The sequence below is a fragment of the Pseudomonas sp. CAN1 genome (assembly GCF_030462585.1).
GTDB lineage: Bacteria > Pseudomonadota > Gammaproteobacteria > Pseudomonadales > Pseudomonadaceae > Pseudomonas.
The window spans coordinates 1-111924 of the sequence record NZ_JASMRU010000013.1 but is presented as its reverse complement, the minus strand read 5'-3'; the positions used below and the strand labels follow the sequence as shown (position 1 = coordinate 111924).

The following is a 111924-nucleotide window of genomic DNA, read 5'->3' as shown; positions in this document are numbered from 1 at the left end:
GCGCGTCGCCATCGCCCGCGCCCTGGCCATGCAGCCGGACGTGATCCTGTTCGACGAGCCCACCTCGGCGCTGGACCCGGAGCTGGTCGGCGAGGTCCTGTCGACCATCCGCGGCCTGGCCCAGGAAAAGCGCACCATGGTCATCGTCACCCATGAGATGAGCTTTGCCCGCGACGTGGCCAACCGGGCGATCTTCATCGACAAGGGCGTGATCGTCGAACAGGGCGACGCCAAGGCCTTGTTCGCCCACCCGAAGGAAGAGCGCACCCGCCAGTTCCTCAGCAAATTCCTCGATCAGGGCGAGAAGCGCACGGCGGAATAGAATCGACTTATTCGATTAATATGCGCCGATATTTGCGCTTTTCTATCGATCAACTGCGCGAGAAGATAGTCCCATGAACCGCGCGGACTGGCCCACCGGCCAGCCGCGCCCCACGAGGACTAAGTCATGATCGAACGCAGACCCTTCCAGCAACTCGGCGGCGCCAACCACGGCTGGCTCAACGCCAAGCACCACTTCTCGTTCGCCGAGTACTACGACGCCGAGCGTATGGACTGGGGCAACCTCCGCGTCTGGAACGATGACGAAATCGCTGCCGGCACCGGCTTCCCGCCGCACCCGCACCGCGAGATGGAAATCATCACCTACGTCCGCCAGGGCGCGATCACCCACCAGGACAGCCTGGGCAACAAAGGCCGTACCGAAGCGGGCGACGTGCAGGTGATGAGCGCAGGCTCGGGCATCGTGCACTCCGAGTACAACCTGGAGAAGGATGTCACCAAGATCTTCCAGATCTGGATCATCCCCTCGGTCCGTGGCGGCACGCCGTCCTGGGGCGCCAAACCCTTCCCGAAGGGCGACCGCGCCGGGCGCTTCGTGACCCTGGCCAGCGGCTATGAAAACGACGGCGATGCCCTGCGCATCCGCGCCGAAGGCCGTATGGTCGCCGCCACCCTGAAAGCCGGCCAGACTGCCGAGTACGAACTGGGCGACCGCCGCGCCTATCTGGTCCCGGCCACGGGCAAGGTCGAAGTCAACGGCATCGAGCTGCTGGCCCGCGACGGCGCCGCCATCGCCGATGAGGCCGTGGTACGGGTCACCGCGCTGGAAGACAGCGAAGTGATCCTGGTGGATGTCGCCTGATTATCGGCGATGGAAACAGAAAGGCACGCCTCGAGGCGTGCCTTTTCATTGGCGCAGGCGGCTGGACTCAGACCTGGGTCATGACGAGTGTCACCGCGTGCCCATGCACACATAGAAGGCGTCGTTGACTTTCCTTATCGAGCCAGCAACCGGCCACGGCGACACCCCATCGCACTCGGCAGACTCTGCAATGGAGTCGACTCGCCACTTTCTCCCGGTTGCTTCCATGAACAGGTCGCCTGCCGCCCAAGGAACCGAGAGAGCTGAGATGTTCAGATCACCATCGATTCTGGAAAGACCCAGCGGGTGCATCCAGGGCGCTCCGACAAGAACCACCGGACTCTCGCTGCCGCCACTGCGAAGCAGCTCCTGGGCAATGCTTCCGGCTGCCCAGGCATCCCATCGATTCAACCTGAGCTGGTCATGGAGCATTGCACTGCTGTGAAATGAAAACCCGGCGGCTGCGATGAAAGTCAGCACCGGAAATGCTCGGTACAACACTCCCACACTGTTGAGATAAACCAGCAACAGCGACATACCCAGCGCAAAACCCAGGCCATACAGCGCCCTGGGAACGGGCCACCACCCTCCGGAAATACTCACCAGAAAGATGCTGCCAAGATAGAAGACCAGCGAAGCCAATGGGATCAGCAAAATACCACGGGGCCGGCGTAACCCGCTCACTGCAAGAAGAATCAGGAACACCGAAAACGCATAGCACTTCACCCCCCATGAAAGGGTCGGCTCATGGCTCAAGAGCAACTTATGCGTCAGGGACAACACCGCTCGCGCTCGCTCCTGCCACTGCTCGTGCCCGACGATCGAGCTCCTGGAATCCAGCGATACACCCGTCGTCTTCTGAATGATCAGATAGATCAAGACATATCCCACCGCTGATAGCAGATACAGCAGCAAGAACCGTCCCTCATCGCTGACCTTCAGCCACTGCCAGGAAAACTGCTTGCCCAGGGCCTGTCGAACCAGGCCGGCGATCAGGAAAAAACCGAGGATCAGGAACACGGTCTGCTGGGTCCCTGCCAGAAGTACCATCAGCACCGACAACAGCGCCCACCGACCCACTTCTACCGGCGCACTCTCACTCCTGGGACACTGCGCCGTGACAAACACCAGGGCGAGCAGCACATACGATGTCCCTTGCGTGATCAATGACTCTCGATAGGTGAAGTACTCCGTCAGGTAGGGATGACTTGCAACTACAGCCCCAACGGCCGCCAGCCCCGAAGCACGCCCCTTGTCCCTGGCGACATACAACACGCCCAGCGTTATCGCCAGGGCCGCGAAGCCGAAGAACAGAATGATAACAGGCCAGGCAATCGAGGTCGGGGTAAGCCCCAGGCTGCTCAACAGCACCTGAATTCCCGCCTGGACGAAGCGCCCCTGCCAAAGATAAAAGAGCGGATTCCTGCCTTGATGCAGGGCACCATAATCGTCAAGCGCCATGCCTGGCACCAGGGCCAACCCCTTGCTCATCAACAGCGCCAAGAGTGTGCAGGCGAAAACTAATGCGAAATCATTCTTTCCCTTGCGGTACATCGTCGCCAATCCATCTTGCAGTAGTCATTCATGGCCGGCATGGCGCACTCACGAACAATCAAGTGGCACCGGCCTGATCATGAGAATCCGGGGCACGACTTCACCCCGATAAGCAGCGGCGAATGGTGACATGTAAGTTCAAGGGCAAACGCAGGAGGAGATACAGGTCAGCGGTTTCAGGCGGCCTTTCCGGTTATTTCCGCCCCTACTACTGTCGCGGGAATACGTGATTTCCGTCCCTGTCAGTACGAACTCTGCCGCCAGCTCCACAGGAAGCCATCCTGCGGGCACCGGAGTGATAAACGACAAAGGCACGCCGATGGGCGTGCCTTTTTCAGAAGAGTGGCGGTATTGCCGGATCAGACGCTGGAGGCGGCAATACCCCAGGCCACCAGAATGCCAACCAGAATCCCGGCCCCGATCTCAATCCGGGTGTGCCCCATCCGCTCACGCAGCGACTTGTGATCGGCCGCCTCTACTGCAAGCCGATTGATCGCCGCAGCATGCCGCCCCACCTGCAGGCGCAGGCTGTTGGCATCGAGCATGACGATGAAGGCCAGGGTCAGGGCGACACCGAATGCCGGCTGATCCAAACCCTGCTTGAAAGCGATGAGTGCCGCCATGCTGCTGACGATGGCACTGTGATTGCTCGGCAGGCCACCGTAGCCAATCAGGCCGAAAGCCGGTTTGCCGGCCTTGATGCTGTTGATCGCGAACTTGCTGCAGCCAGCCACCAGCCACGCCAGAAAGGGCGTCAGAACATATGCATAGGTGCTCATGCAGGCATGCCTGGCCAGAGTGCCCACATACATACCCCACCCCAGGCGACGACGGTGAGCAATAGTTGCCAGTCAGCCAGCAGGGCATCGGTGGGCGACTCACCGCCATCGAGGGCCTCGACTACGTACCAGTAGCGGAACAGGCCGAACAGCACCAGCGGAACGGTCATCACCAGATCCGGCTTCGTCGACATGACGAACATGCTGTAGAAGAGCAGCGCGCCGGTGGCGGAGATTTCCGCATAGCGATCCACCAGCGACAGCGTGTATTTACCGAGCACCTCACGAGCTCCGGCACCGCTCTTGCTCAGTTCCTGACGGCGCTTCACTGCTGCGAGATAAAGGGCCAGGCAGAGCGTAGTGACGAACATCCAGGAGGAAACCGGCACGCTCAGCGCCACCGCGCCAGCATAGACGCGCAGCACGAAGCCGATGGCGATGGTGAAGATGTCGACCACCGGCTGGTGCTTGAGGACGAAGGTGTAGGCAAGGTTCAGCAGCATGTAACCGAAGATCACCGCCACGACCTTGGGGACCATGAGCCAGCCGACGATCAGGAGCGCATAGAGTGCCAGCAACAATGCCACTGCCGCTGCCGGCGAGACGATGCCGGCAGCCAGGGGGCGCGACTTCGATTTGACCGGATGACTGCGATCGCGCTCGATGTCGCGCAGATCGTTGACGATATAAGTCGCGGACGAGGCGAGGCAGAACAGCACGACGGCCAGCAGGGCCTGGAGGATGGCGTCTTTCTGCAGGAACTCGCCGGAAAATACCAACGGGGCGAGCACGAATCCATTCTTGACCCACTGTTTGGGCCGCATGAGCTTGATCAGACCACGTACCTGCCCAGCGGACGAAGCGGCCACAACTGACTCCTGCATGCTTTCCTTTCCTGGCTGATTTTTCTTATGGATCTTGCACGATCACGGAGGATTCCCCTGCAAGGCCGACGATTCTTGCATTAATCGCGCACGGATCAAACCCGAAAACGTGACCCTCTGCTCTCGTCGGAAACTTCAGTCTTCGTCCGAGACTTTAACGCTTGCGACAAAGACTCATCCCATCACCGATCGGCACCAGCGAGTAATCCACGCGCTTGTCCGCCTTCAGTGCCAGGTTGAGCTGCTGGATGGCACGGGTGTCCTCGCTATCCGGGTTGGCTTCCAGCACTCGTCCGCTCCACAGCACGTTGTCGAACACCACCAGGCCGCCCTCGCGCAGCAGAGTCAGCGCACGCTCCAGGTAGAGCGGGTAGTTCGCCTTGTCGGCATCGATGAATACCAGGTCGAAGCTGCCCTGCTGATCGCCGGTCACCAGCGCATCAAGGGTGACCAGTGCCGGCCCGAGGCGCAGCTCGATGCGGGAGTCGACACCCGCGTCGCGCCAGTAGCTGCGGGCGATGTCGTTGTATTCGCCGGGGAGGTCGCAGCAGAGGATGTGACCGCCCTCGGGCAACGCCTCGGCCATGCACAGCGCGCTGTAGCCGGTGAAGGTGCCGATCTCGAGGATTCGTCTGGCGCCGGTCAGTTTTACCAGTAAGGCGAGGAACTGCCCCTGTTCCGGGGCAACCTGCCAGCGCGCGTTGGGCAGGCTGGCGGTCTCGCTACGTAGCCGGGCCTTGACGGCGGAGTCACGTAGGGAGACGTCGAGCAGGTATTGGTAAAGCGAGTCGTCAAGGCTCAGTGTGCGGGTGGTCATGGGCCCTCCTGAGAATCAGGGGTGGAGGGCGAGACTCTGCACGGCGAGGACGCGCTTGGCTTCCAGGAAGGCCTTCTGCCAATAGGCGCTGTCGAGGCTGTCGAGGCGAACGGTCCCGCCCGTTCTGGGCGCGTGAACGAAGCGCCCTTCTCCGACATAGATACCCGCATGGCTGACGCCGCGTCCACCATTGGTGGCGAAGAACACCAGATCGCCACTCTGCAGGGATTCGCGGCCAACGGTGGGCGCGCGCATGGAGATCATCTCGCGGGTCGAACGCGGTAGCGCAAGGCCGGTGGCATCGCGGTAGACATAGCCGATCAGGCCGCTGCAATCGAAACCACTATCGGGAGTGTTGCCGCCCCAGCGATAGGGAGTGCCGACCAGACCAATGGCACGGATCAGGACGTCGTCAGCGGCTTGGGCGTTGTAGACGGGAGCAACGTTCGCGCGGACTACGGGAGGCGGAGCCGGCGGCGTGCGGCTGGCACAGGCGGCCAGTGAGGCGAGAACAGCGAGGAGGATGATGCGCTGAAAAACGAGCATGTGATGGCATCCCGTCAAGGAGTGCCATCACTTTGTACCAACAGTGAGTTAAGCGCAATACTTAAAGTAAAACTTTAAGTTTAGCGACTCACCGTCTTCGGCTCGTAGCCCGGTTCGAGTACGCGCTTGGCTTCCATGAAGCTCAGGCGCCAATAGCTCTCGTCCAGGCGGTCCACCCGCACACCACCGCCACGGCGGCTGGCGGAGTGGATGAACTGGCCATCGCCAATATAGATGCCGGCGTGGCTGACGCGACCGCGACCACGGTTGTTGAAGAAGATCAGGTCGCCCGGCTGCAGGTCTTCTTTCGAGACCAGCGGGACGTCCATGTTGATCATCTCCCGCGTGGAACGCGGCAGGCTGATGCCGGCTTCTTCGCGGAACAGGTAGCCCACGAAGCCGCTGCAATCGAAGCCGGTCCGCTCCGATTTCCCACCAAAGCGGTACGGAGTACCGATCAGCGAGAACGCGCGGTCCAGAATGTCGGATACATGGGCAGTGGAACTGCCGTTATCGTTTTTGGCCCCCTCGTCCTGCGACTCATTCACCAGCGCTATGTTGTGCTGGTTGACCTGGAACGCTGCTCGAGTGGCAGGTGCTGAAGCGACCTGATTCGGCTGCGATTCCGGCGAATGGCTGGCGCAAGCTGCCAGCAGCAGAACGAAACTCATGGGCACGAGGGGTGCTAAGCGTTTAAGCATGGGCACGACCGTGTCTCATTAGCTCCATTTAGTAGCGGGCTAATTTGCCCGCTCAATGGGGGCAATGCAAGTTTTTTATCGCGGAATGTGACTCAGCAGACGCGGCATAATGTCTAAGGCTCGACCCACCATTGTTTCTTCGACCGCTGAACTGAGGTCGGTAAGCCCCGGATTCACCTCGGCGGTAAAGCCTCCCGCGTCCCGCGTGCGCAGCACCGGCTCGATGATATAGGGGAAGCTCGCGGTCGTCCCCACCAGCAGTACGGCATCGAACCCCTTGCGCAATTGCGCATACAGCGAATCGATCGCCGCCTCCGGCAGCATCTCCTCGAACAGCACCACCGGCGGACGCAGGATACCCGCGCAGCGCTCGCACCTGGGCGGCAATGGGCGTCCGAGATGCCCGGCCAGATCAGCGCTTTCCAGACCGCACGACTGGCAATACAACGGTGCCAGCTCCCCATGGATCTCGATCAGACGCTCCGGCGGCGAACCGGCGCGACGATGGAAGCCATCGATATTCTGCGTCAGCACCCAGCACTCCGGCTTGAGCCGTTGCAGTTCGGCGATGGCTTCGTGGCCAGCATTGGGCTGAGCACTCAGGCAAGCCTTGCCCAGCTCAGCCAGGTACTTCCAGCACAAGGCCGGATCCTTCTGCAGCATCGGCCCGGAGAGCGCCGCCTCGATCGGCAGGCCTTCCGCCGTCCTGCCGTTATACAGACCGCCCAGTCCTCGGTAAGTCGGCATGCCGGAATCGGCGGAAACGCCAGCCCCGGTGATCACCAGGATGCGCTCTGCGCGTGCCAGCGCAGCGCCGGTGCGTTCGATAGCCGAATCCATCCGCCCCTCCTCCGCGACCAAGCCGCGCGTCAGTGGTTGACCGTGTACGACAGCATCATCGAGATATGGCACAGAGGACGGCCACTTTGTTCCTGCCAGGTGTTGAAGGCCGCTTGCACCAGGGCGAGGTCCTTCAGGCTGGTGGGCGCCTTGTCGACGATTTCCTGCGCCTTGAGCGCGGCGACCACATCGTCACTGAGGACGAAGGTGTCCTTGCCGGCCATGCGCAGGAAGCGCGGCGCCGACATGCCACCCAGCTGGTTGCCGCGCTTGGCCAGCAGCTTCCACAGGGCAACGATATCGCTGGACGGCCAGTCGGCCAGCAGCTTGCCGAAGCTGCCGTATTCGCGGGCGATGTCGAGGACGAACTGGGCGTTGCGTGGCACGCTCTTGAGCTTGCCCAGGTGGCGGATCAGCCGGGCGTCCTGCATCAGGTTTTCCAGGCGCTCGCCGCCCATCAGCACGACCTTCTCCGGATCGAAGCCGAAGAAGACTTCCTCGAAGGCCGGCCACTTGGCATCCACCAGGCTGTGCTTGAGGCCCGCGCGGAAGATGCGCAGGCTGATCAGCGACAGGTAGCGATCATCGCCGACCGCCATCAGCTCTGCCGCGGACTTCGCCTGCGGCAGGCGAGCCTCCAGCGCTTCGACCGAACCGAAGCGGTTCAGGCAGTATTCGTACAGCCACTGGTAATCGCGCATCGGGCGTCCTTGCGAGGTCTTACAGGTTCATCACGTCGAGGAAGCGCGGAGTGGCGGTCTCGTCGATGCGCAGGCTGTTGAAGTCGAACAGGTTGCGATCGGCCAGTTGCGACGGCACCACGTTCTGCAGGGCGCGGAACATGATTTCGGTACGGCCCGGCGACTTGCGCTCCCAGTCCAGCAGCATCTCCTTGACCACCTGGCGCTGCAGGTTTTCCTGCGAGCCACAGAGGTTGCACGGGATGATCGGGAATTCCTTGAGCACCGAGTAGGCCTCGATGTCCTTCTCGTTGCAGTACGCCAGGGGGCGGATCACTACGTTGCGGCCGTCGTCGGACAGCAGCTTGGGCGGCATGGCCTTGAGGGTGCCGCCGTAGAACATGTTGAGGAAGAAGGTTTCCAGGATGTCGTCGCGGTGGTGCCCGAGCGCCATCTTGGTCGCGCCGATCTCGTCAGCGTAGGTATAGAGGGTGCCACGGCGCAGGCGCGAACACAGCGAGCAGGTGGTCTTGCCCTCCGGGATCTTCTCCTTCACCACCGAGTAGGTGTCCTTCTCGATGATGTGATACTGCACGCCGATGGACTCCAGGTACGCTGGCAGCACGTGCTCGGGGAAGCCCGGCTGCTTCTGGTCCATGTTCACCGCGACGATCTCAAACTGGATCGGCGCTACCTTCTGCAGGTACAGCAGGATGTCCAGCAGGGTGTAGCTGTCCTTGCCGCCGGACAGGCAGACCATCACCTTGTCACCGTCCTCGATCATGTTGAAGTCGGTGACCGCTTCGCCAACCTGGCGGCGCAGGCGTTTCTGCAGTTTGTTCTGGTTGACCGAAAGGGTGCTGGCCATGGTGCTCTGGAATCCGAAGGGCAAGACGAAAAGCCGGTCATTTTACGCGCAAATCGCCAACGACGGACACCAGACCTTCAAGCCACTGATCTAGAAGGTGTTTCCACTCACCTATCGTGGAGGTGTCGAAGGAGTGTCGAAGATCGACAAAACACGGGAAAAACCACGTTGGGATGACATGGCCGACAGCTGACTCTCAACGAAGAAGAAGCAGAGCAGAGGAAAAAGCCACCACCGTAATCAGTACCCCAATCCCAACGCCAAGCAGCAGCGACTTCAAACGATCGTGCTTTGTCCGAAGCATCCCGGCCTGCTGGGTCAAGGAGTGAACTTCATGCTTGTGTCGATTTAATGCTTTCTCGATCAGACCGATCACTCTGGAACCTTCAACCAGTGGAGAAGCTGCGTTTTCTGATGAGGCAGAGTTAGACGGAGATTCGACAATCGTTCTCTCCCCCGCAACCGCAATGATGCTGCCACCAGCGCCGGCACATGCGAGGTTAATGAATGAAGACCAGGTTTCCAGCAGGTTCCTACCCGTATCTAGCCCGTAAGCTGCGTTAGCGCCCAATAGCGTTGAAAACCATAGATCACCATAGGCGAGGGCATCGTTGAACTGGGAAGCGATGCAAATCGTATAAACAAAGGGAGTAACCACACCGAGTGCCACTAGTAGCCCACCTTTCATGACTCTCTTCAACCGTGCCTGAAGGAGTAAAGCGAAAGTCGCGGCGGCAAAAAAAATAAGTATTACTCCCCCGAGAATCGGCTGATGCAGCTTTACGGATACATAACCGGCAAGAACGAAGCCAAGCACACAGATGAACGCAAAAACCCATGAGCAAAAAGGGGAGGAATTTTTTGTCATTGTCTTAAATCTTGGAATGCATGATTGAGATAGTTGAAGTTCGGCATTATCTCATTTTCAAAGCGCTGCGGAGGAACCGTCAAAAATTGAAAGGGGGTTTAGACGTACCGCATCCTGCAAATACTCAGGCGAAAGATGCGCATATCGCATCGTAATGTTCAACGACGTATGGCCAAGAATCTCCTTAAGGGCCAGAATGTTCCCGCCATTCATCATGAAGTGCAACGCGAAGGTGTGGCGCAGGACGTGGGTGCACTGGCCACGCGGCAGCTCGATGTTGCAGCGCTTCACCATGCGGGCTAATGCCTCGCGGCAGAATGGGAAGCGGGTCTTGCTGGCGAAATAGGTTTCAAGCCGATCCTGTAGCTCCGGGGGAGATTGGCACCGTGCATACTCGCTTCGACTTGGTATTACACAGCCGGCGCGACCCCTTGGCCATTGATGACCACTATCGACCACAGGCCAGCAGTTCTTGCGCGCAAAGCGACGCATACCCCAGCCCCTCTATCGGCCTACTGCTAATCTGACAGCATGACGCCCGATCTCGACCCTTCCCTCGACCTTGCCGGCCAGCTCCTGCAGTTGCTGCAGGAAGCGCCTGAAGGAATCTCTGAATTCCAGCTGATCCAGCAGCTCAAGGCGCGCCACTCCACCCACATTCCCAACCTACCGCTGACCGACAAGCTGGTGCTGTTTCGAACTCACTTCCTGGTGTTCAACGCGCTGTATCGCCTGCGCGACCGGCTCTGGGAGGAGAACGCAGCACATCTGGAAATCGGCCCGCTGCAGATTCGTCTCTCTCCTTATATGAGCGGCGTGCAGGCGCTCGGCGAGCAGGACGCCCTACGCGCCTACTATCTGGATGAGAAGCATCTGAAGGAAACCAGCGAGCGCGACGTGGAGAAGCTGCTGGAAAGCTTCTGGACGCGGATGCAGGGCAACGAGGAAAAGGCCGCCGCGCTGGCCCTGTTCGAGCTGGAGGACGGCCCGGTGGACTATGCGCTGATCAAGCTGCGCTACCGCCAGTTGGTCAGCCAGCACCACCCTGATCGAGGAGGCAGCACCACGCGGCTGCAGTCGATCAACAAGGCGATGGAAATTCTGGAGCGCTATTACAGCCGCCCGTGAAACTTCCATTTGCTCTAAACCCACGGACGACGTGGCATGCAGCCATTCCTATACTGCGACTTAAGGTCGCATTAGTCGGCCAGGCACCGGATGACGCTGGCTACGCGTATTGGGCGCCTTGCTGGGGGGCGACCTTCTATAAGAAGAGGAGAATGCTGACATGATCCATCATGTGTGGGGGCTCTTCACCCATCCCGATCAGGAATGGCAGGACATCCGTGGCGAGGAAGAATCCATCAGCCACATGTACCTGACCCACGTCCTGATCCTCGCTGCCATCCCGGTCATTTCCGCCTACATCGGCACTACGCAGGTGGGCTGGGTACTGGGCAACGCGGGACCGGTCAAGCTGACGGCCGCCAGCGCGATACAGCTGACCATCATGACCTACATCGCCATGCTCGCCGGCGTCGCCATCATGGGCGCCTTCATCCACTGGATGGCCCGCACCTACGACGCGTCGCCATCGCTGACCCAATGCATCGTATTCGCCGCGTACACCGCTACCCCGCTGTTCATCGGCGGCCTGGCGGCGCTCTACCCGCACCTGTGGCTGGGCATGATCATCGGCACGGCCGCGATCTGCTACACGGTCTACCTGCTCTACGTCGGCATCCCGACCTTCATGAACATCCACAAGGATGAAGGTTTCCTGTTCTCCAGCTCGGTGCTGGCGGTAGGACTGGTGGTGCTGGTGGCGATGATGGCCCTGTCGGTCATCCTCTGGGGCAGCGGCGTCGGCCCGGAATACACCTGATATCACTCGATGAAAAACAACCGGGCCCGTGTGGCCCGGTTTTGTTTTGCGCGCTTGCCTGAAACTCGCCGCGCTTGCCTGAACCTGCGCCCCGGACGAGCGGCCGCGATAAATCCTCCACCCGCGCTCCGACTGCGGCATAATCTGCCCCCGTCGGAGAACCACTGTATGCCTGAACAGCTCAACGCTCGCGTCGAAGCCTGCTACCAGCAGGCCGAAGCCTTCTTCCAGCGGCGCTTTCCCCGCCCGGAAGTGAGCTTCCGGCTACGCGGCCAGAAGGCCGGCGTCGCCCACCTGGATGAAAACCTGCTGCGCTTCAACCCGCAGCTATACCGGGAGAACTACGAACACTTCCTGCAGCAGACCGTGGCCCACGAAGTGGCCCACCTGATTGCCCACCAGATGTTCGGTCCGCGCATTCGCCCGCACGGCGAGGAGTGGCAGCTGATCATGCGCGGCATCTACGGTCTGCCGCCGGATCGCTGCCACACCTACGAGATCAAGCGCCGCCGCTCCACCCGCTACCTGTATCGCTGCCACTGCGGCGAGGGCAATGAATTCCCCTTCTCCGCCCAGCGCCACAACCTGGTCGCCCAGGGCCGCCGCTACTACTGCCGGCGCTGCCGCGCGACGCTGATATTCACCGGCGAAACCCGCCGCGAGTGACGCGACTCAGGCGATGACATTCGCCGCCTTGAGCGCCGCAACCTGCTCGTCGGTGTACCCCAGTTCCGCCATTACTTCCGCCGTGTGCGCACCCAGCGCAGCACCAATATGCCGTGGCTCGGGCAGACCGGCGGAGAAGCGGATCGGGCAAGCTGCCTGCCGCTGCTCGCCGCCTTTTCCGTTGGGCACCTGGGTGACCACACCGCGCTCGACCAGTTGCGGATGCTCCACCGCCTCGGCCAGCGACAACATCGGCTCGACGCAGGCGTCCAGCGCGGCAAAACGCGTCTGCCACTCGCTGAAATCCTGCTTCTCGAACTCGATGGCGATTTCGCGCTTGAGCGCCTGCTGGTCTTCCGGCTTGGGCGATAGACCGCGCGCGGCCAGCTCCGGACGGCCGATGGCGGCGCAGAACTGCTGCATGAACTGCGGCTCCAGGCTACCCACCGAGAACCAGCGGCCATCGCGGGTGCGGTAGTAGTCGTAGAAGCTGCCGCCGTTGAGGGCGAGGCCTTCCATCTCCGGCTCGACACCCGCCGCGAGATAGCCCGCACCGGCCATGCCATGCAGGCTGAAGGCGCAGTCGGTCATGCTCACGTCGACCTGCTGCCCCTCCCCTGTCTGCTGCCGGTGGATGACCGCCGCCAGCAGACCCATCACGCCATGCAGCGAGCCGCCGCCGATGTCCGCCAGTTGCACGCCCAGCGGCAACGGGCCGCTCTCGCGGCGGCCGGTGTAGCTGGCGACGCCGGCCAGGGCCAGGTAGTTGATGTCATGGCCGGCGCGATCGCGCAGCGGCCCGGTCTGGCCGTAGCCGGTGATCGACACGTAGATCAGCTTCGGGTTGATTGCCTTGAGCGCCTCGTAGCCCACGCCCAGCTTGTCCATGACACCGGGGCGGAACTGCTCCAGCACGATGTCGTATTCCTGCACCAGCTGCTTCACCACTTCCACCGCCGCCGCCTGCTTCAGGTCCAGGGCGATGCAGCGCTTGTTGCGGTTGAGGTAGGCGTGGCTGGCCGAGGTGCCATCCACGTGGGGCGGCAGCACGCGCACCAGGTCCATACGCGTGGGCGATTCCACGCGCAGCACCTGGGCGCCCATATCGGCCAGCAGCAACGAGGCGAAAGGCCCCGGCAGCAGGGTGGAGAAATCGAGAACCTTCAGTGAGGCGAGCGGGCCGTTCATGGGCACTCCTGTTTCGCTCAATCGATGCGTGGGCGCCGCGCCTCAGAGCTTCATGCCGCGGCTGATGATCTCTTTCATGATCTCCGAAGTACCGGCGAAGATGCGCTGGATGCGCGCGTTCGCGTACATCTTGCAGATCGGATACTCCCACATGTAACCCCAGCCGCCGTGCAGTTGCACGCCCTCATCGACCACCTTGCAGAGCAGCTCGGTGGTGAACAGCTTGGCCTCGGCGGCCACTTCGGGGGTGAGCTTCTTCTGGTTGTGGTCCATCACGCAGCGGTCGGTGAAGACCTGCGCCACGTCGATCTGCGTGCGCATCTCGGCGAGCTTGAAGCGGGTGTTCTGGAAGTGCGCCACCGGGCGGTCGAAGGCCTTGCGCTCCTTCACGTAGTCGATGGTCGCGTTCAGCGCTGCCTCGGCGCCTGCTACCGCGCCGCAGGCGTTGGTCAGGCGCTCCTGGGCAAGCATGTTCATCAGGTAGAAGAAGCCGCCCTTGGCGTCGCCCAGCAGGTTTTCCTTCGGCACCTTCACGTTGTTGAAGAACAGCTCGGCGGTGTCCTGGCTCTTCATGCCCAGTTTCTTCAGGTTGCGCCCGCGCTCGAAGCCTTCCATGCCGCGCTCGACCACGAACAGGCCCATGGCGTGCTTGTTGTTCGGATCGGTCTTGGCCGCGACGATGACCAGGTCCGCCAGCAGGCCGTTGGAGATGAACACCTTGGAGCCGTTGAGGACATAGTGGTCGCCCTTGTCCACCGCCGAGGTGCGCATGCCGGCGAGGTCGGAGCCGGCCGACGGCTCGGTCATCGCCACCGCCAGGATGCTTTCGCCACGGATGATCCCCGGGAGCCAGCGGGCTTTCTGCTCGGCGTTGCCGTACTCGGCGATGTAGGGACCGCACAGCGCCGAGTGCAGCGGGATCATGAAGCCCGGCTCGTTGATGGCGGCCAGTTCCTCGCACATGATCTGTTCGTAGCGGAAATCCTTCAGCGCGGTTCCGCCGTACTCCTCTTCCGCCCAGGGCAGCAGGAAGCCCATCTCTCCGGCCTTGCGCCAGACACTTCGGTCCACCACGCCAGCCTCCTCCCATTCCTCCTGGTGAGGCACCACTTCCCTGTCGAGGAAGGTACGGAACGCATCGCGGAACAGGTTGTGCTCGGTCTCGAAGTGATTGCGCAGCATGGTCGACTCCCGGTGGGTTGAGTGCCCGCAGGGTAGGTGCTGGCCGCGCGCGGCCTCAATGACGGGAGCGCTCAGGCTCCATTGACGCAATCGCCCAACGGATGCGAGTGTGAAACTTCCCAAAGCTGCACCGAAGAGCGCCCGCATGCAGATTCGACCTTTCCAGGCGGAGGACTTCCCGCCGTACGAAAGCTGGTTCGCCGACCCGGTGCTCTACGCGCAGCTCGGCCCGATGGATCGCTACTGGCTGGAACAGGTGCTGAGCGATGCAGACAAGGCCCTGTACAGCATCCTGCGCGGCGACCTGCTGGTGGCCGTGGTAGGAGTTTGCCTACCGACCCCGGCGCACCCTTATTACTTCGTCACCGACCTCGCCGTACGCCCGGAACTGCGCGGCACCGGCGTAGGGCGCGCGGTGATGGCGCTGGTGATGAACCGGGCGGAACTGCAGAGCAGCCCCTTGTGGCGGGCCAGCGTGCGGCCGGACAACCGGGGGGCGCTGGCCTTCCTCATCAAGCTGGGCTGGACGCGCCTGGAAATGGGCAACCCGTTCGATGAGCTGCTCGAGTTCGAATTCCGCCGAAGGCCAGCGGGGCCCTTGCTCCGCTGATCCAGCCGGGGCGTAGGAACGGAATTTGTCCGCGATGGCTCACCGCCTACCCCGGGCCCACCCGATCGCGGATGAATCCGCTCCTACGCGAGCGAGAGATTCGGTGTGCGTAGGAAGGTAATTTTCCGACTCGATAAAAAAACCCCGCCGAAGCGGGGTTCACACAAAGGAGTCAAACGGTATTGCTGTAGTTCTTAGAACACGTACTGCAGACGGGTCACGATGCCGTTGCCGTCGTCGTCGCCGTTGGCGTTGCGGATGCCATCGGTGCTGACGTGGACGTAGTCCAGGGAGACTTTCACGGCTTCGTTGGCGTACCAGTTCACACCGACGGTGTTGGTGCTGGCCTTGGTGTCGCCCACGTCGCGGGTAGCGGAAGCCACCACCACGTTCGGGTCATCAACCTTGATGTGGTCGTAACGGTAGAAGACTTCCCAGGCACCGATTTCCTTGTTGGACGGCTTGATGGTGTCGAACTTGGCGCCATCGAGCTTATACACACGGGACTCACCGGTGATGGTGTAGGCCAGTTGGCCGTAGTAGCCGTCAGCCTTGATGTCCTGGAAGGCATCGGCGTCAGCCTTCAGCTTGCGCTTCAGGTATTCGGCCTGAGCGGAGAACGGGCCGATGGCGTAGGCGAATTCAGCACCCCAGGTGGAGTCGTCCTTGTAGGAACCGGCCGGGCTCAGGGTGGCGCCGCCAAAGGTGGCGCGGTTGCCGTTGTCGCCAGCGTCGTTACCGCCGTTGGTGGCGATACCACGCATGCCCAGACGCGGACGGATGCGGGAGTCGAAGGCTACGTCGTCCAGGTCGCGGTAGGCGTAGTCCACACCTACGTGCAGGACGTTGCCGTCGGTGTTCAGCGGAGCGAACACACCACGGAAGTTGAACTGCTTGACGCTGTCGCCGTCGGTGTCGTCGGCGTCCTTGGAGTACACGCCGGCATCCAGGTAAGCCATGTTGCCGATCACGCCGCCAACCTGGGCACCCAGACCGTCCTGGTGGGTGTTGATCCAGTCAGCCAGCTCGTAGGCAGTAGTACGCTCGGTAGCGGTAACCCACTTGGAGCTGGTGGCTTTTTCCAGACCGAAGTCCGGGTCGAAGCGGCCGAACTTCAGGGTAACCGGGCTGAAGCCGGTGTAGCTGAAGGAAGCCTCGTCGAAGTAGCCGTTGTCAGCGTTACCCGAGTTGTGGGACATGTCGTAGTTGATCTGGTATTTCCAGTCTTTGTAGACAGTGCCGCCCAGCTCGATGTAGGCGCGGCGGAAGTAGGCGCCGTCACCGTCGTTGCCGTTCTTGGTGTAGAAACCATCGAAGCGGCTGTAATCCGCTTGCAGACGGCCACCAAGCTTGAAGCTGAATTCCTTGTCGGTGGTGCCGACTTCAAGACCGCCTTTGGTCTTGATCACGATATCGGCGCCATCGGTGGTGACTGTGCCTGCGAAAGCCTGGGCGGAAACGGCCAGTGCCAGGGCAGTGGCGGCGTAACCGGCGAAGTGCTTACGGATCATCGAAGATTCCCCTTAATGGTATTTGCGTTGAACACGCCGAGTGCCTGGCTGCTGCGCGCCCCCCAAGGACTCGCACAGGCCGTTCTGGCGGCCCCCGTTTGTGTTGCTGGGAATCTTGGCGAGGGGTTATTTCAGCGCCGTTGCTCCTAGATAAAACTTTTATTACAGCGGAACTTTTGATTCCCTTGAGTCATAAAGGTCCTAGGCCATGCCAGACTAGGCTCGTAGGCCATTTCGCAGGACTGCTTTGGCGGTATGCTTGCCGCCTTCTTCTGAAAGACCTTTCCTTCAGGCTTTCCCATGAACGAACTGCAACCCCTGATTCAGCAGCACGGCCTGAGCCTGCTGTTCCTCAACGTCCTGCTGGAGCAGTTGGGCTTGCCGATCCCTGCCTACCCGGCATTGATCGTTGCCGGCGCCCTCGCCCTGCAGGGCAACGGCGTGCCTCTGGGGCAGGCGCTGGCGGTCGCAGTAATCGCCTGCCTGGTCGCCGACCTGATCTGGTTCTGCGCCGGCCGGCGCTATGGCGGCTTCATGCTGCGCAGCGTGTGCCGTGTCTCGCTGTCGCCGGACAGCTGCATCCGCCAGAGCCAGAGCCTGTACCTGCGCATCGGCCCGCGCGCGCTGCTGATCTCGCGCTTCCTGCCCGGCGCCAGCGCGCTGACCACCACCATGGCTGGCATGACCCGCACACCGCTGCCGCGCTTCCTCGCCTACGACTGCGCCGGCGCGGCACTCTGGGCCGGCTCCGCCCTGCTGCTCGGGAGCATCTTCAGCAGCGCGGTGGACCGCATCCTCGACCTGCTCACCGAGTACGCCAGCGTCGGCGTCGCGGTATTGCTGGGCGCCTTCGCGCTGTTCATCGCCTGGAAGCTGTGGCAGCGCTTCAGCCTGCTCAAGCGCACTGCGCGGGTCCCTCGCATCAGCGTCGACGAGCTGCGGGCGCGCCTGGACGCTGGCGAGCCGCCGCTGATTCTCGATGTACGGGCACAGTTCGATGACGAGGCAATCCCCGGCTCCATCGCCTTCAGCCTGGACGGCGCGCTGGACGAGCTGCGTGGCAGCCTGGAAGACAAGGACGTGGTGATCTACTGCGCCTGCCCCCACGAGCTTTCCGCGGCGATGCTGGCGGAGCGCTTGCAGGCGTTCGGCCACCCGCGAACGTGGGCGCTGTCGGGTGGGTTGGATGCGTGGCGGGCGCAAGCACCTGCGTCGGTCCTGAATCCGACGTAGGAGCAACTGTCTTCTTCTGAAAATCCTTGCCGGGGGTTTCCCTCTCCCTAACCCTCTCCCTGAAGGGAGAGGGGACTGTACGGCATCAAGCGGAACCCCATGCCTCCCGGCCATACCGAGCGGCTCCCTCTCCCTTCGGAGCGGGGCGCGCAGCCAGGGCGGGGGAGAGGGTTGAGGCCGGCACTGGATTATCCAGGTAGGAGTGGACTCCGTCCGCGATTGGCATCCGCCGTGTAGAAATCGCGGATGAATCCGCTTCTACGCCAACACCCAGCGCGGTAGCGAGCTGAGGCTCAGCGCCGCGCGCTGTCGCGGCGCAGTTCGGCAAGGTGGTCGGCCAGACGTTCCGACTCGGGACGCGGCGGTTCCGGCAGCAGGCGCAGGGTCGCCTGGGCCAGGCGCATCTGCCGCAAGTAGCGCCGGCAGTTGCGGCACAGCAACAGGTGCCGGCGCAGCGCGAGCTTCTCGCGCCAGCCCAGTTGTTCGTCCAGCAGGTCGCTGGAGCGCGCTACCAGATCCTTGCAGGTCAGCATTCCCCGGTCTCCTCGAAGTGCTCCACGGTGGCGAACACCTTCAGCCGCGCACGGTGCAGCAGCACCCGGACATTGGAGAGCGAAACCTCCAGCAGATTACAGATCTCTTCCAGTTCCAGCCCCTGGCGCTCGCGCAGCAGCAATACGCTGCGCTGCAGCTCGGAGAGGCTCAGCAGGGTCTTTTCCAGGCACTGGCGCAGCTCGTCCTCGGCCAGCAGGGCTTCGGGCGAGTCCTCGTGCCAGGCCAGCGGCGCCGGACTCCAGTGGCCGTCGGCGGCGAAACGGGTTTCGTCGAGGCTGCCGTGGGGCGCGGGGAGGTCGTCCAGCGAAACGTCGCGGCGGACCTTGCGCAGGCGGGATTTGGCGGTATTGGCGGTTATGGTCAGTAGCCAGGTCTTGAGGCTGGAGCGCCCCTGGAAACCATCGAGGTTGCGCACGGCGGCGAGCCAGGCATCCTGCACCACTTCATCGGCATGGGCGGCGCCGACAATGGCAATGGCCACGGCGCGCATCGCGCCCTGGTAGGTGGCTACCAGGGTGCGGAAGGCCTGCTGGTCACCGGCCAGCAGGCGCGACAACAGCTCGTTGTCGTCGGCGGGCACGATCAGCGCTTGCGCAGGATCACGCTGCCGATGGAGTAGCCGGCGCCGAAGGAGCTCAGCACGCCGATGGAGCCGGCGGGCAGGTCGTCCTGGTACTTGTGGAAGGCGATGACCGAACCGGCCGAGCTGGTGTTGGCGTAGGTGTCGAGGATCACCGGCGCTTCGTGGGCCTCGGCCTCACGGCCGATCAGCTTGCGGGTGATCAGCAGGTTCATGTTCAGGTTGGCCTGGTGCAGCCAGTAGCGCTTCACGTCGCTGACCGGGATGTCGTTCTGCGCCAGGTGCTCGCCGATCAGCTCGGCCACCATCGGGCAGACGTCCTTGAACACCTTGCGGCCTTCCTGCACGAACAGCTTGTCGCGGCTGCCGATGCCCTCTTCCGCGGCGCGGTTGAGGAAACCGAAGTTGTTGCGGATGTTGTTGGAGAACTGCGTCAGCAGCTTGGTGCTGACCACATCGAACTGGTGCTCGCTAGTGGCCTGGTCGGCACGCTCGATCACCACGGCGGTAGCGGCGTCGCCGAAAATGAAGTGGCTGTCGCGGTCGCGGAAGTTCAGGTGGCCGGTGCAGATTTCCGGGTTGACCATGAGGATCGCGCGGGCCTGGCCCAGCTGCACGCTGTTGACTGCGGCCTGGATGCCGAAGGTGGCCGAGGAGCAGGCGACGTTCATGTCGTAGCCGAAGCCCTGGATGCCGAGAGCGGCCTGCACTTCAATGGCCACGGCCGGGTAGGCGCGTTGCAGGTTGGAGCAGGCGACGATCACCCCGTCGATGTCGGCGGGGGTGCGGCCGGCACGCTGCAGGGCCTGCTTGGCGGCAGCGGTGGCCATCTCGCAGAGGATGCCCCAATCGTCGTTGGAGCGCTCCGGGATGCTCGGCGTCATGCGCTGCGGATCGAGAATGCCTTCCTTGTTCACCACGAAGCGGCTCTTGATGCCGGAAGCCTTCTCGATGAACGCCGAGCTGGACTCGGACAGTGCCTCGACTTCGCCCCTGGCGATGGCTTCGGCGTGCTGCTCGTTGTGACTGCGGACGTAGCTGTTGAAGGATTCCACCAGTTCATCGTTGGAGATGCTGAACGGCGGGGTATACAGGCCGGTTCCGCTGATCACGACTTTATGCACGGTCAATCCTCTTCTCAATCTGCGCCGCCGGGCCGGGCGGCAAGGTTAGGCATCAAGGTGCCCGCCCGCTGGCCGGCACTGGATATTCGTCGCTCCGCGTCCTGGCGCGAAGGCTTCGGGATGGCGATCCCCGCAACCGGGCAGTGTGCCACTCCCACCGACGGTGGGCACCTTCGCCCGCCCGGCGGTTCGCGGTATCACCCCAGGTGCAACCGCTGATCGCTGATTATGCTGCAATTTTCGCCGAAAAGCCGCCGTGCAGGGGCGGCATTTGCGCAAGATGATGGACGCAGATCACGCCGGGCCTGCCCTGAAGCAACGGATTGAAATTTTTCACCGGCACCATAGGCACAGTGTTGGCGCGCCAAAGTGCGCGACTCCTTATCCTTCAGTGCATTCCCGACCTTGCCAAGGAGACTTCAGGATGAGTGCCGAAACCCGCCCGGAAATGGACGAACAGACTCTGGAATTCGCCAATCAGGTGATCGACCTCGCCCGCCAGGGCGATACCCCGCGCCTGACCGAGTTGCTACAGCAGGGCCTGCCGGCCAACCTGCGCAACCACAAGGGCGACAGCCTGCTGATGCTGGCCAGTTACTACGGCCACCACGACACCGTCGGCGTGCTGCTCGACCACGGTGCCGACCCGGACCTGCGCAACAACGCCGGGCAGACGCCCCTGGCCGGCGCCGCCTTCAAGGGCGACCTGGAGATGGTGCGCCTGCTGCTCAGCCGTGGCGCCCAGGTGGAAGGCACCTCCCCCGACGGCAAGACCGCATTGATGATGGCGGCGATGTTCAACCGCCCGGAAATCGTCCGCTGCCTGCTGGAACACGGCGCCGACCGTGAGGCCCGCGACGCCAGCGGCCTGACGGCGCTGGCCGCGGCGAAGATGATGGGTGCGCCCGACACGCAGGCTTTGCTCGAAGCCGCCTGAATCAATCGATGCGCACATGCTCGGCGAGGAAGTCGAGCACCGCGCGCACCCGCGCCGGCAGGTGCCCCGGCTTGCCCAGGTAAAGCGCGTGCATTGGCTTGCGGTCGCCGGGGTTGAAGTCCGCCAGCACCTCCACCAACCGTCCGGCAGCGATATCCTCGCGCACCTGGAATTCCGCCAGCCGCGCCAGCCCCAAACCGGCCAGTGCCAGGTGGCGCACGCTGTCGCCGTCGCTGGCCTGCACGTTGCCGTTGGGCTCGGCCTCCTCCAGCGGCCTGCCGAGGAACGGCCAGTCCGGCTCGATGCGCCGGTAGCTGAACCCCACGCAGTTATGCCGCGCCAGCTCCCGCGGGTGCAGCGGAGTACCGTGCCGCGCCAGGTAGTCCGGCGCGGCGATGACCTTGTGCGCGGACTCCCCCAGCGAACGCGCCACCAGCCGTGAGTCGCGCAGTGGGCCGCTGCGCACGGCCACGTCGGCGCGCACCTCCAGCATGTCCACCACTTCGTCAGTCAGTTGCAGGTCGAGGCTGACGCCGGGGTAGCGCGCGAAGAACAGCGGCAGCGCCGGGATGAGGAACTGCCGGCCCACCGGCAGGTTGCAGTTGATCCGCACCCGCCCCTGCGGCTCGGCGCTGGCCGAGGCCTCGCGTTCGGCCTCGTCCAGATCGGCAAGGATGCGCAGGCTGCGCTCGTAGAACGCCGCGCCTTCGGCCGTAAGCTGCTGGCGCCGGGTGGAACGGTTGAACAGCCGCGCGCCGAGACGATCCTCCAGGCGCGCCACCAGCTTGCTCACTGCCGAAGGTGTCATCCCGCACTGCTGCGCGGCGGCGGTGAAGCCGCCGGTTTCCACCACGCGGATGAAGACTTCCATTTCGCCGAAGCGGTTGACGTCGGGGCGTGCCATGTTGAATTCAATTCACAGGTGATTTGCTCAAAGGCAGTCTATATCAGCAATCCACACAGCGATAACGTGGCGCCCATTCTACGAATCATCCGGGAGATCCCACGTGCCCATTGCCTTGTATGCCTTGACCGCCGGTGCCTTTGGCATCGGCGTTACCGAATTCGTGATCATGGGATTGCTGCTGGAGGTCGGCCATGACTTCGGCGTGTCCATCTCCGCCGCCGGCCTGCTGATCTCCGGCTACGCCCTGGGCGTGGTGCTCGGTGCGCCACTGCTCACCGCCCTCACCGCGCGCTGGCCGCAGCGCCGCACCCTGCTCGGGCTGATGGTGATCTTCACCCTCGGCAACCTTGCCTGTGCCCTGGCGCCGGACTACGCCACGCTGATGGCGGCCCGAGTGCTCACCTCCTTCGCCCACGGCACCTTCTTCGGCGTCGGTTCGGTGGTCGCCACCAGCCTGGTGCCGGCCGAACGCCGCGCCTCGGCCATTGCGCTGATGTTCACCGGCCTCACCGTCGCCACCATCCTCGGCGTGCCGCTGGGCACCTGGCTCGGTCAGCTGTACGGCTGGCGCGCGGCCTTCTGGGTGGTGACCGGCATCGGTGTGCTGGCCCTGGCGATCCTCGCGCTCTACCTGCCGCGCAACAGCGCGCCGCCGGCCGCCGGCAACCTGCGCGACGACTTCCGCGTGCTGAAACGCCCGGCCGTGCTACTCGGCCTGCTGACCACCGTGCTCGGCTTCGGCGGCGTGTTCACCGTATTCAGCTACGTGTCGCCGCTGCTGACCCGCCTTGCCGGCTTCTCCGAAGGCGCTGTATCGCCGGTGCTGCTGGTGTTCGGCGGCGGCCTGGTGCTGGGCAACCTGCTCGGTGGCAAGCTGGCCGACCGCCGGCTGGTGCCCGCCCTGCTCGGCAGCCTGGTGGCGCTAGCGGTGGTGATGGGGCTGATGAGCTTCGCGTTGCAGAACCAGGTCGCCGTGGTGATCTTCATCGCCCTGCTCGGCGCCGCCGGTTTCGCCACCGTGCCGCCGCTGCAGATGTGGGTGCTGGAGAAGGCCCACGGCGCCGGCCAGAGCGTCGCGGCCAGCTTCAACATCGCCGCGTTCAACCTGGGCAATGCCCTGGGTGCCTGGCTCGGTGGCATGACCATCGACCACGGCCCCGGCCTCGCCGCGCTGCCCTGGGTCGGCGCCATGCTGCCGGTGGCGGCCATCATCACCGCGCTGCTGTGCCTGCGCCTGGAGCGCGGACCGGCGCTACCGGCAGCGACCGTCCAGCAGGCCCGGTGAACGATCGGCGAAACCGCACTGTCGAGGAAAGGGGCGCGCACTGTCGCGCCCCTTTCCTTATATCCACAGACGGAGGACTCGCCCACCCATGCTGGTTTCGCTTCAGGCACTGCGGGCACTGGCCGCCTGGCTGGTGGTATTCCATCACTTCATGCAGGTGTTCTTCGATTTCCGCGCCGACAGCCTCGGCGGCAAGCTCCTCTCCACCCGCGGCCAGGTCGGGGTGGACATCTTCTTCGTCCTCAGCGGCTTCGTGATCCACCTCTCCAGCGCCGGCCGGCCGATGTCACCAGTGACCTTCCTGGTCCAGCGCCTGGCCCGCGTCGCCCCGGCCTACTGGCTGTACACGGCGATCACCGCGCTGATCATCTATGCCTTCGCCGACGTGATGCCGGTCTACGGTGTCGGCGGCAAGTCGCTGCTGCTGTCGCTGCTGTTCATCCCGAGCGAGAACCCCGGCGGCTTCGGCCTCTACCCGGTGTTGCCGGTGGGTTGGACGCTCAACTTCGAAATGCTTTTCTACGGCCTGTTCGCCCTGTCCTTCCTGGTCGCCGAACGCTGGCGCCCCTGGCTGGTGACCGCGCTGGTGCTGCTGGTGGCACAGGTGCTGGCGCGCGAGCCGTGGCTGAGCAACTTCTACCGCAACCCGATCATCTTCGAGTTCCTCCTCGGCCTCGGCCTGGCAGCGCTGTACCGGCGCGGCTGGCTGAACTGGCCACGCCCGTTGGCTCTGACGATGGCGGCCGTGGCGGTGACGACCATCGCGCTGTTCCCCGCCGACCACCCCTGGCGCCTGCTGACCTGGGGCCTGCCCGCCGCCGCGCTGCTGGCCGCCTGCGTGGCGCTGGAGCCGCTGTTCGAGCGCAGCCGGGTGCTGCATGCGTTGGGCGACTGGTCCTACTCGGTGTACCTGCTCCACGTCATCGTGCTGTGGCTGGCCGCCTACTGGCTGCATGAACGGCTGGGCCTGACGCCGTACCAGACGCTGAGCATCAGCGTGCCGGCGATTCTGCTGCTGTCCTGGCTGAGCTACGAGTGGGTGGAACGGAAGATGGCGCGGCAGGTGCGCAGCGCCTACGCGCGGATTGCCGAGCCGCTGGCAGCCCGGCGAGCTCAGGCCGGGTCGCTGTAGACCAGGCGGTTGCGCCCCTCGGCCTTGCCGCGATACAGGCGGCGGTCGGTGCAGCGGTAGAGCTCGTCCGCATCCAGCCCGTCGCCCGGCCATTCGGCGAGGCCGAAGGTAGCGGAGATGCGGATGCGCTGGCCGTGGTACATCAGTGAGGCCTCGTCGATCTCCCGGCGCAGCGACTCCACCAGCGGCTTGGCGTCGAAGCGGTCGGTGAACGGCAGCAGCAGGCCGAACTCCTCGCCGCCGAGCCGGCCGATCAGGTCGGTGGCGCGCAGGCGATGGCGCAGGCGCGCGCACAGATGCTGCAGGGCCTTGTCGCCGGCGTCATGGCCGTACTGGTCGTTGATGCCCTTGAAGTGGTCGACGTCGAGCACCACCAGCACCAGCCGCGTCTCGTAGCGCGCCGCCTCCTGGATGCAGCGGCGCAGCGCGCTCTGGAAGCTCTCGCGGCTGGCCACCCCGGTCAGCGCGTCGGTCAGTGCCAGGTGCCGCAGCTGCTTGTAGGCGGCGGCGCGGCGTTCCTCGTAGACATGCATGAAGGCGATCACCAGCACGCCGCAGAAGATGCCGTTGCCGATGTCGATCAGCCCCGGCGCATCCAGGCGCAGGTGGTTGGCGTGCAGGTACATCACCGTGGCGATCAGCATGAACGGCACGGCGAGCAGGAACCCACGCCACTTTCCCAGCAACAGGTAGGCCATCACCGGCATCAGGTAGACCCAGACGAAGGCCGACGCCGAGGCGTTGGGCATGACGATGATGTAGAGGATGAAACAGAAGGTCGGCAGCAGGTAGGCGATGATCCACGGCACCAGCCGGCGGACCCGCTGCAGACGGTGCGCTGCCCACAGCAGCAAGCCGCAGGTGGCCAGCTCGGCGCCGGACAGCCAGAGGTTGCCGGCGAGGAATTGCAGGATCGAGAACAGCCCCAGGGTCGCCCCGGTACAACCGAAGATCAGCCGCATCAGCAGGCGGTGGTCGGCTTCCTCCAGGCCCGTCGGCCCGGCGTTGGAATCGAAAATCCGTTCGGGGTCGCTGTTGCGGTGCATCGCCCTGCTCCTTGGCTCGACCGCCCGGCGGTTCGGCCGATATGGCGGCATCCGGGCACTCCAGCCCGATTCAGGTTTCCTGAAGACTACTCCAATTTCCTACAACGCGTTGCGAACCCGACGGAATCCGGGTGAATGGGCTAGCCTAGGCGCATTGTCCATGGAGGAAGTCTATGCGTTCGATCCTTGCCGTGCTGTCCGTGCTCGCCGTTGCCACTGGGGTACTGTCCGGTTGCGCCTCGTACCAGAGCGATGAAGTCCACCCGGTTCCCGCCGACCGCCTGCTGGGCTACCAGCAGCCGGGCAAGGACAGCGTCAAGGTCGACGTGACCCGCGACGTCGGCTACATCGGCGGCGGCTGCTACGTCGCCCTCACCATCGACCACGAGATCGCCGCGCGCATCGGCAAGGGCGAGGCGGCCAGCTTCCACGTACCGGCCGGCAAGCACGTGGTCGGCATCATCGGCGACAAGGATGGCGACGGCCTGTGCAGCAAGGCCATGCTGCGTCGCGAACTGCTGGTACCGCTGGAGCCGGGCGGCAACAACGCCTTCCGCATCGTCAGCGACAACCGTACCGGTTTCGACATCAAGCCGGCGGTCGAGTAAACCCCGACCGCACGGGCGCGCCTCAGCCGTTCAGGCGAGCAACGAGGCGCGCCTGCAGCTTCTCCAGCTCCAGCGCATCGGCCTTGTTCGCCGCGTGAATGCCCAGGCCTTCGCCGGCATAGCGCGGGACGATGTGCACGTGGATGTGGAACACCGTCTGCCCGGCCGGGGCGCCGTTAAACTGGGCGACCTGCACGCCATCAGGGTTGAGCTCGTCGACGATCACCGCGGTCAGGCGCTGCACCACGCGCATCACCTTGGCCAGGGCGTCCGGGTCGACTTCGAGGATATTGCGCGCCGGGGAGTTCTTCGGGATCACCAGCGCGTGGCCGTAGGACTGCGGGAACAGGTCGAGGAAGGCGAGCACATCGTCGTCCTCGTAGAGCTTGTAGCAGGGGGCGTCGCCCTTGATGATCTGGGCGAAGATGTTCTGCGGATCGTAGGTGCCGTGCAGGCTCATGCTGGGTTCCTTGTCTGTTGACCGCGTCGGGGGCCATTGGCTTGTCTATGGGCCCGCACCATACCGGGTTGTCGCGCGCGGGTCATGACCGGCGGCGCGCGGAGGGCTATCCTGAGGGCCGACTCACGATCCTGCTCACCTGACCGGAGTATGCATGTCAGACCTTTCCGCGTTCCCCATCACCCGCAAATGGCCCGCCGAACACCCTGACCGCCTGCAGCTGTATTCGCTGCCCACGCCCAACGGCGTGAAGGTGTCGATCATGCTGGAAGAGCTCGGCCTGCCCTACGAGCCGCACCTGGTCAGCTTCGAGCGCAACGACCAGCTGTCCCCGGAATTCCTCTCGCTGAACCCGAACAACAAGATCCCGGCGATCCTCGATCCCAACGGCCCCGACGGTAAGCCGCTGGCGCTGTTCGAATCCGGCGCGATCCTGGTCTACCTCGCCGACAAGACCGACTCGCTGATCGCCCCCGGCGCCAGCGGCCGCTACGAAACCCTGCAGTGGCTGATGTTCCAGATGGGCGGCATCGGCCCGATGTTCGGCCAGATCGGCTTCTTCAACAAATTCGCCGGCAAGGACTACGAGGACAAGCGCCCGCTGCAGCGCTACGTGGACGAATCCAAACGCCTGCTGAGCGTGCTCGACCGCCACCTCGAAGGCCGCGACTGGATCATGGGCGAGCGCTACACCATCGCCGACATCGCCACCTTCCCGTGGATTCGCAACCTGGTCGGTTTCTACGAGGCCGGCGATCTGGTGGGCTTCGACAACTTCCACAACGTCAAGCGCGTGCTCGAGCGCTTCCTCGCGCGGCCGGCGGTGCAGCGCGGGCTGAACATTCCCAAGCGCGACTAAGGCTGCTAGCCCAGCGCGCGGAGCACTTGCTCCGTGCGCTGCTCCAGCGTCCCGCTCAACAGCTGGTAGTCGATGCCGCGCCGTTGCAGCTCGGCGACGTACCAGGCCTGCTGCCAGCGGCGGAAATCCTCTTCGCGCCGAGTGCCGTCCTGCACGAAGGGAAAATCATCGGCGCAGAGGAACACCCGCGCGTAAGGTCGCTCGGCCAGTCGCTGCAACGCCTCCTCGGCGCGACCGAACATCGACTGGCAGTAGAGCAGCGTGGTCAATGGCGAGGTATCGCAGAACAGGTAGCGCGACGCCTTCGCGCACGCCTCGGTTTCACGCGCCACCTGGGTTTCGGCGATGTGCAGCAGGTCGTCGTAGACCAGCGCCCCGCCCTTCTCTTCCCACAACTCACGACCGTACTCGGCCACGTATTGCGTTCCCGTGACCTGCGCCAGCCGCTGGCTGAGGGTGGACTTGCCGGTGGACTCGCCGCCGAGAAAAACCACACGCTCGACGAAATCCGCGTAGACCGACGGCGCGAGGAAATCGCGCAGTGCGTGCACATCGCCACGCAACGCCGTGCCCGAGACCGGCACCGTGACGCGCAGGCGGTCGACACTGACATGCCGCACCGGATGGCCGAAGCTCGCCGCCAGATGGGCCGCGAAGCCATCGCCGTAGTCTTCGCTGGTGAACACCGCCTGCACGGTCTCGCCGATCACCTCCCGGCAGAAGTCGGCGACGAACTGCCGGTGCAGGCCTTCCGCCGCGTCGTTCTCCGGTAGCTCCGGCAGCTCCTTGCCTGCTGCGCGCCAGGCCGCCACTCGCGCGGGGGTAATGACCCAGCTGGGCAGCTCGGCGTAGCGTTCGCGCAGCCACTTCTCCCGTAGCGACGCCGGGCAGCCGGGCATTTCCGGCAGCGAATAGCACAGCAGGTAGAGGCGCCGGCACTGCTGCTGCGCCTGTAGGATCAGGTGTTCATGCCCCCGGTGCAGCGGCGAGAACTTGCCGACGATCAGCCCGGCCTCGACCATCAGGCCGGCGCTCCTGCCGCGACCACGGGCCGGCCTTGCAAACGCAATTCGGCGCGCCAGCGATACAGGCCGTACCAGGCGTTAAACCAGAACAACAGGTAAAGCGCCGCCGTCAGATACAGGCCGCGCGAGGCATACAGAGGTACTGCGAGGCTGTTCACCAGCAGCCAGATGAACCAGTTCTCCAGACGCCGGCGCATGAGCAGGAACTGCGCCAGCACGCTGAATGCCAGCACCAGCGAGTCGACCCACGGCGCGTAGGCATCGGTGAAATGGTGCAGCAGCAGTGCGTAACCCGACGCCACCAGCACCGCCAGCGCCGCCATCGCCAGCAGGTCGCGGGAGGCGGTGCGACTGATCGGCAGCGCCGCACCGGCATTGCCGCGCAGCCAGGCCCAGCAGCCCATCAGGCTGGTGACGACGAAGAAGCCTTGCAGCAGCACGTCGGCGTACAACTGCACGGTGTAGAACATCCAGCCGAACAGCAGGCAACCGACCACGCCCAGCGTCCAGGTATGGACGCTGTTGCGCGCCGCCAGCAGTACCGCCAGCAGGTTGACCAGGTTCGCGGCTATCTCGAGATTCGACGGCATGGCTTCATCCTTGTGCCAGGGCTCGGAGCATCAGGCCTCGACCTGGCTCCACTGTTTCGCCAGGCGCTTGTCCGACACCGGCACCTTCGTCCCCAGTTGCTGGGCGAACAGCGAGACGCGGTACTCCTCCAGCATCCAGCGGTACATCACCAGCTCCGGATCGCGCTTGCCTTCCTGGGCGTGCTTGGCCAGGCGCGCCGAATACTGCTCCCAGTAGCCGGCCATCTCGCCGCTCCACACCCGGTCGCGCTGGACCTGCCCGGCGACCTTGTCCAGGCGCTGCTCGACTGCCTTCAGGTAGCGCGGGTATTCCTTCAGCCATTCCAGCGGCGTATCGCGGACGAAGCCGGGGTAGACCAGCTTGGCCAGCTGCCCCTTCACGTCGTTCAGCGGCACCGTCATGGCGAGGTCGACCTTGCCCTTGAAGCGCTTCTGCAGGCCGTGCCAGAGCTTGAGGATTTCCAGGGTCAGGCGGGCGATGCGCTCGGCATGTTCGGTCCAGGCGCCGCGCTTCCTCTCGGCCAGGGAGGCGAGCCCGGCGCCATCGCGCGGCAGGTTGCTTTCACCATCCAGAATGGCGCTGTCCAGGCTGGCCAGCAGGATGTCTTCCACCAGCGACTCGACGCGGCCCAGCTCGCGGTAGAGCAGGCCCATGTCGGTCTGCCCCGGCAGCTTGCCCCGGAGGAACTTGGCCGGCTCCGCCAGCTGTTGCAGGAGCAGGCGCTGCAGGGCGCGGCGGTGTTGGTAGTCGGCTTCGGCCTGGGTCGGGAAGCGGTTCTCCTTCACCACGCCGGCCTCTTCCACCAGCGCCGGGTAAACCGTCATCGACAGCCCGGCAACCTTCTGCTGGAGCTTCTCGGCGACTTCGCCGAAGCCTTTGGCTTCCACTGGTTTCTGCGGTTTGTCCGCCTGCGGGATCGCCAGCGCGGCCTGGCTGGCCTCGGCGAAACGCGCGGTGAGTTCGGCCAGATCGCGGCCTTCGCCGAGGAACTTGCCACGGGCGTCGACCACTTCGATGTTCATCCGCAGGTGGCTTTCCACCTGGGTCTCGGCTTCCGCCCAGGCCTCTTCCGGCACGCGGCTGCCGGTCATGCGCTGCAGCTCGCGGCCGAGGGACTCGGACAACCCGCCCTCGGCGAAGACCATCTTGCCCAGCGCGGCGCGGACGAAGTCCGGTACCGGCACGAAGTTCTTGCGAATGGCCTTGGGCAGGCTGCGCACCAGCTCGATGCACTTGGCCTCCAGCAGCCCCGGCACCAGCCACTCCAGGCGCTGCGCAGGCAGCTGCGGCAGCAGCGGCGCCGGCACGCGCACGGTCACGCCGTCACGCACGTGGCCCGGTTCGAAATGATAGGTGAGCGGCAATTGCAGGTCGCCCAGGCGCAGGCGGTCCGGGTAGAGACCGGCGGTGACTTCGCTGGCATCACGGGCGAGGACGTCTTCCTCGCGCATGATCAGCAGGTCCGGCTGCTGCCTGTGCTCGCGCTCGTACCACTTCTCGAAGCTGGCGGACTGATAGATGTCCGCCGGCAGGCGCTCGTCGTAGTAGGCGAACAGGGTTTCCTCGTCGGCGAGGATGTCGCGCCGGCGCGCCTTGGCTTCCAGCTCGTCGAGCTTTTCCAGCAACTGGCGGTTGGCCGACAGGCACTTGGCGCGGCTGTTGATCTCGCCACGCACCAGCGCCTCGCGGATGAACATCTCGCGGGACACCGGCGCGTCGATGGGCCCGTAGTTCACCGGGCGGCGGCCGATGATGATCAGGCCGTAAAGGGTGACCTGCTCGTAGGCCACCACCTGGCCACGGCGTTTCTCCCAGTGCGGCTCCAGGTAGTTCTTCTTCACCAGGTGTCCGGCCAGCGGCTCCAGCCAGTCCGGCTCGATCTTGGCGACCATGCGGGCGAACAGCTTGGTGGTCTCCACCAGCTCGGCGGCCATGATCCACTGCGGCTTCTTGCGGCCGATCACGCTGGAGGGGTGAATCCAGAAACGCCGCTGGCGCGCGCCGAGGTAGTCGCCCTCCTCCGCCTTCTGGCCGATCTGGCTGAGCAGGCCGGAGAGGATCGCCTTGTGCACGGCGGCGTAGTCGATGTCGCGCGGCTTAGTGTCGGGCTCGCCGCCCTTGTAGGAGCGAGCTTGCTCGCGAACCGGCTTCGCACCTTTATCGACGGCGGGCTGGCGGCCTTTGTTGTCCTGGGGTTTCGCAGCGTTTGGCTGTTCGCGAGCAAGCTCGCTCCTACGAGAAGCGTCGGGCTTGGTGAACGGCAGCTGCAGTTCGCGGCAGATCAGCGTCAGTTGGCGGTGCGCATCGCGCCACTCGCGCAGGCGCAGGTAATTCAGGAAGTTCTTCCGGCACCAGTTGCGCAGCGGGTTGGAGCCCAGCGCCTGGCGCTGCTCCTCGAAGCCGCGCCAGAGGTTGATCAGCGCGGCGAAGTCCGAGTCCGGGTCCTTCCACTGCGCGTGGGCCTGGTCGGCGGCCTGCTGGCGGTCCATCGGCCGCTCGCGCGGGTCCTGCACCGACAGCGCGCTGGCCACGGTGAGCACTTCCGGCAGGCTGCCCAGCTGCGCCGCTTCCAGCAGCATGCGGCCCAGCCGCGGGTCGACGGGCAGGCGCGCCAGCTGGCGGCCCAGCGGCGTCAGCTGGCCCTCGCGGTTCACTGCCGAGAGTTCCTGCAGCAGGGTGAAGCCGTCGTTGATTGCCTTGCTGTCCGGCGGCTCGATGAAGGGGAAGGCCTCGATGTCGCCCAGGCGCAGGTGGAGCATCTGCAGGATCACCGCCGCCAGGTTGGTGCGCAGGATCTCCGGATCGGTGAAGGCCGGGCGGCCGTTGAAGTCTTCCTCGCTGTACAGGCGCACGCAGATGCCCGGCTCGACCCGGCCGCAACGGCCCTTGCGCTGGTTGGCGCTGGCCTGCGAGACGGCTTCGATGGGCAGGCGCTGGACCTTGGCGCGGTAGCTGTAGCGGCTGATGCGTGCGGTGCCGCTGTCGATCACGTAGCGAATGCCCGGCACCGTCAAAGAGGTTTCCGCGACGTTGGTGGCGAGCACGATCTTGCGCCCCGGCATCGGCGCGAAGATTTTCTGCTGCTCGGCCGGCGTCAACCGCGCATACAGGGGCAGCACTTCGGTGTGGCGCAGGTTGGCCTTGCGCAGCATGTCGGCGGCGTCGCGAATCTCGCGCTCGCCGGGGAGGAACACCAGCACGTCGCCGGGACGCTTGCCGATTTCGCGCTCGTGGGCGGCGATCTCGTCCAGCGCGCGGAGGATGCCCTGGTCCACGGAGAGGTCGTCGAACAGCGCTTCGCCGTCCTCGTCCACTTCCGCCGCCAGCGGGCGGTACCAGGTGTCCACCGGGTAGGTGCGCCCAGAGACCTCGACGATGGGCGCATCGCCGAAGTGTTTGGAGAAGCGCTCCAGGTCGATGGTCGCCGAGGTGATGATCAGTTTGAGATCGGGCCGGCGGTGCAGCAGGGTCTTCAGGAAGCCGAGCAGGAAGTCGATGTTCAGGCTGCGTTCGTGGGCTTCGTCGACGATGATCGTGTCGTAGCGTTCCAGGTAGCGGTCATGCTGGGTCTCGGCCAGCAGGATGCCGTCGGTCATCAGCTTGATCAGCGTGCTGTCGTCGCTCTGGTCCTCGAAGCGCACCTGGTAGCCGACCAGCGAACCCAGCGGCGTGCCGATCTCCTCGGCGACGCGGGTCGCCACGCTACGCGCGGCCAGCCGGCGCGGCTGGGTATGGCCGATCAGGCCGTGGGTGCCGCGGCCCAGCTCCAGGCAGATCTTCGGCAACTGGGTGGTCTTGCCCGAACCGGTCTCGCCGGCGATCACCACCACCTGGCTCTTTTCCAGCGCGGCCTTGATCTCGTCGCGCTTGGCGGCAATCGGCAGGCTGTCGTCGTAGCGAATCTTCGGGATGCTTGCGCGGCGTGCTTCAGCCTTGGCGCAGGAGGCCTGGAAGCGCTCGGCCCACTGGGCCAGCTTGGCTTCGTCAGGGTGCTTGCGCAGTTCGTGGAGCTGCCGGCGCAGGCGATGGCGGTCGCGGATCATCGCGTGATCCATGCGCTGCAGGAGCTGTTCGGGGGTCGGCGTACTGTCTGTGGTCATCGGCTTCGCGGGCATCAGGCGGGAGCGGCGCAAACAGGTGCGGAGCCGGTCCCGGAAATGGGCTGTCATGGCGACAATGGGGGAATTGTCGCAAAAGACCGGCACGGGCCGCCATGCCGATTACCAGGCTGCCCGGATTGACGGGGCGTTGCGCCCCGCCGGATCAGATACGGAACTGGCCCACGAGCTGGCGCAGGCGCTCGCCGAGGCCGTTGAGTTCAGTCGCCGTGCGTGCGCCCTTGGCGGCGTCATCCGCCACGCTGTCCACGCCGCCAGCGATCTGGTGCACGCTGCGGTTGATCTCCTCGGCCACCGCGGTCTGCTCCTCGGCGGCGCTGGCGATCTGCGCGTTCATCGAGTTGATGGTGCCGATCAACTGGGCGATGGCGTCCAGCGACTGGCCGGCCTGGTTGGCCTGGCCGCGGGTGCGCTCGGCCATGTCGCTGGCGCGCTGCATGGCGCTTACCGAGCCGTCCGTGGTGCTGCGCAGGCGGTCGATCATCTGCTGGATTTCCCCGGTGCTCTGCTGGGTGCGGCTGGCCAGGGCGCGAACTTCGTCGGCGACCACGGCGAAACCACGCCCGGCCTCGCCAGCGCGGGCCGCTTCGATGGCGGCGTTGAGCGCCAGCAGGTTGGTCTGCTCGGCAATGGAGCGGATCACCTCCAGCACGCCGACGATGCCCTGCACGTCCTGGCGCAGGGTGTCGAGGGAGTCGCTGCTTGTGCGCACCTCGCCCGCCAGGTCGTTGATCTGCGCGACGCACAGGTCCACTTCGCGCTTGGCCGCCTGGCCTTCGCGGTCGGTCTGCTGGGCGGCGTCGGCGGCCTGCTGGGCGCTGCGCGCCACTTCCTGGGCGGCGGCGGTCATCTCGTTGATGGCGGTGGCAACCTGGTCGGTCTCGTGGCGCTGGCCGTCCATCGCACGCTCGGAGCGCTGCGCCTGCTGGGCGACGTCGCCCACCAGCCCGGACAGCTGCTGGGTGGTGCCAGCGACCTGCTGGACCAGCACGTGAATCTTCTCGACGAAACGGTTGAACGAGCCGGCCAGCTCGCCCAGTTCGTCGTGGCGACCGAGGTTCAGGCGGTGGGTCAGGTTGCCGTCGCCAGCGGCCATGTCGTCGAGGTTGTCGCGCACCTGCACGATGGGCTGGACGATGGTGCGGCTGAACAACCCGGCAAGCAGGCCGATCACCACCAGCAGCGCCAGCGCCGCGCCGCCCATGAGCAGCAGCAGGTTGTCGATCTTGGCGTCGAAGGCGGCGCCGGCTTCCTTCACTTCGCGCTCGACGTCGTCGAGGTTCAGCGAGGTGCCGAACACCAGGTTCCACTTGGGCAGGAAGTGCGCGTAGCCGATCTTCGGCACGACGGTGTTGCCGCCCGGCAGGGTGAAGCTGTAGCGCACGTAGTGCTGGCCGCTCTGCCCGGCCGCCACCAGTTCACGGATCGCATAGACGCCGTTGGGGTCGCGGTAGGTGCTGAAGTCCTCGCCCAGGCGCTCGTCGCTCAGGCCCTGGAAGACGCGCACGGAGCGGGTGTCGTAGCCCCAGAAGTAGCCACCCTTGCCGTATTCGAGGCGCTTGAGGATGGCCACGCCCTGCTCGCGGGCCTGGGCATCGCCCTGGGCGGCGGCCTGGTAGACCGGGCCGACGGCAGCCAGGGCCACGTCGACGAAATTCTTCAGCTGGGCTTCGCGGTCCTGGGTGAGGTTCTCGCGGATCTGCGCTTCCTGCTGGGTTGCCAGCTGCTTCAGGGCAACGGTGGAAATGGCGCACAACAGCAAGGTGAGGAGAAGGATCGGCACGATGGCCAGGAGCAGGACCTTGGCGCGCAAACGGAGGGCAGTGTTCAAGGCGTTCACCTCAGGCGGATAAGGGACTGGCTTCCTTGCCCCATCAAAAAACCCGCCTTGCGGCGGGTTTCTTGTTTATCGGCTTAAGCCCTGATTTTCTTGAGCTCTTCGTCGCGCAATTCGCGGCGCAGGATCTTGCCGACGTTGGTGGTCGGCAGGCTGTCGCGGAACTCCACGGACTTGGGACGCTTGTAGCCGGTGAGGTTGTCGTGCATGTGCTGCATGACTTGCTCCTTGGTCAGGGTGACGCCCGGCTTGGACACCACGAAGACCTTGATCGCCTCGCCGGACTTCTCGTCCGGGATGCCGATAGCGGCGCACTGCAGCACACCCGGCAGGGTGGCGAGCACGTCTTCCAGCTCGTTGGGGTACACGTTGAAGCCCGACACCAGGATCATGTCCTTCTTGCGGTCGACGATACGCATGTAGCCGTCGTCCTGGATGATCGCGATGTCGCCGGTACGCAGCCAGCCGTCCTTGTCGAGGATTTCGTCGGTGGCTTCCTGGCGCTGCCAGTAGCCCTTCATCACCTGCGGACCCTTGACGCACAACTCGCCACGCTCGCCCAGCGGCAAGTCCTGGCCGTCATCGCTGATGACCTTGCACAGGGTCGACGGAACCGGGATACCGATGGTGCCGATCTGGATGTTCTGGAACGGGTTCACCGACACCACCGGGCTGGTTTCGGTCATGCCGTAGCCTTCGCAGATGGCGCAGCCGGTGACGTCCTTCCAGCGCTCGGCAGCGGCCTGTTGCAGGGCCATGCCGCCGGAGAGGGTCAGCTTCAGTGCGGAGAAGTCCAGCTTGCGGAAGCCTTCGTTGTTGCACAGGCCGACGAACAGGGTGTTCAGGCCAACGAAACCGGTGAACTTCCACTGCGAGAGTTCCTTGACCATGCTGGCCAGGTCGCGCGGGTTGGTCACCAGGATGTTGTGGTTACCGGTGAGCATCATCGCCATGCAATGGAAGGTGAAGGCGTAGATGTGGTACAGCGGCAGCGGGGTGATGAGGATCTCGCAACCTTCGTTGAGGTTGGCGCCCATCAGTGCCTTGCACTGCAGCATGTTGGCGACCAGGTTGCGGTGCGTCAGCATCGCGCCCTTGGCCACGCCGGTGGTGCCACCGGTGTACTGCAGCACGGCGACGTCGTCGTTGTGCGGCGAGACTTCCTTCACCGCCTTGCCACGGCCCTTGGCCAGGACGTCGGTGAGCTTCTGCGCGTTGGGGATGTTGTAGGCCGGCACCATCTTCTTGATGTTGCGGACCACGAAATTGACGATGAAGCGCTTGAGCGGCGGCAGCATGTCACCCACTTCGGTGACGATGACGTTGCGGATGCCGGTCTTGGGCAGCACTTCCTCGGCCAGGTGCGCCATGTTCGCCAGGCACACCAGCGCCTTGGCGCCGGAGTCGTTGAACTGGTGCTCCATTTCCCGCGCGGTGTACAGCGGGTTGGTGTTGACCACGACCAGGCCAGCGCGCATGGCGCCGAAGACCACGACCGGGTACTGCAGCACGTTGGGCAGCTGCACGGCGATGCGGTCGCCGGGCTTCAAATCGGTGTTCTGTTGCAGGTAGGCGGCGAAGTCCCCGGAGAGCTTGTACATCTCGCCGTAGGTCAGGGTCTTGCCCAGGTTGCTGAAGGCAGGCTTGTCTGCAAAACGTTGGCAGGATTCTTTGAGTACCGCGAGGATGTTCGGGTACTGGTCAGCGTTGATCTCGGCAGCGATCCCCACTGGGTATTTGTCCTTCCAGAAATTGTCGGTCATGGAAGCCCACTCCTAAGCAACAGCTCATCTTTACCGCGTTCGCGGTTCTTTGTTGTGTTTATGTCGCGTTCCCCTGGCTCGGGGAGCGAAAAGCGGGCCGAGATTATCAGCTTTGAGAAACAGCGACCAGCACCAAACACAGCCTCGCCCGTAAGAAAAATGACCGGAGACAGGCTTTCCGGTCACCAACCACCCGTTCGTCGGAAATGCCCGTCCCAGAAGGCTTGCAGCCTTGTTGGATTGTCCGACAAAGTGGATTTCAGGGAGATGAAACCGGAAAAAAGAACGGGAAATGCTCCTCGGGCCGGCGGCCATGACAGGGTATATCGTCGAAGTTCGATCCGGCGATTCCGTCCCGCTCCACTGGGCGTCTTCAATGATCTGCCTCAACACTCTGCGGATCGGGATCTCGCAAAGTGCTACTGCACTCTCCTGGAGAACCCTCATGTTTCCCGAATACCGCGAAAAGATTACCCGCCTGAAAGCCGAAGACCCGCATTTCGCCAAGCTCTTCCATAGCCACAACGATCTCGACCAGGAGATCAAGAACATGGAAGCCGGCATCACCCCTGCCTCCCACGACACCATCGAGGCGTTGAAGAAGCAGAAGCTGCAGCTCAAGGACGATCTCTACGAGATCCTGCGCAAGAAGAACAGTTGCTGCGGCGGCTGTGGTGGTTGATCGGCGCTGACCACCGGCAACCAGGACATCCGGCAATAAAAAAGGGGGCTGATCGCGGATCAGCCCCCTTTTTCGTTTACGCCCGGCTTACGCGGTTTCGCGCAGCTCGCGGCGCAGGATCTTGCCCACCGGGGTCATCGGCAGGGCGTCCTTGAGCACGATGTGCTTGGGCACCTTGTAGCCGGTGAAGTTTTCCTTGCAGTAGGCCTTGAGCTCCTCGACGGTCACGCCGCCTTCGCGGGGCACCACGAACAGCTTCACCGCCTCGCCGGACTTCTCGTCCGGCACGCCGACAGCCGCGCAGTTGGCGACTTTCGGGTGGGCCATGACCACGTCCTCGATCTCGTTGGGGTAGACGTTGAAGCCGGAGACGATGATCAGGTCCTTCTTGCGGTCGACGATGCGGGTGAAGCCGTCCGGGTCGATCACCGCGATGTCGCCGGTGCGCAGCCAGCCTTCGGCGTCCAGCACCTCGGCGGTGGCGTCCGGCCGCTGCCAGTAGCCTTTCATCACCTGCGGGCCCTTCACGCACAGCTCGCCGCGCTCGCCCAGGCCGACGTCATTGCCGTCGTCGTCGATCACCTTCAGCGCGGTGCCCGGCACCGGCAGGCCGACGGTGCCCAGGCGCGCCGCATCACCATAGGGGTTGGTGCTGACCACCGGGGAAGTCTCGGTGAGGCCGTAGCCTTCGACCACGGTGCAACCGGTGGCGGCCTTCCAGCGCTCGGCGGTGGCGGTGACCAGCGCGGTACCGCCGGAGTTGGTGACCTTCAGGTTGGAGAAGTCGATCTCCTTGAATTCCGGGCGGTCCATCAGGGCGACGAACAGGGTGTTCAGGCCCAGCAGTGCGGAGAAGCGCCACTGCTTGAGTTCCTTGATGAAGCCGGGGATGTCGCGCGGGTTGGTGATCAGCACGTTGTGGTTGCCGTTGACCATCATGCACATGCAGTTCGCGGTGAAGGCATAGATGTGGTACAGCGGCAGCGGCGCGATCATCACCTCGTTGCCGACCTGCATCAGCGGCTTGCCGTCCGGGCCGTGCTGCTGCAGGCAGGCGTGTACCTGCTGCATGTTCGCCACCAGGTTGCCGTGGGTGAGCATGGCGCCCTTGGCCACGCCGGTGGTACCGCCGGTGTACTGCAGCACGGCGATGTCTTCCAGGCCGACCTTGACCGGCTGCAGGCCATGGCCGCGGCCCTGACGCAGGGCGTCCTTGAAGGCGACGGCCTGGGGCAGGTTGTACTCCGGGACCATCTTCTTCACGTGCTTGACCACGGTGTTGACCAGCAGGCCCTTGAGCGCCGGCTGCATGTCACCCATGCGCGCCTCGATCAGGTACTCGATGCCGGTGTCGGGCAGCACTTCCTGCACCAGCTTGCCGAACAGGTTCACGTAGACCAGCGCGCGGGCGCCGGAATCCTTGAACTGGTGGCGCATTTCGCGAGCGGTGTAGAGCGGGTTGGTGTTGACCACGATGAGGCCGGCGCGCAGGGCGCCGAACACGGCGATGGGGTATTGCAGGATGTTCGGCATCTGCACGGCGATGCGGTCGCCGGGCTTGAGGTCAGTGTGCTTCTGCAGGTAGGCGCCGAAGGCGGCGGACAGGCGGTCCAGCTCGGCGTAGGTCAGGGTCACGCCCATGTTGCTGAAGGCGGGACGGTCGGCGAATTTCTTGCAGGAGCGCTCGAAGACTTCCACCACCGACTTGTAGGCGGTCAGGTCAATGTCGCTGGGCACGCCGGCCGGGCGTTTGTCGTTCCAGAAATCAGGTTGCATTTATTCTTGTCCTCGTACCTGAGCGAAACCGAACCGCCATTGCGGTCATTCGACGGAAGCTAGCAGGTCCTCCGGTCATCGCAAAGACTCCGGCAAGCGTCATAGACTGCGTGAATCTTGCGCCACCATCCCGGCATGGCGCGGGATAGAGCCGACGGCCGCCTAGGACGGGCCCTACGCGGCGGCGACCGGGCGCTGTCGGCAATCCATACAGAAGATGTCCTGGCGTGGCAGAATCGCCGCGTCCGGCCCGTTCCATGGCCCCATTCCAACAAGAATCGACGAACAACAAGCAGGATGGACCCCATGCCCTACGCCGCCTACTGGCTTGCCGCCAGCGACGAGACACCGCTCTATACCCGCCATTGGGCGCCGGAAGGCCCGTCCCGCGGCGCCCTGATGCTCTCCCACGGCATGGCCGAGCACGCCGGCCGCTACGAGCGCCTGGGGCTTGCGCTGAACGCTGCCGGCTACCACCTCTACGCCATCGACCAGCGCGGCCACGGCCGCACCGCCGAGAACGGCGAACTGGGCCACTACGCCGACCGCGGCGGCTGGGGCAAGGTGATCGGCGACCTGCACAGCCTGAACCAGCATGTACGCGAAGAGCACCCGGACCTGCCGATCATCCTGCTCGGCCACAGCATGGGCAGCTACATCGGCAGCGCCTACCTGCTGCAGCACAGCGCCAGCGTGCAGGCGGTGGTGCTGTCCGGCTCCAACTACCAGCCAGTAGCGCTGTACAAGAGCGCCCGCCTGATTGCCCGCTTCGAACGCTGGCGCCAGGGCCCGCTGGGGCACAGCGCGCTGATCGACTTCCTGTCCTTCGGCTCGTTCAACAAGGCCTTCAAACCCAATCGCACCGCCTTCGACTGGCTCAGCCGCGACCCGGTCGAGGTCGACAAGTACGTCGCCGACCCGCTCTGCGGCTTCCGCTGCAGCAACCAGCTTTGGGTGGATCTGCTCGGCGGCCTGGCGGATATAACCCCCGTGGAACACCTGTCGCGCATCCGCAGCGAGCTGCCGGTGCTGGTCATCGGCGGCGAGCGCGACCCGGTCAGCCAGGGCAGCCGCCTGCGCGATCTCGCCCAGGCGATGACCCGCGCCGGGGCTCGTGACGTCCAACTGAAGATCTATCCCGACGCTCGCCACGAGTTGTTCAACGAGAGCAACCGCGACGAGGTCACCACCAACCTGATCGACTGGCTGGGCGTGCACTGCTCCGTCCCGCAGGTCGAGAAATCCGAGGAGCCCCTATGACTAGCGCTACACAGAACATGGTTCAAAACGTCCCCTACGACGAACTCGAAGTCGGCCAGAAGGCCAGCTTCCAGCGCAGCGTCGGCGAGCGCGAAATCCAGCTGTTCGCCGAGGTTTCCGGCGACCGCAACCCGGTGCACCTGGATGCCGATTACGCCGCCACCACCCAGTTCAAGGAGCGCATCGCCCACGGCATGTTCACCGGCGCGCTGATCAGTGCGGCCATCGCCACCACCCTGCCCGGCCCGGGCACCATCTACCTCGGCCAGAACCTGGCGTTCACCCGCCCGGTGAAGCTGGGCGACGAACTGACCGTGGAGCTGGAAGTACTGGAAAAGCTGCCGAAGAACCGCGTGCGCATCGGCACCGTGGTGCTCAACCAGGACGGCAAGGCCGTGGTCAAGGGCGAAGCCGAGGTAATGGCGCCCACCGAGAAGCTCAACATCGAGCTGCCCGCCCTGCCGCCGATCACCATCGGCTGACGCGCATTCCGGGGCCGGCCGTTCGGCCCCGGAAACTTGTATACAGTTTCCCGCTCGACTACCCTGCCCCCGTCACACCACAACCATCTGGGATAACCGAAGGCGTCGTGCCCGAAACCCCTCACCGGGAATCGGAGCCGCCATGGACCTTCGACTGCTATTGCTGTCCCTTTGCACCTTCGCCGCGGGCCTCGCCGAGGCCATCCTCACCGGCATCCTGCCTTCGCTCGCCGCCGACCTGCACGTCTCCCTCAGCCTTGCCGGGCAGCTCACCAGCCTGTTCTCCCTGAGTTTTGCCATCGCCGCGCCGCTGCTCGGCTGGCTCACCCGTGGCGCCGACTGCCGCCGGCTGCTGGCCATCACCCTGCTGGTGTTCGCCGCGTTCAACGCCGGCGCAGCGCTGAGCCCCGGTTACGTTGCCCTGCTGCTGATGCGCATCGGCATGGCCGCCTGCTGCGGGCTGCTGATCATGCAGGCCAGCCTGCTGGCGGTGGAGCTGGCGCCGCCGGAACAGCGCGGGCGCGCCATCGGGCTGATCTTCATGGGCATCAGCGGTTCGCTGGTGTTCGGCGTGCCGGCCGGCGTGCTGGTCAACGACTGGTTCGGCTGGCGCTGGATCTTCGCCGCCATCGCCCTGTATTCGCTGCCGCTGGCCGCCCTGCTGCGCATCGCCCTGCCCCGCCGCACGCTGGGCAGCCCGGCCAATGGCGCGGCCTACCGGCGCCAGCTGCGCAATCCCGCGCTGAACCTGGCGCAGCTGGTGTCGATCCTGCTTTTGGGCGGGCACTTCACCCTGTTCGCCTACATCACCCCCTGGTTCCAGCAGGTCGCCGGGATCACCGACAGCCAGGGCATCGCCCTCACCCTGCTGCTGATCGGACTGGCGGCCATTGGCGGCGGTTACCTGGGTGGCTGGCTGAGCGACCATCTCGGCCAGCGCCGCGCGCTGCTGGCGGTGCCGGTGCTGTTCGCCCTGGCGATGCTGGCGATCCCGCTGAGCGTCGGTCACCCGTGGCTGCTGCTGGGCGCGCTGATGGTCTGGAGCACCATCAGCTGGATGATCTCGCCGGCGGTACAGAGCTACCTGCTGGCCAGCGACCCGGCCAGCGGCAGTGCCGGGGTGGCGCTTAACACCTCGGCCATGCACCTGGGCGTAGCCCTCGGCGCAGCGCTGGGCGGCGCGGTGATCAGCCTGGCGGGCATCGCCTGGGCGCCCTGGGTGGGCATCTCGCTGGTGGTCGCCGCCATTCTCTGCGCGGCGCTGTCGTGCTGGCTGCAACGCGAACGGGCGAGCACGCCGATCACTGCCTGACGGTGACGCTGGCGGTCATCCCGGCGCTCAGGTGCACGCCCTCCGGCACCTGGTCCAGGCGAATGCGCACCGGGATGCGCTGGGCCAGGCGCACCCAGTTGAAGGTCGGCTCGACGTTGGCCAGCAACTGGCTGTCGGGGATGGCGTTGCGGTCGGTGATGCCGCTGCTGATGCTCTCCACCGTGCCGTCGATCGGGGTATCACCACTCATCAGCACCACCTGGGCCTTCTGCCCGACGCGGATGCCGGGCAGCTTGGTTTCCTCGAAGTAGGCAGTGACGTAGAAGGACTTCTGGTCTACCAGCGCCATCATCGCCTGGCCGGCCTGGGCGTAGTTGCCCTGGGCCAGGCGCAGGTTGGTGACCTGGCCGTCGCGCGGCGCGCGCATCTCGCTGCGGGTCAGGTTGAGTTGCGCCAGGCGTACCTGGGCCTGGGCCTCGTCGAACTCGCTCTTGGCGATGGCGGCGTTGATCTGCGCGGTTTCCTTGTCCTCGGCGCTGATCGCGGCGATGCCCAGCTTGTTGCGCCGCGAGGCTTCGCTCAGGCGCAGGCGGTATTGCTGCTGGCGCGTCTCGGCCACCGCCTTGGCCTGTTCCAGGTTGGCAGCGTAGCGCTCGTGGTCGATGCGCATGATCAGGTCGCCGGCCTTGACCTGCTGGTTGTCCTGCACGGCGAGGTCGGTGACCCAGCCGGAGACGTCCGGCGCTATCACCACCACGTCGGCGCGCACGCGGGCGTCGCGGGTCCAGGGTGACAGCATGTAGTAGCGCCACAGCCAGGTGCCGGCCAGCACGGCGGCAATGACCAGGATGATGGTGACCGCTACGCGAAGATATCCGCGCATACCGCTTCTCCTCTCAAGGTGCCGCGCTCAGGGCCCAGGTCAGGCCGCAGAGGATGAGCACGAACAGCGAGCAATCGAACAGGGCTTCGTGCCAGATCCAGCGGCCGAAGGGGGTTGCCTGCAGCAGCAGGCGCAAGACCACGGTGAGGCCCAGGGCCAGCAGCGCGTAGATGAACAGCGGGCTGATGTACACCCCGCCCCAGCCGAACTCATGCAGCCCCATGGGGTTCCTCCAGCCGGCACCACTGCCGCCAGGTGTGACGCAACTGCGCCAGCGCCGCGCGGGCCAGGCGGTTGGGTTCATTGTCGCCCTGCAGGTCGTGGGCCAGGGCTTCTTCCAGCGGCGGGCAGAGGCTTTCCAGGCGCTGTTCGCGGCCCTGGGCCGGGCCTTTCTCCAGCACGCCGGCGAGGGAACCGAGGAACTGGTCGCGACGCTTGCGCAACTGGCCCTGGGCGCCGCTCAAGCAGGCGCGCAGGTGGATCAGCTCGTTGCCCAGGTCCAGCGCCAGCAGGCCGTCCTGCCAGCGCCGCTGATCCTCCTTCGGCAGCAGGGTGTAGTGTCGCGCCAGGCGGATCAGGCGGTCGGCCATGCGCCCGCCGAACCAGCTCTCTGCCTCGGCCAGCGAGCGCCGGGTCAGGCGCCCGAGGTCGTCGCAGGTGGCCTGGATCAGGCGGCGGTTGAGCCAGTCCGCCGGCAGGGTCAGCAGGCGGAACACCAGCACCGCGAAGCCCACGCCGATGACGATGCCCTGGGCGGAGTTGAGCAGGTTGGCCAGGTCGTACTTCATCACGTTGCTCGGCGCCACCAGGGTGATGAAGTGGATCGAGAAGGACGTCGCCGTGCCAGCCAGCGCCGGCGTGGCCATCGCCAGCAGGGCGAAGAACAGCGGTACCCCCAGTGCCAGGCAGAGCAGCGGGAAGCCATTCCACTGCGGCAGCAGCCACTGGCTGACGATGGCCGACGCCGGGATCGCGTAGAGGATGCCGCGCAGGAAACCCAGGCCGATGGTGACGGCATTGTCGCGGTTGGCGAACAGGCTGCAGATCACCGCCGCCAGCAACATGCCGCCGGTTGCGGCGGGCCAGGCGGTGGCCATCCAGAACGCCGACATGCCCAGCAGCGCCAGTGCGCTGCGCGAGCCATAGAACAGCGCCATCAGCCAGTCGCGGTGCCAGGACAGGGTGCCGGTGGCCGCATCGTCCACCCGCCCGTCCGCTACCGCGCGCATGGTGCTCTCCGAGTTCAGCGCCTTGAGCAGCAACAGTGAGCAGCGTGTCAGGCAATAGCGCAGGTCGTTGGAGTAGCTCTCCTCCAACCCCGCCAATTGCAGGCGCTCCTGCAGGGAGCGCATGGCATCAACCTGGGGATCGTCCAGCACGGCGCGCAACTCCTCGAACCAGGGTTGCAGGCGTGCGCGATCTTCGCCATCCAGCACGCTGCGCTGGCGGGCCACGCCACGCGCGGTGCGCAGCAGGCTGAGCAGGTCGCGGGAAAGAATCCGCAGCGCCCGCGAACGCATCCGCCCGCGGTAGCCCTCGAACCAGGCATGGTCGCGCTGCACATCGACTTCGACGATCTTGCCCAGCGCCTGCAACAACCCCTTGATCTGCCGCGCATCGGCATCGATCTCGCTGCGCGCGGCCTGCATGCCCGTGAGCCACGTGGCGTGGGCCTGCTTGTCGAGGTTGGCCTCGACCCGGCGCGGCCAGAGGATGGCGCTGATGGCCGAGGCACAGAGAATCCCCAGGCAGATTTCGGTACTGCGCGCCACGGCCTGGTCGAACACTTCCAGCGGGTGGCTGATGGCTGGCAGGCAGATGATCGCCACGGTGTAGCCCGACAGCACGAAGGCGTAGGAAACGTGGTTGCGCAGCGTGGTCGAGGCCGCCGTGCAGAGGCCGAGCCAGAGCGAGATGGCCAGCAGGAACAGCCAGGGGGTCTGGGCGAACAGCGCCATCATCACCACCGACATGACGGTGCCGACCAGGGTGCCGATCAGGCGGAAGATGCCCTTGGCCACCACCATGCCCGACAGCGGCTGGGACACGATGAACACCGTCATCAGCGCCCACTGCGGCTGCTCCAGGTCGAAACGGAAGGCGCACCATAGCGCCAGGCCGCCGGCCAGGAGCGTCTTGATCGCGAATTTCAGCGCCAGCGTATCCGGCGCGAGGAATGCCTGCAGCGTAGGTCGCACGCGGTCTCTCAAAAGGGTCCGGGTCTATCGCTTAAAGATAGTCGGCCACGGGGATGACGGAATAGTTGCCGATCATATTATTAGCAAGCTAACGATATGTCATCCCGACTTTCGTCGAGGCAAAAAAAACGGGCGACCTAAGTCGCCCGAAGTGCCTTGCGTGCTCTGTGTATCTGTAAGGATCAGCTCTTCTTGTGGCTGTCCTTCCAGATGAAAATTCCGACCCCACCGAAGAACAGAACCATGAGGCCAACGGTAAGGACGCCTGCTAGAACCACTTCGTCGATGAACATGATGCTGGCCTCCTGTTGCCTACATCGTCTGGGGATGTGTGCAGATTACCGGCGGCCGGGCGGAGCAAATTGACCTGGATCAATGGTCGACAAGGCGCTTTCCGGGGAGGGCCGGAGCACTGACGCAGGTCAAGTTTCAGAGGGGCTTGGGTGCGGCGGGACGCCGCGCAGGATGGGCCCTGACGGCGTAAATCGGGGTTTTGCGGGTTATTGCAGGAAAAGTCTTCAGCGTTTCTTCGGCTTGTTCTTCGGCTTCTTGCGCGGTTTGCCCATCGGCAGCGCCTGCTCGAAGGCCTTGCGCACGTCCTGCAGGCGCTTTTCGTGCACGTCGTGGATGCGCTTGTCGCGCTCGGCGGTGAAGTCGATCAGCTTGTCGTCGTTGCTCATGGCAGGGCGTGCACCAGGCGGAAGGTCAGATTCAGGCGCGGCGCAACCGGACGGCGCGTCTTGGCAACCTGATGCTGCCAATAATGCTGTGTCGCGCCGGACATGACCAGCAGCGAACCGCCGGACAGCTCGATGGAATGTTCGATTGTGTTTCGCCCCTTGCGGCGCAGGTCGAAACGCCGGGTGCCGCCCAGGTTCAGCGAGGCGACCACCGGATTGCGCCCCAGCTCCGGCTCGTCGTCGCTGTGCCAGCCCATGGAGTCCTGGCCGTCGCGGTAGTAGTTGAGCAGCACGCCGTTGAAGCGCTGGCCGGCGGCCTGCTCCACCTCGTGGCGAATTTCCGCGAGCAGCGGCGTCCAGGGCAGCGGCGCGTGGGTCTGGCCGGAATAGGTATAGAAGGCCTCGGGGTCGCCGTACCAGTTGACCAGGCGCGGCACCGGGTAATCACGCCCGTGCAGGTGGACGACGGTCTGTTCCCAGGGCGTCTGTTCGAGCAACTGCTCCAGCCACTGGGCGGCGCGCGGCGGCGGGCACCAGTCGGGGATCAGGCGCAGCTCGGCATCGGGGAGGATCGGGGCGTCGTCGAACAGCATGGACAGCTCGGGATTGCGGCAGTGCAAGCAGTCTACCGCGCTGCGCGCTCAGACCTCGACATCGATCCACAGCCCCTTGCGCTGGGCGGCCTGCACGTCCTCGCCGAGTTCCTCGACCTCCTCCAGCTCCTCCAGCGCCTCGCCCTCGGGAGTGCCATCGGCCAGTTGGCGGCGTTTGCGCCGACGCTGGTACTCCTCGCGCAGGGCCTGTTCGTCGGGACGCCGCTCCAGCTCCACGCCGGCGTTCCCCGCGCTGGGGGCAGGCGGGGTGACCGGGGCGACATCGGGTCGCGGCCTGAGCACGTCCTGCTGGGCAGTGACGGGTTGCAGACTGTGGGGAATCGGCGGCAGCATCGGTTGATCCTGGGGCAAGCCCTGTGGGGAATTCCGGCGACAAGTCCTCTGGTCAGGCTATCGGCCGATGCACTACAGACTTGAGAGCGCCTCGCTACACTTTCTTCGATTCGCGAGGCGATGCCTTGGATTCGCGAAGCGCGGTGACCTCCGGCCGGATTCTGCCGACGTTTCGCACGACCGAAGGCGCGGACGGCCATCGCTGAACGCTGCGCGTTCCGGTACCATAGCCGGCTTTTTTTGGGAGGTGTCCATGGCGCAGTATCAACCCGGTCAACGCTGGATCAGCGACAGTGAAGCGGAACTTGGGCTGGGAACCATCCTTGCGCTCGACGGACGCCTGCTCACGGTGCTCTATCCGGCCACCGGCGATACCCGCCAGTACGCCGAGCGCAATGCGCCGCTGACCCGCGTGCGCTTCGCGCCGGGCGATCAGATCACCCATTTCGAAGGCTGGAAGATGACCGTCCGCGAAGTGGACGAGGTCGACGGCCTGCTGATCTACCACGGCCTCACTGCGCAGAACGAGCAGCACACCGTCCCGGAAACCCAGCTGTCCAACTTCATCCAGTTCCGCCTGGCCAGCGACCGCCTGTTCGCCGGGCAGATCGACCCGATGTCCTGGTTCGGCCTGCGCTACCACACCCTGGAACACCGCACCCGCCTGCTGCAGTCCTCCCTCTGGGGCCTGGGCGGCGCCCGCGCACAGCCCATCGCGCACCAGCTGCACATCGCCCGTGAAGTCGCCGACCGCATGGCGCCGCGCGTCCTGCTGGCCGACGAAGTGGGCCTGGGCAAGACCATCGAAGCGGGCCTGGTGATCCACCGCCAGCTGCTTTCCGGCCGCGCCAGCCGCGTGCTGATCCTGGTGCCGGAAAACCTGCAGCACCAGTGGCTGGTGGAAATGCGCCGGCGCTTCAACCTGGAAGTCGCACTGTTCGACCGCGAGCGTTTCGTCGAGAGCGATGCCAGCAACCCCTTCGAGGACACCCAGCTGGCCCTGGTGGCGCTGGAGTGGCTGCGCGAGGACGAGAAGGCCCAGGACGCGCTGTTCGCCGCCGAGTGGGACATGCTGGTGGTCGACGAAGCCCACCACCTGGTCTGGCACCCGGAACAGGCCAGCCCCGAATACCAACTGGTCGAGCAGCTTTCCCAGGTCATCCCCGGCGTGCTGCTGCTCACCGCGACCCCGGAACAGCTGGGCCTGGACAGCCACTTCGCGCGCCTGCGCCTGCTCGACCCGGACCGCTTCCACGACCTGGAAGCCTTCCGCAGCGAAAGCACCCAGTACCGTCCGGTCGCCGAGGCCGTGCAGGAGCTGGTGGACCAGGGCACCCTCTCCCCTGCCGCCCGTGAAGCCATCCACGGCTTCCTCGGCGCCGAAGGCGACGAGCTGCTGGCCAGCGTCGAGGCCGGCAATGAAGACGCCCGCGCTCGCCTGGTGCGCGAGCTGCTGGACCGCCACGGCACCGGCCGCGTGCTGTTCCGCAACACCCGCGCCGCCGTGCAGGGCTTCCCCGAGCGCCAGCTGCACCCGTACGTGCTGCCCAACCCGATCGAGTACATGGAACTGCCGCTGGGCGACCACCCGGACCTGTATCCGGAAGTCAGCTTCCAGGCCCAGGCCGAGGACGGCGACGAGAACGCCCGCTGGTGGCGTTTCGACCCGCGCGTCGACTGGCTGATCGACACCCTGAAGATGCTCAAGCAGTACAAGGTGCTGGTGATCTGCGCCCACGCCGAGACCGCCCTCGACCTGGGCGACGCGCTGCGCGTGAAGTCCGGCATCCCGGCCAGCGCTTTCCACGAGGGCATGAGCATCCTCGAGCGCGACCGCTCCGCCGCCTACTTCGCCGACGAAGAGTTCGGCGCCCAGGTGCTGATCTGCTCGGAAATCGGCAGCGAAGGCCGCAACTTCCAGTTCGCCCACCACCTGGTGCTGTTCGACCTGCCGGCCCACCCGGACCAGCTGGAGCAGCGCATCGGCCGCCTCGACCGGATCGGCCAGAAGCACACCATCCAGATCCACGTCCCGCATCTGGAGAACGGCCCGCAGGAACGCCTGTTCCAGTGGTACCACCAGGCGCTGAACGCCTTCCTCAACACCTGCCCCACCGGCAACGCCCTGCAGCACCGCTTCGGCCCGCGCCTGGTGGAGCTGCTCGACGGCGGCGACGACGATGCGTTCGAAGCCCTGCTGGCCGAAGGCACTGCCGCCCGCGAAGCGCTGGAAGCGGAAATGCACAGCGGCCGCGACCGACTGCTGGAGCTGAACTCCGGTGGCGCCGGCGAAGGCGAGAAGCTGGTGGAGGACATCGAGGAGCAGGACGACCAGTTCGCCCTGCCGATCTACATGGAGAAGCTGTTCGATACCTATGGCATCCACAGCGAAGACCACTCCGAGAACGCGCTGATCCTGCGCCCCAGCGAGAAGATGCTCGACGCCAGCTTCCCGCTGGGCGACGACGAGGGTGTGACCATCACCTACGACCGCGGCCAGGCCCTGGCCCGCGAGGACATGCAGTTCCTCACCTGGGAACATCCCATGGTGCAGGGCGGCATGGACATGGTGCTGTCCGGCTCGCTGGGCAACACCTCGGTGGCGCTGATCAAGAACAAGGCGCTGAAGCCCGGCACCGTGCTGCTGGAGCTGCTGTTCGTCAGCGAAGCCGTGGCGCCGCGCAGGCTGCAGCTGGGTCGCTTCCTGCCGCCGGTGGCGCTGCGCTGCCTGATGGACGCCAACGGCAACGACCTGTCCGCGCGCGTGTCGTTCGACACCCTGAACGACCAGCTGGAAAGCGTGCCGCGCGCCAGCGCCAACAAGTTCGTCCAGGCCCAGCGCGACGTCCTGGCCAAGCAGTTCTCCCAGGCCGAGACCAAGATAACCCCGCGCCATGCCGAACGCGTCGAGGCTGCCCGTCAGCAACTGACCGCCACCCTGGACGAGGAACTGGCGCGCCTGACCGCACTCAAGGCCGTCAACCCGAGCGTGCGCGACAGCGAACTGGACGCCCTGCGCAAGCAGCGTTACGACAGCCTGGCCCTGCTGGACAAGGCCTCGCTGCGCCTGGAGGCGATCCGCGTGCTGGTCGCTGGCTGATCCCACCGACGCGTCATTAAGAAGCCGCCAGCGGGCATCCGCTGGCGGCTTTTTTCATGGGTGTCGTTCCACCCGGCTGCGTAGGAGCGGACTCCGTCCGCGATGTTCGACCGGCCACCTCGGAGCTGCCGGCAAGCGATCGCGGACAAAGTCCGCTCCTACGTATAGGCAAGCTCCGCATTCAGCAACGTAGGCCGCATAACCTGGAACAGGTTATCCGCCGGTTACCGCGCGGCAGATAACGCTGGCGCGTTATGCGCCCTACCAGGACTGCGTAAGAGCAACTGTCTTCTTCTGGGGAGTCCGTGCCGATGCATCCCCCTCACCCCAGCCCTCTCCCAGAGAGAGAGGAAGCAGATTGTACCGGCTGACGCTGTAGTTCCATCCTGCACCGAACGGTCCCCTCTCCCCCTGGGAGAGGGTTAGGGTGAGGGCCAACCCGAGCGCAGATGTATCTCGTAGGAGCGGACTCCGTCCGCGATCGTTTCACCCACGCACCGGGCCTACCCATCGAGCCGCCGATGAGCGATCGCGGACGGAGTCCGCTCCTACGTACAGGCAAGCTCCGCAATCAGCGAAACAGCCCGCTCTATTCCCGGCACGTTCAGACACACCGACTACCATTGACGCTGCGCAAGGGATTCTCGCCCATGGGGGGATAGAGTTTCCTTACCAAGCCACTCATTGAGGGAAAACACCATGTACGAGCGCATCCTGGTAGCAGTGGACGGCAGCCCGGTTTCCGACCGTGCCCTGGTCGAAGCGGCCAAGCTGGCCCAGCTGAGCGGAGGCGAACTGCGCGTGATCACCATCGTCGACAGCCCGCTGCGACACCTGCCCGATTACGCCGTTTACTACAATCCCGAGCCGCTGCGCGAAGCCGCGCTGAAGGCCGCCGACGACATCCTCGGCAAGGCGAAGGAAAAGATTGCCGAGTTCCCGGTCAAGTCCAGCTTCGAGCGGGTCTGCCAGGAACGCGCCAGCGAGGAGATCGCCGAGCGCATCGAGATCGAAGCCGAAGCCGCCAAGGCCGACGTGATCGTCATGGGCACCCACGGTCGCCGTGGCGTGCGCCGCCTGATGCTGGGCAGCGTGGCCGAAGGCCTGCTGCGCGTCAGCAATCGCCCGGTACTGCTGGTACGCGACAAGTAAGCGCCAGCGCAAAGACAAAAGGCCCTGCGGTGCAAACCGCAGGGCCTTTTTCATGCCTTGCCGTCAGGTTACTGGGCGGCGGTCACGTCGCGTTTGCAGGAGTGAAAGATGTCCAGGCCCGGCTGGTACAGGCTGGTCTTCACGCCGTAGACGCCGAGCACGGTGTGGAACAGGTTGTCGTGGCTCAGCTCGCCGCCGTCAGCCTTCTTCTCCAGGCAGCCGCGGTCCACGCCCATGCCGCCCAGCGCGCCGTTGCCGAACCACATCACCATCGGCACGTGGGTCTGCGCCTTGGGTGCGATGGCGTAGGGCGCGGCGTGCAGGTACACGCCGTTCTCGCCCAGCGATTCGCCGTGGTCGGAGACATAGAGCATCGAGGTGGCGAAGCGCTCCTCGTTGTGCTTGAGCAGTTCCACCACCTTGGCCAGGAAGAAGTCGGTGTAGAGGATGGTGTTGTCGTAGACGTTCACCAACTCCTCGCTGCTGCAGCTACCAAGCTGGTTGGTATGGCAGACCGGAGTGAAGCGCTCCAGCGACTTCGGGTAGCGGTCGTAGTATTCCGGACCATGGCTGCCGTCGGCGTGCAGGACGATGATGGCGTTGTCCTGCAGGCCGTCGATGTAGGCCTGCAGGTCCTGCAGCAGGGCTTCGTCGAGGCAGCGGTTGCCGTCGCAGAACGGGCCGGGCTGAGTCTTGGGAATGTCGCGGTTGGGCACGCGCAGGCAGGTGCCCTTGCAGTCGCTGTTGTTGTCCAGCCAGAGCACCGAGACGCCGACGCGCTGGAGGATATCCAGCAGCCCCTGGTTGGTCTTGCCCTTCTTGTCACTGTAATCCTCGCGGGGAAACTTGGATAACATGCAGGGCACGGAGACAGCGGTGGACGTGCCGCAGGAGCTGACGTTGGTGAAGTTGACGATATCGAGCTTCTTTAGCTCCGGGTTGGTCTCGCGGGCGTAGCCGTTGAGGGAGAAGTGATCGGCACGGGCGGTCTCGCCGACCACGAAGATCATCAGCGACTTCTTGCCGTCGGCGCGCACCTTCTGCGGCATCACTGCATCCTCGCCGATGGGCTGCACCACCAGGTTCTCCTTGATGCCCAGGCGCTGCTTGGTGAACTTGCTCACCGCATAGATGTAGTTGGTCGGGTTAATGAAGTGGGTCAGCTTCTCTTCCTGGCGGAACACCGGAGCGTAGGTCGAATAGAAGGCGCCGACGCACACTGCCACCACCACCAGGCAGCCGAAGATCACCAGCACCTTGTTCAGCAGGCCGCGGAAGAACGGGCTGTAGCGCACCGGGGTCAGCCAGATGATCGCCGCCGGCAGTACGCCGAGCAGCAGCAGGTAGCCGACCAGGCGCGCGCTGAACAGCGCAGTGGCCTCGCCGGGGTTGGTCTCGATGATGTTCTGCACCATCACGGTATCGATCACGACACCGTAGGTATTCATGAAGTACGCCGCCGCGGCTGAAACCAGCGCCACCAGGGTCAGCGCCGGCTTGAGCAGTGGGCGGAACGACACCAGGGTCAGCAGCAGGCTGAAGGCAGCCCAGAGGAACAGGCCGAACGAGGCGAAGAACGCCACGCCCCACACGCCCTCCATCGGCACCAGGCTGTTCAGCGCGCGCCAGGTGGCGAAGTTGTAGAACAGCACCAGGGCCAGGGAAAACAGCAGGACCAGTCGTGTCGGACTGACCCAGGGAAAGAGGCGGCGCTTGCCCTCGAACATCGAGCGCACTCCTTAGATCGGATGGCAAATGGAATCGGAATGGCCAGCCTTCCCGGCCGGCGGCGACACTCTAGCCGGCAGTTAGTCAAAAAAGTGTCAAGTTTGCTACAGGGGATTGCCACCTCTTTCGGGTGGGAAGCTGGTAGCATTTTGGCACTACCGTACATCGTTTAAGGACACCCATTCTGTCGGAAAGGGCTGTCCGTCCTTGCCAGTGGTAAGCGACTTTCTAGACTCACACCAAAGTGATATCAATTTGCTCCTATCCTCCCTCCACACCCGGAGCTTCCCGCCCATGGAATGGCACCAGGACGCTTTACCCGACGCTGTGCTGCTGGAGTGCTCCCACAATACCGGGTTGGTCCTGCTGGCCATCCTGATCGCCTGCGTTTCCAGCTTCGTCGCCCTCAGCATCACCGGACGCATGGTTCGTGCGCCGCAGCACGCCCACCGCTGGCAATGGGTTGGCGGCATCTGCCTGGGCAGCGGCATCTGGTCGATGCACTTCGTCGCCATGCTGGCATTCCACTCCTCGGTGCCCCTGCACTTCAGCGGCGGCCTGACGCTGCTGTCGCTGGTGATCGCCATCGCCATCTGCGTGATCGCCATGCGCCTGCTCGCCCACGCCGGGCTGAGCCCGCTGCAGTACCTGCTGGCGGCCTGCTGCATCGGCACGAGCATCGCCGGCATGCACTACACCGGCATGGCCGCCATCGAATCGCCGCCGATGCAGCACTACGACCCGCTGCTGGTGACGCTATCGGTGCTGCTGGCGATCCTCGTCGCCTTCGTCGCCCTGGTCCTGGCGCCGGTGCTCAACCGCCAGCCAGCCAACCGCCAGTGGATCTACCAGGTCGCCGCCAGCCTGCTGCTGGGCGCGGCCATCTCCAGCATGCACTTCACCGGCATGGCGGCGATGACCCTGACCCTGCCGACCTGGGTCGTGCCGGTAGCCGACGTCGGCCGCAACAACGCCATCCAGCTCGGCCTGATGGTCGGCCTGCTGGCACTGGCGGTGGTGCTCGCCGGGCTCTGGGCGGCCTGGATCGAGGACAGTATGCAGAGCAAGGAAACCGAGCTGAGCCGGGTCAACGCCCTGCTCAACCAGCTCGACCACGCCAACGCCTCGCTGCAGCAGCTGGCGCGTTTCGACGGGCTGACCGGCCTGCACAACCGCAATGCACTGAACGAGGAGTTCGCCGCCCGCCTGCAGCGCAACCGCGAGAAGGGCCAGGGCATGGCGGTGATCCTGCTGGACGTGGACCACTTCAAGCGGGTCAACGACTCCCTCGGCCACGCCGCCGGCGATGAACTGCTGTGCATCGTCTCCGAGCGCCTGCGCAGCGCCCTGCGCGGCAGCGACCTGCTGGCGCGCTTCGGCGGCGACGAGTTCTGCATCCTCGCCGACCTGGGCGAGGACCACGAGGCGCGCATCCTTTCCCAGCGCCTGATGCAACGCATGAAGGAGCCGATCAGCACCGCCGGGCGCAACCTGGTGATGACCATGAGCGTGGGCATCAGCCTGTTCCCCAACGACGGCGAACAGCCCGAGGAACTGCTCAAGCACGCGGACCTGGCGCTGTACCAGTCCAAGGGCAACGGGCGCAACGTCACGCACTTCTTCAGCCCGCACCTGAAGACCAAGGCGACCCAGGAACTGCAGCTGGAAGAGGAGTTGCGCAAGGCGCTGTGGGACGACGAGCTGGTGCTCTACTACCAGCCCATCCTGCGCATCGACCACGGCGAGGTGGAGCAGCTGGAAGCGCTGGTGCGCTGGAAACACCCGAACCACGGCCTGCTGACACCGGATCGCTTCATCGGCCTGGCCACCGCCAACGGCCTGATCGGCGCGCTGGACTCCTGGGTGCTGCGCCGCGCCTGCCAGGACCTACGCCAGCTGCATGACATGGGTTACCCGGACCTGCGCGTGGCGGTGAACTGCTGCGCCAGCAACCTCACCCGCGACAGCCTGGTGGACGAAGTGCAGCACACGCTGAACGAGTTCGGCCTGGCCGGCCGCTTCCTGGAGATGGAAGTCACCGAGAATGCGGTGATGGCCAACATCGGCCAGGCCATCCCGCTGCTCAATCGCCTGCGCGAGCTGGGCGTCAGCCTGTCGATCGACGACTTCGGCACCGGCTATTCGTCACTCTCCTACCTGCGCCAGCTGCCGCTGGATGCACTGAAGGTGGACCGTTCGTTCATCCGCGACGTGCCGCAGTCGCAGCGCGACAGCGAGATCGCCCAGGCGATCATCGCCATGGCGCAGAAGCTGCACCTGAAGGTGATCGCCGAGGGCGTGGAGCATGCGCAGCAACTGGCGTTCCTGCGCGAGAACCATTGCGAACTGGCCCAGGGCTACCTGTTCAGCCGCCCCCTGCCGTTCTCCGCGCTGGTGGACTTCCTCCATGCCTACCGCGAGGACAGCGACTCGGCGCTGCTGCGTAGCCAGGCCTGAACCCCGAGAGGCTCAGAAATCGAACTTGCCGGCGCGCCAGCGCGGCAGCCAGCGCAGGGAGTCGGCGGTGGTGCCGGTGGGGCGGTACTCGGCGCCCAGCCAGCCGTCGTAGCCCACGTCGTCGAGTACCTGCAGCGGCACGCCGAACTCCATCTCGCCCGAGCCCGGCTCGCCGCGCTCGGGGTAGTCGGCGAACTGCACGTGGCCGATCTGGCCCATCAGCGCGTAGATGCAATCCACCAGCTCCAGCCCCATGCGTGCCATGTGGTAAAGGTCCAGTTGCGCGCGCAGGTTTTCCCGCGCCACGCGTTCGAGCATGTCCTGCAGATGTTCGGGGGTGTTGAGCAGGAAGTCCTTCATGTCGTGGCAGTTGATGGCTTCCATCAGCACGTCGGTGCCGCTGCCGGCGAAGGCATCGCAGGTGGCGCGCAGGCGCTCGGCCAGGGTCTGCAGGGCAACCTCGCGCTCCTCGCCTTCAACCAGCCGGCCAGCCAGCACGTTGACGTGCTGCGGCTTGACGATGCTCGCGTAGTCCAACGCCTTGGCCAGCGCGGCCTCGAACTCGGCAGCGCGATCCGGCACGGCGGCGATGCCCGGGCCGCCCTGCATCAGGTCACCGGCCGGCAGGTTGATCAGCACCAGCGGCAGGCCGGCGGCGTCCAGCGCGGCTTTCAGGTCCGGGGCGGGAACGTCGTAGGGGAACTGGATTTCCACGCCCTCGAAACCGGCCTTGGCGGCGGCGTCGATACGCTGCAGCAGCGGGACTTCGGTGAACAGCAGGGACAGGTTGGCGCAGAGTTTCATGCGGGGAATTCCTTCGACTGACGGTATTGCTCGACCAGGGTAGCCGGGTCGCGTTCGAGATTGCCCTGGCTGCCGTGCAGGCGCATCAGCTGCGCGGCGAGGCCGCTCATGGGCGTGGCCGAGCCTTCCTCGCGGGAAAGTTTCACGGCGGTGTCCAGGTCCTTGAGCAGCGTGCGCACGTGCCACTTCACCGGTTCGAAGCGGCTTTCGGCCATCTGCGGGGCAAGGATCTGCAGGGGTTTGGAGTCAGCAAAACCGCCAGCCAGGGCCGGGGCGATCAGGCTGGCGTCGACGCCGGATTTCTCTGCCAGCGCCACCACCTCGGCGATCACCAGGGCATTGCAGGCGACGATCATCTGGTTGCACACCTTGGTCACCTGCCCCGCGCCGACATCGCCCATGCGCGTCAGGCGCTGGCCGAGGTGGGCAAGGATCGGCCGCACGCGCTCGATGTCCTCGACGCGGCCGCCGGCCATGATCGCCAGGCTGCCGGCTTCGGCGCCCGGCGTGCCGCCGGAGACCGGCGCGTCGACCCAGCGCATGCCGGTGCGCGCCTCCAGCTCGGCGGCCATCTCGCGGGTGGCGGCCGGCTCCAGGCTGGAGAAGTCCACCAGCACCTGGCCGGCGCGGGCGCCTTCAACAATGCCGCCAGCGCCAAACACCACCTCGCGTACGGCGGCGGTATCGGCCAGGCAGAGCATGACCACCTCGGCCTCGGCGCACAGCTGCGCAGGGGTTTCCACAGCCCTGGCGCCTTCGCCGGCGAGCAGCTCGCGCTTGCCGGCGGAGCGGTTCCACACGCTCAGCGGGTAACCGGCGGCGAGCAGGCGGCGCGTCATGGGCACGCCCATCAGGCCGAGGCCGGCGAACGCGAGGGATGGCAAAGGGGACGACATGGGGTGATCTCCAGTTCGACAACAGGACGGGCACGGGGAGCGGCATTCTAGCAGGCAGAAAGTTGACCCGGCGGACCATGCCGCAGCTGCCAAACAGCCGCGCCATCACTATACTGCCGAGGTTTTTTCCGCCATTGAACCGGAGAACTCTCCCCATGCTGAAACGCACCCTGGCGCTCGCCGCCGGCTTTGCCCTGTCCCTGTCCGCCGTAATCGCCCACGCCGATACCCTGAAGGAACTGAAGGTCTCGGCCATTCCCGATGAAGCCCCCACCGAACTGCTGCGCAAGTTCAAGCCGCTGGGCGCCTACCTGGAAGAACAGCTGGGCATGCCGGTGAAGTTCATCCCGGTGTCCGACTATGCCGGCGTCGTCGAAGCCCTGGCTTCGGACCGCCTCGATATGGCCTGGCTGGGCGGCTTCACTTTCGTCCAGGCACGCCTGAAGACCGGCAACGCCATCCCGCTGGTACAGCGCGAGCAGGACCAGCAGTTCACCAGCAAATTCATCACCGCCGACCCGAACGTGAAATCGATCCAGGATCTCAAGGGCAAGACCTTCGCCTTCGGTTCCGTGTCGTCCACCTCCGGCAGCCTGATGCCGCGCTACTTCATGCAGAAGGACGGCGTGGTGCCCGAGCAGTTCTTCTCCCGCGTGGCCTACTCCGGCGCCCACGACGCCACTGTGGCCTGGGTGCAGGCCGGCAAGGTCGACGCCGGCGTGCTCAATGCCTCGGTCTGGCAGAAGCTGGTGGACAGCGGCAAGGTCGACACCAACAAGGTGAAGGTCTTCGCCACCACCCCGACCTACTACGACTACAACTGGACCGTGCGCGGCAACCTCGACCCGGCCGTGGCCGAGAAGATCAAGAAGGCCTTCCTCGCCCTCGACCCGAGCAAGCCGCGGGACAAGGAAATCCTCGACCTGCAGGCGGCCAGCCGCTTCATCGAAACCAAGCCGGAGAACTACACCGGCATCGAGGAATCGGCCCGCGCCGCCGGCCTGCTGAAGTGACCCTGAAACTGACCGGCGTGGAGCACATCCACGCCAACGGCCAGCGCTCGCTCGCCGGTATCGACCTCAGCGTCGCTGCCGGCGAGCGGGTGGCGATCATCGGCCCTTCCGGCGCCGGCAAGACCACCCTGCTGCGCGTGCTGGCCACCGCCCTGAAACCCGCTTCCGGCAGCTATGAACTGCTCGGCGCCCAGCCCTGGGCGCTGAGCGGCTCCGAGCGCCAGCGCCTGCGTTCGCGCATCGCCCTGATACACCAGGCGCCGCCGCTGCCGCCGCGCCAGCGCGTAGTCACCGCCGTGCTCGCCGGCCGCCTCGGCCAGTGGCCGCTGTGGAAAAGCCTGGCCAGCCTGCTCTACCCCGTCGACAGTGCCGGCGCCCGCAGCGAACTGCAGCGCCTGGACCTGGCCGACAAGCTCTTCGAACGCTGCGACCAGCTCTCCGGCGGCCAGCTGCAGCGGGTCGGCATTGCCCGCGCGCTGTACCAGCAAGCCGAAGTACTGCTGGCGGACGAACCGGTCTCGGCCATGGACCCGGTGCTCGCCGGCCACACCCTCGGCGTGCTCACCCGCGAAGCGCAGAGCCGCGGCGTAACGCTGCTCGCCAGCCTGCACGCAGTGGACCTGGCGCTGGAACATTTCCCGCGCATCGTCGGTGTTCGCGACGGCCACATCGCCTTCGACAAGCCGGCGCACGACGTCACCCCGGAAGACCTGCGCGCGCTCTACGCCAACGAGCAGCTCGGTCGGCAGGATGCTGCCTCGCCGGTGGGCCAGCCGGTGGTGGTGCAGATTCCGCGATGCTGAACCCAGCGCTGTCGAAGAACCCACCCCGCGACCCGGCGGCGCTACCGCGCCTGCTGCTCACCCTGCTTGCCCTGGCCCTGCTGTGGCCTGGGCTGCGCCTGTCCGAACTGGACATCGCCGGCCTGTTCAGCGGCGACAACGCCCGGACCATGGCCAACTTCCTCGGCGGCTTCTGGCCACCGGCCCATGACGACGAGTTCCTCGCCCTGCTCGGCCGCGCCACCCTGGAAACCCTGGCCATCGCCACTGCCGGCATGGCCCTGGCCTGGCTGATCGCCTTCCCCGCGGCGCTGCTGGCGACCCGCGCGCTGTCGATCTCCGCCCTGCCGCGCAACGGCCTGCCGGCCTGGTGGGCACGGGCGCTGCGCTGGCCGGTGCGCGGGCTGCTGATCCTGCTGCGCAGCATCCCGGAAATCGTCTGGGCGCTGCTGTTCGTCCGCGCCGTGGGGCTCGGCCCGACTGCCGGTGTGCTGGCCATCGCCATCACCTACGGCGGCATGCTCGGCAAGGTCTACGCGGAAATCTTCGAATCGGTGGACCCACGCCCGACCCGCGCGCTGCTGCTGGGCGGCAGCTCGCGCTTGCAGGCGTTCGCCTACGGCGTGCTGCCCTCCGCGGCTGCGGAGCTGATCTCCTATACCGTCTACCGCTGGGAATGCGCGATCCGCGCCTCGGTGGTGATGGGCTTCGTCGGCGCCGGCGGCCTCGGCCAGCAGATCGACCTGTCGCTGCGCATGTTCGCCGGCGGCGAGGTAGCGAGCATCCTGCTGACCTTCCTGGTACTGGTGCTGGGTGCCGACCTGCTCAGCCGCTTCCTCCGCGGGAGGCTCGAATGACCGGCCTGCTGCGCAGCCTGGGCTGGCTGCTGCTGATCCTGCTCGCCATCGGCGCGTCCTTCGCCTACCTGGAGATGGACACCGGCGGGCTGTTCGACGCCCGCGGCCTCGGCCAGATGCTCGACTACGGCCGCGACTTCCTCTCGCCCGACCTGACCTCGGCGCACCTTGCCGCGGTCGGCCACGGCGCCCTGGAAACCCTGGCCATGTCGGCAATCGGCACGCTGCTCGCAGCGCTGCTGGGCATGCTCCTCGCCCTGCCGGCGGCGGGCCGTTTCGGGCGCATCGCCCAGAGCCTGTCGCGGCTGCTGCTCAACGCCCTGCGCGCGGTGCCGGAGCTGGTCTGGGGCGCACTGATGGTACTGGCCGCCGGGCTCGGCCCGAATGCCGGCACGCTGGCCTTGGCGCTGCACACCGGCGGCGTGCTCGGCCGACTGTTCGCCGAAGCGCTGGAGAACACCCCGACCGCACCGGCCGAAGCCGTGCGCCTGGCCGGTGGCGGGCGCGTCGCCGCCTTCGCCTACGGCACCCTGCCGGCGGTCTGGCCGCAGCTGGTGGCCTACATGCTCTATCGCTGGGAGAACAACATCCGCATGGCCAGCGTGCTCGGCTTCGTCGGCGCGGGTGGCCTGGGGCAGATGCTGTATTTCAGCCTCAGCCTGTTCCAGCAGGCGCAGGCGGCCACGGTGATCATCGCCATGCTGTTGCTGGTGCTCTGCGTCGACAGTCTGAGCGCCTGGGCGCGGCAGCGCTGGGTGAGCCACTGACGGGCCTTACCTGCAGGAGCGAGGGGGACGCCATCGTTAATGCTCGCGAACCGCTTCAATGCTCAGCCAGCCGGGAACTTCGTTCGCGAGCAAGCTCGCTCCTACAAGAGCCGCACTGGCAAGGTGGGTAGCTACAGGCAACAAAAAGCCCGGCACATTGGCCGGGCTTTTCATTGAATGCGCCGCTTACGGATCGCCGCGAACCACCTTGTCCAGGTCGATCGGATCGCCGGAGTGGGTGCCGAGTTTCTGGCGGATGTCCTCGAACATCGCGTCGTATTCCTTGTGGTTGCGCACCACGGCGCCGAAGCGCGGGTGCAGGCCATGTTTCTGGGCGATGCGGGTGGCGTCGCTGGCGAAGTTGAAGGCCTGCTCCTTGGGCATGTCCCACTCCTCGCTGAAGGCGTTGCGGTCGATCTCGCCTTTCATGGTGAAGTGAACGTAGCTGCCCTTGCCCGCGTCCTGGCGGATTTCGTAGTAGATGTGAGCGTCGATTTCCTGCTGGTCCAGCCCTGGCATGGCCTGGAGGTGCAGATGGCCCGGTTCGAACATGGCGAATCTCCTTCGATGGAATCCGGTCAGTCTAGCCGTGCTTTGGGAATTGGAAATCGCCCTGTGTCAGTGCAGGACGTCCTTTCGAACTCTTTCTTGCACCAGTACCCAGGGCGCGATGACCACTGCCCAGAGTTCCGGATCGCGCTGGTGGAAATCCTCCGCCAGAGTTTCGTCGACCTTGGCCAGGTCGCCGCTGGTGAGCCAGGCCGCAACCTTCGCCTTGTCGTCCTCGGCCACGCCCATCGCGACCTCCACCAGATCGGCGGAACCCGCGACCTTGAGCAGGTTGCCGCGGGCGAAGAAGGGCGCGAGTTCCGCCCAGGAAATCTTCGCGGTTTCGCCAAGCAACTTGGCATAGAGGGTGCTAGCTTGTTCAGTCATGGATCTCACCTGGTAAACGAACGGCGCCATGATAGCGCCGGGGCCGCGCCAGGCAAGGTTCGGACGGCGTTTTCCATGGTGACGGAAAACCCACGGGGAGAAGTCCGAAGGCGCCGTTTTTCTGTACGTTTGTTTCAATCTTGCGACATACCCACGATCGGCTCGCCGCCCCCCGCTTTTCAAGCGGTCAGGCGGCACTCTACACTGTACCGGTACAGTTGCCGGTGGGTTTGTCCGGGGCAATCCCGGTCCTCATGCCTTCGGCAACCAGGACTACAAAAACGAAAACACAAGAAGAGTGGAGCATTATGAAAAAGGGTACTCAGCGTCTTTCCCAGCTGTTCACCGCCATGGCCCTCGCCGGCGTTGCCAGCTTCTCCATGGCCGCCGACACCATCAAGATTGCTCTGGCCGGCCCGGTGACCGGCGCAGTCGCCCAGTATGGGGAGATGCAGTTCATTGGCGCGAAGATGGCCATTGAGCAGATCAACAAGGCCGGCGGCGTCGACGGCAAGCAACTCGAAGGCGTGGTCTACGACGACGCTTGCGATCCGAAACAAGCCGTGGCCGTTGCCAACAAGATCGTCAACGATGGCGTCAAGTTCGTCGTTGGCCACCTGTGCTCCAGCTCCACTCAACCGGCTTCGGACATCTACGAAGACGAAGGCGTGATGATGATCACCGCCGCTTCCACCAGCCCGGACATCACTTCCCGTGGCTACAAGCTGATCTTCCGCACCATCGGTCTGGACAGCCTGCAGGGCCCGACCGCCGGCAAGTTCATCGCCGAGCACATCAAGCCCAAGACCGTGGCCGTGATCCACGACAAGCAGCAGTACGGCGAAGGCATCGCCACTGCCGTGAAGAAGACCCTGGAAGACGCTGGCATCAAGGTCGCCCTGTTCGAAGGCATCAACGCCGGCGACAAGGACTTCTCGGCGATGATCGCCAAGCTCAAGCAGGCCAAGGTCGACTTCGTCTACTACGGCGGCTACCACCCGGAGCTGGGCCTGATCCTGCGTCAGGCGGCCGAGAAAGGCCTGAAAGTCGGCTTCATGGGCCCGGAAGGCGTGGGTAACAAAGAGATCTCCGCCATCGCCGGCCCGGCTTCCGAAGGCCTCTACGTGACCCTGCCGAAGTCCTTCGACCAGGATCCGAAGAACCAGGCCCTGGTTGACGCCTTCAAGGCGAAGAACGAAGACCCGAGCGGTCCGTTCGTGTTCCCGGCCTACGCCGCCGTCCAGGTCATCGCCGAAGGCATCAAGAAAGCCGGCAGCGAGGACACCGACAAGGTAGCCGCCGCCCTGCGCTCCAACACCTTCGCGACTCCGACCGGTGACCTGGCCTTCGACGAGAAGGGCGACCTGAAGAACTTCAACTTCGTGGTCTACCAGTGGCACAAGGACGGCACCAAGACCGAAGCCAAGTAAGCCACCCGCCGCCACACAAAGCCCACTGCCCACGGCAGTGGGCTTTGTTTATTCGAGTATTCCGGGGGTCCGTCGCGCCACAAGCGCCGCTTCACGCGACGCCCGAGGAGTTAGGTAATGCCTGAGCTCTATCACTACCTGCAACAGCTGATCAACGGCCTCACCGTCGGCAGCACCTATGCCCTGATCGCCATCGGCTACACCATGGTCTACGGCATCATTGGCATGATCAACTTCGCCCATGGCGAGGTGTACATGATTGGCTCGTACGTGGCCTTCATCGTGATCACGGGGCTGGCGATGATGGGAATCGTGAGTCTTCCTGTCGTCATCATCTGCACCTTCGCCGCGGCGATCATCGTCACCAGCGCCTACGGCTATACCATCGAGCGCATAGCCTATCGGCCACTGCGCGGTAGCAACCGGCTGATTCCGCTGATCTCCGCGATCGGCATGTCGATCTTCCTGCAGAACGAGGTTCTGCTGGCCCAGGATTCCAAGGACAAGGCAATCCCCAACCTGCTGCCGGGCAACTTCGTGATCGGCGCCGACGAAATGACCGGCGTGACCATCTCGTACATGCAGGTGCTGATCTTCATCGTCACCCTGCTGACCATGTACGGGCTGTCCATGTTCATCTCCCGTTCCCGCCTGGGTCGCGCCTGCCGCGCCTGCGCCGAGGACCTGAAGATGGCCAACCTGCTGGGCATCAACACCAACAACATCATCGCCCTGACCTTCGTCATCGGCGCCACCCTGGCCGCCGTGGCCGCGGTGCTGCTGGGCCTGCAGTACGGCGTGATCAACCCGCACATCGGCTTCCTCGCCGGCATCAAGGCGTTCACCGCCGCGGTGCTGGGCGGCATCGGCAGCATTCCGGGCGCCATGCTCGGCGGGCTGGTGCTGGGCGTCGCCGAAGCCTTTGGCGCCGACGTGTTCGGTGACCAGTACAAGGACGTGGTGGCCTTCACCCTGCTGGTGCTCGTCCTGCTCTTCCGCCCCACTGGCCTGCTCGGTCGCCCGGAGGTGGAAAAGGTATGAGCCAGAAACTCAAGACCGCACTCTTCAGTGCCCTGCTGGTCATGGCCGTCGCCTACCCGGTGCTGGGCGTGAAGCTCAGCGTCATCGGTATCGGCCTGCAGCTGGAGAACGTCAGCCCCGCGCGGCTGTGGACCATCGGCGCGTGCGCCGTGCTGATGTTCGTCTGGCAACTGGTGCGTGATCGCTTCGCCTTCGGCGGCAGCGTGAAACAGGCCCTGTCGCACCCGCACACGCGGCTGGCCGAACGCCTGACCCACGCCTCCGTGCAGCGCAAGATCATCATGGTGCTGATCCTCATCGCCCTCGCCTGGCCGTTCTTCGGCTCGCGCGGCGCGGTGGACATCGCCACCCTGATCCTGATCTACGTGCTGCTGGGCCTGGGCCTGAACATCGTGGTGGGCCTGGCTGGCCTGCTCGACCTCGGCTACGTCGGCTTCTACGCCGTGGGCGCCTACAGCTACGCGCTGCTGTCGCACTACTACGGCCTGGGCTTCTGGGTATGTCTGCCGCTGGCTGGTCTGATGGCCGCGCTGTTCGGCTTCATCCTCGGCTTCCCGGTATTGAGGTTGCGCGGCGACTACCTGGCCATCGTGACCCTGGGCTTCGGCGAGATCATCCGCATCCTGCTGCGCAACATGACCGAGCTGACCGGCGGCCCCAACGGCATCAGCAACATCGAGAAGCCGACGCTGTTCGGCCTCACCTTCGAGCGCCGCGCCCCCGAGGGAATGCAGACCTTCCACGAGTTCTTCGGCATCGCCTACAACTCGAACTACAAGGTCGTGTTCCTCTACCTGGTCGCGCTGCTGCTGGTGCTGCTGGTGCTGTTCGTGATCAACCGTCTGCTGCGCATGCCCCTGGGCCGCGCCTGGGAAGCCCTGCGCGAAGACGAGATCGCCTGCCGCGCGCTGGGCCTGAACCCGACGCTGATCAAGCTCTCCGCCTTCACCCTCGGCGCCTGCTTCGCCGGTTTCGCCGGCAGCTTCTTCGCCGCGCGCCAGGGCCTGGTCACCCCGGAGTCGTTCACCTTCATCGAATCGGCCATCATCCTCGCCATCGTGGTGCTGGGTGGCATGGGTTCCCAGCTCGGCGTCATCCTGGCGGCCGTGGTGATGATCCTGCTGCCCGAACTGATGCGTGAGTTCAGCGAGTACCGCATGCTGATGTTCGGCGCCCTCATGGTGCTGATGATGATCTGGCGTCCGCAGGGGCTTCTGCCCATGCAGCGCCCGCACCTGGAGTTGCGAAAATGAGCCGACCGATTCTTGAAGTAGCCGGCCTCACCATGCGCTTCGGCGGGCTGCTGGCCGTCAACAACGTGGCCCTGAAGGTCCAGGAAAAACAGGTGATCTCGATGATCGGCCCCAACGGCGCCGGCAAGACCACCGTGTTCAACTGCCTGACCGGCTTCTACGCGCCCACCGGTGGCGAGATCCTGCTGCGCGGCGAGCCCATCCAGGGCCTGCCGGGCCACAAGATCGCCCACAAGGGCGTAGTGCGGACCTTCCAGAACGTGCGGCTGTTCAAGGAGATGACCGCGGTGGAGAACCTGCTGGTGGCACAACACCGGCACATCAACACCAACTTCCTCTCCGGCCTGCTCAAGACCCCGGCCTTCCGTCGCGCGGAAGCCGAGGCCCTGGACTACGCCTCGCACTGGCTGGAAATCGTCAACCTCAAGGACATCGCCAACCGCCCGGCAGGCACCCTCGCCTACGGCCAGCAGCGCCGCCTGGAGATTGCCCGCTGCATGATGACCYGTCCGCAGCTGCTGATGCTGGACGAGCCGGCGGCCGGCCTGAACCCGCGGGAAACCGAGGACCTCAAGGCGCTGATCGCCATGCTGCGCTCCGAGCACGGCGTCACCGTGCTGCTCATCGAGCACGACATGAAGCTGGTGATGAGCATTTCCGACCACATCTACGTGATCAACCAGGGTACCCCGCTGGCGGACGGTACCCCGGAGGAAATCCGCGGCAACCCGGATGTGATCAAAGCCTATCTGGGGGAGTCCTGAGTCATGCTGAAGTTCGACAAGGTTTCCACCTTCTACGGCAAGATCCAGGCGCTGCACGACGTCAGCATGGAAGTCCAGCAGGGCGAGATCGTCACCCTGATCGGCGCCAACGGCGCCGGCAAGTCAACCCTGCTGATGACCCTGTGCGGCTCGCCGCGCGCCTCCTCGGGCAGCATCACCTACATGGGCGAGGAGCTGGTCGGCAAGGAATCCGCCGTGATCATGCGCAAGAGCATCGCCGTCGTGCCGGAAGGCCGTCGCGTGTTCGCCCGCCTGACCGTGGAGGAGAACCTCGCCATGGGCGGTTTCTTCACCAGCAAGGGTGACTACCAGGAGCAGATGGACAAGGTCCTGGCACTCTTCCCGCGTCTGAAGGAACGCTTCAGCCAGCGCGGCGGCACCATGTCCGGCGGCGAACAGCAGATGCTTGCCATCGGCCGTGCGCTGATGAGCAAGCCCAAGCTGCTGCTGCTTGACGAGCCGTCGCTGGGCCTGGCGCCGATCATCATCCAGCAGATCTTCGACATCGTCGAACAGCTGCGCCAGGAAGGCGTGACCGTGTTCCTCGTCGAGCAGAACGCCAACCAGGCGCTCAAGCTCGCCGACCGCGGCTATGTGCTGGAGAACGGTCGCATCGTCATGCAGGACACCGGCGCCAACCTGCTGGTGAACCCCAAGGTACGCGACGCTTACCTCGGCGGCTGATCCTCGCGCTGCACTGAAAACGGCCCTTCGGGGCCGTTTTTCATGGCGAGGGAAATGTACGGCTCTTGCAGGAGCGAGCTTGCTCGCGAACCTCTCCCCACGATTGAGCTGACGGGATTCCTTTCGCGAGCAAGCGCGCTTCTACTGTCCTGCAACTTCCTCAGCTTTTTCCGTTCCGGCCCGCGACCGATCCGACAGACAACGCACCAGAGCTCGCCAAGCATCAGCGGATATAACAAGGAGATCCGCCATGCACGCCGACCACGCCACTGAATCGCTAGCCGTACTGCGCAAGCTGGCCCACGGCATCGACCCTCGCCACGACGCGCCCCTGGCCGTAGATGACCCTTGCCAGGCGCCGGAGGTGATCCGCGCGCTGTTCCACGCCATCCATGCCCTCGAAGCTCCAGCGCCCAGGCCACGTTCCCTGCCGCAGCAGGCCGGCAAGCCCTGGCAGGCAGAGGAAGAGACCGTGCTGCTGCAGCACTTCGAGGCTGGCGAAAGCATTGCAGCCATCGCCCGCGAACATGGCCGCACCACCGGTGGTATCCGCTCACGGCTGAAGTACCTGGGCAAGCTCTAGGCGCTGTCTCGGCAACACAAACAAGAACGCCGCCCAGTGGGCGGCGTTTTCGTTAAGGGTCGTCGATCAGGTGCCGTAACTCATCACCTGCGCACGCTGGCGCAACTGGGAAACTACGTCGTCCTCCATGCGACCCTCGGAGATCAGCAGGTCACGGCGGATGGTCTGTACCGCCGTCTCGCTCTGTTCATGGTCGGCCAGGTGCTGGCCTTCGATGACGCGCCGCAGGATCACCTCGCCCTCATCGTTGGTGAGGGTCAGGATACGGCCGCCATCAGGGCGTGCCGGCCCCAGGGACGGAGCGTAGGGAGCGAAGGTCTCGGTCAGCAGGGCGCTCAGCCGGTCCATGTCGTATCTCCTTGTTGCGAAATGAAAAACACGCAGCAAAAGACCGCACGTTCGGCGATAAAGTTCGCCAGTTTCAGCACCGTTGGTCATGACGGCATGTTTCAAAGCCGCTTCTGCAGGCATGAAAAAGCCCGCCATGAGGCGGGCTTTTTCCAACGGCGATCCGCGCTTTAGAGCGGCTTGCCGCGGTTGCCGTGGGCGCTGACGAAGGCCTGGACCTTGGCCAGGTCGTTCGCCAGGACGGTGCAACGCTCGTCACGCTCGAACAGGTCGGCCAGGTGCGCCGGCAGTGCCGGAACCGCCTCGATGCCGGCCTTCTCCACCGCTTCCGGGAACTTCACCGGGTGCGCGGTACCCAGGGTCACCATGGGCACGGACAGGCTGCGGCGGCACTCGCGAGCGGCGCGCACGCCAATGGCAGTGTGCGGGTCCAGCAGCTCGCCGGACTCGGCGAACACCTGGGAGATGGTCTCGCAGGTTTCCTCGTCGCTCACCGCCAGGGAATCGAACAGGCGGCGGGCTTCGGTCCAGCGGTCATCCTCGACGGCCAGCTTGCCGGTGGCCTTGAAGTTGTCCATCAGCTCGGCGACGGCCTTGCCGTTGCGGCCGTGCAGGTCGAACAGCAGGCGCTCGAAGTTGGACGAGACCATGATGTCCATGGACGGCGACAGCGACGCGTGCAGGGTGTCCTTGTCGTAGCGGTTGCCGGACATGAAACGGTGCAGGATGTCGTTGCGGTTGGTCGCGACGATCAGCTGGCTGATCGGCAGGCCCATGTTGCGCGCCAGGTAGCCGGCGAAGATGTCGCCGAAGTTGCCGGTGGGCACCGAGAAGGCCACGGAACGGGCCGGTGCGCCGAGCTGCAGGGCGGCATGGAAGTAGTAGACGATCTGGGCCATGATCCGCGCCCAGTTGATCGAGTTCACCGCCACCAGACGGGTGCCTTTCAGGAAGCCCTGGTCGGCGAAGCTGGCCTTGACCATCTCCTGGCAGTCGTCGAAGTTGCCTTCGATGGCGATGTTATGGATGTTCTCGCCGAGGATGGTGGTCATCTGCCGGCGCTGCACCTCGGACACACGGTTGTGCGGGTGCATGATGAAGATATCGACGTTCTCGCAGGCCTTGCAGCCTTCGATGGCGGCCGAGCCGGTGTCGCCGGAGGTGGCGCCCATGATCACCACGCGCTCGCCGCGCTTGGTCAGCACGTGGTCGAGCAGGCGGCCGAGCAGCTGCAGGGCAAAGTCCTTGAAGGCCAAGGTCGGGCCGTGGAACAGCTCCAGCACCCACTCGTTGCCGTTGAGCTGGCGCAGCGGCGCCACGGCGTTGTGGGCGAAGACCCCGTAGGTCTCTTCGAGGATCTTCTTGAAGTCGGCGTCGGCAATGCTGCCGGCAACGAACGGGCGCATCACGCGGAAGGCCAGCTCGTGGTACGGCAGGCCGGCCCAGGAGGCGATCTCCTCGACGGTGAAGCGCGGCAGGTTTTCCGGCACGTAGAGGCCGCCGTCGCTGGCAAGACCTGCCAGCAGCACGTCTTCGAAGTTCAGCGCGGGCGCCTGGCCGCGGGTACTGATGTAGCGCATGTTCAAAACCTTCGGTTTTGGCTTCAGGCCTCGGGCCTCAGGCTTCAGGCTGTTTCGCCTGCCGCCTGCCGCCCATGGCCTGCAGCCCGATTAATTCAGTTGTTCGACGCGGATGCGTACGACATTGCCGACGACGTCATCCAGCGCTTCCAGCGCGGCGATGGCTTCGATGATGCGGGACTCGAGCACGCGGTGGGTAACCAGGATCATCGGCACCAGACCGTCATGCTCTTCGACTTCCATCTGCATGATCGATTCGATGTTGATGCCGCGCTCGGAGAGGATGGTCGCCACCTGGGCCAGTACGCCCGGATGGTCCTTGGCCTGGATGCGCAGGTAGTAGGCGCTTTCGCAGGCGTCGATCGGCAGGATCGGGTGGTCGGAGAGTGCGTCCGGCTGGAAGGCCAGGTGCGGCACGCGGTTCTCCGGGTCGGAGGTCGTGGCGCGAACCACGTCCACCAGGTCGGCGACCACCGAGGAAGCGGTGGGCTCCATGCCGGCGCCAGCGCCGTAGAACAGCGTGGAACCAGCGGCGTCGCCGTTGACCATGACCGCGTTCATCACGCCGTTGACGTTGGCGATCAGGCGGTCGGCCGGGATCAGGGTCGGGTGTACGCGCAGCTCGATACCCTTGTCGGTACGGCGGGCGACGCCCAGGTGCTTGATGCGGTAGCCCAGTGCCTCGGCGTAGTTCACGTCGGCGGTGGTCAGCTGGGTGATGCCTTCCGTGTAGGCCTTGTCGAACTGCAGCGGGATACCGAAGGCGATGGACGCCAGGATGGTCAGCTTGTGCGCGGCATCGATACCTTCGACGTCGAAGGTCGGGTCGGCTTCGGCGTAGCCCAGCGCCTGGGCTTCCTTCAGGACGTCAGCGAAGGCGCGGCCTTTCTCGCGCATTTCGGTGAGGATGAAGTTGCCGGTGCCGTTGATGATGCCGGCCAGCCAGTTGATGCGGTTGGCGGCCAGGCCCTCGCGGATCGCCTTGATCACCGGGATGCCGCCGGCCACGGCGGCTTCGAAGGCGACGATGACGCCCTTCTCGCGAGCCTTGGCGAAGATTTCGTTGCCGTGCACGGCGATCAGCGCCTTGTTCGCGGTGACCACGTGCTTGCCGTTCTCGATGGCCTTGAGCACCAGCTCATGGGCCAGGGTGTAGCCACCGATCAGCTCGATGACCACGTCGATTTCCGGGTTGTTCGCCACGTCGAAGATGTCGGCAGTAATGGGGGTACTACCGGTTTCACACTTCGGATTGGGGCGACGGGCGGCAATCTGCGCAACCTCGATACCACGCCCGGCACGGCGGGCAATCTCCTCGGCGTTGCGTTTGAGTACATTGAAGGTACCGCCACCGACGGTCCCCAACCCACAGATTCCCACTTTCACCGGTTTCACGCTGAAACTCCCCATGATTACAGCATCGGGGCGCCTGAGACGCCGATGCCCGCAACGAGGCGGGCATGGGAGCAGGCACCATGTAAGAACAGGCGGTCTGCCTGTCCCCTAGTCAAAAGGAACCGAACATTACGAAGCGGTTCCGTATTAGTCAATCAGAGCGCAAGCCGCGGCTTACTTGGCTTCCAGAGCCAGCTTGGCGATCTGGCCGGCCGGCTGGTAGCCCGGCAGCATGGTGCCGTCGGCGAGGATGATCGCCGGGGTGCCCTGCACACCGACCATCTGGCCCAGGGCGAACTGCGAGTCCACCGGGTTATCGCACTTGGCTGCCTTCACTTCCTTCTCGTGGAACATGTCGCTCATGGCCGACTGGCGGTCCTTGGAGCACCACACGGCCTGCAGCTGGGCATCGCCCGGCGAGTTCGGGCCCTGACGCGGGAAGGCCAGGTAGCGCACCTCGATACCTTGCTTCTGCAGCTCCGGCACTTCGGCGTGGAGCTTCTGGCAGTAAGGGCAGGTGGTGTCGGTGAAGACGGTGATGTGCGCCTTGGTCTCGCCCTTGGCCGGGAACACCACCATGTCTTTGGCGGCGATGGCATTGATGGTCTTCGCCACGCCGGCACTCTCGGCCTTCTCGGTCAGGTTGGTCGGCTTGCCGTCCTTCACCTGGTAGATGTTGCCCTGCACGACGAACTGGCCGTCTGCGCTGGCGTAGAGCACACGGCCGCCCTTGAGCTGCACCTGATAGATGCCTTCCAGGGGGCCCTTGGAGATGTTCTCGATAGGCAGGTCAGGCTGCAGGGATTGCAGGGTGGTGCGGATCGCCTGGTCCGGTTCGGCGGCCAGGACGAGGGTGCTGGCGAGGCCAAGGGCCGCGGCAGCCAGAAGTCGGGACAAACGCATGGAAAACTCCTGATGTCAGTCGGCGAAGACTATCACACCGGGCCGGCGAGGCCGAGCCACAGGCTGTAGCGGGAAGCTTCGACGGCTGTTCTGTAGGAGCGAGCTTGCTCGCGATCCGCACAACCGGGAAAGATTCGGCGAAATGCGCTCGCGAGCAAGCTCGCTCCTACATTGATCAGCTCACCCACGAGGATGATGCTGCGCGTGCAGATCCTGCAGCCGCGCACGGGCGATATGCGTGTAGATCTGCGTGGTGGAGAGATCGCTGTGGCCCAGCAGCATCTGCACCACGCGCAGGTCGGCGCCATGGTTGAGCAGATGGGTGGCGAAGGCATGGCGCAGGGTGTGCGGCGACAGGCTCTTGCCGATGCCGGCGACCTTCGCGTGCAGCTTGATGCGGTGCCAGAAGGTCTGCCGGGTCATCTGCTCGCCGCGCAGGCTGGGGAACAGCACGTCGCTGGGGCGGCCGGCCAGCAGGTCGCCGCGCGCCTCGCGCACGTAGCGCTCGATCCAGCGGATGGCCTCCTCGCCCAGCGGCACCAGGCGCTCCTTGCTGCCCTTGCCGAGCACGCGCACCACGCCCTGGCGCAAGTTGACCTGCTCCAGGGTCAACCCGACCAGTTCGCTGACGCGCAGCCCGCAGGCATAGAGCACCTCCAGCATGGTGCGGTCGCGCAGACCGAGCGGATCGTCGGTCTCCGGCGCCGCCAGCAGCGCCTCGACATCCGCCTCGGACAGCGACTTGGGCAACGGCTTGCCCAGCTGCGGTAGGTCCACCAGCAAGGTCGGGTCTTCGGCGATCAGGCCCTCGCGCAGGCAGTAGCGGTAGAAGCCGCGCAACCCGGAGAGGAAGCGCGCCGTCGAGCGCGCCTTGTAACCTTCCCCCAGGCGCCAGGCCAGGTGATCGAGGATCACATCGCGCCCGGCAGACTCCAGCGCCACGCTGCGCTCACCGAGCCAGCCATTGAACAACGCAAGGTCACTGCCATAGGCGCTGCGGGTGTTGTCGGACAGGCCTTTCTCCAGCCAGAGGGCGTCGAGGAAGCGATCGATCAGAATATGGGGAACTGGGGTCATTTCAGGCCAGAGCGAAGGAAATTACGGCGCGGGTAGTCTTTCATATCCTCCATCACCCTCACCACTCTCGCACAGGATGTCGCCGCTCCATGGATGAACACAGCACCTACTACGCCCTCGCCGGTATCGGCGGCGCCGCGCTCCTCAGCCAGTGGCTGGCCTGGCGCCTGCGCCTTCCGGCCATCCTGTTCCTGCTGCTGACCGGCATCCTGGTAGGACCGATCCTTCACCTGTTGTCGCCCGAAGCACTGTTCGGCCCGCTGCTGTTCCCCCTGGTATCGCTGGCGGTCGCCCTGGTCCTGTTCGAAGGCAGCCTGACCCTGCACCTGGATGAATGGAAGGAAATCGGCACGGTAGTAAAACGCCTGGTGACTGTTGGCGCCCTGCTCACCTGGGGTGTGATCGCGCTGGCCACCCACTACCTGCTGGGCTTCACCTGGGAGATGGCGCTGCTGTTCGGCACCCTGACCCTGGTCACCGGCCCGACGGTGATCGTACCCATGCTGCGGGTGGTGCGCCCCAACGCCACCATCGCCAACATCCTGCGCTGGGAGGGCATCGTCATCGATCCCATTGGCGCCCTGCTCGCCGTGGTCGTCTATACCTTCATCGCCGCCAGCGACAGCGGCACGGGCTGGATCGACAGCCTGCTGACCTTCTTCAGCGTGATCGGCACCGGCATCGTTGCCGGCCTGCTGGGCGGCCAAGCACTGGGCGTGGCGCTGCGCCGCCACTGGCTGCCGGATTACCTGCACAACCTGGCATCGCTGTCCGTGGTACTGGGCCTCTTCGTGTTCTCCAACACCCTGATGTCGGAATCGGGCCTGCTGGCAGTGACCGTCATGGGCCTGCGACTGGCCAACATGCAGGGCGTCGACGTCCGGCAGATACTGCACTTCAAGGAGAACCTCAGCGTCCTGCTGATCTCCGGCCTCTTCGTGCTGCTCGCCGCACGCCTCGATCTTGCAGCGCTGCTGGGACTGGGCCCCATCGCCCTGCTGGTCCTGGCGCTGATCCAGTTCGTCGCCCGCCCGCTGAGCGTGCTGGTCTCCACCGCCGGCTCCTCGCTCAACTGGCGTGAACGCGCACTGCTGAGCTGGATAGCGCCACGCGGAATAGTCGCGGCGGCGGTCTCGGCGATCTTCGCGATCCGCCTGCAGGAAGCCGGCCACGCCCAGGCGGGGGTGCTGGTGCCGCTGACCTTCCTGGTGATCATCGGCACGGTAATCCTGCAGAGCGCCACCGCGCGGCCGCTGGCACGCCTGCTGAAGGTCGCCGAACCGGTACCCACCGGCTTCCTGATCATCGGCGCCAATCCGGTCGCCCGGGCCATCGGCACCGGGCTGCAGAACGCCGGGGTGAAGGTGCTGCTGACCGATTCGAGCTGGGAGAACACCCGTGCCGCACGCATGGAGCACCTGCCGACCTACTTCGGCAACCCTGCCTCGCAGCACGCCGAAGCCCACCTGGACCTGATCGGCCTCGGCCATCTGCTGGCGCTGTCACCCAATGCCGAACTCAACGCGCTGATGTGCATGAGCTTCCGCCACGAATTCAACCCGCGCCATCGCTACATCCTGCCGACCAGCCAGGACAGCCGGCGCAGCGAGAAGCACCGGGTCAGCGACCGCCACCGCGGCCACCCGCTGGGCCAGAGCCTCGTCACCTACCCGCAGATGGCCGGCCTGATCGCCCGTGGCGCGGAAGTCCGCGCCACCCTGCTCAGCGACAACTTCGGCTGGCCGCAGTACCAGGCCCAGCACGGCAGCCGCGCCCTGCTGCTGTTCGCCCGCGATCCCAACGGCCGGCTGCATATCGCGTCGCCCGACCAGCCACTGGCGCCAGCAACCGGCTGGACGGTGATCTCGATGATCGAGGAGGCCCCGGAAGACACCCTGGGTACGAACGAAACTGCCCGCAGCCTGGCAACCTGACGACCGGCTATGTCAGCCTATCTTTAGGCTGGTGACAGAATGTGTCTGACAGACAATGATTGCACCACGCCATCATTGCGTCCCCACGAAGCCCACGCCATGTCCAGTCAACAGAACTCCCGCCTCGGCCAGATCCTTGTCAGCAAGGGCCTGATCACCTCGTCCCAGCTGGATAAGGCCATCCAGCTCCAGCTCACCAACGGACTGCGCCTGGGCGAGACCCTGATCCAGCAGGGCTGGATCAGCGAACGCCAGCTCGGCCGCGCACTGAAGAAGCAGAACAACCTGCGCCTGGCCGCTACCCTGGTCGCTGCCCTGCTCAGCCCGTTCCAGCTGGCCAGCGCCGATGTGCAGCGCCAGGCGCCGACCAGCATCACCCGCCACGAGGCACCCAAGGGTCTGAAGCCGCTGAGCGACAGCGAGATGAGCGACGTCAGCGCCCAGGGTTTCGACGACACCCTGCAGAGCCTGCTGGTCAGCGCGGAAAGCGGCGATGGCGTCGGCGCCATCAAGCAGCTGACTCGCCTGGTGATGCCGGTGGTGGACAGCCTGGACGCCGAGACCTCGCTGCAGGACGTGAAGTACGACACCCTGCACGCCTCGTCCTCGCTGAATGCCGACGGCACCATCAACGTGCGCCTGCCCAGCTCCATCGGCGAKRTGCGCTTCGACAACATCCGCGTGGCCGGCGCGCCCAAGACCCAGAGCATGGGCAGCCTGAGCCTGCAGAACATCGACCTGTCCCAGGCCTCGCTGAAGATCAGCCTGCGCCACTGAAACGATTGACGAGCTTTTTGTAGGAGCGAGCTTGCTCGCGAACGCTCTTCACCGACGGTTTCGGTGCCGTGCCGTGCCGTGCGGTTCGCGAGCAAGCTCGCTCCTACAAGCACGGATCAGCAAAGGCGCCCGCGGGCGCCTTCTTTCGTTTCAGCCCTCGAAGCCGGGCAGGACCGGCACCGGGCGCTTCTCGTCGTCGATGGCGACGAAGCTGAACAGGCCGTGGATGGCCTTTTCGCGGCCGTCAGCGGACATGCTCTCGACGAACACCTCCACCTCGACCTTGAGGCTGGTGTTGCCGACCTTCACCACCCGGCCGATCAGCTCGACGATGGAGCCGGCGGGGATCGGGTGCTTGAAGTCGATACGGTCGGTGGACACGGTCACCAGCGGCAGGCGACAGAAGCGCGTCGCGGCGATGAACGAGACCTCGTCCATCCAGGCCAGCGCGGTGCCGCCGAACAGGGTGTTGTGGTGGTTGGTGGTGGGCGGGAAGATCGCCTTGGTCACGCGGGTTTCGGAAAGCTCCGTGCGGCGGAGGATTTCCTGATCTCTGGGGCTCATGCCACTGCTACCTGATGCAATGAGGGTGGCTGCCGGTGCTGCGGATGTTGTGTTTCTAATGCGCTGCCGGGGCAGTTAAGAAAAATCACGGGCAAGAAAAAAGCAGCCCGTGGGCTGCTTTTTTCGGGAACAACCGGCGAATTAGGCCAGTTTTTCCTTGATACGAGCTGCCTTGCCGGACAGTTCGCGGAGGTAGTACAGCTTGGCCTTGCGCACGTCGCCGCGACGCTTGACGCTGATGCTGTCAACCAGCGGGCTGTAGGTCTGGAAGGTACGCTCTACGCCTACGCCGTTGGAGATCTTGCGAACGGTGAAAGCACTGTTCAGGCCGCGGTTACGCTTGCCGATGACAACGCCTTCGAAGGCCTGCAGACGCTGACGGTCGCCTTCCTTCACTTTAACCTGGACGATTACGGTGTCGCCGGGGGCGAACGCCGGAATCTCTTTGCTCATCTGTTCAGCTTCGATCTGCTGAATGATCTTGTTGGTCATTTCGTGCTCCTAAGACCTGCGCTCGGCGCGGGCCATCGATACGTTAACTATCGTTCCGCTGGCGGATGTATTCCTCCAGCAGCTTTTTCTCTTCTCCAGAAAGCGAGCGGCAATCCAGAAGATCGGCACGTCGTTCCCAGGTCCTGCCTAAGGACTGCTGCAAACGCCAGCGCCGGATGTGTTCGTGGTTGCCGCTGAGCAGCACCTCAGGAACACGTTTGTCTGCGTACACCTCAGGTCGGGTGTAGTGCGGACAGTCGAGCAGGCCATCCGTGAAGGAGTCCTCCTCGGCGGAGTCCACGTGGCCCAGTGCACCGGGCAACAACCGCGTGACCGCGTCAATCAACACCATGGCCGGAAGCTCACCCCCGGACAGGACATAATCGCCAACTGACCATTCCTCATCGACATGCTCTTCAATGAAGCGCTCGTCGATGCCTTCGTAACGCCCGGCGATCAGGATCAATCGTTCCTCGTTCGCCAGTTCCTTCACGGCCGCTTGCGTCAGCTTGCGACCTTGCGGCGAGAGGTAGATCACCTTCACCGGTCCGCCTGCGGCTTGCCGGGCATCGCCCAGTGCGCCTTCGAGCGGCTTGATTTTCATCACCATGCCGGGACCACCGCCGAAAGGCCGGTCATCCACCGTCTGGTGACGGTCCTCGGTGTTGCTTCGCGGGTTGAAGCACTGCAGCTGAATCAGCTCCTGCTTGACCGCGCGACTCGTGATGCCATAGTCGCTGATGGCGCGAAACATCTCCGGAAAGATGCTAATGACTCCAATCCACATGGGCTAGAAGTCCGCGTCCCAGTCCACCCGCATCTCGCCGGCTTCCAGGTCCACCGATTGCACGCACTGATCCGTATACGGGAGCAGGCGTTCACGGTCGTCCAGGCTGCCTGCGCAGGGCTTGACTACCATCACATCGTTGGCGCCGGTCTCCAGCATGTGGTCGAGAATCCCGAACAGTTGCCCGTTCTGGTCGATCACCTTGAGACCTTCCAACTGGCTCCAGTAGAACTCGCCATCGTCCAGCACCGGCAGCTCGCTGCGCGGGACCAGGATTTCGAATTCAGCGAAGGTGCGGGCGATCTCGCGATCTTCCAGTCCCTTCAGCTTCACGACCAGGACATTGCCCTGTACGCGACCTTGAACCAGCTCAGCCTGTCGAACCTCGTTGCCACGCTTGAGCGTCCAGCGGCGATAGTCCAGCAGGTTGTCCAACGGATCGGTAAAGGAATACACCTTCACCTCACCACGAATACCGTGCACCGATACGATCTTGCCGAGAACAACCATCTCCTCGGCGGGAGCAGTATTCGTGTTCATCGATCTCAGGCAGCCTTGGCGGCTTCCTTGATCAGCTGAGCAACACGCTCAGACGGTTGAGCACCTTGGCTCAGCCAGTAGTTCAGACGCTCCTGGTTGACCGAGAACTTGAGCTCAGCGCCAGTGGCGACCGGGTTGAAGAAGCCGACGCGCTCGACGAAACGGCCGTCACGAGCGTTGCGGCTGTTGGTCACGGTCAGGTGATAGAACGGGCGCTTCTTGGAGCCGCCACGAGCCAGACGAATGGTTACCATGCGTACGTTGTTCCTATGGTTTGCTTGCAAAAAAGAAATGCAGCCCTCGGGCACATAGCCCGAAAGGCCGCATATTCTATGAGCTAAAGCCCCGCGCCGCAAGCCGCAGCGCGTCCAGCCCGCCGGGCGGCGAGCCGCCTGGGCTTACATCTTGGGCATGCCGCCGGGGAACATGCTCCCCATGCCGCGCATCATCTTGGCCATACCGCCCTTGGCGGTGACCTTCTTCATCATCTTCTGCATCTGCTTGTGCTGCTTGATCAGGCGCCCGACGTCCTGCACCTGGGTACCCGAACCCATGGCGATGCGGCGCTTGCGCGAGCCGCTGATCACTTCCGGATCGCGGCGCTCGCCCGGAGTCATGGAGTTGATGATCGCCTCCATCTGCTTGAACTGCTTCTCCGCCGCGTTCTGCGCGTTGCCCATCTGCGACAGGTTGACGCCGCCGAGCATCGGCAGCTTGTCCATCAGGCTGCCCAGGCCGCCCATGTTCTTCATCTGTTGCAGCTGATCGCGGAAGTCTTCCAGGTCGAAGCCCTTGCCCTTCTTGATCTTCTTCGCGAGTTTCTCGGCCTTCTCGCGGTCCATGCCCTGCTCGGCCTGTTCGATCAGGCTGAGCACGTCGCCCATGCCGAGGATGCGCGAGGCCACGCGGTCGGGGTGGAACGGATCGAGCGCTTCGCTCTTCTCGCCCATGCCGAGGAACTTGATCGGCTTGCCGGTGATGGCGCGCACGGACAGCGCGGCACCGCCACGGGCGTCGCCGTCGACCTTGGTCAGCACCACGCCGGTCAGCGGCAGTGCGTCATTGAAGGCCTTGGCGGTGTTGGCGGCGTCCTGGCCGGTCATGGCGTCGACCACGAACAGGGTCTCCACCGGCTTGATCGCCGCGTGGACCTGCTTGATCTCGTCCATCATGTCGGCGTCGATGTGCAGACGGCCGGCGGTGTCGACGATCACCACGTCGATGAATTTCAGCTTGGCTTCGCGGATCGCCGCTTCGGCGATGGCGACCGGCTTCTGGCTGGTGTCGGACGGGAAGAAGGTCACGTCCAGGTCGTTGGCCAGGGTTTCCAGCTGTTTGATCGCCGCCGGACGGTAGACGTCGGCGGACACCAGCAGCACGGACTTCTTCTTGCGCTCCTTAAGGAAGCGCGCCAGCTTGCCGGCGGTGGTGGTCTTGCCCGCGCCCTGCAGGCCGGCCATCAGGATGACCGCAGGCGGAGCGGCGGCGAGGTCGAGGTCCTCGTTGGCCGCGCCCATCAACTCGACCAGTTCGGCCTGGACGATCTTCACGAAGGCCTGGCCCGGGGTCAGGCTCTTGGAAACCTCGGTGCCGACCGCGCGATCCTTGATCTTGGCGACGAAGTCCTTGACCACCGGCAGGGCCACGTCGGCCTCCAGCAGGGCCATCCGCACTTCGCGGAGCGTGTCCTTGATGTTGTCCTCGGTCAGCTTGGCCTTGCCGGTGACGTGGCGCAGCGTTTGCGAGAGGCGATCTGTAAGGTTTTCGAACATGCGCGTTCCTAATCAGCCCGGTCGGGCCTGGGTTTGGCTTGTCAGCAAGCGGCCGATTATAGCGAAGTGCGGCCAGCGCCAACACCGCCGATGATCCCGATGTGACGGACCGCGTCGCAGGCCGGCGGCGAACTGGCCCCGGCGGCTTTCTAGGCGCAAGCGATCTGTGCCAAACTCCCGACCTTTCGGGTCCCCTTTCGAAGGACTGTTCCAAGGACTTATGCAACCTCTGCTGCCCAGCCTGATCGCCGCCGTCCTTTATATCGGCACCACCGTCTACCAGGGCGCAAGCCTGGCCCGTCGCGTCCCGCCGCAGAAACCGCTGCTCCTCCTGCTGGGCCTGGTCGCCCTGCTCTGCCAGGCCTTCAGCCTGAGCCAGGAGCTGCTGACGCCGGCCGGCCTGACGCTGGACTTCTTCAATGCCGCCAGCCTGATCTCCGCCGCGGTCACCGCCCTGACCCTGCTGGCCTGCCTGCGCATCCCGGTGCACAACCTGCTGATCTTCCTCTATCCGCTGGGCGCGCTGACCACCCTGCTGGCCGCGCTGATGCCCCACGGCACCATCGAGCCGATCAACGAACAGCCGGGCATCCTCGCCCACATCCTGCTGTCGATCCTGGCCTACGGCCTGCTCACCATCGCCGTGGTCCAGGCGCTGCTCCTGCTGGTCCAGGACCATCAGCTCAAGCACAAGCACCCGTCGGGCCTGATCCGCAACTTCCCGCCGCTGCAGACCATGGAAAGCCTGTTGTTCGGCTTCCTCTGGGGCGGCTGGTCGCTGCTTTCGCTGTCGCTGATCTCCGGCTGGCTGTTCGTCGACAACCTGTTCGCCCAGCACCTGGCGCACAAGACCATCCTCTCCTGCTTCGCCTGGGTGGTGTTCGGCGTGCTGCTGTGGGGCCGCCACCAGCTCGGCTGGCGCGGCCACAAAGCGATCCGCTGGACCCTCGCGGGTTTCTGCCTGCTGATGCTGGCCTACTTCGGCAGCAAGCTGGTCAAGGAATTCATCCTGCACATCTGACGCTAACGGCGGCGCCCGAGCGCCGCTGAAGGACCTGCGCGCATGGAAGAGATCCACCCCGGCTACCTGATCGGCCTGCTGGTCTTCCTGATCCTCTGTTCGGCATTCTTCTCCAGCGTCGAGACCGGCATGCTCAGCCTCGACCGCTACCGCCTGCGCCACCTGTCCAAGCAGGGCAATCGCGGCGCGCGGCGCACCAGCTGGCTGCTGCTGCGCACCGACCGGCTGCTGGGCACCATCCTGATCGGCAACAACTTCGTCAACATCATCGCCTCGTCCCTGGCCACCCTGCTGGCCCTGCGCCTGTGGGGCGAAGCCGGCGTGGCGATCACCACGGTGGCGCTGACGCTGATCCTGCTGATCTTCGGCGAGATCACCCCCAAGACCTACGCCGCCCTGCGCCCCGAGCGCGTGGCCTTCCCCGCCAGCCTGCCGCTGATCTGGATGCAGAAGCTGTTCAGCCCGCTGCTCTGGCTGATGACCGGCATCAGCAACCTGCTGCTGCGCCTGGGCGGCCTCGACCCGACCCAGCGCGGCAACAAGCCGCTGAGCAACGACGAGTTGCGCAGCGTGGTCACCGACTCCAGCGAGAAGCTCACCAACAACCGCCAGGACATGCTGCTGAGCATCCTCGACCTGGAAAAGATCACCGTGAACGACCTGATGGTGCCGCGCAACGAAGTCCAGGGCATCGACCTGGACGACGAGCTGGAAACCATCATCGGCCAGCTGCGCAACACCACCCACACCCGCCTGCCGGTGTTCCGCAACGACATCAACCAGGTCGAGGGCGTGGTGCACATGCGCCAGATCGCCCGCCTGCTGACCCACAACCAGCTGACCAAGGAAAGCCTCAAGGCCGCGTGCCTGGAGCCCTACTTCGTGCCCGAGAGCACGCCGCTGTCGACCCAGCTGATCAATTTCCAGAAGCAGAAGCGGCGCATCGGCATCGTCGTCGACGAGTACGGCGAGGTGATCGGCATCATCACCCTGGAAGACATCCTCGAAGAGATCGTCGGCGAGTTCAGCAACCAGAACACCCTGCGCAACCCGGACATCCACCCGCAGGCCGACGGCACCTACGTCATCGACGGCTCGGCCAACCTGCGTGACGTCAACCGCGCACTGGGCTGGCAGCTGCCCAGCGACGGGCCGAAGACCCTCAACGGCCTGATCACCGAAGCGCTGGAGCAGATTCCCGACAGCACGGTGTGCCTGAAGATCGGCCGCTACCGCCTGGAAATCCTGCAATCGGGCGAAAACCGGGTGAAAAGCGTGCGCGCCTGGCTGCCCGGCGCGCCGCCCCGCGAAGCACCCTACACCGACGAGCTTGCCTGAGGCGCCCCGCCCGCCCCTATAATCCGGACGGCTTACCCAGCCTCCCGCCTGCGCCCGTCGCTACCCGCGACGCCGCGCCGGCCAGTCAATCGCACGCCCCGCCGAGCCTCGACCCCACGTCGTTGCCTTGCGAAGCAGCCGGCCTCGCCCTGACCCACCGCGAGCCGCGCCCACCCTGCCCCGATCCCGGGCCGCGCTCGCACTCGCGCCATGGCGATGCCTCAAGAAACGTCGGACACGACCGCCAGAGTCGTCGCCGCGCCTGACTGCCAGGGATATTCCCCGTATGACCAGTGCCACCCTCGAAGCCGCACAACCGGCCGCACAGACCAACTCCACCACCCGCGTCGCGGTGGCCAGCTTCATCGGCACCGCCATCGAGTTCTACGATTTCTACGTCTACGCCACCGCCGCCGCGCTGGTGATCGGCCCGGTGTTCTTCCCGCAGACCTCCGGCACCGCCCAGGCGCTCAGCGCCTTCATCACCTTCGGCATCGCCTTCCTCGCCCGTCCGCTGGGCTCGGCGCTGTTCGGCCACTTCGGCGATCGCATCGGGCGCAAGTCGACCCTGGTGGCCTCGCTGCTGCTGATGGGCATCTCCACCACCCTCATCGGCCTGCTGCCGGGCTACGACAGCATTGGCGCCTGGGCGCCGATCCTGCTTTGCGTGCTGCGCTTTGGCCAGGGCCTTGGGCTGGGTGGCGAATGGGGCGGCGCCGCGCTGCTGGCCACGGAGAACGCGCCCAAAGGCCGCCGTGCCTGGTTCGGCATGTTCCCGCAGATGGGCCCCTCCATTGGCTTCCTCGCCGCCAACGGCCTGTTCCTCTGCCTGGCCATGCTGCTCAGCGAAGAGCAGTTCCGCGCCTGGGGCTGGCGCATCCCGTTCGTCCTCAGCGCCGTGCTGGTCCTGGTCGGGCTCTATGTACGCCTGAAGCTGGTGGAAACCCCGGTATTCGCCAAGGCCATGGAACGCCACGAACGCTCCAGCCTGCCCATCGCCGAACTCTGCGCCAGGCACTGGCGCCCGACCCTGCTGGGCGCCCTGGCGATGGTGGTGTGCTACGCGCTCTTCTATATCTCCACGGTGTTCTCGCTGAGCTACGGGGTCAGCACCCTGGGCTACAGCCGCGAGGACTTCCTCGGCCTGCTCTGCATCGCCGTGCTGTTCATGGCAGCTGCCACGCCGGTTTCCGCCTGGCTCAGCGACCGCTTCGGGCGCAAGCCGGTGCTGATCGTCGGCTGCGTTGCCGCCATCGCCTCGGGCTTCGCCATGGAGCCCCTGCTGAGCCAGGGTTCGTCGGTGGAAGTGGCGGTGTTCCTGTCGCTGGAGCTGTTCCTCATGGGCGTGACCTTCGCCCCCATGGGCGCGCTGCTGCCGGAACTGTTCCCCACCCACGTGCGCTACACCGGTGCTTCGGCTGCCTACAACCTGGGCGGCATCCTCGGTGCATCGGTGGCGCCGTATATCGCGCAGAAGCTGGTGGGCATGGGTGGCTTGAGCTGGGTCGGCGGCTATGTCTCGGTCGCGGCGGCGCTCAGCCTGCTGGCCGTGCTGTGCCTGCGCGAAACCCGCGGGGATGACCTGAACGATATCCGCTGAGGCTTGAACGACCTGTAGGAGCGAGCTTGCTCGCGAACCGCCCAACGCCAGAGCAACCGGATACGACTGTTCGCGAGCAAGAACTAGGCGTCCCCCTCGATCCTACAAAGAGCCGTGCCCCCCGAACGGCTGCACCAGCCACTCGGCCAGATGCTCGCCCCAGACCTGATAGCCCAGCGCCGAAGGGTGATAGCCATCGATGGCGAGGAACTGCGGCTGCATCTCCAGGCTTACTCCGCAATAGCCCGCGCCCTGCGCCATGGCCAGGGCACCGAGCTGCCGATCCAGCAACGCCCCGCGCCAACCGAGCAACTGCCGCAACAGCCAGGGCAAGGCGGTGAAGTGCTGCAGCGGCGGTACCGCCGTGCATACCACCCGCGCGCCACGGCCGCGGAAATGTTCGATCAGTTTCTCCAGGGCGCCCAGCCAACGCTGGCTGGAGCTGAAATGCGTGGTGTCGTTGACGCCAAACACCAGCGCCACCAGGTCGTAATCCTGCCCGGCCACCAACGGCAGGAGGCGCTCACAGGCCTCGCTGGCAGTAATGCCGTTCTCCCCCGCTGCACGCCAGACGACCGGCCGCTGCAGACGAGTGGAGAGCGCCAGGGCCAGTCGACCGGCCAGGGCGAAGTCCAGGCAGGACGCCCCGACACCGGCAACGGTGGACTCACCCAGCAGCAACAGACGAAAGGGTTCGCCAGCAAACTCCACCCCCGCTACACCTTCGCAAGTGCCCGCGGCAGGAGCCAGGCGCAAGGCCGTGCGCCGGGTGCGCACGGCCATGGGCAGGGCCAGCGGCAGCAGCGGCACTGCCGCCGCCCACCACATCAGCCCCGCCCAGCGGCTCACAGCTCGACTTTGACCGCCTGGGCCGAACGGGTGGCCTTGGCGCGGGCGGCGTCGATCGACTCGTCGCGTGCCAGGGCAACGCCCATGCGGCGCTGGCCATCCACTTCCGGCTTGCCGAACAGGCGCAGCGCGGTGTCCGGCTCGCTAAGGGCAGCGCCGACGTTGCCGAAAGACACCTGCTGCGACTTGCCTTCCACCAGGATCACCGCCGAGGCGGAATCGCCCAGCTGGCGGATCACCGGGATCGGCAGGCCAAGGATGGCGCGGGCGTGCAGGGCGAATTCGGAGAGGTCCTGGGAGATCAGGGTGACCAGGCCGGTGTCGTGCGGGCGCGGCGAGACTTCGCTGAACCACACTTCATCGCCCTTGACGAACAGCTCCACGCCGAACAGGCCGCGACCGCCCAGCGCTTCGGTAACCGCCTTGGCCACGCGCTCCGACTCGGCCAGTGCCTTCGGGCTCATGGCCTGGGGCTGCCAGGACTCGTGGTAGTCGCCCTTCACCTGGCGGTGGCCGATGGGCGCGCAGAAGGTGGTGCCGCCGATGTGGCGCACGGTCAGCAGGGTGATTTCGTAGTCGAAGTCGATGAAGCCCTCGACGATGACGCGGCCCTTGCCGGCGCGGCCGCCTTCCTGGGCGTAATCCCAGGCGGTCTTCAGGTCGGCATCGGACTTGAGCACGCTCTGGCCCTTGCCCGAGGAACTCATGATCGGCTTGACCACGCACGGATAGCCCACGGCGGCGACGCCCGCGGCGTAGTCCTCGTAGGTGTCGGCGAAGTGGTAGGGCGAGGTCGGCAGGCCCAGCTCTTCGGCGGCCAGGCGACGAATGCCCTCGCGATTCATGGTCAGCTGCGCGGCACGGGCGGTGGGGATCACGGTGTAGCCTTCGTTCTCCAGCTCGACCAGGGTCGCGGTGGCGATGGCTTCGATCTCCGGCACGATGTAGTGCGGCTTTTCCTGCTTGATCACCGCGCGCAGGGCAACGCCGTCGAGCATGCTGATCACGTGGCTGCGGTGCGCGACCTGCATGGCCGGCGCGTTCTCGTAGCGGTCCACGGCGATGACTTCGCAGCCCAGGCGCTGCAGCTCGATCGCCACTTCCTTGCCCAGCTCGCCGGAGCCACAGAGCAGTACGCGGGTCGCGCTCGGCGACAGGGGGGTTCCAATACGGGGCATTGCGGGAAACCTCGGGGAAACTGGAGTTGGAAAAAGAGTTCGGTGCGCGCTAGATCAGCACGCCCTGTTCGCGGGCGCGCTGCTCGCAACGCCGGAGCACTTCACGGCGCTCGGCGTTGTCCATCAGGCCCCAGCGGGTGATCTCCGCGGAGCTGCGCTGGCAGCCCAGGCAGATGTCGGCGTCGTCCAGCGCGCAGACGTGCACGCAGGGCGAGGCGACGGGACGTTCTTCAGTCATCTTCCTGCTCGGCCAGATCGCGGGCATAACGCTGGGCGTTGTGCACATAGTGGGCGGCGCTGGCCTCGAGCATCTTCTTCTGCGGCTCGCTGAGCTCGCGCACCACCTTGCCGGGCGAGCCCATGACCAGGGAACCGTCGGGGATTTCCTTGCCCTCGGGGATCAGCGCGTTGGCGCCGATGATGCAGTACTTGCCGATCTTCGCGCCGTTGAGGATCACCGCGTTGATGCCGATGAGGCTGTAGTCGCCCACCGTGCAACCGTGCAGCATGGCGTTGTGGCCGATGGTCACACCCTTGCCCAGGGTCAGCGGGAAGCCCATGTCGGTGTGCATCACGGTGCCGTCCTGGACGTTGCTGTGCTCGCCGATGTGGATCAGCTCGTTGTCGCCGCGCAGCACGGCGTTGAACCACACGCTGGCGCCGGCGTCGAGGCGCACCTTGCCGACCACCGTGGCGTTGGGGGCGATCCAGCTTTCCGGATGGGTTTCGACTCGGGACGAGCCCAGGCGGTATTTCATGGGTATCTCCTCAGGCGGGGGCCGCTGTTCTTATAGGGAAGCATCAGCTGAGCTTGATGAACTTCGCGGGCGGCTGGTGCAGGTCGATGCCGCTGTCGTACAGCAGGTTGAGCAGCTCGACCAGCATGATCGCGGACAGGCCCCAGATCTTGTAGCCCTCGAACAGATAGCTCGGGACATACCAGCTGCGGCCGAAGTAATCGATGCGGTGGGTGGTTTCCCGCGGGTCGCCACGGAAGAAGTCCAGCGGCACCTTGAACACGGCGTCGATCTCGCCGTCGTTGGGCCGGTACTCGACGAAATCCGGGACGAAACCGACGAACGGTTTGACCAGGATGCCGTGGCGCGAGACCAGGGTGCTCAGCGGCCCGACCACTTCCACCAGCCCCGGCGGCAGGGCGATCTCCTCGTGAGCCTCGCGCAGGGCGGTGTGGATCAGGTCCACATCCTCCGGGTCGCGGCGCCCGCCCGGAAACGCCACTTCGCCGCTGTGGGTCGACAGACCGGTCGCGCGCAAGGTGAGCACGAGCTCTTCCTGGGGAGTGATGGGGAGCAGGACCGCCGCTTCAGGGAAGCTGTGGTCCGTTTCGAGATCGCTTGGCGTGTGCGCCTGTATGCGTTGGCGCAGCTGGTCCAGCATGCGGAACATCCTGCGGGAAATGGCCGATTCTTTTAATTGAAGAATCATGGCACGAAAGACGCCCCTGCCCAACCCCCGCCCCTTGCTGCACGCCCCGCGCAGCGCGCAAGATTGCCTCAATACATAACAAGGAAGCGGCATGAATTTCTGCAGCCAGTGCGGCGCCAGCGTGAGCCTGCGCATCCCCAGCGGCGACAATCGCCCGCGCTACGTCTGCGACCAGTGCCAGACCGTGCATTACCAGAACCCGCGCATCGTCGCCGGCTGCCTGCCGGTCTGGGACGGGCGCATCCTCCTCTGCCGCCGGGCGATCCAGCCGCGCCAGGGCTACTGGACACTGCCGGCGGGCTTCATGGAGAACGGCGAGACGCTGGAACAGGCCGCCGCCCGCGAGACCCTCGAAGAGGCCAATGCGCGAGTACACGGCTTGCAGCTTTATACGGTCTTTGATCTGCCGCATATCAGCCAGGTTTATATCTTCTTCCGCGCCGAACTGGCCGACCTGGACTTCTCCGCCGGCGAAGAAAGCCTGGAAGTTCAACTCTTCGAAGAATCCGACATACCGTGGGATGAGCTGGCTTTCCCCACCGTGGGCCGTACCTTAGAATATTTCCTTGCGGATCGAACCATTCAGAGTTTCCCGATACGCAACGAGGGAATTCTCCCAATGCTTGCACAGAAAAAGAACTAATAGACTTGTTTACCGCCTCTAAGGCTTTAGGAACTACCGGGGAACACCACTTGAAGCGCTGGTTGATTGCCGTACTTTGTCTGACCTTCGCAGCGTTCTCGCATGCCAACGCGCTGCCCACGCTCGACGGTCGTATCGACAAGATTCTCGTGCTCAAGTCCGAGCGCAAAATGAACCTGATCAGCAACGGCAAGGTTCTCAAGACTTATCGCGTGTCCCTGGGCAAGCGCCCGCAAGGCCCGAAGCTGGCCGAAGGCGACAACCGCACGCCGGAAGGCTTCTACTGGGTCGACTGGCGCAAGACCAGCGACAAGTACAACCTCTCCATGCACATCTCCTACCCCAACGCCCGCGATGTGGCCAAGGCACGGGAAAAGAGCCTGTCGCCAGGCGGCATGATCATGATCCACGGCACGCCGATGGATGACGACTATCCGGAGTGGTACTTCTCCACCCTGGACTGGACCAACGGCTGCATCGCCATGACCAACGCCGACATGCGTGAGGTCTGGAGCCTGGTCAAGGACGGCACGCTGATCGAGATTCGTCCGTAAGCGGACCCGCAAGAAAAAAGGCGCCTGCGGGCGCCTTTTTCATGTCTGCTCAGAACACCATGTCCGACAGCCGCCAGACCTCGTAGGCCGGCGTCTCGTAGGGATGGGCCTGCTTCAGCGCCTTCACCGAGTCATGTATCAACTCGTCGGCCACCACCATCTCGACCTTCCATTCAGCGACGTGCTCGACGCTGCCGGCCTGGCCGATATAAGGGCTGCTGCCCTGCAGTGGGCGGAACTGTCCCTGTCCGAGCGCCTGCCAGCAACAGCTGTCGTAGGCACCGATGCGTCCTGCACCGGCGGCGAACAGCGCCTTCTTGACCGGTTCCAGATGGCTTTCCGGAACGTAGAAACACAGTTTGTACATCGGAGACTCCGATCGAAACAGGGACACGACCGTGGCAAAGAGCGCCACGGCTGACAAATGCTGCCACAAATAGTGGCACTTTGCCTCCTGTGACTTGCTGGTCATCGTGCAAGTTCGACCGTCCGGTTCCTGGCTTGTTCGCCGGGCGCGGACTTTGTCTGAAATCTGTGACCGACTTCGAGCTCAGCCGCCGGTGAAACGCCGCCAGCGCTCCTTCAAGCCCGGTGCCGCCGGCGCGTGGGAGCCGTCACAGAATGGCAGTCTAGCCGACAGGCCGCAGCGGCAGAGCAGCAGGTGACGCTCGCGCCCGACGGTCAGTTCGAGCACCTCCGCGCAGTCTGCCGCGGCATCCGGCAGGCTGGCGCAGCGCCCGCAGCGACAAAGGCGCAGCACCTGCCCCGGCTCGACCGCACGCACTTCAGGAAGCACTTCGCCGTCAGCCAAGGTGTTCCCCCACGCAGGCTGAACAAAGAAAAAGGGGAAAGCCGAAGCTTTCCCCTTTCGCGTGTTGCATCGCAGCGAACTCAGCCGACCCAGACGCGGGCATTGCGGAACATGCGCATCCAGCCGCCGTCCTCTTCCCACTCCTCAGGACGCCAGGAGTTCTGCACAGCGCGGAACACCCGCTCCGGGTGCGGCATCATGATGGTGACGCGGCCGTCGCGGCTGGTCAGGCCAGTGATGCCACGCGGCGAGCCGTTCGGGTTGGCCGGGTAGCTCTCGGTGACCTTGCCCAGGTTGTCGACGAAACGCAGGGCCACGGTGCCGGACAGGTCGGCTTCCAGCAGCGCTTCCTCGCTCTCGAACTCCGCATGACCTTCGCCGTGAGCAATGGCGATCGGCATGCGCGAACCGGCCATGCCCTGCAGGAAGATCGACTGCGACTCCTGCACCTGGACCATCGCCACGCGCGCTTCGAACTGCTCGGAGCGGTTGCGCACGAAGTGCGGCCAGAACTCGGTGCCGGGGATCAGCTCGTGCAGGTTGGACATCATCTGGCAACCGTTGCACACACCGAGGGCGAAGCTGTCCTTGCGCTCGAAGAAGGCCTGGAAGCCATCGCGGGCACGGGCGTTGAAGAGGATCGACTTGGCCCAGCCTTCGCCGGCGCCCAGCACGTCGCCGTAGGAGAAGCCACCGCAGGCCACCAGGCCCTTGAACTGCTCCAGGCTGATACGGCCGGAGAGGATGTCGCTCATGTGCACGTCGACCGCAGCGAAACCGGCGCGGTCGAAGGCCGCAGCCATTTCCACCTGACCGTTGACGCCCTGCTCGCGCAGGATGGCGATCTGCGGGCGCACGCCCTTCTTGATGTAGGGCGCGGCGATGTTGTCGTTGACGTCGAAGCTCAGCTTCACCGACAGGCCGGGGTTCGCTTCTTCGAGCAGGCCGTCGAATTCCTGATCGGCGCAGTCGGCGTTGTCGCGCATGCGCTGGATGCGGTAGCTGGTCTCGCTCCAGATGCGCTGCAGGTTGCGGCGCTGGGCGCTGAAGACACGCTCGCCATTGAAGGACAGCTCGATCTCGGCGCCCTTGGCCGGCTGGCCAATGACCGCGACGCAGTCTTCCAGGCCGGCGGCGCTGAACTGGGCCAGCACTTCCGGAGTGGCGCCGCTGCGAACCTGGATCACCGCACCCAGCTCTTCGTTGAACAGGGCGGCGGTCAGTTCGTCACGGCTGTCGGCCAGGGCGTCGAGGTTCAGGTCGAGGCCGCAATGACCGGCAAAGGCCATTTCCACCACGCTGGCCATCAGGCCGCCGTCGGAACGGTCGTGGTAGGCCAGCAGGTGGCCGTCGGCGTTCAGGCCCTGGATCACGGCAAAGAAGGCCTTCAGGTCTTCGGCGTCGTCGACGTCCGGAGCGGCGCGGCCGATCTGGCCGTTGACCTGGGCGAGGATCGAGCCGCCCATGCGGTTCTTGCCACGGCCGAGGTCGATCACGATCAGGTCGGTCTCGCCCTGGTCCAGGCGCAGTTGCGGGGTCAGGGTCTTGCGCACGTCGTTGACCGGGGCGAAGCCGGAGATGATCAGCGACATCGGCGAGGTGACGCTCTTCTCGGCGTCGCCATCCTGCCAGCGGGTCTTCATGGACATGGAGTCCTTGCCCACCGGGATGGTGATGCCCAGCGCCGGGCACAGCTCCATGCCGACAGCCTTGACGGTGTCGTACAGGCGCGCGTCCTCACCCGGGTGGCCGGCGGCGGCCATCCAGTTGGCGGAGAGCTTGATCTCGGAGATCTTGTCGATGCTCGCGGCGGCCAGGTTGGTGATGGTCTCGCCGATCGCCATGCGGCCGGAGGCCGGGGCGTCGATCACGGCTAGCGGAGTGCGCTCGCCCATGGCCATGGCTTCACCGGTGTAGACGTCGAAGCTGGTGGCGGTGACGGCGCAGTCGGCCACCGGTACCTGCCACGGGCCGACCAGCTGGTCGCGGGCCACCAGGCCGGTGATGGTGCGGTCGCCGATGGTGATCAGGAAGTTCTTGCTGGCCACGGCCGGGTGGCGCAGCACGCGCTCGGTGGACTCGGTCAGGTCCAGGCCGGCAGCGGCGAAGTCATCGCCCAGTTCGGCTTCGCGGGTGACCGAACGGTGCATGCGCGGCGGCTTGCCGAGCAGCACTTCGAGCGGCATGTCCACCGGCTTGTTGCCGAAGTGGCTGTCGGCGACGGTCAGCTGCAGCTCTTCGGTGGCTTCGCCGACCACGGCGAACGGGCAGCGCTCGCGCTCGCAGATGGCCTTGAAGGTCTCGAAGTCGGCGGCGTCCACCGACATCACGTAGCGTTCCTGCGACTCGTTGCACCAGATTTCCAGCGGGCTCATGCCCGGCTCGTCGTTGGGCACGTTGCGCAGTTCGAAGCGGCCACCACGGCCACCGTCGTTGATCAGTTCCGGCAGGGCGTTGGAGATGCCGCCTGCGCCCACGTCGTGGATGAACTTGATCGGGTTGTTCTCGCCCATCTGCCAGCAGCGGTCGATGACCTCCTGGCAACGGCGTTCCATTTCCGGGTTCTCGCGCTGCACCGAGGCGAAGTCCAGGTCAGCGGCGGAAGCGCCGGTGGCCATGGAGGAAGCGGCGCCGCCGCCCAGGCCGATCAGCATGGCCGGGCCGCCGAGCACGATCAGCTTGGCGCCGACCGAGATCTCGCCCTTCTGCACGTGGTCTTCGCGGATGTTGCCCAGGCCGCCGGCGATCATGATCGGCTTGTGGTAGCCACGGACTTCCTCGCCACGCGGGGTGGCGATGGCCTGCTCGAAGGTACGGAAGTAGCCGGCCAGGTTCGGGCGGCCGAATTCGTTGTTGAACGCGGCGCCGCCCAGCGGGCCTTCGATCATGATGTCCAGCGGGGTGACGATGCGCTCGGGCTTGCCGTAGGGCACTTCCCAGGGCTGCTCGAAACCGGGGATGTTCAGGTTGGAGACGGTGAAGCCGACCAGGCCGGCCTTGGGCTTGGCGCCACGACCGGTGGCGCCTTCGTCGCGGATCTCGCCGCCGGAGCCGGTGGAGGCGCCGGGGAACGGAGCGATGGCGGTCGGGTGGTTGTGGGTCTCCACCTTCATCAGGATATGCACCGGCTCTTCGCTGGCGGCGTACTCGCGGGTCTCGGCGTTCGGGTAGAAGCGGCCGGCGACGTAGCCCTTCATCACGGCGGCGTTGTCCTTGTAAGCGGACAGCACGCCTTCGCGGTGCATTTCATAGGTGTTCTTGATCATGCCGAACAGGCTCTTGTCCTGCGACTGGCCGTCGATGTCCCAACTGGCGTTGAAGATCTTGTGACGGCAGTGTTCGGAGTTGGCCTGGGCGAACATCATCAGCTCGACGTCGTGCGGGTTGCGGCCCATCTCGACGAAGCTCTTCACCAGGTAGTCGATCTCGTCGTCGGCCAGGGCCAGGCCCAGTTCGAGGTTGGCCTTCTCCAGCGCGGCGCGACCGCCGGCGAGGATGTCGACCACGGTCAGCGGCTTGGGCTGGGCGTGGCTGAACAGGGCCGAAGCCTCTTCGAGCTGGCTCAGCACCAGCTGGGTCATGCGGTCGTGCAGGCGGGCGGCGACGGCTTGCGCGTCGGCCTCGCTCAGCTCACCGGTGACGTAGTAGGCGATGCCGCGTTCGAGACGCTCGATCTTCGCCAGGCCGCAGTTGCGGGCGATGTCCGAGGCCTTGCTCGACCAGGGCGAGATGGTGCCGAAACGCGGCAGCACCAGGAACAGACGACCGGCGGGCTCCTGCACGGGCACGCTCGGGCCGTACTTCAGCAGGCGCGCCAGGACTTGTTCTTCCTCGGCGTTGAGGGCTCCGGTGACCTCGGCGAAGTGCGCAAACTCGGCATACAGCCCGGTGACGGCGGGTACATGCTGGGTCAGCAGGTCGAGCAGTTTGCCGTGGCGGAAAGCGGAAAGGGCGGGAGCACCGCGCAGGATCAGCATTGTCGGAACAGCCTCTGGAGACGGGGAAGTGTGTGGGGCCGGACGGGCCGGCCCACAGAGGCCGTGCATTCTACCGTAAAGCGTTGCCCGGCGGCAGCTTTCAAGCGCCTTCCTTACCACTGCTCCCGCGGAAAATACCTTTCATCTTCGAAGGCCTTCGAGCGTCCTAGGAAAAATCCCCGTCCGCCGGCCTTCACCGCGAAAATTGCCGACGAACGGCGCTCCAGCTAGCAGAGATGCAGCAGGCTGTCGAGATATGGCGCCGAGCGGCCTTTGCGTATACTGCCCCGATGCTTGCCCTGACTGTGTCCCGCGTGCGCTGCACCGCCTGGATCTTGGCGACCTGTATCTTTCTGCTGCTTTCCGGCTGTAGCGAGGCGAAAGCCCCGACGGCCCTCGAGCGCGTGCAGAAGGACGGCGTGCTGCGCGTGATCACCCGCAACAGTCCGGCCACCTACTTCCAGGACCGCAACGGCGACACCGGTTTCGAATACGAACTGGCCAAGCGCTTCGCCGACAGCCTGGGCGTACAGCTGCAGATCGAAACCGCCGACAACATCGACGACCTCTACGACCGCATCAGCCGCGACGGCGGGCCGAACCTCGCGGCGGCCGGCCTGACCCCGGGCGGCGAGCGCGATACCCAGGTGCGCTACTCGCACTCCTACCTCGACGTCACCCCGCAGGTCGTCTACCGCAACGGCGCCCAGCGCCCCACCCGCCCGGAAGACCTGGTCGGCAAGCGCATCGTCGTCCTCAAAGGCAGCAGCCACGCCGCGCAACTGGCCGAACTGAAGAAGCAGTTCCCCAAGCTGGAATACCGCGAGTCCGACGCCGACGAGATGGTCGACCTGCTGCGCATGGTCGATGTCGGCGAGACCGACCTGACCCTGGTGGACTCCAACGAGCTGGCGATGAACCAGGTGTACTTCCCCAACGTGCGCGTCGCCTTCGACCTCGGCGACGCCCGCGGCCTGGCCTGGGCACTGCCGGCCGGCGAGGACAACAGCCTGCTGGAGAAGGTCAACACCTTCCTCGACAAGGCCAAGCAGGACGGCCTGCTGCAACGCCTGAAGGATCGCTACTACGGCCACGTCGACGTACTCGGCTACGTTGGCGCCTACACCTTCGCCCAGCACCTGCAGCAGCGCCTGCCCAAGTACGAGCAGCACTTCCGCCAGAGCGGCACCAAGCTCGAAGCCGACTGGCGCCTGCTGGCCGCCATCGGCTACCAGGAATCCATGTGGCAGCCCGACGCGACCTCCAAGACCGGCGTGCGCGGCCTGATGATGCTGACCAACCGCACCGCCCAGGCCATGGGCGTGTCCAATCGCCTGGACCCGAAGCAGAGCATCCAGGGCGGCAGCAAGTACTACACCCAGATCAAGGACGAACTGCCCGACAGCATCAAGGATCCGGACCGCAGCTGGTTCGCCCTGGCCGCCTACAACATCGGCGGCGCGCACCTGGACGACGCGCGCAAGATGGCCGAGCAGGAAGGCCTGAACCCGAACAAGTGGCTCGACGTAAAGAAGATGCTGCCGCGCCTGGCGCAGAAGCAGTACTACCGCAAGACCCGCTACGGCTATGCGCGCGGCGGCGAGACCGTGCACTTCGTGCAGAACGTGCGCCGCTACTACGACATCCTCACCTGGGTGACCCAGCCGCAGATGGAAGGCGGCCAGCTCGCCGAAAGCGGCCTGCACCTGCCGGGCGTGAACAAGACCAAGCCTGATGATGAGGATGGGCGGGATCAGAAGCTCTGAGGCAGTCCTTCAGAGCACCTCCCGTGTAGCCCCCCTCCATACGAATCCCCACCGCCGGCGCAGCCGCGTCCGCGCAAAGCACGCGCCTCACTGTGACGTGGGTTTGTTGGTGATGGATTTCGCGGACAAGGTCCGCTCCTACGGGTAGGCAGCGGTGCCGTGCGGTTCGCGAGCAAGCTCGCTCCTACGAAGAGCCAATGCTCCGCCCGCCCCTGGCTTTAGCATTGGCTTTGGCTCTTGAGGACTTCCAGGGAAATATCCGCGCACGCCGAATGGCCCCTTTCAGGAGGCCTCGTTGAATTGGAATTTCAGGGGTTGAGCGACATGGATGTCGCGAGAGCCGCGATGGGCCAGGGATGGCCCTTCGCGGCGTGCCCCTGAAATTTCGATTCAACGAGGGTATTTTTCGCCTAGGCGAAAAACCGGATGGAGGGGCAAGACCTTTTGGTTCCTTTTGGGGCGCTTGCCAAAAGGGACTCGCCCGAGGGGGCGAAACACGAAGCTCACGCATACGCCCAGAGCGGCGCAAAAACACCCAAGCCGAAGCCGCCGATCAAGCCGCCCGTAGTACAACGCGCCGCACCACCAGGGAAGAATTGCTCAGCCCTTGCGCCGCGCCTTGAAGAACGCCGACAACATCGCACTGCACTCCTCCCCCAGCACCCCACCCTCCACCAGCACCCGGTGATTGAGAAAGTCCTGCTCGAAGAAGTTACCCCGACTGACCACCACCCCGGACTTCGGCTCGGCAGCACCAAACACCACCCGCTGAATGCGCGAATGCACCAGCAGGCCAGCGCACATGCTGCAGGGTTCGAGGGTCACATAGAGCGTACTGCCAGGCAGCCGATAATTCTGCGTAGCCGCAGAGGCCTCGCGGATCGCGACCATCTCGGCATGGGCACTGGGATCATGGGAAGTGATCGGCCGGTTGAAGCCGCGGCCGACGATCTTCCCGTCCAGCACCAGCACCGCGCCCACCGGCACTTCACCCAGGGCCGCGCCCTGTTCGGCCAGTGCCATGGCCTCGCGCATGAAGGGGATGTCCTGGCTGCGGTCGATGACCGGCATCAGCCCCTTCACCGTCGGATGGCCCTTGCTGTTGGTCAGCCGCACCATGCCTCGCCCACCGCGATGGTTCCCATCAGCCCGGTCTCCATGTGATCGATCACGTGGCAGTGGAACATCCACAGGCCAGGGTTATCCGCCACCAGCGCCACGCGTGCCGTCTCATTCTTGCCCAGCAGGTAGGTGTCGGTGAAATACGGGATGATCTCCCGACGGTCGGAGTCCAGCACCTTGAAGGCCATGCCGTGCAGGTGGATCGGGTGCTGGTACTGGGTCATGTTGCGCAGCACGAAGATATAGCTGTTGCCTTCCTTGAGCTTGGCCAGCGGCGGAGCGTTGTGCTTGTGCTCCTCGCCGCCCTGCCAGGCCACGCCGTTGATCTGCCACAACGAGGGCTGCGCCTGCTCCTTGGAATAGTCGGAACTGGCGCCGACCCACTCGAACTTGAAGTTGATGGTCTCGGCGTTCTTCAGATCCGGCTCGGGCACCGGGTTGTGCGGCAGCGGCGCCGGCCATTTCGCTGTGGGCGCCTTCGGGTTGGCAACGCCACGAATGGTCGCCACGCGCACCGGGCCATTGCGCAACGACAGCTCCGCGCCTTCCTCCGGTCCACGCACGCCCAACTCCAGACGCATACCCGGGCCGATCCAGTACTGGTCCTTGGGGCCCTTGCCGAAATCGCGCGGCGTCACCGGATGGCCATCCAGCGCATAAATCTTCGCATCAGCGCCGGGCAGGTTGAGCCGGTAGGTCACGGTACTGTCGAGGTTGAGGATGCGTACCCGGACGATCTCGCCAGCCGGCAACTCGATCACGGGCGTAGGCACGCCGTTGACCGTCGACAGACGCCCACGCGTGCCCTCGCGCGCCGCTTCGCGGGGAATGCTGAAGGGCGTGAAATTGCCCTCCTCGTCCACGTGCCAGGTCTTCAGGTTGAGGATCTTCTCGCTGGTGAACTCGCTCGGCTCGCGCTCGTCGATGATCAGCGGCCCGACCAGGCCACGACCCAGCTGCTCGCTGCTCATCAAGTGCGGGTGGTACCAGTAGCTGCCGGCGTCCGGCGTCTTGAACTGGTAGATGAAGCTTTCGCCCGGCTGCACCGGCGGCTGCGAGATGTAGGGCACGCCGTCCATCTCGATGGGCAGGCGGATGCCGTGCCAGTGGATGGTGGTCGGCTCGTCCAGCTTGTTGGTGAAACGCACACGCAGCCAGTCGCCCTGGCGCGCGCGGATCTCCACGCCGGGAGCCTGGCCGCCATAGCCCAGGCCCGGGGTCTTGTGGCCGGGCACCAGTTCCAGGTCGAGCGGGGCGGCGATCAGTTCGTAATCGTGCTCGGCGGCGACTTCCGGACGCGCCAGCCAGATGCGCGCGCCACCGGCGCCCAGGCCGAGCACGGCCAGGCCGGCGATACCGCCGAGTACTTGTCTACGGGTAAACGACATGGGTCCAGACTCCTAGAACAAGGGACTTGCGACCCCATCGGCTTTCACGGAGGTAGGCGCATTTCGCGCCTGGCGCCAGGCTCTTGCGGCCGGCTGCACGGTCCTGCTGGTTGAAACGCAAGCAGGAAGCAACTCTGCATGAAGAGGCAAACGCCTCTCATGCGCCAGGTCAAGGACGGGTATTCCCGCCCTTGCCTGCGGAAGAAAGCGGCGAGCTTGCCGCCTTCTCCGTTAAGGAAACGTTAAACGTCTCCGATCATTCCCACTCGATGGTGGCCGGCGGCTTGCTCGACACGTCGTAGGTGACGCGGGAGATGCCTTCGATCTCGTTGATGATGCGGTTCGAGACCTTCTCCAGCAGCTCGTAGGGCAGGTGCGCCCAACGAGCGGTCATGAAGTCGATGGTTTCCACGGCGCGCAGGGCAACGACCCAGGCGTAGCGACGGCCATCACCGACCACACCGACGGATTTCACCGGCTGGAATACCACGAAGGCCTGGCTGGTCTTGTGGTACCAGTCGAAGTTGCGCAGCTCTTCGATGAAGATGTGGTCCGCGCGACGCAGCAGGTCGGCGTATTCCTTCTTCACTTCGCCGAGGATGCGCACGCCCAGGCCCGGGCCCGGGAACGGGTGGCGGTAGACCATGTCGTAGGGCAGGCCCAGCTCCAGGCCGATCTTGCGGACTTCGTCCTTGAACAGCTCGCGCAGCGGCTCGACCAGTTCGAACTGCATGTCTTCGGGCAGGCCGCCGACGTTGTGGTGCGACTTGATCACGTGGGCCTTGCCGGTCTTGGCGCCAGCCGACTCGATCACGTCGGGGTAGATGGTGCCCTGGGCGAGGAACTTCACGTCCTGCAGCTTGGTGGCTTCCTCATCGAAGACCTCGATGAAGCTGCCGCCGATGATCTTGCGCTTCTGCTCCGGGTCGCTGACACCGGCCAGGCGGCCCAGGAACTTCTCCTCGGCGTTGGCGCGGATCACCTTGACGCCCATGTTCTCGGCGAACATGGCCATCACCTGGTCACCCTCGTGCAGGCGCAGCAGGCCGTTGTCGACGAAGACGCAGGTCAGCTGGTCGCCGATGGCCTTGTGCAGCAGGGCTGCGACCACCGAGGAGTCGACGCCGCCGGACAGGCCCAGCAGCACCTTGGAGTTGCCCACCTGGGCGCGCACGGTGGCGATGGCGTCGTTGACGATGTTGGACGGGGTCCACAGGGCTTCGCAGCCGCAGATGTCCAGCACGAAGCGGGAAAGGATGCGACCGCCCTGCTTGGTGTGGGTCACTTCCGGGTGGAACTGCACGCCGTAGTAGCCGCGGGTGTCGTCAGCCATGGCGGCGATCGGGCAGCTCGGGGTGCTGGCGAGGATGTGGAAGCCGGCCGGGATCTCGGTGACCTTGTCGCCGTGGCTCATCCACACGTCGAGGCCGAATACGCCGTCAGCACCCACGTAGTCTTCGATGCCGTCCAGCAGGCGGGCCTTGGCGACCACGTCGACGCGGGCGTAGCCGAACTCGCGCAGGTCAGAGCCCAGAACCTTGCCACCCATCTGCTCGGCCATGGTCTGCATGCCGTAGCAGATGCCGAACAGCGGCACTTTCAGGTCGAACACGGCCTGCGGCGCGCGCGGGCTGTTGGCTTCGTGCACCGACTCCGGGCCGCCGGCCAGGATGATGCCACGCGGGGCGAAGGCGCGAACGTCTTCGTCGCTCATGTCGAACGGATGGATTTCGCAGTACACGCCGATCTCGCGGACGCGGCGGGCGATCAGCTGGGTGTACTGGGAGCCGAAGTCGAGGATCAGGATCCGGTGAGCGTGAATGTCTTGGGACATGGCCATCTCTCGTAGCGAAATTCTTAAACGACACGGGGCTGTATCAACCAGCCCCGTGTCCGACTCATTTACCGGAGAACCCTCAACCTACGCGGTAGTTCGGGGCTTCCTTGGTGATCTGTACATCGTGGACGTGGGACTCGGCCATGCCGGCGCCGGTGATGCGCACGAACTGCGGCTTGGTGCGCATGTCCTGGATATCGCCGCTGCCGGTGTAGCCCATGGCGGCGCGCAGGCCACCCATCAGCTGGTGGACGATGGCAGTCAGCTGGCCCTTATAGGGCACGCGGCCTTCGATGCCTTCGGGTACCAGCTTCTCGGCGCCAGCGGAGGCGTCCTGGAAGTAGCGGTCGGAGGAACCGGTGGAGCCGGCCATGGCGCCCAGCGAGCCCATGCCACGGTAGGACTTGTAGGAGCGACCCTGGAACAGCTCGATCTCGCCCGGAGCCTCTTCGGTACCGGCGAACATCGAACCCATCATCACGCAGTAGGCGCCAGCCACCATGGCCTTGGCCAGGTCGCCGGAGAAGCGGATGCCGCCGTCGGCGATCAGCGGAACACCGGTGCCTTCCAGGGCCGCGGCGACGTTGGCGATGGCGGAAATCTGCGGCACGCCGACGCCAGCGACGATACGGGTGGTGCAGATGGAGCCCGGGCCGATGCCGACTTTCACGGCGTCGGCGCCAGCGTCAGCCAGTGCCTTGGCGGCTTCGCCGGTGGCGATGTTGCCGCCGATGACCTGTACCTGCGGGAAGGTTTCCTTCACCCAGCGCACGCGGTCGATCACGCCTTTGGAGTGGCCGTGGGCGGTATCGACGACGACTACGTCAACGCCAGCGGCGACCAGGGCGGCAACACGCTCGCCGGTGTCGGCGCCAGTGCCGACAGCTGCGCCGACGCGCAGGCGGCCTTCGTCGTCCTTGGAAGCCAGCGGGTAGGTCTTGGCCTTCTCGATGTCACGGAAGGTCACCAGGCCGGTCAGACGGAATTTCTCGTCGACCACCAGCATCTTCTCGATGCGGTTTTCGTAGAGGGCAGCCTTGATCTCTTCCAGGGCGGTGCCTTCGCGGGCGGTGACCAGCTTTTCCTTGGGGGTCATGATCGCGGAAACGCTGTCGCCGACGTTCGGCTTCACGCGCAGGTCGCGACCGGTGACGATGCCGACCAGCTCACCCTCTTCCACCACCGGGAAGCCGGAGAAGCCGTATTCGCGGGCGATCTGCAGCAGCTCGATGATCTTGGTCGACGGGGTCACGGTGACCGGGTCGCGAACGATGGCGGTCTCGTGCTTCTTGACCTTGCGGACCTCGGCGGCCTGCTGCTCGATGCTCATGTTCTTGTGGATGATGCCGATGCCGCCTTCCTGCGCCATGGCAATCGCCAGGCGGGCTTCGGTCACGGTATCCATCGCGGCGGACACCAGCGGGATGTTCAGCTCGATGCCTCGGGTAAGGCGGGTCTTCAGGCTCACGTCCTTGGGTAGAACTTCCGAATAACCCGGAATCAGGAGGACGTCGTCGAAAGTGAGGGCTTCTTGGCTGATGCGCAGCATGGCGGGGGCTCCCGATCGGGAAAAATGGAAGCGCGGCATTATATCTCAGCTAGGCCCCTCGGCTCAACGCAACCGGACGATCTGAATGCAGCCTTTATGAACCTCGTGCGCTGGCCCCGGTCCGCAGGCGCGCTTATCATCCTTCGCCATGCAGAAAGATCCCTTCCAACGGCTGGGCCTCGACCGCGAGGTTCTGACCGTCAGCCAGCTCAACCAGCGCGCCCGCCACCTGCTGGAGGACGTGTTCCCGCAGGTCTGGGTCGAGGGCGAAATCTCCAACCTCGCCCGCCCGGCGTCCGGCCACATGTATTTCACCCTCAAGGACAGCAACGCCCAGGTGCGCTGCGCGCTGTTCCGGCAGAACGCCCTGCGCGTGCGCCAGGCCCTGCGCGACGGCCTCGCCGTGCGGGTGCGCGGCAAGGTTTCGCTGTTCGAGGGGCGTGGCGACTACCAGCTGATCGCCGATACCGTCGAGCCGGCCGGTGACGGTGCCCTGCGCCTGGCCTTCGAGGCCCTGAAGGAAAAGCTCGCCGCCGAGGGTCTGTTCGCCGCCGAGCGCAAGCAGGTACTGCCTGCCCATCCCCGGCGCATCGGCATCGTCAGCTCGCCCACCGGCGCGGTGATCCGCGACATCATCAGCGTGTTCCGCCGCCGCGCACCGCAGATCGAGCTGACCCTGATCCCCACCGCCGTGCAGGGCCGCGAGGCCATCGGGCAGATCGTCCGCGCGCTGAAGCTGGCCGACGCCCAGGGCTTCGACGCGCTGATCCTGGCCCGTGGCGGCGGCTCGCTGGAAGACCTCTGGTGCTTCAACGAGGAACCGGTGGCCCGTGCCATCGCCGCCTGCGTGACGCCCATCGTCAGCGCAGTAGGCCATGAGACCGATGTGTCCATCAGCGATTTCGTCGCCGACGTGCGCGCGCCCACGCCCTCGGCCGCCGCCGAACTGCTGGCGCCCCACAGCGGCGACCTGCAGCAGCGCCTGGACAGCCTGCGCCGCCGGCTGATCCTGCGCATCCAGGATCGCCTGACCCGCGAACGCCTGCGCCTGGAAGGCACCGCCCGACGCCTGCGTCACCCCGGCGAACGCCTGCGCCAGCAATCCCAGCGCCTGGACGACCTGGACATGCGCCTGCGCCGCGCCTTCGAGCGCCAGCTGCAGATTCGCCAGGAACGCGTCGCCCGGCTGGACACCCGCCTCGCCGCACAACACCCTGGCCGCAACCTGGCCCTGCTGCGCCAGCGCCTGGAAAACCTCAGCGCGCGGCTGCCACGTGCTACTCAGGCGATCCTCCGCGAGCAGCGCCAGCGCTTAGGCAGCCTGATGCAGACGCTGCACATCGTCAGCCCGCTGGCGACCCTCGGCCGTGGCTACAGCATCCTGCTGGACGACAAGGGCCAGGCCATCCGCAGCGCCGCGCAAACCAAGAACGGCCAGCGCCTCAAGGCCAGGCTGGGCGACGGCGAGCTGGAAGTGCGGGTGGAGGACAACCACCAGGCGCCTGTCACCCTTTCCCTGCTGGACTGATTGCCGATGACCGACCTGCTCGCGCCGATCCTCCCGCAACCCGATCCCGACTGGGCCGAAGCCTTCCGCGTACCCATCGTCGAATGCGACCAGCCGCTGCAGGCGCTGGGCATCGCCACCGCCTTCGCGGTGTGGCCGGCGTATCACCGCCTGGGCGTGCCGAACGCGCAGCCGGAGTGCTATGCGCGCACCGAAGTCTTCGAGCGCCTCCTGCACGCCGCGAGCCTGCTGCCCGATGGCATCCGCCTGGTGATCCTCGATGCCTGGCGGCCCTTCGCGGTGCAGCAGCACCTGTACGACACGCTCTACGACATCCTCCGACAGCACGAGCCGGACGCCGATCCGCGCGAGCTGACCCGGCGCACCCGTGAATTCGTCGCGCCACCCAGCACCCGCGCCGAATCCCCCAGCCCGCACCTCACCGGCGGCGCAATCGACCTGACCCTGTGCGACAGCGAAGGCCGCTGGCTGGACATGGGCAGCCTGTTCGACGAGGCGACGCCGCGATCCTACACCCGCCACTACGAACAGATCGCCCAGCCCGACGAGGCCCAGCGGCGCGTGCGCGACAATCGGCGGATGCTGTTCAACGCCATGCTGGCGGCGGGTTTCAGCAACCTCTCCAGCGAGTGGTGGCACTACGACTACGGTGACCAGCTGTGGGCCGCGCACCTGGGCAAGCCCCACGCCATCTATGGTCCGGCGCAGGTGCTAGCGCTGGAACAACTGTGGCGCCAGCAGCTCGAAGGCCTGCGCCGGTAGCTGTTTGCTCTTGTAGGAGCGGACTCCGTCCGCGATGTCCAACCGGCCAGCTCGGAGCCGCCGGAAGTCGATCGCGGACGGAGTCCGCTCCTACGACGTCTGATAGCTCGCAGCGAGAGCGCCCCCCTTTTGTAGGAGCGAGCTTGCTCGCGAACAGCCCCGCTGCGAAGCCTGGTTCGCGAGCGAGCTCGCTCCTACGAAGAGCAACCCGCCAAGGTGTTCTGCTTTCGACGAAATCGCCCCGCCCGACCGAAAGGCCCGTGTAGACTGCCCGCTTCATCCGCCGACACGTCCACGGATAGCGCCATGCTTCGAATTTCCTGCCTGCTCGTCACCGCCCTGTTCACCCTGACCGCCCACGCCGAAGGCTTCATCAGCCGCACGCTGAACAAGCCGGTGCCCGGCGGCGTTGCCGTCGTGCAACTGGGCCAGGACGCCGCCGTGCCCACCGCCACCTACCAGGGCAAACCGGTGCTGGTGGTGCGCGAGAAAGGCCGCGACTGGATCGCCGTCGTCGGCATCCCGCTGACCGCCAAGGCCGGCAGCCAGCAGATCGTCGTGAAGCAGGCCGGCGCCAGCCGCAACCTTGGCTTCAACGTGGGCAGCAAGCACTACAAGGAGCAGCACATCACCCTGAAGAACACCCGCCAGGTGAATCCGCTGCCCGAGGACCTCAAGCGCATCAACCGCGAACTGGCCGAGCAGACCGCCGCCTACCGCAGCTTCAGCGCCGGCACACCGAGCAACCTGGTGCTGGACAAGCCGGTCAACGGCCCGCTCTCCAGCCCCTTCGGCCTGCGCCGCTTCTTCAACGGCGAGGAGCGCAATCCGCACTCCGGGCTGGACTTCGCCGTACCCGCCGGTACCCCGATCAAGTCGCCGGCCGCCGGCAAGGTCATCCTCATCGGCAACTACTTCTTCAACGGCAACACCGTGTTCGTCGATCACGGCCAGGGCTTCATCAGCATGTTCTGCCACATGTCGAAGATCGACGTGAAGGTCGGCGATGAAGTCTCGCGCGGCGGCGTGGTTGGCCGTGTCGGCGCCACCGGCCGTGCCACCGGGCCGCACATGCACTGGAACGTCAGCCTGAACGACGCCCGCGTCGATCCGGCGATCTTCATCGGTGCGTTCAAGCCCTGATGCAACTTCGTTTCGATGGTCGCAGCGCGCTCTTCGCGCTGCTCTGGTTCGCCGTACTGGTCTGGCTGGCCACGGCCGGAGCGAACCTCGGCTGGCTGCGCGGCTTCGGCGGCGACGTGCTGGCGGTCATCTGGCTGTATTGCCTGCTGCGCGCAGCTATCGATGCACCGGCGCACTGGCTGGCCGCTGCGGCTCTGAGCTGCGGGTTGCTCATCGAATTCGGCCAGTACCTCGCCGCGACCTTCCACTGGCAGATCGGCAACCGCGCACTGCGCATCGTGCTCGGCGCCACGCCGGACTGGCTGGACGTGCTGGCCTACTGCATCGGCTTCGCGCTGATCCTCGCGGCGCGGCAGACGCGCCTGGCCCTCAGGCCAGCGGGTAGCTGAAGAACAGCGCCATCTCCCCGGGCAGCACCTGCGCCGGGTCGTAGAGGTCGGTGGATAGCCCGCTGAGGGCGAAGCCACGGGAGCGGTAGAAACCCACTGCCGGCAGGTTGAGGTTCTGGGTCTCCAGCCACAGGTGGCGCGCCTCAGTGCTCCGGGCCCAGTCCAGGCAGCCTTCCAGGAGTTGCCGGCCGACGCCCTGGCCGCGCGCGTCAGCGAGGACGAACAGGTCGTCCAGCACCGCGCGGCGATTCCAGATTTCGTAGCGGGCGATGGCGAAGCCCAGGCGCTCGCCCTCCTCGTCGACGACCACGGCGGTCCAGTCGGCCGCCGTGACGTCATCCTTCAGGTCGGCGAAGGGATAGCGCTTGGTCTGCGGCTCGGTCAGACGCTCCTCGCGCAGGATGAAACCGTCGGCGGCGCTCTCGATCCGCAGGATCGAGTCGCTCGAGTAGCTGCCGTCGAAACTCAGCAGCCACTCGCCGTCTTGCGCCCACACCAGCGGGCGCAGGAGCCGGTCGCTCATCAGTTCATCTGCATGCCGTGCATGTCGTGACCCATGTCGGTGCCTTTCGGTGCTTCCTTCTGCACCGCGACCTCGACCTTCACGTCGCCGGCCTTCTGGAAGTGCAGGGTCAGCGGGAAGCGCTCGCCGTCAGTGAGCGGCTTCTTCAGGCCGAACAGCATCAGGTGGTACTGGCCGGGCGCGAAGACGATCTTGCCGCCGGCGGGGATGTCCACACCCTCGACCTTCACCATCTTCATCATGCCGTCCTTCTCGATGTGCTGGTGCACCTCGGCGCTGGCGGCGCGGTCGGTGTCAGCACCGAGCAGGCGGTCCGCCTCCTTGCCGTGGTTCTGCACGATGAAGTAGGCGGCACCATTCACCGAGTTGGCCGGCAGCAGCAGCGACCAGGGGTGGTCGATGTGCAGGTTGCCGGCCTCGTACTCGTGGGCCATGGCGGCGCCGGAGAAGCCCAGCAGGACAGCGAAAGCGAGCAGGGTTTTACGCATGTTCGTGACTCCAGTTGGCTTGTGATCAGGTCCGCCGCAGCGGCGGGAATCCAGCGGGCCGCGGACGCAACGATCGCGCCGCAGCATAGCCTGCCTCGCGGCAGGCGTCAGGGTAAAACAGCGCACAGATCAACCCAGGGCCGGGCTGCGCGGCTTGATCCGCGACAGCACCACCCAGTCCAGGGCCAGTACTAGCAATAGCGACGCGCCCACCAGCGGAAAGGCGACACCGAGGATGACCATGATCGCCACCCCGCCCTTCCACACCGGCAGCGCATGGGGCATCGGCGGCACGCCGAGGCGACCCTGCGGGCGGCGCTTCCACCAGATCCACAGGCCGCTGACTGCGCTGAGCATCACCAGCAGGCAGACGCCCAGCATGAGCAGCTGGTTGAACAGGCCGAACATCTTGCCTTCGTGCAGCATCACGCCGGACTCGACGCCCTTGGCCACCAGCCCGTAGTCCTTCCAGCGCACGTCGGCGAGCACCTTGCCGGTGTACTGGTCGATGTGCAGGGTGGCGTCGTTGCGCGAATCGTCGGCGAACACCGAGACGGTGAACACGCCCTGCTCGCCCTTGGGCAGGGCGACGGCGTAGCCCGGCGTCACGCCGGCCTTGTCCGCCGTATCGACCACCTGCTGCAGGCTGATCTGCGGCATAGCCATGCCTCCGGAACCGTGGGCCATGTGCTCGGCGTGGGCGCCGCCGGACATCGGCATCGGGGTGTTTTCCATGGCCCAGGGGATGGTCTGGCGGTGCGCGTCGTTGAGCGTGCGCGCCTCCAGGTCCGACTTCGGCACTTCATTCCACATGGGCGCCGGGAAGCGGTTCCACACGTCGGCGAAGGTCTTGCCCCAGAAGCCGGTCCAGGTCATGCCGGTGAGCAGCATGAACAGCATCAGCAGCGAGCCCCAGAAGCCCACCACCATGTGCACCTCGCGCCACAGCGCACGGCCACGACGCGACAGGTCCGGCCACAGCAGCACCCGCAGCGAACGCTTGCGCGGCCACCACAGGTACAGGCCGGAAACCACCAGCACGATGCCCCAGCCGGCGGCCAGTTCGATAAGCCGGTCACCAACGGTGCCGATCATCAACTCGCCGTGCAGCGCGCGGGCCATCGCCTGCAGGTTGGATTTGCCGTCCTGCAGGCCGAGCAGCTTGCCGCTGTAGGGATCGACGAAGGCATTCACCTCGCGCCCGTCCAGCTGCGCAACGAACTGCGCGCTGCGGTCGGCTGCCGGCGCCGGCAGGTACTGGCTGACCTGCAACTGCGGGTTCTGGTGATGCAGGTGCATCAGTTGCTCGTCGGCGGACAGCCGCACCTCGCCCGGCTTCACCTGCAGCAGATCGCTGTACATCAGCGGGTCGAGCTGCGGCTTGAACAGGTAGATGATCCCGGTGATCGACAGCAGGATCATGAACGGTGCGACGAACAGCCCGGCATAGAAATGCCAGCGCCAGGCCAGGTTGTAGAAATCGAATGTCTTCTGCTGCATTCGTTGATCTCCTCACGCAAGGAGGCCCCCGACTGGCGGGGGCCGGTCGGGCTTAGAAGCTGAAGTCCACTTTGGTCCAGAACGTACGTCCTGGCTCGTGGATCGATTCGGGATCGTTGGCCGGGTAGCCGAAACCGGCGTTACCCGCCAGGTTCAGGTGCTCGGCGTAGTCCTTGTCGAACAGGTTGTCGACGCCGGTACTGACCTTGAGGTTCTTGCTCAGCTTGTACGCGCCGTTGAGCGAGAACACGGCGAAGCCGGGGCTTTCGTCGAAGTCGTAGCCGACCACGTTGCCCTGGTCCTGGGCGATCCGGCCCTGGTGCGCGACCACGCGCCAGAGTCCGCCGGCGCTCCAGTCACCTTCCTCGTAGCTCAAGCCGAAACGCGCTTCCAGCGGTGGCATCTGCGGCAGCGCAGTGTCGTCGGTGGTGTTCTTGCCCCAGGCGTAGGCCAGGGTGCCGTCGGCGGTCCAGTTGCTGGTCAGCGCGTAGGCCGCGCCCAGTTCGCCGCCCATGATGCGGGCATCGACGTTCCGCGCCTGGGAGGTGCGGCCCATCATGCCGCCGGTCTGGTAGTCGAACAGGATGTAGTCGCGGATCACCCCGACGTAGCCCGAGGCCCAGGCCTTGAGCTTCTCGTCCTCGTACTGCGCGCCAAAGTCCAGCTGGGTGGTCTTTTCCGGCTTGATGCTATCGAAGGCGTTGACCGAGCCGGTCGGCCCCTTGTCCGGGGAGAACAACTCCCAGTAGTCAGGGAAGCGCTGCACGTGGCCGAGGCCGACGTAGAGGGTGGTCGGCGTGTCGGCCAGGTCGTGCTCGTAGCGGGCGAAGCCGCTGGGCAGGGTGTCGGCGCGGGTGTCGTCGGCGGTGGGGTTGGGCATCGCCATCATCCCCGAGCCGCTGCTCTGCCGGTAATCCTTGACCGAGGCGCGGTCCAGGCGCGCGCCGGTGATCACGCGGTCGCGGTCGGCGGCGTACCAGGTCAGCTCGCCAAAGGCGCCGTAGTTGTGGAACACGGCGTCCTTGTCCCACGGCTGCTCGTCATAGGTGTTGATCCCCATGCCGCTGCGTTCGCGGTGTTCGTTGGTCTGCGCATCGACCCCGGTGATCAGCTTGAAGTCGTCCCAGCGCCAGGTCGCGGCGAGGCGTCCGCCGAGGGTGCGGCGGTCGACGTTGGCGGCCATCGGGCCGGCCATCATGCCGGTGCCAGAAGGCGTGCGCAGGCTGTAGTTGTCCATCACGTGGTCGGCGTAGTTGTAGTAGACCTGCGCCTCCAGCTTGTCGAGCACGCCGCCGATGTTGGACTTCTCGAAGCGCAGGCCGAGGCTTTCGCGCTTGAACTGCGAGCCGTCCATGCCGCGCCCGGCGTAGCGGGCCTCGCCATCGCCCTTGCCGGCGGTGAGCTCGACCAGGGTGTCGGCGTCCGGCGTCCAGCCCACGGCCACGTCGCCGTTCCACTTGTTCCAGCGCGAGGGCACGGTGTTGCCGCCGCCATCCTCGTAGTCATCGGACTGCGACTTGTTGCCGGTGAAGCGCAGGTAGCCCTCGGGGCCACCGGCGGCGGCATCCAGCACGCGGTCGAAGCGGCCGTTGGAGCCGGCGGTGAGGCTGCCGTTGACGCGCATGCCCAGCTCGCCGAAGCGCTCCGGCTCACGGTCGAAACGGATGGTCCCGGCCGAGGCGCCGGGGCCCCAGATCACCGTCTCCGGGCCTTTCACCACGGTGAGCTTGTCGTAGGTTTCCGGGGAGATGTAGGAGGTGGGCGCATCCATCCGTGCCGGGCAGGCGCCGAGCATGGTGCTGCCATTGGTGAGGATGTTCAGGCGCGAACCGAACATGCCGCGCAGCACCGGGTCGCCGTTGGTGCCGCCGTTACGGATGGCGGAGAAGCCGGGGATGGTCTTGAGGTAATCGGCGCCGTCGCTGGCGGGGATCGGCTGGCGCGGCTGCTTGGGGTCGGTAACCACGGTCAGCGGCGAACTCTGCGCCACGGCGGTGATGACGCTGGGGGCCAGTTCGGCGACCGACGCGTTGGTGGAGTGCGCCGAGTGATCTTCTTCCTCGGCCAGCACCGGGACGGCAGTGAAACCGCCAAGGGCGGTCAGCGCGCACAGGGCGCGCAGGCCGACGGCAGTTTGCCGACGGCGCAGGGGCATGCGGGTCATTCCATGAATTCCATGATCGGTGATGACGCCCGCTCCACGCGTACTCACACGGCGCGCAGGCCAATGCAGGCAGCAACGCCGGGGTCGGGGAGTCGGGATTGCGGGTCAGCCGATCAGGAACGGGGGTGCGCGGGAGCGGGCGCCGGGGAAGACCGGCGAGGCGGGAACATCGGAAGAGACGAACTGCGCGACGGGCGCGCCGACGGCGGGCAGGCCGTGGTCGATCACCACCGGCGGCGGCGTCAGCGGCGGGCTGTGGATCAGCAGGCTGCAGTAGCCGCACTTCTCCATTAAGGCATCGGCGGTGAGCGGCTGCTTGCCGTGGGAAACCGTAGCGGCATGCTGGTCCGCAGCGCGCTGGCCGTCGGAGCAGTGCATGTCCTGCATGCCGGCCATGTCGTGGGACATGGCCTTGCCGTGGTCCATGGCAGCGCCATGCTCCATCGGCATCAGGTGATCCATGGGCATGGCGTGATCCATCGGCATCGACTGGGAGACCAGCGGGCCGACATAGATCATCAGCATGGCGAACAACGCCAGCCAGGTGCCTACGCCTTGTCGTGTACGACGGATCACGAAATGTCCTTGCGGATGGAAGGTCCCCGCCTGAGGCGGGTGCGCAATGATCGCACGGAGTTACAAAGCTCCGCTGCGGCACGAAGACGCAGAATCAGTTAAGCACAGCGCTAAGCTTCAGGATAAATTGCTGATATACGCCATTTTCGACAATTATCTATCTCAAAAGCCATGCGGAAGACTTTTCCTACCAAATTTCCTCAAATGCTTGCCATTGGTCTCCCAGGCCATTAGCTTGGCAGTCATGAAAACCGCACACACCCTCATTCTGCTTCGCCAACACGCCTGCCTGCGCCTGGTCAGCCCGCGACTGCGTGGCTGAGCCCCCCCTCCCCCGGTTTCGCCTCATTCAGATTTTTATGCGCAGGCCCCGCAGGCCGCAGAGAACAAGGATTCCGCTCATGAGCATGTTGAAAGACCCGTCGAAGAAATACCGCGCCTTCACCCAGATCACCCTGCCCGACCGCACCTGGCCGGACAAGATCATCGACAAGGCGCCGATCTGGCTGTCCACCGACCTGCGCGACGGCAACCAGTCGCTGATCGAGCCGATGGACGCCGAGAAGAAGATGCGCTTCTTCAAGTGCCTGGTGCAGGTCGGCCTGAAGGAAATCGAAGTGGGCTTCCCGTCCGCCTCGCAGACCGACTTCGACTTCGTTCGTGAGCTGATCGAGAACGACCACATTCCTGATGACGTCACCATCCAGGTACTGACCCAGGCCCGCGACGACCTCATCGAGCGCACCTTCGAGTCCCTGAAGGGCGCGAAGAAGGCCATCGTCCACTACTACAACGCCTGCGCACCGAGCTTCCGCAAGATCGTCTTCAACCAGGACAAGGCCGGCGTCAAAGCCATCGCCGTGGCCGCTGGCCAGACCATCAAGCGCCTGGCCGACGCCGCGCCGGAAACCCAGTGGGGCTTCGAGTACTCGCCGGAAGTGTTCAGCTCCACCGAGACCGACTTCGCCGTCGAGGTGTGCAACGCGGTGATCGACGTGTTCCAGCCGACCCCGGCGAACCGCCTGATCCTCAACCTGCCCGCCACCGTCGAGTGCGCCACCCCGAACAACTACGCCGACCAGATCGAGTGGTTCGGCCGCCAGATCAACAAGCGCGACAGCGTGCTGCTGAGCCTGCACACCCACAACGACCGTGGCACCGGCGTAGCCGCCTCGGAACTGGCCCTGATGGCCGGCGCCGACCGCGTCGAAGGCTGCCTGTTCGGCAACGGCGAGCGCACCGGCAACCTCTGCCTGGTGACCATGGCGCTGAACATGTACACCCAGGGCATCGACCCCGAGCTGGACTTCTCCGACATCGACGCCGTGCGCAAGGTGGTGGAAGAGTGCAACCAGATCCCGGTGCACCCGCGTCACCCGTACGTCGGCGACCTGGTCCACACCGCCTTCTCCGGCTCCCACCAGGACGCCATCCGCAAGGGCTTCGCCCAGCAGCAGGAAGACGCCGTGTGGGAAGTGCCGTACCTGCCGATCGACCCGGCGGACATCGGCCGCAGCTACGAAGCGGTGATCCGTGTGAACAGCCAGTCCGGCAAGGGCGGCATCACCTTCCTGCTCGAACAGGAATACGGCATCAGCCTGCCGCGTCGCATGCAGATCGAGTTCAGCCAGGTGGTGCAGAACGAGACCGACCGTCTCGGCCTGGAAATGACCGCCGAGCAGATCTACACCCTGCTGCAGACCGAGTACCTGCAGGCCGTTTCCCCGTTCGGCCTGAAGAACTACCGCCTGCAGGAAGAGAACGGCGTCTGCGCCATCGATATCGACGTGACCCACAAGGGCGAGCAGCATCGCTGGCACGGCAAGGGCAAAGGCACCCTGGAGGCCCTGGTCGCCTCGCTGCCGGTGGAAGTCGAGATCATGGACTACAACGAGCACGCCATCGGCGCCGGCACCAATGCCCGCGCGGCCGCCTACATCGAACTGCGTGTCGAGGGTGGTCGTTCGCTGCACGGCATCGGCATCGATGAAAACATCACCACCGCGAGCTTCCGTGCGCTGTTCAGCGCGCTGAACCGCGCCGTGACGCTGGGCCACGCGAAAGCCGCGTAAGCCTTAAGCTAACCTGTAAGTCCCTTTGCCCCGGACGCCTCGTGCGTCCGGGGCTGTTTTCGACGGAGTGAAAACATGACCACAGCACCGCAGGACAATCCTTTCCAGACACCCGCCGCCGCACTGCAGGACGGCCCCGGCGTCGCCACCGGCGAGCCGCTCTACCGCCTGGCCGCCGCCGGCATCGCCACCTTCTTCGGCACACCCGTGGCCGGCAGTTGGGTGATCGCGCAGAACCTCAAGCGCCTGAACCGCCCGCAGGAAGTGCAGAAAGCCTGGATGGTCGGCATCGGCCTCAC

Annotated in this window: 107 protein-coding genes and 2 pseudogenes (1 of these 109 only partly in view); 43 read left to right on the top strand and 66 right to left on the bottom strand. The window is 65.2% G+C overall.

Annotated elements, in window-relative coordinates:
• Together tcyN and QO207_RS18080 are read left to right on the top strand one after the other, a co-directional pair.
• Nucleotides 1–322 carry the 3' end of an L-cystine ABC transporter ATP-binding protein TcyN gene (gene tcyN, locus QO207_RS18085; protein WP_301533700.1) on the top strand. Its footprint begins 446 nt before the window's first position, so only the last 322 of its 768 coding nucleotides appear in the window; the start codon falls outside the window, past its left edge; its stop codon occupies nt 320–322.
• Between the two features lie 126 nt (nt 323–448).
• A complete protein-coding gene (locus QO207_RS18080) occupies nt 449–1144 on the top strand; it encodes a pirin family protein (RefSeq protein ID WP_301533699.1) in 696 nt (231 codons plus the stop codon).
• Between the two features lie 90 nt (nt 1145–1234).
• On the opposite strand, the gene QO207_RS18075 is transcribed toward QO207_RS18080, so the two are convergent.
• The 11 genes and pseudogenes from QO207_RS18075 to QO207_RS18025 all read right to left on the bottom strand — a co-directional run.
• On the bottom strand, nt 1235–2698 hold the full coding sequence (locus tag QO207_RS18075) for a glucosyltransferase domain-containing protein (RefSeq protein WP_301533698.1): 1464 nt from the start codon (nt 2696–2698) through the stop codon (nt 1235–1237).
• 359 nt (nt 2699–3057) lie between these two features.
• Nucleotides 3058–3477, bottom strand: coding sequence for a divergent PAP2 family protein (locus QO207_RS18070; protein ID WP_301533697.1), 420 nt, complete (start codon nt 3475–3477; stop codon nt 3058–3060).
• Nucleotides 3474–4361 (bottom strand): decaprenyl-phosphate phosphoribosyltransferase, encoded by an 888-nt coding sequence (locus QO207_RS18065; RefSeq protein WP_301533696.1) that lies wholly within the window; start codon nt 4359–4361, stop codon nt 3474–3476. Before QO207_RS18065 ends, QO207_RS18070 begins: the two co-directional genes overlap by 4 nt.
• A 154-nt stretch (nt 4362–4515) precedes the next feature.
• Nucleotides 4516–5178, bottom strand: a complete 663-nt coding sequence (locus tag QO207_RS18060; RefSeq protein ID WP_301533695.1) for an O-methyltransferase — start codon at nt 5176–5178, stop codon at nt 4516–4518.
• 15 nt (nt 5179–5193) lie between these two features.
• Entirely contained in the window at nt 5194–5724 is a 531-nt protein-coding gene (locus QO207_RS18055) for a C40 family peptidase (RefSeq protein ID WP_301533694.1), read from the bottom strand.
• Nucleotides 5725–5804: 80 nt separating this feature from the next.
• The gene (locus tag QO207_RS18050) at nt 5805–6431 is read right to left on the bottom strand and encodes a C40 family peptidase (RefSeq protein WP_301533693.1); all 627 of its coding nucleotides are present in this window, start codon (nt 6429–6431) and stop codon (nt 5805–5807) included.
• Nucleotides 6432–6500: 69 nt separating this feature from the next.
• Nucleotides 6501–7265, bottom strand: coding sequence for an NAD-dependent deacylase (locus QO207_RS18045; RefSeq protein ID WP_301533692.1), 765 nt, complete (start codon nt 7263–7265; stop codon nt 6501–6503).
• A gap of 29 nt (nt 7266–7294) precedes the next feature.
• Nucleotides 7295–7966: a DNA-3-methyladenine glycosylase I gene (locus tag QO207_RS18040; RefSeq protein ID WP_301533691.1), complete on the bottom strand. Its 672-nt coding sequence runs from the start codon at nt 7964–7966 to the stop codon at nt 7295–7297.
• 19 nt (nt 7967–7985) lie between these two features.
• Nucleotides 7986–8813 carry a tRNA 2-thiocytidine(32) synthetase TtcA gene (gene ttcA / locus QO207_RS18035; RefSeq protein WP_017522174.1) on the bottom strand — a complete coding sequence of 276 codons (828 nt, stop codon included), beginning with the start codon at nt 8811–8813 and terminating at the stop codon, nt 7986–7988.
• A gap of 196 nt (nt 8814–9009) precedes the next feature.
• Nucleotides 9010–9681 (bottom strand): hypothetical protein, encoded by a 672-nt coding sequence (locus QO207_RS18030; RefSeq protein ID WP_301533690.1) that lies wholly within the window; start codon nt 9679–9681, stop codon nt 9010–9012.
• A 57-nt stretch (nt 9682–9738) separates the two neighbouring features.
• Nucleotides 9739–10174 (bottom strand): annotated as a pseudogene (locus tag QO207_RS18025) (tyrosine-type recombinase/integrase); the annotation flags it as partial.
• A 38-nt stretch (nt 10175–10212) separates the two neighbouring features.
• On the opposite strand from QO207_RS18025, the gene QO207_RS18020 reads away from it, so the two are divergent.
• From QO207_RS18020 to QO207_RS18010, 3 genes are all read left to right on the top strand, one after another.
• Entirely contained in the window at nt 10213–10809 is a 597-nt protein-coding gene (locus QO207_RS18020) for a DNA-J related domain-containing protein (RefSeq protein ID WP_301533688.1), read from the top strand.
• A 160-nt stretch (nt 10810–10969) separates the two neighbouring features.
• A complete protein-coding gene (locus tag QO207_RS18015; protein ID WP_138215354.1) occupies nt 10970–11566 on the top strand; it encodes a Yip1 family protein in 597 nt (198 codons plus the stop codon).
• Nucleotides 11567–11734: 168 nt separating this feature from the next.
• The gene (locus tag QO207_RS18010; RefSeq protein ID WP_301533687.1) at nt 11735–12232 is read left to right on the top strand and encodes a SprT family zinc-dependent metalloprotease; all 498 of its coding nucleotides are present in this window, start codon (nt 11735–11737) and stop codon (nt 12230–12232) included.
• A 6-nt stretch (nt 12233–12238) separates the two neighbouring features.
• On the opposite strand, the gene QO207_RS18005 is transcribed toward QO207_RS18010, so the two are convergent.
• Nucleotides 12239–13420, bottom strand: coding sequence for a CaiB/BaiF CoA-transferase family protein (locus tag QO207_RS18005; RefSeq protein ID WP_301533686.1), 1182 nt, complete (start codon nt 13418–13420; stop codon nt 12239–12241).
• 42 nt (nt 13421–13462) lie between these two features.
• The gene (locus QO207_RS18000) at nt 13463–14602 is read right to left on the bottom strand and encodes an acyl-CoA dehydrogenase family protein (protein ID WP_301533685.1); all 1140 of its coding nucleotides are present in this window, start codon (nt 14600–14602) and stop codon (nt 13463–13465) included.
• Between the two features lie 145 nt (nt 14603–14747).
• Between QO207_RS18000 and QO207_RS17995 the strand changes: the two genes are divergently transcribed.
• Nucleotides 14748–15212 carry an N-acetyltransferase gene (locus tag QO207_RS17995; RefSeq protein WP_301533684.1) on the top strand — a complete coding sequence of 155 codons (465 nt, stop codon included), beginning with the start codon at nt 14748–14750 and terminating at the stop codon, nt 15210–15212.
• A 194-nt stretch (nt 15213–15406) separates the two neighbouring features.
• On the opposite strand, the gene QO207_RS17990 is transcribed toward QO207_RS17995, so the two are convergent.
• Nucleotides 15407–16723, bottom strand: coding sequence for an OprO/OprP family phosphate-selective porin (locus QO207_RS17990; protein ID WP_301533683.1), 1317 nt, complete (start codon nt 16721–16723; stop codon nt 15407–15409).
• 300 nt (nt 16724–17023) lie between these two features.
• On the opposite strand from QO207_RS17990, the gene QO207_RS17985 reads away from it, so the two are divergent.
• Nucleotides 17024–17956, top strand: a complete 933-nt coding sequence (locus tag QO207_RS17985; RefSeq protein WP_301533682.1) for a DedA family protein/thiosulfate sulfurtransferase GlpE — start codon at nt 17024–17026, stop codon at nt 17954–17956.
• Between the two features lie 293 nt (nt 17957–18249).
• Here QO207_RS17985 and QO207_RS17980 read toward each other — a convergent pair whose 3' ends face one another.
• Genes QO207_RS17980 through QO207_RS17970 form a run of 3 tightly spaced genes read right to left on the bottom strand, consistent with a single transcriptional unit; the run spans nt 18250 to nt 20215 of the window.
• Nucleotides 18250–18489 (bottom strand): zf-HC2 domain-containing protein, encoded by a 240-nt coding sequence (locus QO207_RS17980; RefSeq protein ID WP_301533681.1) that lies wholly within the window; start codon nt 18487–18489, stop codon nt 18250–18252.
• A complete protein-coding gene (locus QO207_RS17975) occupies nt 18483–19091 on the bottom strand; it encodes an RNA polymerase sigma factor (RefSeq protein WP_301533680.1) in 609 nt (202 codons plus the stop codon). Before QO207_RS17975 ends, QO207_RS17980 begins: the two co-directional genes overlap by 7 nt.
• Before the next feature lie 2 nt (nt 19092–19093).
• Nucleotides 19094–20215, bottom strand: coding sequence for a beta-ketoacyl-ACP synthase III (locus QO207_RS17970; protein ID WP_301533679.1), 1122 nt, complete (start codon nt 20213–20215; stop codon nt 19094–19096).
• 424 nt (nt 20216–20639) lie between these two features.
• Here QO207_RS17970 and QO207_RS17965 point away from each other — a divergent pair, with 424 nt between their 5' ends.
• Complete coding sequence (locus QO207_RS17965; protein WP_301533678.1) at nt 20640–21152, top strand: ankyrin repeat domain-containing protein; 513 nt, start codon at nt 20640–20642, stop codon at nt 21150–21152.
• 1 nt (nt 21153) lies between these two features.
• Here the strand turns inward: QO207_RS17965 and QO207_RS17960 are convergent, their stop codons facing one another.
• On the bottom strand, nt 21154–22056 hold the full coding sequence (locus QO207_RS17960; protein ID WP_301533677.1) for a LysR family transcriptional regulator: 903 nt from the start codon (nt 22054–22056) through the stop codon (nt 21154–21156).
• A 103-nt stretch (nt 22057–22159) separates the two neighbouring features.
• On the opposite strand from QO207_RS17960, the gene QO207_RS17955 reads away from it, so the two are divergent.
• Both QO207_RS17955 and QO207_RS17950 read left to right on the top strand, forming a co-directional pair.
• Entirely contained in the window at nt 22160–23344 is a 1185-nt protein-coding gene (locus QO207_RS17955; RefSeq protein WP_301533676.1) for an MFS transporter, read from the top strand.
• A gap of 88 nt (nt 23345–23432) precedes the next feature.
• Nucleotides 23433–24476 (top strand): acyltransferase, encoded by a 1044-nt coding sequence (locus QO207_RS17950; RefSeq protein ID WP_301533675.1) that lies wholly within the window; start codon nt 23433–23435, stop codon nt 24474–24476.
• Here the strand turns inward: QO207_RS17950 and QO207_RS17945 are convergent.
• Nucleotides 24458–25522, bottom strand: coding sequence for a GGDEF domain-containing protein (locus QO207_RS17945; protein WP_301533674.1), 1065 nt, complete (start codon nt 25520–25522; stop codon nt 24458–24460). The genes QO207_RS17950 and QO207_RS17945 overlap by 19 nt on opposite strands.
• Nucleotides 25523–25695: 173 nt before the next feature.
• On the opposite strand from QO207_RS17945, the gene QO207_RS17940 reads away from it, so the two are divergent.
• Nucleotides 25696–26130, top strand: a complete 435-nt coding sequence (locus tag QO207_RS17940; RefSeq protein WP_301533673.1) for a 3-isopropylmalate dehydratase — start codon at nt 25696–25698, stop codon at nt 26128–26130.
• A gap of 22 nt (nt 26131–26152) precedes the next feature.
• On the opposite strand, the gene QO207_RS17935 is transcribed toward QO207_RS17940, so the two are convergent.
• Nucleotides 26153–26590, bottom strand: a complete 438-nt coding sequence (locus QO207_RS17935) for an HIT family protein (RefSeq protein ID WP_301533672.1) — start codon at nt 26588–26590, stop codon at nt 26153–26155.
• Nucleotides 26591–26744: 154 nt separating this feature from the next.
• Between QO207_RS17935 and QO207_RS17930 the strand changes: the two genes are divergently transcribed.
• Nucleotides 26745–27449 carry a glutathione binding-like protein gene (locus QO207_RS17930; RefSeq protein ID WP_301533671.1) on the top strand — a complete coding sequence of 235 codons (705 nt, stop codon included), beginning with the start codon at nt 26745–26747 and terminating at the stop codon, nt 27447–27449.
• Between the two features lie 5 nt (nt 27450–27454).
• Here QO207_RS17930 and QO207_RS17925 read toward each other — a convergent pair whose 3' ends face one another.
• The 5 genes from QO207_RS17925 to fadD1 all read right to left on the bottom strand — a co-directional run bounded on the left by QO207_RS17925 (nt 27455) and on the right by fadD1 (nt 36783).
• Nucleotides 27455–28471, bottom strand: coding sequence for an AAA family ATPase (locus QO207_RS17925; RefSeq protein WP_301533670.1), 1017 nt, complete (start codon nt 28469–28471; stop codon nt 27455–27457).
• Nucleotides 28471–29064, bottom strand: a complete 594-nt coding sequence (pnuC, locus tag QO207_RS17920) for a nicotinamide riboside transporter PnuC (RefSeq protein WP_301533669.1) — start codon at nt 29062–29064, stop codon at nt 28471–28473. Before pnuC ends, QO207_RS17925 begins: the two co-directional genes overlap by 1 nt.
• A 30-nt stretch (nt 29065–29094) precedes the next feature.
• The gene (hrpA, locus tag QO207_RS17915) at nt 29095–33165 is read right to left on the bottom strand and encodes an ATP-dependent RNA helicase HrpA (RefSeq protein ID WP_301533668.1); all 4071 of its coding nucleotides are present in this window, start codon (nt 33163–33165) and stop codon (nt 29095–29097) included.
• Between the two features lie 163 nt (nt 33166–33328).
• Nucleotides 33329–35014 (bottom strand): methyl-accepting chemotaxis protein, encoded by a 1686-nt coding sequence (locus QO207_RS17910; protein WP_301533667.1) that lies wholly within the window; start codon nt 35012–35014, stop codon nt 33329–33331.
• A gap of 83 nt (nt 35015–35097) precedes the next feature.
• Nucleotides 35098–36783, bottom strand: a complete 1686-nt coding sequence (fadD1, locus tag QO207_RS17905) for a long-chain-fatty-acid--CoA ligase FadD1 (RefSeq protein ID WP_301533666.1) — start codon at nt 36781–36783, stop codon at nt 35098–35100.
• A gap of 445 nt (nt 36784–37228) precedes the next feature.
• On the opposite strand from fadD1, the gene QO207_RS17900 reads away from it, so the two are divergent.
• Nucleotides 37229–37465 carry a YdcH family protein gene (locus QO207_RS17900; RefSeq protein WP_192224029.1) on the top strand — a complete coding sequence of 79 codons (237 nt, stop codon included), beginning with the start codon at nt 37229–37231 and terminating at the stop codon, nt 37463–37465.
• An 87-nt stretch (nt 37466–37552) separates the two neighbouring features.
• Here QO207_RS17900 and fadD2 read toward each other — a convergent pair whose 3' ends face one another.
• The gene (gene fadD2 / locus QO207_RS17895) at nt 37553–39241 is read right to left on the bottom strand and encodes a long-chain-fatty-acid--CoA ligase FadD2 (protein ID WP_301533665.1); all 1689 of its coding nucleotides are present in this window, start codon (nt 39239–39241) and stop codon (nt 37553–37555) included.
• Between the two features lie 306 nt (nt 39242–39547).
• Between fadD2 and QO207_RS17890 the strand changes: the two genes are divergently transcribed.
• From QO207_RS17890 to QO207_RS17880, 3 genes are all read left to right on the top strand, one after another.
• Nucleotides 39548–40501 (top strand): alpha/beta hydrolase, encoded by a 954-nt coding sequence (locus QO207_RS17890; protein WP_301533664.1) that lies wholly within the window; start codon nt 39548–39550, stop codon nt 40499–40501.
• On the top strand, nt 40498–40983 hold the full coding sequence (locus QO207_RS17885) for a MaoC family dehydratase (protein WP_301533663.1): 486 nt from the start codon (nt 40498–40500) through the stop codon (nt 40981–40983). Before QO207_RS17890 ends, QO207_RS17885 begins: the two co-directional genes overlap by 4 nt.
• A 142-nt stretch (nt 40984–41125) precedes the next feature.
• On the top strand, nt 41126–42295 hold the full coding sequence (locus QO207_RS17880; RefSeq protein WP_301533662.1) for an MFS transporter: 1170 nt from the start codon (nt 41126–41128) through the stop codon (nt 42293–42295).
• On the opposite strand, the gene QO207_RS17875 is transcribed toward QO207_RS17880, so the two are convergent.
• The 7 genes from QO207_RS17875 to QO207_RS17845 form a co-directional block, all read right to left on the bottom strand.
• Nucleotides 42285–43139 (bottom strand): efflux RND transporter periplasmic adaptor subunit, encoded by an 855-nt coding sequence (locus QO207_RS17875; protein ID WP_301533661.1) that lies wholly within the window; start codon nt 43137–43139, stop codon nt 42285–42287. The genes QO207_RS17880 and QO207_RS17875 overlap by 11 nt on opposite strands.
• A gap of 13 nt (nt 43140–43152) precedes the next feature.
• Nucleotides 43153–43362, bottom strand: coding sequence for a DUF1656 domain-containing protein (locus tag QO207_RS17870; RefSeq protein WP_301533660.1), 210 nt, complete (start codon nt 43360–43362; stop codon nt 43153–43155).
• On the bottom strand, nt 43349–45337 hold the full coding sequence (locus QO207_RS17865) for an FUSC family protein (RefSeq protein ID WP_301533659.1): 1989 nt from the start codon (nt 45335–45337) through the stop codon (nt 43349–43351). Before QO207_RS17865 ends, QO207_RS17870 begins: the two co-directional genes overlap by 14 nt.
• Nucleotides 45338–45519: 182 nt before the next feature.
• Nucleotides 45520–45630, bottom strand: a complete 111-nt coding sequence (gene ccoM, locus QO207_RS17860) for a cytochrome c oxidase subunit CcoM (protein ID WP_017522205.1) — start codon at nt 45628–45630, stop codon at nt 45520–45522.
• A gap of 225 nt (nt 45631–45855) precedes the next feature.
• Nucleotides 45856–46017, bottom strand: coding sequence for a hypothetical protein (locus QO207_RS17855; RefSeq protein ID WP_184589551.1), 162 nt, complete (start codon nt 46015–46017; stop codon nt 45856–45858).
• The gene (locus QO207_RS17850) at nt 46014–46610 is read right to left on the bottom strand and encodes an alpha-ketoglutarate-dependent dioxygenase AlkB (RefSeq protein WP_301533658.1); all 597 of its coding nucleotides are present in this window, start codon (nt 46608–46610) and stop codon (nt 46014–46016) included. The genes QO207_RS17855 and QO207_RS17850 overlap by 4 nt, the downstream gene beginning before the upstream one ends.
• 48 nt (nt 46611–46658) lie before the next feature.
• Complete coding sequence (locus QO207_RS17845; RefSeq protein ID WP_301533741.1) at nt 46659–46964, bottom strand: aspartate-semialdehyde dehydrogenase; 306 nt, start codon at nt 46962–46964, stop codon at nt 46659–46661.
• Between the two features lie 247 nt (nt 46965–47211).
• Here QO207_RS17845 and rapA point away from each other — a divergent pair, with 247 nt between their 5' ends.
• Together rapA and QO207_RS17835 are read left to right on the top strand one after the other, a co-directional pair.
• Nucleotides 47212–50064 (top strand): RNA polymerase-associated protein RapA, encoded by a 2853-nt coding sequence (rapA, locus tag QO207_RS17840; RefSeq protein WP_301533657.1) that lies wholly within the window; start codon nt 47212–47214, stop codon nt 50062–50064.
• A 699-nt stretch (nt 50065–50763) separates the two neighbouring features.
• The gene (locus QO207_RS17835; RefSeq protein ID WP_184598468.1) at nt 50764–51216 is read left to right on the top strand and encodes a universal stress protein; all 453 of its coding nucleotides are present in this window, start codon (nt 50764–50766) and stop codon (nt 51214–51216) included.
• 68 nt (nt 51217–51284) lie between these two features.
• Here QO207_RS17835 and QO207_RS17830 read toward each other — a convergent pair whose 3' ends face one another.
• On the bottom strand, nt 51285–52943 hold the full coding sequence (locus QO207_RS17830) for a phosphoethanolamine transferase (protein WP_301533656.1): 1659 nt from the start codon (nt 52941–52943) through the stop codon (nt 51285–51287).
• A 295-nt stretch (nt 52944–53238) separates the two neighbouring features.
• On the opposite strand from QO207_RS17830, the gene QO207_RS17825 reads away from it, so the two are divergent.
• Nucleotides 53239–55401 carry a bifunctional diguanylate cyclase/phosphodiesterase gene (locus QO207_RS17825; protein WP_301533655.1) on the top strand — a complete coding sequence of 721 codons (2163 nt, stop codon included), beginning with the start codon at nt 53239–53241 and terminating at the stop codon, nt 55399–55401.
• Between the two features lie 12 nt (nt 55402–55413).
• On the opposite strand, the gene QO207_RS17820 is transcribed toward QO207_RS17825, so the two are convergent.
• Together QO207_RS17820 and QO207_RS17815 are read right to left on the bottom strand one after the other, a co-directional pair.
• Nucleotides 55414–56205, bottom strand: a complete 792-nt coding sequence (locus tag QO207_RS17820) for a hydroxypyruvate isomerase family protein (RefSeq protein WP_301533654.1) — start codon at nt 56203–56205, stop codon at nt 55414–55416.
• Nucleotides 56202–57101: an NAD(P)-dependent oxidoreductase gene (locus tag QO207_RS17815; RefSeq protein ID WP_301533653.1), complete on the bottom strand. Its 900-nt coding sequence runs from the start codon at nt 57099–57101 to the stop codon at nt 56202–56204. The genes QO207_RS17820 and QO207_RS17815 overlap by 4 nt, the downstream gene beginning before the upstream one ends.
• Nucleotides 57102–57256: 155 nt before the next feature.
• Between QO207_RS17815 and QO207_RS17810 the strand changes: the two genes are divergently transcribed.
• The 4 genes from QO207_RS17810 to phnE are packed head-to-tail and all read left to right on the top strand — an operon-like array spanning nt 57257 to nt 60520.
• Nucleotides 57257–58114, top strand: a complete 858-nt coding sequence (locus QO207_RS17810) for a putative selenate ABC transporter substrate-binding protein (protein ID WP_301533652.1) — start codon at nt 57257–57259, stop codon at nt 58112–58114.
• Nucleotides 58111–58917 carry a phosphonate ABC transporter ATP-binding protein gene (locus tag QO207_RS17805; RefSeq protein ID WP_301533651.1) on the top strand — a complete coding sequence of 269 codons (807 nt, stop codon included), beginning with the start codon at nt 58111–58113 and terminating at the stop codon, nt 58915–58917. The genes QO207_RS17810 and QO207_RS17805 overlap by 4 nt, the downstream gene beginning before the upstream one ends.
• On the top strand, nt 58911–59753 hold the full coding sequence (locus QO207_RS17800; RefSeq protein ID WP_301533650.1) for an ABC transporter permease: 843 nt from the start codon (nt 58911–58913) through the stop codon (nt 59751–59753). Before QO207_RS17805 ends, QO207_RS17800 begins: the two co-directional genes overlap by 7 nt.
• Nucleotides 59750–60520, top strand: a complete 771-nt coding sequence (gene phnE, locus QO207_RS17795; protein WP_301533649.1) for a phosphonate ABC transporter, permease protein PhnE — start codon at nt 59750–59752, stop codon at nt 60518–60520. Before QO207_RS17800 ends, phnE begins: the two co-directional genes overlap by 4 nt.
• A gap of 186 nt (nt 60521–60706) precedes the next feature.
• Here phnE and QO207_RS17790 read toward each other — a convergent pair whose 3' ends face one another.
• On the bottom strand, nt 60707–61072 hold the full coding sequence (locus QO207_RS17790; RefSeq protein ID WP_301533648.1) for a DUF5064 family protein: 366 nt from the start codon (nt 61070–61072) through the stop codon (nt 60707–60709).
• Between the two features lie 66 nt (nt 61073–61138).
• Nucleotides 61139–61456 carry a DUF2288 domain-containing protein gene (locus QO207_RS17785; RefSeq protein WP_301533647.1) on the bottom strand — a complete coding sequence of 106 codons (318 nt, stop codon included), beginning with the start codon at nt 61454–61456 and terminating at the stop codon, nt 61139–61141.
• A gap of 308 nt (nt 61457–61764) precedes the next feature.
• On the opposite strand from QO207_RS17785, the gene QO207_RS17780 reads away from it, so the two are divergent.
• The 6 genes from QO207_RS17780 to QO207_RS17755 all read left to right on the top strand — a co-directional run bounded on the left by QO207_RS17780 (nt 61765) and on the right by QO207_RS17755 (nt 67232).
• A complete protein-coding gene (locus QO207_RS17780) occupies nt 61765–62886 on the top strand; it encodes a branched-chain amino acid ABC transporter substrate-binding protein (protein ID WP_301533646.1) in 1122 nt (373 codons plus the stop codon).
• 117 nt (nt 62887–63003) lie between these two features.
• A complete protein-coding gene (gene livH / locus QO207_RS17775) occupies nt 63004–63927 on the top strand; it encodes a high-affinity branched-chain amino acid ABC transporter permease LivH (RefSeq protein ID WP_169937151.1) in 924 nt (307 codons plus the stop codon).
• Nucleotides 63924–65180 carry a high-affinity branched-chain amino acid ABC transporter permease LivM gene (locus QO207_RS17770; protein WP_301533645.1) on the top strand — a complete coding sequence of 419 codons (1257 nt, stop codon included), beginning with the start codon at nt 63924–63926 and terminating at the stop codon, nt 65178–65180. Before livH ends, QO207_RS17770 begins: the two co-directional genes overlap by 4 nt.
• Nucleotides 65177–65944 carry a high-affinity branched-chain amino acid ABC transporter ATP-binding protein LivG gene (livG, locus tag QO207_RS17765; RefSeq protein WP_301533644.1) on the top strand — a complete coding sequence of 256 codons (768 nt, stop codon included), beginning with the start codon at nt 65177–65179 and terminating at the stop codon, nt 65942–65944. The genes QO207_RS17770 and livG overlap by 4 nt, the downstream gene beginning before the upstream one ends.
• Nucleotides 65945–65947: 3 nt before the next feature.
• The gene (locus QO207_RS17760; protein WP_301533643.1) at nt 65948–66649 is read left to right on the top strand and encodes an ABC transporter ATP-binding protein; all 702 of its coding nucleotides are present in this window, start codon (nt 65948–65950) and stop codon (nt 66647–66649) included.
• Between the two features lie 250 nt (nt 66650–66899).
• Nucleotides 66900–67232, top strand: a complete 333-nt coding sequence (locus tag QO207_RS17755; RefSeq protein ID WP_301533642.1) for a hypothetical protein — start codon at nt 66900–66902, stop codon at nt 67230–67232.
• 66 nt (nt 67233–67298) lie between these two features.
• Here the strand turns inward: QO207_RS17755 and QO207_RS17750 are convergent, their stop codons facing one another.
• The 5 genes from QO207_RS17750 to xerD form a co-directional block, all read right to left on the bottom strand.
• Complete coding sequence (locus tag QO207_RS17750; protein ID WP_301533641.1) at nt 67299–67580, bottom strand: DUF3509 domain-containing protein; 282 nt, start codon at nt 67578–67580, stop codon at nt 67299–67301.
• A 170-nt stretch (nt 67581–67750) separates the two neighbouring features.
• Nucleotides 67751–69160, bottom strand: coding sequence for a threonine synthase (gene thrC / locus QO207_RS17745; RefSeq protein ID WP_192430667.1), 1410 nt, complete (start codon nt 69158–69160; stop codon nt 67751–67753).
• Nucleotides 69161–69250: 90 nt separating this feature from the next.
• Nucleotides 69251–70555, bottom strand: a complete 1305-nt coding sequence (locus QO207_RS17740; protein ID WP_301533640.1) for a homoserine dehydrogenase — start codon at nt 70553–70555, stop codon at nt 69251–69253.
• Between the two features lie 174 nt (nt 70556–70729).
• Nucleotides 70730–71458 (bottom strand): thioredoxin fold domain-containing protein, encoded by a 729-nt coding sequence (locus QO207_RS17735; protein ID WP_301533639.1) that lies wholly within the window; start codon nt 71456–71458, stop codon nt 70730–70732.
• 180 nt (nt 71459–71638) lie between these two features.
• The gene (xerD, locus tag QO207_RS17730) at nt 71639–72535 is read right to left on the bottom strand and encodes a site-specific tyrosine recombinase XerD (protein ID WP_301533638.1); all 897 of its coding nucleotides are present in this window, start codon (nt 72533–72535) and stop codon (nt 71639–71641) included.
• 89 nt (nt 72536–72624) lie between these two features.
• Here xerD and QO207_RS17725 point away from each other — a divergent pair, with 89 nt between their 5' ends.
• Together QO207_RS17725 and QO207_RS17720 are read left to right on the top strand one after the other, a co-directional pair.
• Nucleotides 72625–74469, top strand: coding sequence for a sodium:proton antiporter (locus QO207_RS17725; protein WP_301533637.1), 1845 nt, complete (start codon nt 72625–72627; stop codon nt 74467–74469).
• Nucleotides 74470–74568: 99 nt separating this feature from the next.
• A complete protein-coding gene (locus QO207_RS17720; RefSeq protein ID WP_301533636.1) occupies nt 74569–75246 on the top strand; it encodes a hypothetical protein in 678 nt (225 codons plus the stop codon).
• 150 nt (nt 75247–75396) lie between these two features.
• On the opposite strand, the gene QO207_RS17715 is transcribed toward QO207_RS17720, so the two are convergent.
• From QO207_RS17715 to ffh, 6 genes are all read right to left on the bottom strand, one after another.
• A complete protein-coding gene (locus tag QO207_RS17715; RefSeq protein WP_301533635.1) occupies nt 75397–75810 on the bottom strand; it encodes an acyl-CoA thioesterase in 414 nt (137 codons plus the stop codon).
• 141 nt (nt 75811–75951) lie between these two features.
• Nucleotides 75952–76302: a 50S ribosomal protein L19 gene (rplS, locus tag QO207_RS17710; RefSeq protein ID WP_017522234.1), complete on the bottom strand. Its 351-nt coding sequence runs from the start codon at nt 76300–76302 to the stop codon at nt 75952–75954.
• Nucleotides 76303–76345: 43 nt separating this feature from the next.
• Nucleotides 76346–77089 (bottom strand): tRNA (guanosine(37)-N1)-methyltransferase TrmD, encoded by a 744-nt coding sequence (trmD, locus tag QO207_RS17705; RefSeq protein WP_024766884.1) that lies wholly within the window; start codon nt 77087–77089, stop codon nt 76346–76348.
• Between the two features lie 3 nt (nt 77090–77092).
• On the bottom strand, nt 77093–77629 hold the full coding sequence (gene rimM / locus QO207_RS17700; RefSeq protein ID WP_301533634.1) for a ribosome maturation factor RimM: 537 nt from the start codon (nt 77627–77629) through the stop codon (nt 77093–77095).
• 5 nt (nt 77630–77634) lie between these two features.
• Complete coding sequence (gene rpsP / locus QO207_RS17695; RefSeq protein WP_081515913.1) at nt 77635–77883, bottom strand: 30S ribosomal protein S16; 249 nt, start codon at nt 77881–77883, stop codon at nt 77635–77637.
• A 144-nt stretch (nt 77884–78027) separates the two neighbouring features.
• Nucleotides 78028–79401, bottom strand: coding sequence for a signal recognition particle protein (gene ffh / locus QO207_RS17690; RefSeq protein ID WP_301533633.1), 1374 nt, complete (start codon nt 79399–79401; stop codon nt 78028–78030).
• A gap of 220 nt (nt 79402–79621) precedes the next feature.
• Here ffh and QO207_RS17685 point away from each other — a divergent pair, with 220 nt between their 5' ends.
• The 3 genes from QO207_RS17685 to QO207_RS17675 all read left to right on the top strand — a co-directional run bounded on the left by QO207_RS17685 (nt 79622) and on the right by QO207_RS17675 (nt 83360).
• Nucleotides 79622–80422, top strand: coding sequence for an inner membrane protein YpjD (locus QO207_RS17685; protein ID WP_301533632.1), 801 nt, complete (start codon nt 79622–79624; stop codon nt 80420–80422).
• Between the two features lie 42 nt (nt 80423–80464).
• On the top strand, nt 80465–81760 hold the full coding sequence (locus QO207_RS17680) for an HlyC/CorC family transporter (protein WP_301533631.1): 1296 nt from the start codon (nt 80465–80467) through the stop codon (nt 81758–81760).
• 286 nt (nt 81761–82046) lie between these two features.
• Nucleotides 82047–83360 (top strand): MFS transporter, encoded by a 1314-nt coding sequence (locus QO207_RS17675; RefSeq protein ID WP_301533630.1) that lies wholly within the window; start codon nt 82047–82049, stop codon nt 83358–83360.
• Between the two features lie 102 nt (nt 83361–83462).
• Here the strand turns inward: QO207_RS17675 and QO207_RS17670 are convergent, their stop codons facing one another.
• The 5 genes from QO207_RS17670 to QO207_RS17650 are packed head-to-tail and all read right to left on the bottom strand — an operon-like array spanning nt 83463 to nt 86794.
• Complete coding sequence (locus tag QO207_RS17670) at nt 83463–84209, bottom strand: SGNH/GDSL hydrolase family protein (protein WP_301533629.1); 747 nt, start codon at nt 84207–84209, stop codon at nt 83463–83465.
• The gene (purT, locus tag QO207_RS17665; RefSeq protein WP_301533628.1) at nt 84206–85387 is read right to left on the bottom strand and encodes a formate-dependent phosphoribosylglycinamide formyltransferase; all 1182 of its coding nucleotides are present in this window, start codon (nt 85385–85387) and stop codon (nt 84206–84208) included. The genes QO207_RS17670 and purT overlap by 4 nt, the downstream gene beginning before the upstream one ends.
• A 49-nt stretch (nt 85388–85436) precedes the next feature.
• A complete protein-coding gene (locus tag QO207_RS17660) occupies nt 85437–85625 on the bottom strand; it encodes a DUF1289 domain-containing protein (RefSeq protein ID WP_301533627.1) in 189 nt (62 codons plus the stop codon).
• Nucleotides 85618–86145 carry a gamma carbonic anhydrase family protein gene (locus QO207_RS17655; protein WP_301533626.1) on the bottom strand — a complete coding sequence of 176 codons (528 nt, stop codon included), beginning with the start codon at nt 86143–86145 and terminating at the stop codon, nt 85618–85620. The genes QO207_RS17660 and QO207_RS17655 overlap by 8 nt, the downstream gene beginning before the upstream one ends.
• 43 nt (nt 86146–86188) lie before the next feature.
• The gene (locus tag QO207_RS17650) at nt 86189–86794 is read right to left on the bottom strand and encodes a CoA pyrophosphatase (RefSeq protein WP_301533740.1); all 606 of its coding nucleotides are present in this window, start codon (nt 86792–86794) and stop codon (nt 86189–86191) included.
• 130 nt (nt 86795–86924) lie between these two features.
• Here QO207_RS17650 and QO207_RS17645 point away from each other — a divergent pair, with 130 nt between their 5' ends.
• Both QO207_RS17645 and QO207_RS17640 read left to right on the top strand, forming a co-directional pair.
• Nucleotides 86925–87476, top strand: coding sequence for an NUDIX hydrolase (locus tag QO207_RS17645; RefSeq protein ID WP_301533625.1), 552 nt, complete (start codon nt 86925–86927; stop codon nt 87474–87476).
• A gap of 50 nt (nt 87477–87526) precedes the next feature.
• Entirely contained in the window at nt 87527–88030 is a 504-nt protein-coding gene (locus QO207_RS17640; RefSeq protein ID WP_301533624.1) for a murein L,D-transpeptidase family protein, read from the top strand.
• Between the two features lie 49 nt (nt 88031–88079).
• Here the strand turns inward: QO207_RS17640 and QO207_RS17635 are convergent, their stop codons facing one another.
• The 3 genes from QO207_RS17635 to purL all read right to left on the bottom strand — a co-directional run bounded on the left by QO207_RS17635 (nt 88080) and on the right by purL (nt 92818).
• A complete protein-coding gene (locus QO207_RS17635; protein WP_301533623.1) occupies nt 88080–88397 on the bottom strand; it encodes a YqfO family protein in 318 nt (105 codons plus the stop codon).
• Between the two features lie 183 nt (nt 88398–88580).
• Nucleotides 88581–88841, bottom strand: coding sequence for a CDGSH iron-sulfur domain-containing protein (locus QO207_RS17630; protein ID WP_301533622.1), 261 nt, complete (start codon nt 88839–88841; stop codon nt 88581–88583).
• Nucleotides 88842–88921: 80 nt separating this feature from the next.
• The gene (purL, locus tag QO207_RS17625; RefSeq protein ID WP_301533621.1) at nt 88922–92818 is read right to left on the bottom strand and encodes a phosphoribosylformylglycinamidine synthase; all 3897 of its coding nucleotides are present in this window, start codon (nt 92816–92818) and stop codon (nt 88922–88924) included.
• Nucleotides 92819–93108: 290 nt separating this feature from the next.
• On the opposite strand from purL, the gene mltF reads away from it, so the two are divergent.
• The gene (mltF, locus tag QO207_RS17620) at nt 93109–94584 is read left to right on the top strand and encodes a membrane-bound lytic murein transglycosylase MltF (protein WP_301533620.1); all 1476 of its coding nucleotides are present in this window, start codon (nt 93109–93111) and stop codon (nt 94582–94584) included.
• Between the two features lie 600 nt (nt 94585–95184).
• On the opposite strand, the gene tadA is transcribed toward mltF, so the two are convergent.
• From tadA to guaB, 4 genes are all read right to left on the bottom strand, one after another.
• A complete protein-coding gene (gene tadA, locus QO207_RS17615) occupies nt 95185–95700 on the bottom strand; it encodes a tRNA adenosine(34) deaminase TadA (protein ID WP_301533739.1) in 516 nt (171 codons plus the stop codon).
• Entirely contained in the window at nt 95691–97094 is a 1404-nt protein-coding gene (locus QO207_RS17610; protein ID WP_301533619.1) for a multicopper oxidase family protein, read from the bottom strand. Before QO207_RS17610 ends, tadA begins: the two co-directional genes overlap by 10 nt.
• A gap of 256 nt (nt 97095–97350) precedes the next feature.
• Entirely contained in the window at nt 97351–98928 is a 1578-nt protein-coding gene (guaA, locus tag QO207_RS17605; protein ID WP_301533618.1) for a glutamine-hydrolyzing GMP synthase, read from the bottom strand.
• Nucleotides 98929–99010: 82 nt separating this feature from the next.
• Entirely contained in the window at nt 99011–100480 is a 1470-nt protein-coding gene (gene guaB, locus QO207_RS17600; protein ID WP_301533617.1) for an IMP dehydrogenase, read from the bottom strand.
• Between the two features lie 148 nt (nt 100481–100628).
• On the opposite strand from guaB, the gene xseA reads away from it, so the two are divergent.
• From xseA to QO207_RS17580, 4 genes are all read left to right on the top strand, one after another.
• Nucleotides 100629–102008, top strand: coding sequence for an exodeoxyribonuclease VII large subunit (gene xseA / locus QO207_RS17595; protein ID WP_301533616.1), 1380 nt, complete (start codon nt 100629–100631; stop codon nt 102006–102008).
• Between the two features lie 6 nt (nt 102009–102014).
• Nucleotides 102015–102770 carry a M15 family metallopeptidase gene (locus QO207_RS17590; RefSeq protein ID WP_301533615.1) on the top strand — a complete coding sequence of 252 codons (756 nt, stop codon included), beginning with the start codon at nt 102015–102017 and terminating at the stop codon, nt 102768–102770.
• Between the two features lie 306 nt (nt 102771–103076).
• A complete protein-coding gene (locus QO207_RS17585; protein WP_301533614.1) occupies nt 103077–103913 on the top strand; it encodes a M23 family metallopeptidase in 837 nt (278 codons plus the stop codon).
• Complete coding sequence (locus QO207_RS17580; protein ID WP_301533613.1) at nt 103913–104302, top strand: DUF2809 domain-containing protein; 390 nt, start codon at nt 103913–103915, stop codon at nt 104300–104302. Before QO207_RS17585 ends, QO207_RS17580 begins: the two co-directional genes overlap by 1 nt.
• Here QO207_RS17580 and QO207_RS17575 read toward each other — a convergent pair.
• The 5 genes from QO207_RS17575 to QO207_RS17555 form a co-directional block, all read right to left on the bottom strand.
• The gene (locus QO207_RS17575) at nt 104283–104825 is read right to left on the bottom strand and encodes an N-acetyltransferase (RefSeq protein WP_301533612.1); all 543 of its coding nucleotides are present in this window, start codon (nt 104823–104825) and stop codon (nt 104283–104285) included. The two genes, QO207_RS17580 and QO207_RS17575, sit on opposite strands and share 20 nt — an antisense overlap.
• Entirely contained in the window at nt 104825–105313 is a 489-nt protein-coding gene (locus QO207_RS17570; protein ID WP_301533611.1) for a copper chaperone PCu(A)C, read from the bottom strand. The genes QO207_RS17575 and QO207_RS17570 overlap by 1 nt, the downstream gene beginning before the upstream one ends.
• 129 nt (nt 105314–105442) lie before the next feature.
• Complete coding sequence (locus QO207_RS17565) at nt 105443–106813, bottom strand: PepSY domain-containing protein (RefSeq protein ID WP_301533610.1); 1371 nt, start codon at nt 106811–106813, stop codon at nt 105443–105445.
• Nucleotides 106814–106865: 52 nt separating this feature from the next.
• Nucleotides 106866–108977 carry a TonB-dependent copper receptor gene (locus tag QO207_RS17560; RefSeq protein WP_301533609.1) on the bottom strand — a complete coding sequence of 704 codons (2112 nt, stop codon included), beginning with the start codon at nt 108975–108977 and terminating at the stop codon, nt 106866–106868.
• Between the two features lie 105 nt (nt 108978–109082).
• On the bottom strand, nt 109083–109553 hold the full coding sequence (locus tag QO207_RS17555; protein ID WP_301533608.1) for a DUF2946 domain-containing protein: 471 nt from the start codon (nt 109551–109553) through the stop codon (nt 109083–109085).
• 401 nt (nt 109554–109954) lie between these two features.
• On the opposite strand from QO207_RS17555, the gene leuA reads away from it, so the two are divergent.
• Nucleotides 109955–111625, top strand: coding sequence for a 2-isopropylmalate synthase (gene leuA, locus QO207_RS17550; protein WP_301533607.1), 1671 nt, complete (start codon nt 109955–109957; stop codon nt 111623–111625).
• Nucleotides 111626–111700: 75 nt separating this feature from the next.
• Nucleotides 111701–111924 (top strand): annotated as a pseudogene (locus QO207_RS17545) (hypothetical protein); the annotation flags it as partial.

Excerpts from the sequence above, each read along its gene's own strand:
- QO207_RS18080 (WP_301533699.1), top strand. The coding sequence starts at position 449 with ATGATCGAACGCAGACCCTTCCAGCAACTCGGCGGCGCCAACCACGGC.
- QO207_RS17585 (WP_301533614.1), top strand. The coding sequence starts at position 103,077 with ATGCTTCGAATTTCCTGCCTGCTCGTCACCGCCCTGTTCACCCTGACC.
- QO207_RS17570 (WP_301533611.1), bottom strand. The coding sequence starts at position 105,313 with ATGCGTAAAACCCTGCTCGCTTTCGCTGTCCTGCTGGGCTTCTCCGGC.
- QO207_RS18070 (WP_301533697.1), bottom strand. The coding sequence starts at position 3,477 with ATGAGCACCTATGCATATGTTCTGACGCCCTTTCTGGCGTGGCTGGTG.
- QO207_RS18000 (WP_301533685.1), bottom strand. The coding sequence starts at position 14,602 with ATGCTGCGCAATCACTTCGAGACCGAGCACAACCTGTTCCGCGATGCG.
- QO207_RS17580 (WP_301533613.1), top strand. The coding sequence starts at position 103,913 with ATGCAACTTCGTTTCGATGGTCGCAGCGCGCTCTTCGCGCTGCTCTGG.
- QO207_RS18055 (WP_301533694.1), bottom strand. The coding sequence starts at position 5,724 with ATGCTCGTTTTTCAGCGCATCATCCTCCTCGCTGTTCTCGCCTCACTG.
- pnuC (WP_301533669.1), bottom strand. The coding sequence starts at position 29,064 with ATGCCGTCGAATCTCGAGATAGCCGCGAACCTGGTCAACCTGCTGGCG.
- QO207_RS17660 (WP_301533627.1), bottom strand. The coding sequence starts at position 85,625 with ATGACTGAAGAACGTCCCGTCGCCTCGCCCTGCGTGCACGTCTGCGCG.
- QO207_RS17800 (WP_301533650.1), top strand. The coding sequence starts at position 58,911 with ATGCTGAACCCAGCGCTGTCGAAGAACCCACCCCGCGACCCGGCGGCG.
- leuA (WP_301533607.1), top strand. The coding sequence starts at position 109,955 with ATGAGCATGTTGAAAGACCCGTCGAAGAAATACCGCGCCTTCACCCAG.
- xseA (WP_301533616.1), top strand. The coding sequence starts at position 100,629 with ATGCAGAAAGATCCCTTCCAACGGCTGGGCCTCGACCGCGAGGTTCTG.
- QO207_RS17830 (WP_301533656.1), bottom strand. The coding sequence starts at position 52,943 with ATGTTCGAGGGCAAGCGCCGCCTCTTTCCCTGGGTCAGTCCGACACGA.
- QO207_RS17845 (WP_301533741.1), bottom strand. The coding sequence starts at position 46,964 with ATGCTGCCGCCGATTCCCCACAGTCTGCAACCCGTCACTGCCCAGCAG.
- thrC (WP_192430667.1), bottom strand. The coding sequence starts at position 69,160 with ATGCGCTACATCAGTACCCGCGGCCAGGCGCCCGCGCTGAACTTCGAA.
- QO207_RS17820 (WP_301533654.1), bottom strand. The coding sequence starts at position 56,205 with ATGAAACTCTGCGCCAACCTGTCCCTGCTGTTCACCGAAGTCCCGCTG.
- QO207_RS17590 (WP_301533615.1), top strand. The coding sequence starts at position 102,015 with ATGACCGACCTGCTCGCGCCGATCCTCCCGCAACCCGATCCCGACTGG.
- xerD (WP_301533638.1), bottom strand. The coding sequence starts at position 72,535 with ATGACCCCAGTTCCCCATATTCTGATCGATCGCTTCCTCGACGCCCTC.
- QO207_RS17815 (WP_301533653.1), bottom strand. The coding sequence starts at position 57,101 with ATGTCGTCCCCTTTGCCATCCCTCGCGTTCGCCGGCCTCGGCCTGATG.
- livH (WP_169937151.1), top strand. The coding sequence starts at position 63,004 with ATGCCTGAGCTCTATCACTACCTGCAACAGCTGATCAACGGCCTCACC.
- QO207_RS17565 (WP_301533610.1), bottom strand. The coding sequence starts at position 106,813 with ATGCAGCAGAAGACATTCGATTTCTACAACCTGGCCTGGCGCTGGCAT.
- QO207_RS17965 (WP_301533678.1), top strand. The coding sequence starts at position 20,640 with ATGAGTGCCGAAACCCGCCCGGAAATGGACGAACAGACTCTGGAATTC.
- QO207_RS17930 (WP_301533671.1), top strand. The coding sequence starts at position 26,745 with ATGTCAGACCTTTCCGCGTTCCCCATCACCCGCAAATGGCCCGCCGAA.
- trmD (WP_024766884.1), bottom strand. The coding sequence starts at position 77,089 with ATGTGGATTGGAGTCATTAGCATCTTTCCGGAGATGTTTCGCGCCATC.
- mltF (WP_301533620.1), top strand. The coding sequence starts at position 93,109 with ATGCTTGCCCTGACTGTGTCCCGCGTGCGCTGCACCGCCTGGATCTTG.
- QO207_RS17560 (WP_301533609.1), bottom strand. The coding sequence starts at position 108,977 with ATGACCCGCATGCCCCTGCGCCGTCGGCAAACTGCCGTCGGCCTGCGC.
- QO207_RS17810 (WP_301533652.1), top strand. The coding sequence starts at position 57,257 with ATGCTGAAACGCACCCTGGCGCTCGCCGCCGGCTTTGCCCTGTCCCTG.
- QO207_RS18010 (WP_301533687.1), top strand. The coding sequence starts at position 11,735 with ATGCCTGAACAGCTCAACGCTCGCGTCGAAGCCTGCTACCAGCAGGCC.
- rplS (WP_017522234.1), bottom strand. The coding sequence starts at position 76,302 with ATGACCAACAAGATCATTCAGCAGATCGAAGCTGAACAGATGAGCAAA.
- QO207_RS17635 (WP_301533623.1), bottom strand. The coding sequence starts at position 88,397 with ATGTACAAACTGTGTTTCTACGTTCCGGAAAGCCATCTGGAACCGGTC.
- guaB (WP_301533617.1), bottom strand. The coding sequence starts at position 100,480 with ATGCTGCGCATCAGCCAAGAAGCCCTCACTTTCGACGACGTCCTCCTG.
- QO207_RS17785 (WP_301533647.1), bottom strand. The coding sequence starts at position 61,456 with ATGACTGAACAAGCTAGCACCCTCTATGCCAAGTTGCTTGGCGAAACC.
- fadD2 (WP_301533665.1), bottom strand. The coding sequence starts at position 39,241 with ATGCAACCTGATTTCTGGAACGACAAACGCCCGGCCGGCGTGCCCAGC.
- QO207_RS17755 (WP_301533642.1), top strand. The coding sequence starts at position 66,900 with ATGCACGCCGACCACGCCACTGAATCGCTAGCCGTACTGCGCAAGCTG.
- QO207_RS17645 (WP_301533625.1), top strand. The coding sequence starts at position 86,925 with ATGAATTTCTGCAGCCAGTGCGGCGCCAGCGTGAGCCTGCGCATCCCC.
- QO207_RS17780 (WP_301533646.1), top strand. The coding sequence starts at position 61,765 with ATGAAAAAGGGTACTCAGCGTCTTTCCCAGCTGTTCACCGCCATGGCC.
- QO207_RS17850 (WP_301533658.1), bottom strand. The coding sequence starts at position 46,610 with ATGCTGTTCGACGACGCCCCGATCCTCCCCGATGCCGAGCTGCGCCTG.
- QO207_RS17900 (WP_192224029.1), top strand. The coding sequence starts at position 37,229 with ATGTTTCCCGAATACCGCGAAAAGATTACCCGCCTGAAAGCCGAAGAC.
- QO207_RS17790 (WP_301533648.1), bottom strand. The coding sequence starts at position 61,072 with ATGTTCGAACCGGGCCATCTGCACCTCCAGGCCATGCCAGGGCTGGAC.
- QO207_RS17685 (WP_301533632.1), top strand. The coding sequence starts at position 79,622 with ATGCAACCTCTGCTGCCCAGCCTGATCGCCGCCGTCCTTTATATCGGC.
- QO207_RS18060 (WP_301533695.1), bottom strand. The coding sequence starts at position 5,178 with ATGACCACCCGCACACTGAGCCTTGACGACTCGCTTTACCAATACCTG.
- QO207_RS17760 (WP_301533643.1), top strand. The coding sequence starts at position 65,948 with ATGCTGAAGTTCGACAAGGTTTCCACCTTCTACGGCAAGATCCAGGCG.
- hrpA (WP_301533668.1), bottom strand. The coding sequence starts at position 33,165 with ATGACCACAGACAGTACGCCGACCCCCGAACAGCTCCTGCAGCGCATG.
- purL (WP_301533621.1), bottom strand. The coding sequence starts at position 92,818 with ATGCTGATCCTGCGCGGTGCTCCCGCCCTTTCCGCTTTCCGCCACGGC.
- rimM (WP_301533634.1), bottom strand. The coding sequence starts at position 77,629 with ATGAACACGAATACTGCTCCCGCCGAGGAGATGGTTGTTCTCGGCAAG.
- QO207_RS17655 (WP_301533626.1), bottom strand. The coding sequence starts at position 86,145 with ATGAAATACCGCCTGGGCTCGTCCCGAGTCGAAACCCATCCGGAAAGC.
- QO207_RS17980 (WP_301533681.1), bottom strand. The coding sequence starts at position 18,489 with ATGCTGACCTGCAAGGATCTGGTAGCGCGCTCCAGCGACCTGCTGGAC.
- QO207_RS17890 (WP_301533664.1), top strand. The coding sequence starts at position 39,548 with ATGCCCTACGCCGCCTACTGGCTTGCCGCCAGCGACGAGACACCGCTC.
- QO207_RS18045 (WP_301533692.1), bottom strand. The coding sequence starts at position 7,265 with ATGGATTCGGCTATCGAACGCACCGGCGCTGCGCTGGCACGCGCAGAG.
- QO207_RS17650 (WP_301533740.1), bottom strand. The coding sequence starts at position 86,794 with ATGTTCCGCATGCTGGACCAGCTGCGCCAACGCATACAGGCGCACACG.
- QO207_RS17945 (WP_301533674.1), bottom strand. The coding sequence starts at position 25,522 with ATGCACCGCAACAGCGACCCCGAACGGATTTTCGATTCCAACGCCGGG.
- QO207_RS18075 (WP_301533698.1), bottom strand. The coding sequence starts at position 2,698 with ATGTACCGCAAGGGAAAGAATGATTTCGCATTAGTTTTCGCCTGCACA.
- QO207_RS17835 (WP_184598468.1), top strand. The coding sequence starts at position 50,764 with ATGTACGAGCGCATCCTGGTAGCAGTGGACGGCAGCCCGGTTTCCGAC.
- QO207_RS17995 (WP_301533684.1), top strand. The coding sequence starts at position 14,748 with ATGCAGATTCGACCTTTCCAGGCGGAGGACTTCCCGCCGTACGAAAGC.
- QO207_RS18030 (WP_301533690.1), bottom strand. The coding sequence starts at position 9,681 with ATGACAAAAAATTCCTCCCCTTTTTGCTCATGGGTTTTTGCGTTCATC.
- rpsP (WP_081515913.1), bottom strand. The coding sequence starts at position 77,883 with ATGGTAACCATTCGTCTGGCTCGTGGCGGCTCCAAGAAGCGCCCGTTC.
- ffh (WP_301533633.1), bottom strand. The coding sequence starts at position 79,401 with ATGTTCGAAAACCTTACAGATCGCCTCTCGCAAACGCTGCGCCACGTC.
- purT (WP_301533628.1), bottom strand. The coding sequence starts at position 85,387 with ATGCCCCGTATTGGAACCCCCCTGTCGCCGAGCGCGACCCGCGTACTG.
- QO207_RS17680 (WP_301533631.1), top strand. The coding sequence starts at position 80,465 with ATGGAAGAGATCCACCCCGGCTACCTGATCGGCCTGCTGGTCTTCCTG.
- fadD1 (WP_301533666.1), bottom strand. The coding sequence starts at position 36,783 with ATGACCGACAATTTCTGGAAGGACAAATACCCAGTGGGGATCGCTGCC.
- QO207_RS17950 (WP_301533675.1), top strand. The coding sequence starts at position 23,433 with ATGCTGGTTTCGCTTCAGGCACTGCGGGCACTGGCCGCCTGGCTGGTG.
- QO207_RS17715 (WP_301533635.1), bottom strand. The coding sequence starts at position 75,810 with ATGAGCCCCAGAGATCAGGAAATCCTCCGCCGCACGGAGCTTTCCGAA.
- QO207_RS17990 (WP_301533683.1), bottom strand. The coding sequence starts at position 16,723 with ATGATCCGTAAGCACTTCGCCGGTTACGCCGCCACTGCCCTGGCACTG.
- QO207_RS17675 (WP_301533630.1), top strand. The coding sequence starts at position 82,047 with ATGACCAGTGCCACCCTCGAAGCCGCACAACCGGCCGCACAGACCAAC.
- QO207_RS17875 (WP_301533661.1), bottom strand. The coding sequence starts at position 43,139 with ATGCGCGGATATCTTCGCGTAGCGGTCACCATCATCCTGGTCATTGCC.
- QO207_RS17925 (WP_301533670.1), bottom strand. The coding sequence starts at position 28,471 with ATGGTCGAGGCCGGGCTGATCGTCGGCAAGTTCTCGCCGCTGCACCGG.
- QO207_RS17770 (WP_301533645.1), top strand. The coding sequence starts at position 63,924 with ATGAGCCAGAAACTCAAGACCGCACTCTTCAGTGCCCTGCTGGTCATG.
- QO207_RS17940 (WP_301533673.1), top strand. The coding sequence starts at position 25,696 with ATGCGTTCGATCCTTGCCGTGCTGTCCGTGCTCGCCGTTGCCACTGGG.
- QO207_RS17880 (WP_301533662.1), top strand. The coding sequence starts at position 41,126 with ATGGACCTTCGACTGCTATTGCTGTCCCTTTGCACCTTCGCCGCGGGC.
- QO207_RS17825 (WP_301533655.1), top strand. The coding sequence starts at position 53,239 with ATGGAATGGCACCAGGACGCTTTACCCGACGCTGTGCTGCTGGAGTGC.
- QO207_RS17935 (WP_301533672.1), bottom strand. The coding sequence starts at position 26,590 with ATGAGCCTGCACGGCACCTACGATCCGCAGAACATCTTCGCCCAGATC.
- QO207_RS17610 (WP_301533619.1), bottom strand. The coding sequence starts at position 97,094 with ATGTCGTTTACCCGTAGACAAGTACTCGGCGGTATCGCCGGCCTGGCC.
- QO207_RS18040 (WP_301533691.1), bottom strand. The coding sequence starts at position 7,966 with ATGCGCGATTACCAGTGGCTGTACGAATACTGCCTGAACCGCTTCGGT.
- QO207_RS17725 (WP_301533637.1), top strand. The coding sequence starts at position 72,625 with ATGGATGAACACAGCACCTACTACGCCCTCGCCGGTATCGGCGGCGCC.
- QO207_RS17870 (WP_301533660.1), bottom strand. The coding sequence starts at position 43,362 with ATGGGGCTGCATGAGTTCGGCTGGGGCGGGGTGTACATCAGCCCGCTG.
- QO207_RS17985 (WP_301533682.1), top strand. The coding sequence starts at position 17,024 with ATGAACGAACTGCAACCCCTGATTCAGCAGCACGGCCTGAGCCTGCTG.
- ccoM (WP_017522205.1), bottom strand. The coding sequence starts at position 45,630 with ATGTTCATCGACGAAGTGGTTCTAGCAGGCGTCCTTACCGTTGGCCTC.
- QO207_RS18005 (WP_301533686.1), bottom strand. The coding sequence starts at position 13,420 with ATGAACGGCCCGCTCGCCTCACTGAAGGTTCTCGATTTCTCCACCCTG.
- QO207_RS17885 (WP_301533663.1), top strand. The coding sequence starts at position 40,498 with ATGACTAGCGCTACACAGAACATGGTTCAAAACGTCCCCTACGACGAA.
- QO207_RS17735 (WP_301533639.1), bottom strand. The coding sequence starts at position 71,458 with ATGCGTTTGTCCCGACTTCTGGCTGCCGCGGCCCTTGGCCTCGCCAGC.
- QO207_RS17960 (WP_301533677.1), bottom strand. The coding sequence starts at position 22,056 with ATGGCACGCCCCGACGTCAACCGCTTCGGCGAAATGGAAGTCTTCATC.
- phnE (WP_301533649.1), top strand. The coding sequence starts at position 59,750 with ATGACCGGCCTGCTGCGCAGCCTGGGCTGGCTGCTGCTGATCCTGCTC.
- QO207_RS17575 (WP_301533612.1), bottom strand. The coding sequence starts at position 104,825 with ATGAGCGACCGGCTCCTGCGCCCGCTGGTGTGGGCGCAAGACGGCGAG.
- guaA (WP_301533618.1), bottom strand. The coding sequence starts at position 98,928 with ATGTCCCAAGACATTCACGCTCACCGGATCCTGATCCTCGACTTCGGC.
- ttcA (WP_017522174.1), bottom strand. The coding sequence starts at position 8,813 with ATGGCCAGCACCCTTTCGGTCAACCAGAACAAACTGCAGAAACGCCTG.
- QO207_RS17750 (WP_301533641.1), bottom strand. The coding sequence starts at position 67,580 with ATGGACCGGCTGAGCGCCCTGCTGACCGAGACCTTCGCTCCCTACGCT.
- QO207_RS17855 (WP_184589551.1), bottom strand. The coding sequence starts at position 46,017 with ATGAGCAACGACGACAAGCTGATCGACTTCACCGCCGAGCGCGACAAG.
- QO207_RS18015 (WP_138215354.1), top strand. The coding sequence starts at position 10,970 with ATGATCCATCATGTGTGGGGGCTCTTCACCCATCCCGATCAGGAATGG.
- QO207_RS18020 (WP_301533688.1), top strand. The coding sequence starts at position 10,213 with ATGACGCCCGATCTCGACCCTTCCCTCGACCTTGCCGGCCAGCTCCTG.
- QO207_RS18065 (WP_301533696.1), bottom strand. The coding sequence starts at position 4,361 with ATGCAGGAGTCAGTTGTGGCCGCTTCGTCCGCTGGGCAGGTACGTGGT.